This window comes from uncultured Kordia sp., assembly GCF_947489565.1.
GTDB lineage: Bacteria > Bacteroidota > Bacteroidia > Flavobacteriales > Flavobacteriaceae > Kordia.
On record NZ_CANLEA010000005.1, the window covers coordinates 1 to 115,343 of the forward strand.

The 115,343-nt window shown below is 33.8% G+C and carries 119 protein-coding genes and 1 riboswitch (1 of these 120 running past the window's edge); of the genes, 46 read left to right on the forward strand and 73 right to left on the reverse strand.

Annotated elements, in window-relative coordinates:
- Positions 1–473 precede the first annotated feature (473 nt).
- The 15 genes from Q0845_RS07635 to Q0845_RS07705 form a co-directional block, all read right to left on the reverse strand.
- On the reverse strand, positions 474–890 hold the full coding sequence (locus tag Q0845_RS07635) for a hypothetical protein (protein WP_298511392.1): 417 nt from the start codon (positions 888–890) through the stop codon (positions 474–476).
- 5 nt (positions 891–895) lie between these two features.
- Positions 896–1,612, reverse strand: a complete 717-nt coding sequence (locus tag Q0845_RS07640) for an ABC transporter ATP-binding protein (RefSeq protein WP_298511394.1) — start codon at positions 1,610–1,612, stop codon at positions 896–898.
- Positions 1,613–1,960: 348 nt separating this feature from the next.
- Complete coding sequence (locus Q0845_RS07645; protein WP_298511396.1) at positions 1,961–3,718, reverse strand: asparagine synthase-related protein; 1,758 nt, start codon at positions 3,716–3,718, stop codon at positions 1,961–1,963.
- Between the two features lie 6 nt (positions 3,719–3,724).
- Positions 3,725–3,898: a hypothetical protein gene (locus Q0845_RS07650; RefSeq protein WP_298511398.1), complete on the reverse strand. Its 174-nt coding sequence runs from the start codon at positions 3,896–3,898 to the stop codon at positions 3,725–3,727.
- Between the two features lie 15 nt (positions 3,899–3,913).
- Positions 3,914–4,090, reverse strand: a complete 177-nt coding sequence (locus Q0845_RS07655) for a hypothetical protein (RefSeq protein WP_298511400.1) — start codon at positions 4,088–4,090, stop codon at positions 3,914–3,916.
- A gap of 19 nt (positions 4,091–4,109) precedes the next feature.
- Positions 4,110–4,286: a hypothetical protein gene (locus Q0845_RS07660; protein WP_298511402.1), complete on the reverse strand. Its 177-nt coding sequence runs from the start codon at positions 4,284–4,286 to the stop codon at positions 4,110–4,112.
- A 22-nt stretch (positions 4,287–4,308) separates the two neighbouring features.
- Positions 4,309–4,482, reverse strand: a complete 174-nt coding sequence (locus tag Q0845_RS07665) for a hypothetical protein (protein WP_298511404.1) — start codon at positions 4,480–4,482, stop codon at positions 4,309–4,311.
- A 19-nt stretch (positions 4,483–4,501) separates the two neighbouring features.
- Positions 4,502–4,678, reverse strand: coding sequence for a hypothetical protein (locus Q0845_RS07670; protein ID WP_298511406.1), 177 nt, complete (start codon positions 4,676–4,678; stop codon positions 4,502–4,504).
- A 19-nt stretch (positions 4,679–4,697) separates the two neighbouring features.
- A complete protein-coding gene (locus Q0845_RS07675) occupies positions 4,698–4,874 on the reverse strand; it encodes a hypothetical protein (protein ID WP_298511407.1) in 177 nt (58 codons plus the stop codon).
- 19 nt (positions 4,875–4,893) lie between these two features.
- Positions 4,894–5,070 carry a hypothetical protein gene (locus Q0845_RS07680; RefSeq protein WP_298511408.1) on the reverse strand — a complete coding sequence of 59 codons (177 nt, stop codon included), beginning with the start codon at positions 5,068–5,070 and terminating at the stop codon, positions 4,894–4,896.
- Between the two features lie 24 nt (positions 5,071–5,094).
- The gene (locus Q0845_RS07685; protein WP_298511409.1) at positions 5,095–5,268 is read right to left on the reverse strand and encodes a hypothetical protein; all 174 of its coding nucleotides are present in this window, start codon (positions 5,266–5,268) and stop codon (positions 5,095–5,097) included.
- A 31-nt stretch (positions 5,269–5,299) separates the two neighbouring features.
- Positions 5,300–5,476, reverse strand: coding sequence for a hypothetical protein (locus Q0845_RS07690; RefSeq protein ID WP_298511411.1), 177 nt, complete (start codon positions 5,474–5,476; stop codon positions 5,300–5,302).
- Positions 5,477–5,507: 31 nt separating this feature from the next.
- Positions 5,508–5,675 (reverse strand): hypothetical protein, encoded by a 168-nt coding sequence (locus tag Q0845_RS07695; RefSeq protein ID WP_298511413.1) that lies wholly within the window; start codon positions 5,673–5,675, stop codon positions 5,508–5,510.
- A 515-nt stretch (positions 5,676–6,190) separates the two neighbouring features.
- The gene (locus tag Q0845_RS07700) at positions 6,191–7,222 is read right to left on the reverse strand and encodes an iron ABC transporter permease (protein WP_298511415.1); all 1,032 of its coding nucleotides are present in this window, start codon (positions 7,220–7,222) and stop codon (positions 6,191–6,193) included.
- The gene (locus tag Q0845_RS07705; RefSeq protein ID WP_298511418.1) at positions 7,223–8,422 is read right to left on the reverse strand and encodes an ABC transporter substrate-binding protein; all 1,200 of its coding nucleotides are present in this window, start codon (positions 8,420–8,422) and stop codon (positions 7,223–7,225) included.
- A gap of 49 nt (positions 8,423–8,471) precedes the next feature.
- Positions 8,472–8,709, forward strand: a riboswitch (cobalamin riboswitch).
- Positions 8,710–8,774: 65 nt separating this feature from the next.
- On the opposite strand from Q0845_RS07705, the gene Q0845_RS07710 reads away from it, so the two are divergent.
- The 4 genes from Q0845_RS07710 (at position 8,775) to Q0845_RS07725 (ending at position 15,796) form a co-directional block, all read left to right on the forward strand.
- Positions 8,775–10,637 (forward strand): TonB-dependent siderophore receptor, encoded by a 1,863-nt coding sequence (locus Q0845_RS07710; RefSeq protein ID WP_298511420.1) that lies wholly within the window; start codon positions 8,775–8,777, stop codon positions 10,635–10,637.
- A gap of 143 nt (positions 10,638–10,780) precedes the next feature.
- Positions 10,781–12,013: a beta-1,3-glucanase family protein gene (locus Q0845_RS07715; RefSeq protein WP_298511422.1), complete on the forward strand. Its 1,233-nt coding sequence runs from the start codon at positions 10,781–10,783 to the stop codon at positions 12,011–12,013.
- 173 nt (positions 12,014–12,186) lie between these two features.
- Positions 12,187–14,070: a tetratricopeptide repeat protein gene (locus Q0845_RS07720; protein WP_298511424.1), complete on the forward strand. Its 1,884-nt coding sequence runs from the start codon at positions 12,187–12,189 to the stop codon at positions 14,068–14,070.
- 205 nt (positions 14,071–14,275) lie between these two features.
- A complete protein-coding gene (locus tag Q0845_RS07725; protein ID WP_298511426.1) occupies positions 14,276–15,796 on the forward strand; it encodes a T9SS type A sorting domain-containing protein in 1,521 nt (506 codons plus the stop codon).
- Positions 15,797–15,915: 119 nt separating this feature from the next.
- Here Q0845_RS07725 and Q0845_RS07730 read toward each other — a convergent pair whose 3' ends face one another.
- The 3 genes from Q0845_RS07730 to Q0845_RS07740 all read right to left on the reverse strand — a co-directional run bounded on the left by Q0845_RS07730 (position 15,916) and on the right by Q0845_RS07740 (position 18,997).
- Positions 15,916–16,548 (reverse strand): hypothetical protein, encoded by a 633-nt coding sequence (locus tag Q0845_RS07730; protein WP_298511428.1) that lies wholly within the window; start codon positions 16,546–16,548, stop codon positions 15,916–15,918.
- A 141-nt stretch (positions 16,549–16,689) separates the two neighbouring features.
- On the reverse strand, positions 16,690–17,280 hold the full coding sequence (locus Q0845_RS07735; protein WP_298511430.1) for a hypothetical protein: 591 nt from the start codon (positions 17,278–17,280) through the stop codon (positions 16,690–16,692).
- A gap of 208 nt (positions 17,281–17,488) precedes the next feature.
- Positions 17,489–18,997: a S41 family peptidase gene (locus tag Q0845_RS07740; RefSeq protein ID WP_298511432.1), complete on the reverse strand. Its 1,509-nt coding sequence runs from the start codon at positions 18,995–18,997 to the stop codon at positions 17,489–17,491.
- 122 nt (positions 18,998–19,119) lie between these two features.
- Between Q0845_RS07740 and Q0845_RS07745 the strand changes: the two genes are divergently transcribed.
- The 4 genes from Q0845_RS07745 (at position 19,120) to Q0845_RS07760 (ending at position 21,223) form a co-directional block, all read left to right on the forward strand.
- Positions 19,120–19,629, forward strand: a complete 510-nt coding sequence (locus Q0845_RS07745) for a sigma-70 family RNA polymerase sigma factor (protein ID WP_298511434.1) — start codon at positions 19,120–19,122, stop codon at positions 19,627–19,629.
- Positions 19,616–20,038 (forward strand): hypothetical protein, encoded by a 423-nt coding sequence (locus Q0845_RS07750; protein ID WP_298511437.1) that lies wholly within the window; start codon positions 19,616–19,618, stop codon positions 20,036–20,038. Before Q0845_RS07745 ends, Q0845_RS07750 begins: the two co-directional genes overlap by 14 nt.
- A 7-nt stretch (positions 20,039–20,045) precedes the next feature.
- Positions 20,046–20,585: a DUF4252 domain-containing protein gene (locus tag Q0845_RS07755; protein ID WP_298511439.1), complete on the forward strand. Its 540-nt coding sequence runs from the start codon at positions 20,046–20,048 to the stop codon at positions 20,583–20,585.
- A 98-nt stretch (positions 20,586–20,683) separates the two neighbouring features.
- The gene (locus tag Q0845_RS07760; protein WP_298511441.1) at positions 20,684–21,223 is read left to right on the forward strand and encodes a DUF4252 domain-containing protein; all 540 of its coding nucleotides are present in this window, start codon (positions 20,684–20,686) and stop codon (positions 21,221–21,223) included.
- A 58-nt stretch (positions 21,224–21,281) separates the two neighbouring features.
- On the opposite strand, the gene Q0845_RS07765 is transcribed toward Q0845_RS07760, so the two are convergent.
- The 3 genes from Q0845_RS07765 to Q0845_RS07775 all read right to left on the reverse strand — a co-directional run bounded on the left by Q0845_RS07765 (position 21,282) and on the right by Q0845_RS07775 (position 23,873).
- A complete protein-coding gene (locus Q0845_RS07765; RefSeq protein WP_298511443.1) occupies positions 21,282–21,818 on the reverse strand; it encodes a hypothetical protein in 537 nt (178 codons plus the stop codon).
- 69 nt (positions 21,819–21,887) lie between these two features.
- Positions 21,888–23,231 carry an adenylosuccinate lyase gene (purB, locus tag Q0845_RS07770; RefSeq protein ID WP_298511445.1) on the reverse strand — a complete coding sequence of 448 codons (1,344 nt, stop codon included), beginning with the start codon at positions 23,229–23,231 and terminating at the stop codon, positions 21,888–21,890.
- 75 nt (positions 23,232–23,306) lie between these two features.
- Positions 23,307–23,873: an adenylosuccinate lyase gene (locus Q0845_RS07775; protein ID WP_298511447.1), complete on the reverse strand. Its 567-nt coding sequence runs from the start codon at positions 23,871–23,873 to the stop codon at positions 23,307–23,309.
- Between the two features lie 35 nt (positions 23,874–23,908).
- Between Q0845_RS07775 and Q0845_RS07780 the strand changes: the two genes are divergently transcribed.
- Positions 23,909–24,385, forward strand: a complete 477-nt coding sequence (locus Q0845_RS07780; protein WP_298511449.1) for a heme-binding domain-containing protein — start codon at positions 23,909–23,911, stop codon at positions 24,383–24,385.
- 42 nt (positions 24,386–24,427) lie between these two features.
- On the opposite strand, the gene Q0845_RS07785 is transcribed toward Q0845_RS07780, so the two are convergent.
- Complete coding sequence (locus Q0845_RS07785) at positions 24,428–25,117, reverse strand: Sir2 family NAD-dependent protein deacetylase (RefSeq protein ID WP_298511451.1); 690 nt, start codon at positions 25,115–25,117, stop codon at positions 24,428–24,430.
- Positions 25,099–26,292 (reverse strand): hypothetical protein, encoded by a 1,194-nt coding sequence (locus Q0845_RS07790; protein ID WP_298511453.1) that lies wholly within the window; start codon positions 26,290–26,292, stop codon positions 25,099–25,101. Before Q0845_RS07790 ends, Q0845_RS07785 begins: the two co-directional genes overlap by 19 nt.
- A gap of 110 nt (positions 26,293–26,402) precedes the next feature.
- Between Q0845_RS07790 and Q0845_RS07795 the strand changes: the two genes are divergently transcribed.
- Positions 26,403–27,062 carry an RNA methyltransferase gene (locus tag Q0845_RS07795; protein ID WP_298511455.1) on the forward strand — a complete coding sequence of 220 codons (660 nt, stop codon included), beginning with the start codon at positions 26,403–26,405 and terminating at the stop codon, positions 27,060–27,062.
- A gap of 74 nt (positions 27,063–27,136) precedes the next feature.
- Here the strand turns inward: Q0845_RS07795 and Q0845_RS07800 are convergent, their stop codons facing one another.
- Positions 27,137–27,595: a DUF1801 domain-containing protein gene (locus tag Q0845_RS07800; RefSeq protein WP_298511457.1), complete on the reverse strand. Its 459-nt coding sequence runs from the start codon at positions 27,593–27,595 to the stop codon at positions 27,137–27,139.
- A gap of 188 nt (positions 27,596–27,783) precedes the next feature.
- On the opposite strand from Q0845_RS07800, the gene Q0845_RS07805 reads away from it, so the two are divergent.
- Together Q0845_RS07805 and Q0845_RS07810 are read left to right on the forward strand one after the other, a co-directional pair.
- The gene (locus Q0845_RS07805) at positions 27,784–28,311 is read left to right on the forward strand and encodes an SRPBCC family protein (protein WP_298511459.1); all 528 of its coding nucleotides are present in this window, start codon (positions 27,784–27,786) and stop codon (positions 28,309–28,311) included.
- An 11-nt stretch (positions 28,312–28,322) separates the two neighbouring features.
- Positions 28,323–28,688 (forward strand): VOC family protein, encoded by a 366-nt coding sequence (locus tag Q0845_RS07810; protein ID WP_298511461.1) that lies wholly within the window; start codon positions 28,323–28,325, stop codon positions 28,686–28,688.
- A gap of 15 nt (positions 28,689–28,703) precedes the next feature.
- On the opposite strand, the gene Q0845_RS07815 is transcribed toward Q0845_RS07810, so the two are convergent.
- Positions 28,704–29,210, reverse strand: a complete 507-nt coding sequence (locus tag Q0845_RS07815; RefSeq protein WP_298511463.1) for a GNAT family N-acetyltransferase — start codon at positions 29,208–29,210, stop codon at positions 28,704–28,706.
- Positions 29,211–29,219: 9 nt separating this feature from the next.
- The gene (locus Q0845_RS07820) at positions 29,220–30,860 is read right to left on the reverse strand and encodes an alpha-amylase family glycosyl hydrolase (RefSeq protein WP_298511465.1); all 1,641 of its coding nucleotides are present in this window, start codon (positions 30,858–30,860) and stop codon (positions 29,220–29,222) included.
- Positions 30,861–31,076: 216 nt separating this feature from the next.
- Here Q0845_RS07820 and Q0845_RS07825 point away from each other — a divergent pair, with 216 nt between their 5' ends.
- Positions 31,077–31,235, forward strand: coding sequence for a hypothetical protein (locus tag Q0845_RS07825; RefSeq protein WP_298511467.1), 159 nt, complete (start codon positions 31,077–31,079; stop codon positions 31,233–31,235).
- Between the two features lie 191 nt (positions 31,236–31,426).
- Here Q0845_RS07825 and Q0845_RS07830 read toward each other — a convergent pair whose 3' ends face one another.
- The 4 genes from Q0845_RS07830 to rlmH form a co-directional block, all read right to left on the reverse strand.
- A complete protein-coding gene (locus Q0845_RS07830; protein ID WP_298511469.1) occupies positions 31,427–32,197 on the reverse strand; it encodes a carboxypeptidase-like regulatory domain-containing protein in 771 nt (256 codons plus the stop codon).
- A gap of 115 nt (positions 32,198–32,312) precedes the next feature.
- Positions 32,313–34,115 (reverse strand): DEAD/DEAH box helicase, encoded by a 1,803-nt coding sequence (locus Q0845_RS07835; RefSeq protein WP_298511471.1) that lies wholly within the window; start codon positions 34,113–34,115, stop codon positions 32,313–32,315.
- Between the two features lie 342 nt (positions 34,116–34,457).
- Complete coding sequence (locus tag Q0845_RS07840; RefSeq protein ID WP_298511473.1) at positions 34,458–35,036, reverse strand: non-canonical purine NTP diphosphatase; 579 nt, start codon at positions 35,034–35,036, stop codon at positions 34,458–34,460.
- Positions 35,037–35,049: 13 nt separating this feature from the next.
- Positions 35,050–35,523 (reverse strand): 23S rRNA (pseudouridine(1915)-N(3))-methyltransferase RlmH, encoded by a 474-nt coding sequence (rlmH, locus tag Q0845_RS07845; RefSeq protein WP_298511475.1) that lies wholly within the window; start codon positions 35,521–35,523, stop codon positions 35,050–35,052.
- Between the two features lie 164 nt (positions 35,524–35,687).
- Here rlmH and Q0845_RS07850 point away from each other — a divergent pair, with 164 nt between their 5' ends.
- The 7 genes from Q0845_RS07850 to priA all read left to right on the forward strand — a co-directional run bounded on the left by Q0845_RS07850 (position 35,688) and on the right by priA (position 42,496).
- Positions 35,688–35,837: a hypothetical protein gene (locus Q0845_RS07850; RefSeq protein WP_298511477.1), complete on the forward strand. Its 150-nt coding sequence runs from the start codon at positions 35,688–35,690 to the stop codon at positions 35,835–35,837.
- Between the two features lie 159 nt (positions 35,838–35,996).
- A complete protein-coding gene (gene nadC / locus Q0845_RS07855) occupies positions 35,997–36,857 on the forward strand; it encodes a carboxylating nicotinate-nucleotide diphosphorylase (protein ID WP_298511479.1) in 861 nt (286 codons plus the stop codon).
- A complete protein-coding gene (locus Q0845_RS07860) occupies positions 36,857–37,780 on the forward strand; it encodes a YihY/virulence factor BrkB family protein (RefSeq protein ID WP_298511481.1) in 924 nt (307 codons plus the stop codon). The genes nadC and Q0845_RS07860 overlap by 1 nt, the downstream gene beginning before the upstream one ends.
- Positions 37,781–37,848: 68 nt before the next feature.
- Positions 37,849–38,418 carry a chalcone isomerase family protein gene (locus tag Q0845_RS07865; RefSeq protein WP_298511484.1) on the forward strand — a complete coding sequence of 190 codons (570 nt, stop codon included), beginning with the start codon at positions 37,849–37,851 and terminating at the stop codon, positions 38,416–38,418.
- A gap of 12 nt (positions 38,419–38,430) precedes the next feature.
- Complete coding sequence (locus Q0845_RS07870) at positions 38,431–38,865, forward strand: DUF2147 domain-containing protein (RefSeq protein ID WP_298511486.1); 435 nt, start codon at positions 38,431–38,433, stop codon at positions 38,863–38,865.
- Between the two features lie 75 nt (positions 38,866–38,940).
- Entirely contained in the window at positions 38,941–40,011 is a 1,071-nt protein-coding gene (locus tag Q0845_RS07875; protein ID WP_298511488.1) for a hypothetical protein, read from the forward strand.
- Positions 40,012–40,042: 31 nt separating this feature from the next.
- Positions 40,043–42,496: a primosomal protein N' gene (priA, locus tag Q0845_RS07880; protein WP_298511490.1), complete on the forward strand. Its 2,454-nt coding sequence runs from the start codon at positions 40,043–40,045 to the stop codon at positions 42,494–42,496.
- Positions 42,497–42,608: 112 nt separating this feature from the next.
- Here priA and Q0845_RS07885 read toward each other — a convergent pair whose 3' ends face one another.
- Positions 42,609–43,301, reverse strand: a complete 693-nt coding sequence (locus tag Q0845_RS07885) for a LytTR family DNA-binding domain-containing protein (RefSeq protein WP_298511492.1) — start codon at positions 43,299–43,301, stop codon at positions 42,609–42,611.
- A 178-nt stretch (positions 43,302–43,479) separates the two neighbouring features.
- Here Q0845_RS07885 and rpsF point away from each other — a divergent pair, with 178 nt between their 5' ends.
- From rpsF to Q0845_RS07905, 4 genes are all read left to right on the forward strand, one after another.
- The gene (gene rpsF / locus Q0845_RS07890; protein WP_114904420.1) at positions 43,480–43,818 is read left to right on the forward strand and encodes a 30S ribosomal protein S6; all 339 of its coding nucleotides are present in this window, start codon (positions 43,480–43,482) and stop codon (positions 43,816–43,818) included.
- A gap of 5 nt (positions 43,819–43,823) precedes the next feature.
- Positions 43,824–44,120 (forward strand): 30S ribosomal protein S18, encoded by a 297-nt coding sequence (gene rpsR, locus Q0845_RS07895; protein WP_046757893.1) that lies wholly within the window; start codon positions 43,824–43,826, stop codon positions 44,118–44,120.
- Between the two features lie 16 nt (positions 44,121–44,136).
- The gene (rplI, locus tag Q0845_RS07900) at positions 44,137–44,589 is read left to right on the forward strand and encodes a 50S ribosomal protein L9 (RefSeq protein ID WP_298511498.1); all 453 of its coding nucleotides are present in this window, start codon (positions 44,137–44,139) and stop codon (positions 44,587–44,589) included.
- 101 nt (positions 44,590–44,690) lie between these two features.
- Positions 44,691–45,161 (forward strand): DUF6495 family protein, encoded by a 471-nt coding sequence (locus Q0845_RS07905; RefSeq protein WP_298511500.1) that lies wholly within the window; start codon positions 44,691–44,693, stop codon positions 45,159–45,161.
- Between the two features lie 157 nt (positions 45,162–45,318).
- Here Q0845_RS07905 and Q0845_RS07910 read toward each other — a convergent pair whose 3' ends face one another.
- Positions 45,319–45,786: a hypothetical protein gene (locus Q0845_RS07910; RefSeq protein ID WP_298511502.1), complete on the reverse strand. Its 468-nt coding sequence runs from the start codon at positions 45,784–45,786 to the stop codon at positions 45,319–45,321.
- Positions 45,787–45,957: 171 nt separating this feature from the next.
- Between Q0845_RS07910 and hisS the strand changes: the two genes are divergently transcribed.
- On the forward strand, positions 45,958–47,325 hold the full coding sequence (hisS, locus tag Q0845_RS07915; protein ID WP_298511504.1) for a histidine--tRNA ligase: 1,368 nt from the start codon (positions 45,958–45,960) through the stop codon (positions 47,323–47,325).
- Between the two features lie 516 nt (positions 47,326–47,841).
- Here the strand turns inward: hisS and Q0845_RS07920 are convergent.
- The gene (locus Q0845_RS07920) at positions 47,842–48,960 is read right to left on the reverse strand and encodes a GTP cyclohydrolase (RefSeq protein WP_298511506.1); all 1,119 of its coding nucleotides are present in this window, start codon (positions 48,958–48,960) and stop codon (positions 47,842–47,844) included.
- 25 nt (positions 48,961–48,985) lie between these two features.
- A complete protein-coding gene (locus Q0845_RS07925; protein ID WP_298511508.1) occupies positions 48,986–49,987 on the reverse strand; it encodes a transporter in 1,002 nt (333 codons plus the stop codon).
- Between the two features lie 205 nt (positions 49,988–50,192).
- Between Q0845_RS07925 and Q0845_RS07930 the strand changes: the two genes are divergently transcribed.
- The 4 genes from Q0845_RS07930 to Q0845_RS07945 all read left to right on the forward strand — a co-directional run bounded on the left by Q0845_RS07930 (position 50,193) and on the right by Q0845_RS07945 (position 54,946).
- Positions 50,193–50,453: a DUF4834 family protein gene (locus tag Q0845_RS07930; protein WP_298511510.1), complete on the forward strand. Its 261-nt coding sequence runs from the start codon at positions 50,193–50,195 to the stop codon at positions 50,451–50,453.
- 90 nt (positions 50,454–50,543) lie between these two features.
- Entirely contained in the window at positions 50,544–53,036 is a 2,493-nt protein-coding gene (locus Q0845_RS07935; RefSeq protein WP_298511512.1) for a YfhO family protein, read from the forward strand.
- A gap of 14 nt (positions 53,037–53,050) precedes the next feature.
- Positions 53,051–54,334 carry a glycosyl transferase family 1 gene (locus tag Q0845_RS07940; protein WP_298511514.1) on the forward strand — a complete coding sequence of 428 codons (1,284 nt, stop codon included), beginning with the start codon at positions 53,051–53,053 and terminating at the stop codon, positions 54,332–54,334.
- Between the two features lie 18 nt (positions 54,335–54,352).
- Positions 54,353–54,946 (forward strand): hypothetical protein, encoded by a 594-nt coding sequence (locus tag Q0845_RS07945; RefSeq protein ID WP_298511516.1) that lies wholly within the window; start codon positions 54,353–54,355, stop codon positions 54,944–54,946.
- A gap of 59 nt (positions 54,947–55,005) precedes the next feature.
- Here Q0845_RS07945 and Q0845_RS07950 read toward each other — a convergent pair whose 3' ends face one another.
- On the reverse strand, positions 55,006–56,310 hold the full coding sequence (locus Q0845_RS07950; RefSeq protein ID WP_298511517.1) for a hypothetical protein: 1,305 nt from the start codon (positions 56,308–56,310) through the stop codon (positions 55,006–55,008).
- A 391-nt stretch (positions 56,311–56,701) separates the two neighbouring features.
- Complete coding sequence (locus Q0845_RS07955; RefSeq protein WP_298511518.1) at positions 56,702–57,358, reverse strand: hypothetical protein; 657 nt, start codon at positions 57,356–57,358, stop codon at positions 56,702–56,704.
- A gap of 226 nt (positions 57,359–57,584) precedes the next feature.
- Between Q0845_RS07955 and Q0845_RS07960 the strand changes: the two genes are divergently transcribed.
- Both Q0845_RS07960 and Q0845_RS07965 read left to right on the forward strand, forming a co-directional pair.
- Positions 57,585–58,268: a hypothetical protein gene (locus Q0845_RS07960; protein ID WP_298511520.1), complete on the forward strand. Its 684-nt coding sequence runs from the start codon at positions 57,585–57,587 to the stop codon at positions 58,266–58,268.
- Between the two features lie 43 nt (positions 58,269–58,311).
- Positions 58,312–59,430: a DUF3667 domain-containing protein gene (locus Q0845_RS07965; RefSeq protein WP_298511522.1), complete on the forward strand. Its 1,119-nt coding sequence runs from the start codon at positions 58,312–58,314 to the stop codon at positions 59,428–59,430.
- On the opposite strand, the gene Q0845_RS07970 is transcribed toward Q0845_RS07965, so the two are convergent.
- Both Q0845_RS07970 and uvrA read right to left on the reverse strand, forming a co-directional pair.
- Positions 59,427–59,960, reverse strand: a complete 534-nt coding sequence (locus Q0845_RS07970) for a hypothetical protein (protein WP_298511524.1) — start codon at positions 59,958–59,960, stop codon at positions 59,427–59,429. The two genes, Q0845_RS07965 and Q0845_RS07970, sit on opposite strands and share 4 nt — an antisense overlap.
- A 31-nt stretch (positions 59,961–59,991) precedes the next feature.
- Positions 59,992–62,772, reverse strand: a complete 2,781-nt coding sequence (uvrA, locus tag Q0845_RS07975) for an excinuclease ABC subunit UvrA (protein ID WP_298511526.1) — start codon at positions 62,770–62,772, stop codon at positions 59,992–59,994.
- A 309-nt stretch (positions 62,773–63,081) separates the two neighbouring features.
- Between uvrA and Q0845_RS07980 the strand changes: the two genes are divergently transcribed.
- The gene (locus Q0845_RS07980) at positions 63,082–63,663 is read left to right on the forward strand and encodes a sigma-70 family RNA polymerase sigma factor (RefSeq protein WP_298511528.1); all 582 of its coding nucleotides are present in this window, start codon (positions 63,082–63,084) and stop codon (positions 63,661–63,663) included.
- Positions 63,664–63,878: 215 nt separating this feature from the next.
- Here Q0845_RS07980 and nth read toward each other — a convergent pair whose 3' ends face one another.
- Positions 63,879–64,544 (reverse strand): endonuclease III, encoded by a 666-nt coding sequence (gene nth, locus Q0845_RS07985; protein ID WP_298511530.1) that lies wholly within the window; start codon positions 64,542–64,544, stop codon positions 63,879–63,881.
- A 46-nt stretch (positions 64,545–64,590) separates the two neighbouring features.
- Between nth and bcp the strand changes: the two genes are divergently transcribed.
- Positions 64,591–65,052, forward strand: a complete 462-nt coding sequence (gene bcp, locus Q0845_RS07990; RefSeq protein ID WP_298511533.1) for a thioredoxin-dependent thiol peroxidase — start codon at positions 64,591–64,593, stop codon at positions 65,050–65,052.
- 389 nt (positions 65,053–65,441) lie between these two features.
- Positions 65,442–66,953 carry a T9SS type A sorting domain-containing protein gene (locus Q0845_RS07995; protein WP_298511535.1) on the forward strand — a complete coding sequence of 504 codons (1,512 nt, stop codon included), beginning with the start codon at positions 65,442–65,444 and terminating at the stop codon, positions 66,951–66,953.
- A gap of 58 nt (positions 66,954–67,011) precedes the next feature.
- On the opposite strand, the gene Q0845_RS08000 is transcribed toward Q0845_RS07995, so the two are convergent.
- A complete protein-coding gene (locus tag Q0845_RS08000) occupies positions 67,012–68,469 on the reverse strand; it encodes a TonB-dependent receptor (protein WP_298511537.1) in 1,458 nt (485 codons plus the stop codon).
- A 166-nt stretch (positions 68,470–68,635) separates the two neighbouring features.
- Between Q0845_RS08000 and Q0845_RS08005 the strand changes: the two genes are divergently transcribed.
- Together Q0845_RS08005 and Q0845_RS08010 are read left to right on the forward strand one after the other, a co-directional pair.
- A complete protein-coding gene (locus Q0845_RS08005) occupies positions 68,636–69,400 on the forward strand; it encodes an MBL fold metallo-hydrolase (RefSeq protein WP_298511539.1) in 765 nt (254 codons plus the stop codon).
- 14 nt (positions 69,401–69,414) lie between these two features.
- Positions 69,415–69,945, forward strand: a complete 531-nt coding sequence (locus Q0845_RS08010) for a hypothetical protein (RefSeq protein WP_298511541.1) — start codon at positions 69,415–69,417, stop codon at positions 69,943–69,945.
- Between the two features lie 35 nt (positions 69,946–69,980).
- On the opposite strand, the gene Q0845_RS08015 is transcribed toward Q0845_RS08010, so the two are convergent.
- The gene (locus Q0845_RS08015) at positions 69,981–71,855 is read right to left on the reverse strand and encodes a hypothetical protein (protein ID WP_298511543.1); all 1,875 of its coding nucleotides are present in this window, start codon (positions 71,853–71,855) and stop codon (positions 69,981–69,983) included.
- A 712-nt stretch (positions 71,856–72,567) separates the two neighbouring features.
- Here Q0845_RS08015 and Q0845_RS08020 point away from each other — a divergent pair.
- Positions 72,568–72,912 carry a hypothetical protein gene (locus Q0845_RS08020; protein WP_298511545.1) on the forward strand — a complete coding sequence of 115 codons (345 nt, stop codon included), beginning with the start codon at positions 72,568–72,570 and terminating at the stop codon, positions 72,910–72,912.
- A gap of 41 nt (positions 72,913–72,953) precedes the next feature.
- Here Q0845_RS08020 and Q0845_RS08025 read toward each other — a convergent pair whose 3' ends face one another.
- The 10 genes from Q0845_RS08025 to Q0845_RS08070 all read right to left on the reverse strand — a co-directional run bounded on the left by Q0845_RS08025 (position 72,954) and on the right by Q0845_RS08070 (position 83,011).
- Positions 72,954–73,277 carry a hypothetical protein gene (locus tag Q0845_RS08025; RefSeq protein ID WP_298511547.1) on the reverse strand — a complete coding sequence of 108 codons (324 nt, stop codon included), beginning with the start codon at positions 73,275–73,277 and terminating at the stop codon, positions 72,954–72,956.
- 238 nt (positions 73,278–73,515) lie between these two features.
- Positions 73,516–74,169 (reverse strand): alpha/beta hydrolase-fold protein, encoded by a 654-nt coding sequence (locus tag Q0845_RS08030; RefSeq protein ID WP_298511549.1) that lies wholly within the window; start codon positions 74,167–74,169, stop codon positions 73,516–73,518.
- Positions 74,170–74,179: 10 nt separating this feature from the next.
- A complete protein-coding gene (locus tag Q0845_RS08035; protein WP_298511551.1) occupies positions 74,180–74,506 on the reverse strand; it encodes a hypothetical protein in 327 nt (108 codons plus the stop codon).
- The gene (locus tag Q0845_RS08040) at positions 74,506–75,759 is read right to left on the reverse strand and encodes a dihydroorotase family protein (protein WP_298511553.1); all 1,254 of its coding nucleotides are present in this window, start codon (positions 75,757–75,759) and stop codon (positions 74,506–74,508) included. The genes Q0845_RS08035 and Q0845_RS08040 overlap by 1 nt, the downstream gene beginning before the upstream one ends.
- Positions 75,756–77,702 carry a BatA and WFA domain-containing protein gene (locus Q0845_RS08045; protein ID WP_298511555.1) on the reverse strand — a complete coding sequence of 649 codons (1,947 nt, stop codon included), beginning with the start codon at positions 77,700–77,702 and terminating at the stop codon, positions 75,756–75,758. Before Q0845_RS08045 ends, Q0845_RS08040 begins: the two co-directional genes overlap by 4 nt.
- 561 nt (positions 77,703–78,263) lie before the next feature.
- The gene (locus tag Q0845_RS08050; protein WP_298511557.1) at positions 78,264–78,950 is read right to left on the reverse strand and encodes a hypothetical protein; all 687 of its coding nucleotides are present in this window, start codon (positions 78,948–78,950) and stop codon (positions 78,264–78,266) included.
- Positions 78,951–79,239: 289 nt separating this feature from the next.
- Complete coding sequence (locus Q0845_RS08055) at positions 79,240–80,568, reverse strand: S41 family peptidase (RefSeq protein WP_298511559.1); 1,329 nt, start codon at positions 80,566–80,568, stop codon at positions 79,240–79,242.
- Positions 80,569–80,604: 36 nt separating this feature from the next.
- On the reverse strand, positions 80,605–81,042 hold the full coding sequence (locus Q0845_RS08060) for a MarR family winged helix-turn-helix transcriptional regulator (protein WP_298511561.1): 438 nt from the start codon (positions 81,040–81,042) through the stop codon (positions 80,605–80,607).
- Positions 81,043–81,389: 347 nt separating this feature from the next.
- Positions 81,390–82,184: a hypothetical protein gene (locus tag Q0845_RS08065; protein WP_298511562.1), complete on the reverse strand. Its 795-nt coding sequence runs from the start codon at positions 82,182–82,184 to the stop codon at positions 81,390–81,392.
- 17 nt (positions 82,185–82,201) lie between these two features.
- Complete coding sequence (locus Q0845_RS08070; protein WP_298511564.1) at positions 82,202–83,011, reverse strand: hypothetical protein; 810 nt, start codon at positions 83,009–83,011, stop codon at positions 82,202–82,204.
- Positions 83,012–83,199: 188 nt separating this feature from the next.
- Between Q0845_RS08070 and Q0845_RS08075 the strand changes: the two genes are divergently transcribed.
- Both Q0845_RS08075 and Q0845_RS08080 read left to right on the forward strand, forming a co-directional pair.
- The gene (locus tag Q0845_RS08075; protein ID WP_298511566.1) at positions 83,200–85,323 is read left to right on the forward strand and encodes a LodA/GoxA family CTQ-dependent oxidase; all 2,124 of its coding nucleotides are present in this window, start codon (positions 83,200–83,202) and stop codon (positions 85,321–85,323) included.
- Between the two features lie 168 nt (positions 85,324–85,491).
- Positions 85,492–86,571, forward strand: coding sequence for an FAD-dependent monooxygenase (locus tag Q0845_RS08080; RefSeq protein ID WP_298511568.1), 1,080 nt, complete (start codon positions 85,492–85,494; stop codon positions 86,569–86,571).
- A gap of 16 nt (positions 86,572–86,587) precedes the next feature.
- On the opposite strand, the gene Q0845_RS08085 is transcribed toward Q0845_RS08080, so the two are convergent.
- From Q0845_RS08085 to Q0845_RS08105, 5 genes are all read right to left on the reverse strand, one after another.
- On the reverse strand, positions 86,588–87,472 hold the full coding sequence (locus tag Q0845_RS08085) for a TIM barrel protein (RefSeq protein WP_298511570.1): 885 nt from the start codon (positions 87,470–87,472) through the stop codon (positions 86,588–86,590).
- Positions 87,473–87,538: 66 nt separating this feature from the next.
- Complete coding sequence (locus tag Q0845_RS08090) at positions 87,539–88,666, reverse strand: alpha/beta hydrolase-fold protein (protein ID WP_298511572.1); 1,128 nt, start codon at positions 88,664–88,666, stop codon at positions 87,539–87,541.
- Positions 88,667–88,710: 44 nt separating this feature from the next.
- On the reverse strand, positions 88,711–89,100 hold the full coding sequence (locus tag Q0845_RS08095; protein ID WP_298511574.1) for a hypothetical protein: 390 nt from the start codon (positions 89,098–89,100) through the stop codon (positions 88,711–88,713).
- Positions 89,101–89,279: 179 nt separating this feature from the next.
- Complete coding sequence (locus tag Q0845_RS08100) at positions 89,280–89,477, reverse strand: hypothetical protein (RefSeq protein ID WP_298511576.1); 198 nt, start codon at positions 89,475–89,477, stop codon at positions 89,280–89,282.
- Between the two features lie 46 nt (positions 89,478–89,523).
- A complete protein-coding gene (locus Q0845_RS08105) occupies positions 89,524–90,189 on the reverse strand; it encodes a DUF6090 family protein (RefSeq protein WP_298511578.1) in 666 nt (221 codons plus the stop codon).
- A 125-nt stretch (positions 90,190–90,314) separates the two neighbouring features.
- Here Q0845_RS08105 and Q0845_RS08110 point away from each other — a divergent pair, with 125 nt between their 5' ends.
- From Q0845_RS08110 to Q0845_RS08120, 3 genes are all read left to right on the forward strand, one after another.
- Complete coding sequence (locus Q0845_RS08110; protein WP_298511580.1) at positions 90,315–91,871, forward strand: NAD(P)/FAD-dependent oxidoreductase; 1,557 nt, start codon at positions 90,315–90,317, stop codon at positions 91,869–91,871.
- Between the two features lie 107 nt (positions 91,872–91,978).
- Positions 91,979–92,404, forward strand: coding sequence for a hypothetical protein (locus Q0845_RS08115; RefSeq protein ID WP_298511582.1), 426 nt, complete (start codon positions 91,979–91,981; stop codon positions 92,402–92,404).
- A gap of 215 nt (positions 92,405–92,619) precedes the next feature.
- Positions 92,620–92,889, forward strand: coding sequence for a hypothetical protein (locus Q0845_RS08120; RefSeq protein ID WP_298511584.1), 270 nt, complete (start codon positions 92,620–92,622; stop codon positions 92,887–92,889).
- A gap of 111 nt (positions 92,890–93,000) precedes the next feature.
- On the opposite strand, the gene Q0845_RS08125 is transcribed toward Q0845_RS08120, so the two are convergent.
- Together Q0845_RS08125 and Q0845_RS08130 are read right to left on the reverse strand one after the other, a co-directional pair.
- A complete protein-coding gene (locus tag Q0845_RS08125; RefSeq protein WP_298511586.1) occupies positions 93,001–96,537 on the reverse strand; it encodes a T9SS type A sorting domain-containing protein in 3,537 nt (1,178 codons plus the stop codon).
- Positions 96,538–96,790: 253 nt separating this feature from the next.
- Positions 96,791–97,552 (reverse strand): TIGR02757 family protein, encoded by a 762-nt coding sequence (locus tag Q0845_RS08130; RefSeq protein ID WP_298511588.1) that lies wholly within the window; start codon positions 97,550–97,552, stop codon positions 96,791–96,793.
- Between the two features lie 63 nt (positions 97,553–97,615).
- Here Q0845_RS08130 and Q0845_RS08135 point away from each other — a divergent pair, with 63 nt between their 5' ends.
- Positions 97,616–98,626, forward strand: a complete 1,011-nt coding sequence (locus tag Q0845_RS08135; RefSeq protein WP_298511590.1) for a carboxypeptidase-like regulatory domain-containing protein — start codon at positions 97,616–97,618, stop codon at positions 98,624–98,626.
- Between the two features lie 106 nt (positions 98,627–98,732).
- On the opposite strand, the gene Q0845_RS08140 is transcribed toward Q0845_RS08135, so the two are convergent.
- The 6 genes from Q0845_RS08140 to Q0845_RS08165 form a co-directional block, all read right to left on the reverse strand.
- The gene (locus Q0845_RS08140) at positions 98,733–100,568 is read right to left on the reverse strand and encodes a cytochrome c peroxidase (protein ID WP_298511592.1); all 1,836 of its coding nucleotides are present in this window, start codon (positions 100,566–100,568) and stop codon (positions 98,733–98,735) included.
- 15 nt (positions 100,569–100,583) lie between these two features.
- Positions 100,584–102,053, reverse strand: a complete 1,470-nt coding sequence (locus Q0845_RS08145; protein WP_298511594.1) for an alkaline phosphatase PhoX — start codon at positions 102,051–102,053, stop codon at positions 100,584–100,586.
- Positions 102,054–102,283: 230 nt separating this feature from the next.
- Positions 102,284–102,781: a hypothetical protein gene (locus tag Q0845_RS08150; RefSeq protein WP_298511595.1), complete on the reverse strand. Its 498-nt coding sequence runs from the start codon at positions 102,779–102,781 to the stop codon at positions 102,284–102,286.
- 111 nt (positions 102,782–102,892) lie between these two features.
- The gene (locus Q0845_RS08155; protein ID WP_298511597.1) at positions 102,893–103,456 is read right to left on the reverse strand and encodes a hypothetical protein; all 564 of its coding nucleotides are present in this window, start codon (positions 103,454–103,456) and stop codon (positions 102,893–102,895) included.
- Between the two features lie 261 nt (positions 103,457–103,717).
- Positions 103,718–104,380 (reverse strand): ABC transporter ATP-binding protein, encoded by a 663-nt coding sequence (locus tag Q0845_RS08160; RefSeq protein WP_298511599.1) that lies wholly within the window; start codon positions 104,378–104,380, stop codon positions 103,718–103,720.
- 52 nt (positions 104,381–104,432) lie between these two features.
- Positions 104,433–106,913 carry a DUF5916 domain-containing protein gene (locus Q0845_RS08165; RefSeq protein WP_298511601.1) on the reverse strand — a complete coding sequence of 827 codons (2,481 nt, stop codon included), beginning with the start codon at positions 106,911–106,913 and terminating at the stop codon, positions 104,433–104,435.
- Between the two features lie 216 nt (positions 106,914–107,129).
- Between Q0845_RS08165 and folE the strand changes: the two genes are divergently transcribed.
- Entirely contained in the window at positions 107,130–107,726 is a 597-nt protein-coding gene (gene folE / locus Q0845_RS08170) for a GTP cyclohydrolase I FolE (RefSeq protein WP_298511603.1), read from the forward strand.
- A gap of 37 nt (positions 107,727–107,763) precedes the next feature.
- Complete coding sequence (locus Q0845_RS08175; RefSeq protein ID WP_298511605.1) at positions 107,764–109,050, forward strand: DUF885 domain-containing protein; 1,287 nt, start codon at positions 107,764–107,766, stop codon at positions 109,048–109,050.
- On the opposite strand, the gene Q0845_RS08180 is transcribed toward Q0845_RS08175, so the two are convergent.
- The 6 genes from Q0845_RS08180 to Q0845_RS08205 form a co-directional block, all read right to left on the reverse strand.
- On the reverse strand, positions 109,022–109,609 hold the full coding sequence (locus tag Q0845_RS08180) for a hypothetical protein (RefSeq protein WP_298511607.1): 588 nt from the start codon (positions 109,607–109,609) through the stop codon (positions 109,022–109,024). The two genes, Q0845_RS08175 and Q0845_RS08180, sit on opposite strands and share 29 nt — an antisense overlap.
- A gap of 106 nt (positions 109,610–109,715) precedes the next feature.
- Complete coding sequence (locus Q0845_RS08185; protein ID WP_298511609.1) at positions 109,716–110,237, reverse strand: hypothetical protein; 522 nt, start codon at positions 110,235–110,237, stop codon at positions 109,716–109,718.
- 95 nt (positions 110,238–110,332) lie between these two features.
- On the reverse strand, positions 110,333–110,995 hold the full coding sequence (locus tag Q0845_RS08190) for a pyridoxamine 5'-phosphate oxidase family protein (protein ID WP_298511611.1): 663 nt from the start codon (positions 110,993–110,995) through the stop codon (positions 110,333–110,335).
- Between the two features lie 2 nt (positions 110,996–110,997).
- Entirely contained in the window at positions 110,998–111,513 is a 516-nt protein-coding gene (locus tag Q0845_RS08195) for an N-acetyltransferase (RefSeq protein ID WP_298511614.1), read from the reverse strand.
- A gap of 15 nt (positions 111,514–111,528) precedes the next feature.
- Complete coding sequence (locus Q0845_RS08200) at positions 111,529–111,819, reverse strand: DUF1272 domain-containing protein (RefSeq protein ID WP_298511616.1); 291 nt, start codon at positions 111,817–111,819, stop codon at positions 111,529–111,531.
- Positions 111,820–111,821: 2 nt separating this feature from the next.
- Positions 111,822–112,340, reverse strand: a complete 519-nt coding sequence (locus Q0845_RS08205) for a DinB family protein (protein WP_298511618.1) — start codon at positions 112,338–112,340, stop codon at positions 111,822–111,824.
- Between the two features lie 80 nt (positions 112,341–112,420).
- Between Q0845_RS08205 and Q0845_RS08210 the strand changes: the two genes are divergently transcribed.
- Positions 112,421–113,905, forward strand: coding sequence for a PLP-dependent aminotransferase family protein (locus Q0845_RS08210; RefSeq protein ID WP_298511619.1), 1,485 nt, complete (start codon positions 112,421–112,423; stop codon positions 113,903–113,905).
- Here the strand turns inward: Q0845_RS08210 and Q0845_RS08215 are convergent.
- The 3 genes from Q0845_RS08215 to Q0845_RS08225 all read right to left on the reverse strand — a co-directional run.
- Positions 113,881–114,339 carry a GNAT family N-acetyltransferase gene (locus Q0845_RS08215; protein ID WP_298511620.1) on the reverse strand — a complete coding sequence of 153 codons (459 nt, stop codon included), beginning with the start codon at positions 114,337–114,339 and terminating at the stop codon, positions 113,881–113,883. The two genes, Q0845_RS08210 and Q0845_RS08215, sit on opposite strands and share 25 nt — an antisense overlap.
- Before the next feature lie 5 nt (positions 114,340–114,344).
- The gene (locus Q0845_RS08220) at positions 114,345–115,127 is read right to left on the reverse strand and encodes a hypothetical protein (RefSeq protein ID WP_298511621.1); all 783 of its coding nucleotides are present in this window, start codon (positions 115,125–115,127) and stop codon (positions 114,345–114,347) included.
- Positions 115,128–115,261: 134 nt separating this feature from the next.
- A protein-coding gene (locus Q0845_RS08225; protein WP_298511622.1) for a VOC family protein crosses the window boundary here: on the reverse strand, positions 115,262–115,343 show its 3' portion. Its footprint extends 641 nt past the window's final position; 82 of the gene's 723 nt are visible here — the last part of the coding sequence; its start codon lies beyond the right edge, outside the window — the gene reads right to left on this strand; it ends in the stop codon at positions 115,262–115,264.

The window sequence follows — 115,343 nt, forward strand, 5'->3', positions numbered from 1 at the left end:
GTACATTTGGTTGGTTAGTTTAGTTTAAAAAAACACTTCACGCTTGTGAGGTGTTTTTTCTTTAACAGCATTTTTTAATTCTTTAACAGAAAACAACATCTTTTTAAGATATAATATACCGTTTTGGCACGGAAGTTGAATTATAATATATGTACCATGATGATGACAGTACAAAGAGCTGGTTACTTGCGTAAAGAGAGTCATAGTACATTTGGTTGGTTAGTTTAGTTTAAAAAAACACTTCACGCTTGTGAGGTGTTTTTTCTTTAACAGCATTTTTTACTTCTTTAACAGAAAACGGAATCTTTTTAGGAAATAGTGTAACGTTTTGGCACAGAAGTTGTCTTATATATTGTGTATTACGATGATGACAGTACAAAGAGCTGGTTACTTGAGTAAAGAGAGTCGTATTACATTTTTTGGTTGGTTAGTTTTTAAAAAACGTCTTATCGCTTGATAAGGCGTTTTTCTTTTTATAGCTTGAAGAAATAACCTAGAAACGGCGCTGTGAAAATCAAAATTAATAGGAAGAATGAAAATACTTTGTCTGATAGTTTAATATGTGGATTTTTACCGTGTAAACTATCATTTATTTCATCGGAACCACGCAACCACAAATAAAAATCTCTTTCATGAAGTCGCATGCTTACTGTCTTTAAAATGGCATCGAATGTATTATAAATCAACACGGCACTAAATGATCCTATGAAAATAGAAACATCTGAATCTACTATTATTTTAAAATAAATAGCAATTAACGCAATGATAAATAAAATAATTCCTGTAAGCCAACGAAGATAAGATGTGTTCCAACGTTTTTTTCGATTGTATAAAAAGATAGAATTGATACCAATTGCGATGGAAAAACTGATCAAGCCGATCGTACTCATGATGATTAATTTTGAACTTTAAAACTTCCCGAATTTGCATCAAATACAATTAAATCGTTAGGAAACAATTGTTCAAAAACACCTTTTGCAATCAATTTGCAGGGCGTTCCCGAAAATACAGATCCATTATGCATCACAATCATTTCATCACACAACTGAATCGCCAAATCAATTTCATGTGTAGAAAACAACATCGTTTTTTGTGTATCGTGTGCTAATTTTTTCAGCAGATTCAACACATATGCTTTATGATACATGTCTAAATGTGTGGTGGGCTCATCGAGAATAATCATAGAAGTATCTTGCGCCAACGCACGAGCAATCATTACTTTTTGCAATTGTCCATCACTCAACGTATAACATTTTCGATGTTTCAATTCGAGCAGATTTGTTTTTTGCAAAGCACTTTCCACAATCGCGTGATCGTTCTTAGAAAGATTTCCAATCCAATTGGTATACGGTTGACGACCTAAAGCAATCAATTCTATAACGGTTAAATTTTTGGAAGGAATCTGTTCTGTCAACACCAAACTAATTTCCTTTGCCAATTCCGCATTTGAATAGGAGTGAAGCGGTTTATTTTGCAACATAATTTCTCCCGAAAGTGGTTGCTGAATCTTTGCCAAAGTTCGCAATAACGTAGATTTTCCAATTCCGTTTGCACCAACCAATGCGACTAATTTCCCTTTCGAAATCTTAAAATCAATCGCTTCTGCAATCACTTTTGTATTTCCTTTGTCTTGATAACCAATACTTAGTGAAGCTGCTTGTAATACTGGATATGTAATTGTTTTAGAAATAAGCTAATTTTTTGAGATGATAAAAGTACGGTTTTTTTTGGGTTTGTCACTTTGTGTTGTTGTCAGTTGGGATTTTTACTTTATGGTTGCTTCTAAGTATAAACTTTTTCCTTTACAAACTCTTGAATATTATTGTTTGCCAATTTGAAAGTATAATTCTAATTGATTACCCGCTAACATTCTAAGAGCGAAGCGTTCTAAAAGCGACAGCGCTCTAAGAACGAAGTGATCTAAAAGGATAGTACGTCTAATTTCAAAAAACGAGTCCAACTAAAAAATATGCAATTCTAAAGCTTCTCTGTTAAACTTTTTGTCATGAGCATCGTATACAATTGTTTTTTGATTGGGTTTTTTAAATTCAAAACTTTTGCCTTCAAAAAAATATCCTTCCAAAAGTCCGATATTTATCAGTTCAAGAATATATATGTAAGAAGGGAAATACGAACTTGATTTTGTTTCATCTAAAAACGCAATTACTTTAGCTAGCGTAAACCTTTCTTGCAAACCTGGAGACGAATCAAACGCTATTTTTAGCAAAGCATAATTATCGTGATATATCACATTTTTTAAGTAGCTAAATACTTTTTCTTCAACGTTTGAAGTTCTATAAAACTTTGGTTTGCCTTGAAATGAAGCTGGTAATAAATCTTTAAATGCAGCTCTTAAAATTTGCTTATCATACAGCAATTCTCCTTTAAGTTTGAGAGGAATTTTTTTTAGGAGTTCAATCGAAGCAGTATCTAGAAAAGGAAATCCTATCAGAAATCCATTTGCTTGACTCAATTTTGTTTCTAAAAACACACCTCTTCGTTGCAGTGATTTTTGGTTTTTGTTTAAGTAATTTAACCATTCATCATCTCCAAATGGCCAAAGTTCTTCCCGAAAATTCATTGTTGAAAAATGATATGAAAACTGAAAGAAATCATTGAATGTAGATGCTCTGTAATCTTTCCATTTTTTTCGCAACATATTGTTCATAAACACTTCCCACGAACCATTTTCGCCTTCTTCAGAATAATCTAATGTTGTAGTTCCTCCATTAAATTGATCGCTTCCCATGCCACTCAACACATATTGAGACGAGCCGTAAACAGCATGCATTTGTTGCATAAGTTGCGATTTTACTAAATCTTCAAATCCACAACTAATGGTTTCTTTGGAAAACACTAGTTTTATCCACTCTTCAATACTAGGTTTATCAGTAAATCCGACAGGAAAAATTAAATGATCCGATCCTTCCCGCAATGTCAATTCTCTAGCTCTGTCTATTTCCTCATTTTGCAGGCTTGTGGTGGTGCAAATAGAAGCGGCTCGTACGTTTGTTTGTTTTGCAGCCAATGCATATACAATACTTGAATCGAATCCTCCGCTCAGTGTAACCGTAACTTCTGAATGTCCTTCTATTCTTTTATAAACAGACTGTTCGATGTTTTCACGATAAGCCGAAATAAAATCTGAAGCAGTATAATTTGCAGCAACTTCATCATCAATGTCGTTTTCACGTTGGTAAGATGTGATGTTCCACGTTTTTTTAGTAAAATCTAATGTTCCTATTCGATTTCCTTGAATTCGAAAGATGCCATCAACTATCGTTGGAAAAGTATTTGAAGAAGCATTGGACTTTCGTTTATACAGTAATTGATCCCAATCAAGTTGAAGAGAATTACGATGCTGTTGCGTAATGGCTCTGATAGTATTGGCACAACTAAAATCCATGTTGGTTTCATCCCAAAAGAAATAGATGGGTTGTGTAGAAAATGCATCTGTTGCAAGATGCATTTTTTTAGTATGTCCATCTATAATACATAATGAAAAATCCCCTTCGCTACGTTCTAAAAGATATGATAAACCTTTAGTTTTGTATATATTTTCAATATTTTCTTGCGTGGCAAATTTAGAATTAAAGCGTATTTTTCCTGTAATCCAGACTTTAATAGTATGTTGATATTGCGCTATTTTTTGTGGACATATGTTTAAAAAGAAAGGAATATTTGTATTCATTAATAAGGGAATTTTTTCTTTTAGCATTTTTTATTATTCATCTATATCATCATCACTATAAGGATCAGAACTACTTGATGGAGTTATTAAATCGTGTGGAAAAGTTGGTATTGGATGTGCGTTTGCTCCACCAGAGAGATTCATTAATTTTTTGCTGTCTAATTCTTCGGAAAGCAACGTAAATATTGTTGTTTTGCGCTTTTTCATACTGTTAATTTAGTTTTAAGATTCTTCCGGATCATCATTATCGTAGGGTTCAGAACTTCTAGAAGGAGTGATTAAATCGTGCGGATACGTGCTTACAGGACTCGCGTTTGTTCCGCCAATGAGATTCATTAATGTTTGGCTGTCTAATTCTTCAGAAAGCAACGTAAATGCTGTTGTTTTTAGTTTTTTCATAATTTGAGTTTATTTATTATTAACGTTTTTCTGGAGGATCATTTTCATAAGGATCAGAACTACTTGCTGGAGTTATTAAATCGTGCGGATTCGTAGGTATTGGAGTTGCATCTGTTCCACCAACGAGATTCATTAATGTTTGGCTGTCTAATTCTTCAGAAAGCAAGGTAAATATTGTTGTTTTTTGTGTTTTCATAATTTGAGTTTATTTATTTTTATCATTCATCTACGTCACCACCTTCATAAGGGCTAGATGTACTTGTTGGAGTAATCAAATCGTGCGGATTATTATTAATTGGACTAGCGTTTGCTCCACCAACGAGATTCATTAATGTTTGGTTGTCTAATTCTTCTGAAAGCAATGTAAATGCTGTTGTTTTTAGTTTTTTCATAATTCGAGCTTATTTGTTTTTAAGATTCTTCTGGTTCATCAAGATCGTAAGGTTCAGAACTTCTAGAAGGAGTTATTAAATCGTGCGGAAAAGTAGGTATTGGATGTGCGTTTGCTCCACCAAAGAGATTCATTAATGTTTGGCTGTCTAATTCTTCAGAAAGCAAGGTGAATGCTGTTGTTTTTTCTTTTTTCATAATTTGAATTTATTTGTTTTTACCAATCATCTACGTCAACTTCTTCATAAGGTTTAGCACTGCTTGTCGGAGTTATTAAATCATGTGGATTGTTATTTACAGGACCAGCATTTGTTCCACCAAAGAGATTCATTAATGTTTGACTGTCCAATTCTTCGGAAAGTAATGTAAATACAGTTGTTTTTTGTCTTTTCATACGTTCATTTCTTTATTTTTTATAATTCATCTGGATCACCAGGAGTATACGGTTTAGTGTTACGTGATGGAGTTATTAAATCGTGTGGTAAAGTAGATATTGGAGTTGCATCTGTTCCACCAACGAGATGCATTAATGTTTGGTTGTCTAACTCTTCAGAAAGCAAGGTAAATGCCGTTGTTTTTAGTTTTTTCATAATCTGTAGTTTATTTATGTTTTATCATTCATCTATAACTTCCTCATCATAAGGTTTAGCTCTATTAGCAGGAGTTATTAAGTCATGCGGATTCGTGCTTATTGGAGCTGCATTTGCTCCACCAACGAGATGCATTAATGTTTGGCTGTCTAACTCTTCTGAAAGCAAGGTAAATGCCGTTGTTTTTTGTTTTTTCATAATTCGAGTTTATTTATTTTTAACAATTATCTCATAAGTCGTCTACGTCACTAGGACCATAAGGTTCAAGTCTGCTTGTCGGAGTTAGTAAATCGTGCGGATTATTATTAATTGGAGCTGCATTTGCTCCACCCACGAGATGCATTAATGTTTGGCTGTCTAACTCTTCAGAAAGCAACGTAAATGCTGTTGTTTTTAGTTTTTTCATAATTCGAGTTTATTTATTTTTAACAATCACCTCATAAGTCGTCTACATCATTATTATCATAAGGTTTAGCGCTTCTTGTTGGAGTTATTAAATCGTGCGGATTCGTACTTACTGGAGTTGTATCTGTTCCACCAAAGAGATGCATTAATGTGTTGCTGTCTAATTCTTCAGAAAGTAAAGTAGATATTGTTGTTTTCATTATCGCATTATTATATGTTAGTAATACTTCAAAATAAAGACAAGAAAAGGAAGAAAAAAAAGGATGTATCCTACAATTCCGCGAATTACTACAAAGCTTTGATCTTTGAAACCCTTTATTTTATTGATGTTTTCAGAAAATCATCTTCTGTTTTCTTAATTGGTCGCTAGTTTCGTTTAAGAGAAATTAAAAGTATTTTTGACAGATGGAAAAAGGAATTCATAGAATGAAGGAAGTCTAAAGGCAAAGACGATTCTAACAATAAACATTTCTAGATAGTTCTATTGAACGCAGTAAAAATACATTTTTACAAAAATCACTCAAAAAGAAGTTTGAATCTATAATTTTATTCAATACATCTAAAAACAACAGCGAGTCTAAGAGCGAAGCAATCTAAGAGTGAAACAAGTCTAAAAGCGAAGCAATCTAAGAGTAAAACAAGTCTAAAAAGCGAAGCGATTTAAGAGTGAAACAAGTCTAAAAAGCGAAGCGATCTAACAGCAACGCGTATCTAATTAAAAAATCATCTTCCGCTTCCGTACCAACAACCAAATCACTACTGGCGCACCAACCATAGAAGTAATCGCATTGATAGGTAATGTAATATCACTAAACGGAACTTGTGCAATACTATCGCAAATCAGCAGTAAAATTCCACCAATTAAGCAGACACTCGGAACTAAGATTTTGTGATTCGTAGTATTAAAAAACAAACGTGTAATATGCGGAATTGCCAATCCGATAAACGCAATCGGACCCACAAAAGCAGTACAACTTCCTGCCATCAAACTAGTCGCAATAATTACTGTATATCGTGCTTTTTTGATATCAATTCCCAAACTACGAGCGTAATTTTCGCCCAAAAGAAAGGCGTTTAATGATTTAATGGAAACAATGCTTAACAGAATTCCACCAACAATCAAACCGCTTAAAATTCCCAGTTCTTGCCAGCTCAAATTTCCTAATGAACCTAAAGTCCACATCATAAATTGTTTCAATTCTTCCGCATCACTAAAATACGTTAACACGCTTACAATCGCAGCAGTAATACTTCCAAACATCAATCCGATAATTAAGATGGACATGGTATCTTTTACACGCGTAGAAACAATCATAACCGTAAGTAACACCAAGAAACTTCCTAAACTTGCAGCAATCACCAAACTGTAACTGGATAATAATAAGGTTCCGAAAAAACCACCAAAAGCAGAAGCGCCCATAATCAATAGTGCAACACCTAAACTGGCGCCCGAACTCAATCCTAAAACAAAAGGTCCTGAAAGCGGATTTCGAAATAATGTTTGCATCAACAAACCACTTAAGGACAATCCGAAACCAACCAAAATAGCGGCAATAGCTTTGGGCAATCGAATGGTTAAAATTGTAGTTCGCCAAGTTTCTTTTTCAATTTCGCCGCCTGTAAATGCTGCAAAAATTCCTTCCAAGGAAATAGAAACAGAACCCAGACTAATATTCATCAGAAAACAACCGATCAATACAAGAATCAGCACAATAAACGTAACGCGATATGATTTCTGATCAGGCAATTACAGTAATGGTTTAAAAAAGAACGGTTGATAGTTAGGCAAAATTTCTGGATGAATGGCTTTGATAATATCTTTCAACACAATATCTGGTCGCGTTGGCGCCAATTCATAATACATGGTGCCGCCCGTTTTTCCAACGGTATTCGCGGTGCTGTAAATCTTTTTATGCTTATAAGGTGCAAACTCAGCGTAATATCGACTAGCTTGCTTCATGTCTTCATAGGTTTTAAAACGTCCTGGACCAATCCAAATATCTGCATCAGCCGCTTTGTCCAATACACTTTCAATACTTAAAGACAAACTTCCGGTGCCTTCTGAATCTGCCCAAATATAATCAGCATTGGCATCAATTAAATACTGTGCTTGAAAACTTTCGCCCGCAGGCAAATACCAAATGTCTTTGTACATAGCACCTGCTAAAATCGTAGGTTTTGTCGTAGCTTTTTTCGCTAATTGTTTGGCTTCTAAATAATTTTTTTCAATTTTGCTAAAAACTTCTGTGGCTTTGGCTTCTTTTTGAAAGAAAGGCGCAAAAAAGTGAATCCATTCAGCTCTTCCCAAAGGTGTTCCTTCTGTCCAATCGCCATTGTACACTACGGGAATATTGGCTTTTTGAATGGTTTTATAAGTCGGATTTGAATTGTTGATAGAAAACCCAATGACAAGCTCAGGCTGTAAATCGATCAGCAACTCTATATTGATTTGTTCATTTTGACCGATATCTTTTACTTTTCCAGCATCAATCAAAGCACGTGTTTTTTCAGAAGAAATATAATTGGTTTGTGGAAAACCTACTAAGGTATGTTCAACACCCAACATTTCTAAGGTAGGAATATGTGTGGTTGAGGTGACGATTACACGTTCTATGGGAGTTAATACAATAGCATCATACGCAGTACGATCTAAAGTAATAGCAGCGGCTTTTTCTCTTGGAATAAGTGCGTATTTAAAATCTTTTTCAGCATCTGGCCAAGGAGAAAATACTGTTACAACGGTAATATCGCCTGTTTTTTCAACAGAAAACTTTTTTGCATACACTAAACTTTTTGATGAATTTTCAGCATTTAGTTCGGTAGGAAGTGTTTCTTTTGGCGTTTCCTTTTTTTCAGATTTACACGAAAAACAAAGTGTGCATACGGTGAATAAAAGGCAAAAAATAGATTTGAATGATTGCATGAATGTGGTTGCTAATTTTTTCAAAAATACTATTATTTTCATCTTTATGTAGATAGATTCTAAAAGAATGTTTATTTTTGCGCCGAATTTTGGTTTCGAGCATAGATTACTATTCTCGAATTAAAAGGGAATCAAGTGAAAAGGTAACACACCTTCAGTCTTGAACTGTTCCCGCAACTGTAAGCATGTACTGAGTATTATTCAGTACTTCATTTCAAAATGAATTGCTATAACTACATGACCACTGAATTTTCGGGAAGGTATATAGCAAATTGTAAGTCAGGAGACCTGCCAGTTTTCATAATTAATGTCAAACTTTCGGGATAAAAGTTTGCGTATGGAAACCCATACTTTATTCCCATAAAAAGAAAATTAAATGAAAAGAACAGTACTATCTGTTAGTGCCTTGTTTTTAGCATGTACTGGCGTATTTGCACAACAACAAGACGAAACTGAACAATTAGATGAAGTTGTCATCTCTGATTCACGTCATGCCCTAAAACGTGAAAACTCTGGTAAAACAGTGATTAGCATTTCTAGTGAAGAAATTAAAAGAAATCAAGGAAAAACTGTAGCCGAAGTAATCAATACCAAAAGTGGAATTGAAATTTTAGGAAGTAGAAGTAATGCAGGACAAAACTTAAGTTATTTTGTTCGTGGAGGAAACAACCGTCAAGTCTTAATTATGATCGATGGCGTACAGGTAAACGATCCTTCTTCTATTGCAAATGACTTTGATTTACGTTTGGTTGCTTTAGATCAAATTGAATCTATCGAAATTATTAAAGGAGCTTCAAGTACTTTATACGGAAGTGGTGCAGCAACTGCAGTCATTAGCATTACGACTAAAAAAGCTTCTGAAGATACCATTGCATTGCGTGTAAATAGTTCTTTTGGAACGAACCAATCACAAGATGATTCTGATTATAATATCAACGATTTTTCAAACAGTGCACGTATTGATGGAACTGTGGATGATTTAACATATGCGGTGAGTTTTGGTCACCAAAACACTGATGGTTTATCGGCTGTAATTGGAACAGAAAGCGACCGTTTTTCTCGTACCAATGCCAATGTAAGAGTTGGATATACATTTTCGGATGCATTCAACGTAAGCATTTTTGGTTCGCAAGATAAATTTAAGAACGATTTTGACAACTCTTCTCCAAGAGGAGATGCTGAATTTGTTGGTGTAAGTGATCAGTATCGTTTTGGAATTGCTCCAAAATATACTTACAAAAATGGTAGTGTTACCATGAATGCTGCATATACAACAATTGATCGTGAGTTTTTCTCTAACTTCCCATCAACGTTAGAAGGAGAAACAATTGCAGTAGATATTTATAATAAATACAATTTCAACAATCAATTTTATACCGTTGTTGGATTGAACTATATTGACAACCAAACGGTTTTTGCAGAAGAGCAATCTTCTTCAATTGTAGATCCATATCTTAATGTTGTATATGTTTCTGATTTTGGATTGAATATCAATGCTGGTGGACGTTTAAACAACCACAGTGAATACGGAACACACTTTACATACAACTTAAATCCATCGTATCGTATGCCATTGGGTGAAGGATATGCAAAGGTATTTGGTTCGTACAGTACGTCATTTATTGCGCCATCATTATCTCAATTATTTGGAAACTTTGGACCAAATCCAAATTTAGAGCCAGAAGAAAACACTACGTTAGAAGGTGGAGTAGAAGTAAAGTTATCTGAAAAATTACGCGTAAGTGCCGTATACTTCAACAGAAAAGAAGAAAACTTTATTCAATATACAGTAACTGATTTCACAACATTTGCTGGAGAATACCAAAATGTAGATACTGAGTTTACAGTAAATGGTGCGGAAATAGAAGTTTCTGCAACACCAATTGAAAACTTAACGATTGATGCAAACTATACATTTACTGAGAAAAAAGATGTAAAAGTATTGCGTATACCAAAGCACAAAGCAAACTTAAATGTAGGCTATGCATTTTCTCCTAAGACAAATGCAGGTCTATCTTACCAATTCACTTCTGAGCGTTTAGACACTGATTTTTCAACATTCCAAGATGTAACATTGGAATCATTTAACTTAATTGGAGCAAATGTAAATCACCAGTTTAACAAGCGTTGGAGCGGATTCTTAACAGTATCAAATATATTCAATGAGGAATATACAGAGATTACAGGATTTACAACAAGAGGTACCAACGTTCGTGTTGGATTCTCTTTAAACCTGTAGAGTTTATTTAATACCTATCATAAGTTGAAAGCCATTGGGAAACCAATGGCTTTTTTTGTGAATTTAAATTACGTATAAATACGCTACGGAATATGAGATAGTTAGTTTAACTTGTGAAAAACTAATTTTTAAAACCATATTGCATGAGTAGTCCAAATCCATTTCCAATTACAATCGTAAATAATTCAGGTTCAAGTGAAGATGTACATGTAACCATAAAAGGAATGAATGCGTCCATTAAAGGGAATAAAAAACAGCAGTTTTACAATCCAACCACTAAAGATTGGAGTGATAATGCTACTTCTATAAATATAGGAACGTCTAAAGAGAGTGTCATTAACATTCCGAATATAAACTCAGGAATTGTATATCTTTCTTTTGGAGCAGCCTTAAAATTTGCAGATCGGATATCGCCACCAAATGTTGGAAATCCTTCCGATCCTAGTTTTAATGTGATATATGATAAGTTTGAAATTTCGTTTTTACCAACAGATGGTTTCCCGTTTATTGACATTACGAATGTAGATTTCTTCTGTGTTCCGTTACAATTACAAGAAAAATTGTCAGACGGAAGTACAAACGGCCCTAAAGGTTTTTCGAAGAGTAGAAAGGATGTTTTCAGTTCTTTTTCAGCTGGAATGAAAGACAATTGGGCAAAAATTATACAAAACCCAAACAAAGAAGGAATTTTAAGGATTATTGCACCTAATAAAGCATTGGTTTCAAACAATGTAATGGATAATGATTTTGATGCTTCCAGTTTTCAATCGTATGTAGATGCGGTTTGGGAATATTATGCGGAAGGAAAAGGGAAATCAATTCAAGTAGATATGTCTGAGATTGCCAAATTCAATCCAGGCTATCAAGATGTCGTTTTTGAAGGTGTTGTAAGCGGTGGAAAGTTTGTGTTTTCAGAAAAAGACGGCAGTGGAAAATTGCCTAAAATCACTTTTACGAAACCTTCAGGAAGTAATCAGATAAAAGGAAGTGTTTTTGGTTGCGAAGATTTATTTGCAGCGCCAAATAATACACCACAATCGGTTCCTGCAAAAAATTTAGGTGCCGCTTTTAATGTTGGACTTTTAGCACATCCAAGCATAACCGATCCCGTATTATATTTAATGCCTCCAACAACGAAAACTCAAAGTAAAAATTGGAAAACGTATAAAGATGAAAAAGTTTTTTATACGAATACAATGACATTAAAAGATGGGAGTACGTTAGATTGCTACAATGTGTATTCAAAATATATTCATGAAAATGCGATTGATAGTGATGACTATGGATTTGCCTTTGACGATGTAACACAGAGCGATTCTACACTGGCAGATAAAAATGCAACAGGTGCTATTGTAACGATTCAGAAGATTGACTAACAAATAAATAAGTTGTTTAAAAAGTTAAAACTTCGTCAAACCGAATCAAGTTCAAAATGACGTCCGAAATACTTTTTAAACAACTTCTTTTTGTATCTTGTTACAATAGAATAATTCTTTTTTAATTGTTATAAAGATGAGTTCTAACTCACCAAACCATATGAACTCATAACATGAAAAAAACTACCTTACTCATCTTCTTTTTATCATTTCAAATGCATGCCCAAGTTGATAGTCTCAATTTGAAGTTGCAATCCATGAAAAATGACACTGTCAAAGTACTATTTCTTAATGATCTTAGTAGAAAGAACTTTGGTAAAAACATCCGATTGGCATTTGAATACTTACCACAAGCAATTACGATAAGTAAACAACTCAATTATAATAAAGGGCTTGTAAATTCCTATAAAAACTTGGGTACAGCGTATTTCTACACTGGAAAATATGACAGTACCAAAGTGTATTGGTCAAAGTCTTTGGAATTAATTTCTCCTGCTGATTATAAAAAGAAAGGAGATGCTCATAATAATATGGGCATTCTGTACCAACGATTAGGAAAAGTAGATTCGAGTTTGGCAAATTATACAAAGTCGTTAGAATATCGAATACAAACAAATGATTCTATTTCGATCGCAAAGTCATACAATAATTTAGCTTCATTTTACAGGCAAAACGGTTCGTATCAAAAAGCATTAGACTTCTATTTTAAAGCTTTACCAATATACAAGTCAAACAAGCTCCAAAAAGAAACTTCGGATGCGTTAAATGGTATAGGGTTATTATATAAAAATTTAAAGAATTATGATAAAGCACTGTCATATCTTGAAGAAGCATACGAATATCGAAAAGAGATTAAAAATCCAAGATTAATAGCTAGTTCCATAAATAATATCGCTACTATTTATTATGAAACAGATGATTATGCAAAAGCTAAAACATATTATCAAGACTATTTAGAATATGCATTAAAAATTCGAGACAAAAGAGGACTTGCAGGTGTATATTCAAACTTAGGAAATATAAGTGCTTCGGAAAAAAAAATAGAAGAAGCTATTGAATATTATACAAAAGCAAATGATTTATTTGTGCGCATAGGTGATATTGAAAATGCGGCGATGACATTTATTAATTTAGGAGGCTTTTATTACAAGCAAGAAGAATATAAAAAAGCCAATGAATATTATATACAAGCCAAAGATGCCGCAGAAAAATCAGGTTCCTTAGCATATCGTGTAGATGCACATAGAGGATTGACAGATACGTATTTTCAGCTTAAAAATTATGAACTATCACATGAAAACTTCAATGCATATATAACAACAAAAGATAGTTTGTTTAATAAAGGTGTCTCTGAAAAAGTTGCTTTTTACCAAGAACAGTATGAAGCCGAGAAAAAAGCAAAAGAAATTCAAATTTTAAAAACAGAAACAATACAAAAAGATAAAGATATTGCTGTTTCAAAATTATATAGAAACTGGGCAATTGTTTTTTCGGTATTACTCATCATCACGTTGTTATTGTTATACAATAGGTATAAGATGAAGCGAAAAGGATTCCAACTTAAAGAAGATTTACTGAAAAAAGAAAAAAAGGCTGCCGACTTAGATATCCAACTACAAAAAAAGGAATTAGAATTAAAAGCGGTAGAATTGAGTTCTGTGACGATGAATTCTTTTCAAAAAAATGAATTACTCTTAAATTTAGGAAGCAAACTAAATGAATTAAAAGATGCAGGTATTCCAAAATCGAATGTAATCAAAGAGCTTGAAGACTTGGTAAAACACGGATTGAATTTAGATAATAATTGGTCAACGTTTCAAAAGCATTTTAATAATGTACATCCAAACTTCTTTAAAGTACTCAATACTAAATTTCCCAACTTAACAAACAATGATTTAAAATCATGCGCATACATACGTATGAACTTGTCGAGCAAAGAAGTATCTATCTTAACAAACATAGAACCCAAAAGTGTTAAAATGCATCGATACAGACTCAAGAAAAAACTGGAACTTACCAAAGAAGACGATTTAAAAAACTTTTTATTTACGCTGTAGTAAAAATACTAACACGATAGGGTGAAAACACTAAATCTTACTATTTACAGGTGTTTCTAGCCATCTGTAGACCATTTGTAGACGCTTAAAACTTTTCAAGAAATCAATTTTAGTCTTGTTTTGTGGAAGAATATCAGATGATCGTATCTCAAATTTAAAATGATATGATGACTCTATTTTTTTACTAACAATTAAAATAAATTTCATGAAAAAAAAAGTACTCTTTTATATCCTAATGATTCCTTTATTAGGATTTTCTCAATACGCATTGCAAGGAAATATCATTGCAGATGCAGGCGGAATGTCAAATGACCGATTTGGAGATAATTCCGCAATAAGTGCCACAGGCGATTTTATCATCATAAGTTCTATAGGATATGATGGAGTTACAGGTACCACTTCCAATATAGGAAAAGTACAAGTATATCAATTTATGTCTGGCAGTTGGACGCAAGTAGGAAACGATTTAATTGGAGACGCTACAGGCGATAATTTTGGTGGAAGTATCGCTATAAGCGCAGATGGTTCTATCATTGCTGTTGGCGCTCCACAAGCAGATGGAAGCGGTTCAGTAAGAGGATATGTACGTGTCTATGAAAATATTGCAGGAACATGGACGCAACTAGGATCGGACTTTACTGGACAAGCAGATTTTGATACGCTAGGAAGTGCTGTAGATCTCAGCGCAGACGGAACAAAAATCGCAGTCGGAGCTTCAGGAGTGAGTACCGCAAAGGGAGAAGTAAAAGTGTATGAATATAACGGTGCTTCATGGTCACAATTAGGGAGTACCATGAGTGGTATTGTAAATGGCGACCGATTTGGTAATTCTGTAAATTTCAATGCTGATGGTACATTTTTGGCAATCGGAATTCCATTTTCAGATGCAAATGGTACTCCAAGCGGAACAAATTCTGGGCAAATAAAAGTATATGAATACACCTCAAACTGGAGCCAAATTTTTACAGCTTCTATTTTAGGTGAAAGCTTTGCTTTTGGAACTACAGTTGCGCTAAGTGATGATGGAAGTGTTTTAGTTGCAGGCGCACCACAACAAAATGATCCAGCAAACGGTTCAGGATTCGTAAGAATATATAAATACAATGGAACTTCTAATACATATGTATTTAATGCTAGTGTTGCCGGAGAAAGTAATAGTGATCGATTTGGAAATTCCGTTGCACTAAGCGATGATGGTAATTTCTTAGCTGTTGGAGCTCCTTTTAATGATAGTAACGGAACTAGCTCTGGAGAAGCATATTTATATGAAAATACTTCTGGAAATACATGGAGTGCTGTATCTGGAATTTTTAATAACTCAAATAGTGCAGCTGACCTTGCGGGTAGTTCTGTAAGTTTAAGTGATAATGGAGCATTTTTTAGTATTGGAGCGTTTAATGCCGACAATCCAATCAATAGTAATAATAATACAGGTATAGCCAGAGTCTTTGTAGACAGTTCGCTATTAAGCACAAAAGATATAGCATTGAACAATACCATAGTAGTATATCCAAACCCTATAATTGATTATTTAGCCATTTCAAGCACGCGTAACAGAAGTATTAACTCAATTAAGCTATCTGATATGGCTGGAAGAGTGATGTACCAAAAAACAGCTTCTTTTACAGAAACTTCAATTAATTTCTCGAATCTTCAGACTGGAATGTATTTGTTAGAGTTGAAAAGTGATAAGGAAACAATCATACGAAAAATACTAAAGCAATAATATATTGTTACGTTTCGTATTTGCAAATTCACAAAAGAAATTGTTAGTCTTGGAGTTTGTATTTCTTATCACTAAAAAAACGCTTCTAAGAAATTAGAAGCGTTTCTTATTTTTTAACCTTAATCAATAAGAAAAACAACATCAAACATTCGTTCTTTTGGGTTGTTTGGTACAGGAACTACCATTTGTTCCGTAAGTGTTTCTTGTGTTTTGGTACGAATAATTTTAAAACGCAAACCTCTATTTGTTACAATTGGTTCTGTGACTGCTGCCGAGTTGTCAAAAGCACTTACAATTCCGCTGATAATGTTTGCATCATCAAGCTCCGAAAGTAGTTCCGTTTCTTTGTAAACGCCAGTTTCGGGCATTCTGATTGTTAATTCACTAGTTTCTAACAATAATGGACTTCTAAAGAATTCAGTCATAACACTTTCAATAGCGCCATTGATACAAGCGCCAAACCAACCACCTACAAGTATGATTTCTTTTCCTTTTAAAGGATATTCGTCTTCAATAAGTCCTTTTCTAGCAACAAATCGACTTACTCTTTCGCTCAATGGCGGAATGGGAATGACAGAAGTAGTATCTTTTACTTTGTCATCTTCCCAAAAACTTACGTGTATATCTGTTGTTTGAGCATTAGCAATCAAAGGTTCTAATGTGTTTTTGACGGTGTTTCTGATACGCTGATTTGTAGTATCAAAAAAACCTTCCTGAAAATGAACAATGATAAAATCTTTTTTAAATTTCATGATGATAGTTTTTTATGGCATTGCAGTTGTGTAGTAGCAATGTTCTGATTATTGAATAGTTCAAAATTAGAAGCTACTATACTGTCAAAAAACACATGAATTGGGCATTTTAACTCACCTATTTAGGTGATATTTTTGGTTTTACTTTGTGAAGATTTCTACGACGCCATATTTAGAGTTTTGTTCAAAACCGGCAATTACTTGTGGTTCCTCATTTTTTTGAATATAGTCTATATGGCCAACTTTTAGAGTTTGTAACAATTGAAAAGCAGTTTTTATAGTCAATGGTTTTCTGTTGAAAATGACTAATGGTCTTTCATTTACAGTACTATGTTCACCGAAATATAGATCTTTTATCCAAGTCAACGTTTCTTTTTTTGCTTTTCGTTTTTGAACTGCTTTATTGGTTCGTATGATAGGAAACAAATCATATTTAGCAGGATTACAACCTAAAGCGTTTTTTCTAATATCTACAAAATAAATACTTCTAATATCCTTTTTATCAATAGTATGAATTTCTTCTTCGTCACGAGGAATGCCGTCAATTACAAAAAAATCATCTCCAATTTTTAAGCTATCACTTGCATAAAGAAACCGTTTTTGGATGTACTGCTTAATTTCTTCGCTCGTATAAGAATTAATCTCCTTTTCAGGAATATGCTGTGTGGTGATGCATGAAGAAACACAGATAATATTCCATATACATAGTATAAATAGTAGCTTATTTTTCATTAGATACGAATTGGTTTTATTAAAACTAAGGTCAATTCAAATCATATAAAAGAAACATTGAGTCAACGGATCGTTTCAATTCGCGAAAAGCATATTTAGAAAAGGATAGATGGTACGCATAAAAAAAGTCACTCAATGAAGAGTGACTTTCGAGGTATAGTTTTACGAATTAGTAGTACTACTAAATATAGTATGAAGTACTAATATTTTAATCGTTGAGAATCAATTTGTGGTTTTGTAATGCATCATCGCTATCACCAACTTTTAAATCGATATACATACGATTTCCTGTAACTCTTCGCAGTTTTGTTTCTGTAACTCCTTCAATTGGAACAATTTTCGTTGGATCTTGTAAAGGCCTTCCAGCGGCAGCGATATTTGCTAAAGCAGCAGCTAATAAAGGTTCTGTTTCATCTCCTAAAACACCAAGATTCGTTAAATCTTCCGCGATTTCAATATCAGGATTCAATCCGTCTGTATAATTTGAAAATCCAGCACTATTTTCCAAACGAGAAATTAACGGCTGCATTGCCCATTTGTGATTTGGATTTAACTGAGCATCTCCAAAAGTCCAAGATGGAGAATCGTATAAAGATACAGAAGCTTCATTTTTTCCAGTAGTTGTCGTTCCTACTTGTACTACGTCAATATATGGTTCTAGCGAATTAATTACCAATTCACTCGCAGAAGCAGTACTTCCTGTAGTAATTACGTATACTTTTGACAATCCTAAACTGTTAATTCCAGCGCCAGTACTTAACGTATTTGTAAAATAACGATTTTCTTGTGCGTCTGTAAGCTGTGGCTGAATTTTATCATTATATCTGAACTTTGTAAACAATTGTCCTTCAAATTGACCAGTTACCATGCTTCCTATATTGATAGCACTGCTTACAAATCCACCTGGATTGTAACGGAAATCTAATACCAAGTCGGTAACACCTTGCGCTTGAAAATCTGCAAATGCTCCATTTAACTGTGTATCAAAATTTGAAATAAATTGATTGTACATAATATATCCTACTTTTTTAGCACCTACATCAATAGTAGAAGCTATTAAAATTGGATTTTCTGTAATATTTGTTTTTGTAAGCGCAATATTTCTACCATTTGGTGTAATAGAACGAACGCCACCAGTTATAGTTAAATCTGCTAAGTTGAATGTATACGAAGTCGGATCTAACAAATCCAAGTTATTATCAGTAGAAGAGTTAAAAAATAAACTCTGTCCATCAACGGCATATACAATATCTCCACGACGAATATCTTTTCCTTCGGCATCAGATCCTGGAATGATATAACGGACATATCCAATAACTTCAGAACTTCCGCTATTTAAAAAGATATAGCGAACGTCGGCACCATTGGTTGCTGATGTTCCTTGTTGTGAATTTTGTAAATCATCATAATTATCTACAATCACACTAAAACGATCATCTGGGTGAAGTAAATGGTCAAATAAATTTGCTGGATTTGGGAAGCCTTGTAAAAACGAAACGTATCCTGCACTATCATCAAGCTTGCTATCGGCTAAATCGGCAACGTCACCTTGCCAAAAATACCATAGATTTAGTCCTTTCCAAACAAAGTCCTGAACTTCCAAATTTGCATCTACACTAAATAGATTATCATCTTGGTCAGTACAACTTGATGTGGCTACTGAAACGGCGACAAATAGAAATAGCAACTTTTTTATATTCATAATTTTCTTTATCATAGTTTGTTTTACTTTTATAAACATTAAAAATAGCCACATTATTGTAAAATAAAAATTATTTGTAACAAATTCGTAACTAGCTCGTCTTCCTTATAACTAACCGAAATTAATAGATCATAAAAATGAAACAGGCAGAATTTTTACGTACAGTATTGCCTTTTAAAGACAAATTATACCGCTTGGCAAAGCGCTTACTAGTTTCAAACGAAGAAGCAGAAGACGCTACACAAGAAGTATTGATGAAGTTATGGTCTAAGAAATCGAAAATAGAAGCGTATAATAATGTGGAAGCTTTTGCAATGACGATGACTAAAAACTATTGCTTGGATAAACTGAAATCAAAACAAGCCAGCAATTTAAAATTAGTTCATAGTAATTATAAAGATGAAAATACCTCATTACAACGCGAAGTAGAATTAAAAGATAGTGTAAGTTTTGTTCATGAAATTATGGAACAGCTGCCAGAGCAACAAAAAATTATCATACAATTGAGAGATGTAGAGCAGTATGATTTTGAAGAAATTGCCAAAGTTGTCAACATGAATCCAACAGCAATTCGAGTAGCATTATCAAGAGCAAGAAAATATATTAGACAAGAACTTGTAAAAAAACACAACTATGGAGTTAGCTAACATAGAACAATTAATAGAGAAGTATTTTGAAGCAACAACAACGGTTCAAGAAGAACAAGAGTTACAAGCGTATTTTTCGCAAGACAATGTGGCGCCGCATTTGCAAGAATACCTACCAATGTTTCAATATTTTACCGATCTAAAAACCGAGAAATCTACTCGTAACGTTCCATTACAACCTAGAAAAAATTATTTAAAATGGATTTCTGTTGCCGCTGTATTTATTCTCACAACAAGTCTATTCTTTAATGAATGGAGAAAACAGGAAGAAGCCAAACAAGCTTTTTCTGATTTTAAAATGGCCATGTCTCTTGTGTCAGAAAACTTTAATACAGGAGCAAGTCATATCAACTATTTAACACAATTTGAAGAAACAACGAACAAAATTTTTATAACAAGAAACAATTAATTAAAAAATGAAGAAGATAGTAATATTAGTAATGTTATTGGCCGTGCCAGTACTTACATTTGGACAAAATATATTTGAAAAATATGCTGATAATGATAACGTAACATACGTATCTATTAAGCCTAAAATGTTTAAAATGCTTGCAACTGTTGGCGTTGATACCGACGATCCGGAAGCAAAAGAGTTTTTAGATATGGTAAAGAGCATGAAAAGTTTACAAGTATTAGCTACTGAAAATAAAAGCATTGCTTCAGACTTAAAATCATGGGTAAACAAACGTTCTTCTAAATTAGAAGAGTTAATGGAAGTAAGAGATGGAGACGCTCGTGTTCAGTTTTATGTAAAAGAAGGAAAAGATGAAACGCATGTAAAAGAACTTTTAATGTACATTACTGGTATTGAGGATAAAGTACAGTTAAAAGACAGGAAAATTAATACTGTAGTCGTTTCATTGCTAGGAGACATCGATTTGACACAAGTTTCTAAATTAACAAGTCAAATGAACATTCCAGGAGGAGAGCATTTAAAAGACGTTAAGAAAAATTAAAAAACATATCTCTGTTTTGCGTCAATGAGCACTAGTTGTTCGTTGACGCATTTTTATATATATTCATCACATCAAAAAACAATCAACAATCAAAAATTATGAAAACGTTTACACCTTTTTTAGTACTGCTGTTAGTCGTCATGGGCTTGACAAGCTGTTCCGATAAGAATAGCTTACGAAATTATTTTTTAGATCATGCTGAGCAAGCAGGATTTTCTTCGAGTACAATACCCGTAAGTCTCTTAAAACAAGAAGGCATGCAATTAACGGACAAGCAAGAAGAAGCCATTGAAGCAGTAGATCGCGTCAACTTATTGTTTTATAGAATTGATAAAACAAAACAAGAAACATATGAGACTGAAAAAAGTAACATCAAAGCAATTTTAAAACAAAAAAAATACGAAGAACTCATTAACATGGGAAGAAACGGAGTTATCAAATATGTGGGTACAGACGATTCTATTGATGAAATCATTGTATTTTTATCCGATAAGGAAATGGGCTTTGCTGTGACACGGATTATCGGAGATGATATGACGCTGGAGAAATTTATGGAATTATATAAAATGTCTGAACAGCGAAACACGCCTCTCAATTTTGATTTGGGCAACTTATCAAATTTGATGTCATCAAACTAAAAAAAATGGATAAATGTTACTCAAAACATTTATCCATTTTTTAATATATATAATATCGTTATCTCTTTGATCTAAAGTAAATCAATGTCAACGCAATAATAAATATTACCGTAAAGAAGATGATTTCTTTGATTTCTCTTCTTTTTATTTGGATACGGTTCTTATGTTCAATCTCTGTAATTTCTTCATGAACTTTTTGATTGTATTTCTCTAAAAAATTAGTTTGTAAAATTTCGATTCCTTTCATGAATTCTTTTGAGCTTATACCTTCTTTGGCTAAGAAAGTACATTCAAAATTTTCATATAAATCAAAATCAGAAAACTCATTTTTATGATTTTTTACAACAGATAGTGTATTTACATCTATTCTAGGGAGTTTTACTTTACCCTCAATTAGATGATCTAAAGACAAGTTTTTTAGGATTTCTTCAAGGTTACTGTTCATGTTTCCAAAATGAATTCCAGAACCGTACTTGTCTACTATAAAAGTTTTAAACGCTTTGTTATAAACACCTTTTTTAATTTGGAGTCTTCCGGTGTTCTGTAAAGCATTCAAACTTTTTTCGTCTTTCGAATTTGTGAGTTTGATGGTCACAGTATTTATTTTTGTTAGTTCTTGGCGGTACAAAATTAACAAAAAAACAATTCGAAGAGCAATGAAATCTTATATTCCTGTATAATTCATAGGATTTATTTGCTTCAATTCCAATTTTACAGCTTCAGAAACCGTTAAAGTGTCAATAAAATCGGCAATTGACGCTTGAGTGATCTTTTCATTGGTCCTAGTCAGTCCTTTTAGTGCTTCATAAGGGTTTTGATAGTTTTCTCTTCTAAGAATTGTCTGAATTGCCTCCGCAACAACCGCCCAGTTGTTTTCTAAATCTTCTTCAAACTTAGTTTTGTTTAATAATAACTTGTTCAAACCTTTTAACGTAGACTGAAATCCAATCAATGTATGACCAAATGGAACGCCTACATTTCTTAGTACTGTAGAATCTGTTAAATCACGTTGTAATCTTGAAATAGGTAACTTGGCAGCTAAGTGTGTAAAGATAGCATTGGCGATTCCTAAATTCCCTTCGCTATTTTCAAAATCAATCGGATTTACTTTATGTGGCATTGCTGAGGAACCTACTTCGCCTTTTTTAATTTTTTGCTTGAAGTAATCCATTGAAATGTACGTCCAAAAATCACGATCTAAATCTATCAAAATAGTATTGATACGCTTCATTCCATCAAAAATTCCTGCAACATGATCGTAGTGTTCTATCTGTGTTGTTGGGAATGAATGATGCAAACCTAAAATACGTTCTACAAAATTATTTCCAAATGCTTTCCAATCAATTGTTGGATAAGCAACTTTATGTGCATTAAAGTTTCCAGTAGCGCCACCAAATTTAGCAGCATGTGGAATTACAGACATCGTTTTTACCTGTGCTTCCACACGTGTAATAAAGACTTCAATTTCTTTCCCTAAACGGGTTGGAGAAGCTGGTTGTCCATGTGTTCTTGCTAGCATAGGAATTTCTGCCCATTCGCTAGCCAATTCTTTTAGTTTCTCTAAAACGGTGACCAATTCTGGAAGGTATACTTGTTGAATAGCTTCTTTGATAGAAAGCGGAATTGCCGTATTATTAATGTCTTGCGACGTTAACCCGAAGTGAATAAATTCTTTGTATGATGAAATATGTAGTTGATCAAACTTTTCTTTAATAAAGTACTCAACTGCTTTTACATCATGATTCGTTACTTTTTCAATTTCTTTGATGGCTTGTGCATCTTCTGCTGAAAAGTTCTCGTAAATCGCACGTAAATCGTCAAAAAGAGAAACATCAAAACTTTCTAATTGCGGTAATGGTACATTGCACAGAGCAATAAAATATTCAATTTCGACTAAAACACGATATTTAATCAGTGATTCTTCACTAAAATAATTCGCTAGAGCGATGGTTTTGTTACGATATCTTCCATCAATTGGAGAAATTGCGTTAAGCGGAGTAAGCGTCATTGTAATTGTGTTGTTGTTATAAGGACACAAATATACTTGTTACAATGTTTGTAATAAAATTTTAGCACTTCATTTTCAAGCTTTTTTCATTCGTTTGATGAGGTCTCGTGCTCTGGCTTTAAATGCGGCGCTTTGTGATAGATAATCGCGCTCTAAAATCATGATTAATTCTGCATGAATCCAATCAAATTCTCTTCCTAATAAGTATAAAGAACGCATAGAATAGGCTTTGACGGCAACTTTTTGATCGCTAATCATCCAATCAAAGCAAGCTTCTGTAATTTTTTCTCGATGGTTTTTGGTAAGATGTTGCTTTGTAGCATTGTCATTTTTGTGATAAAAAGCTTCAATCAAATATTCAGCAACTTTTGCCATAGGACGCACGGCAGGATCTAAATGTACGGTGTGCATTTTTTCTACATAAGTATCTAAGTGTGGCAATATGGCATCCAAACGTTCTCGTGCTACAAATTCATATAACCATGCGGCTCTTGCCGAAATTTTATCATCAACAGTAAACACTACTTCTAACAATGTTGGAAGCAATTCAGGATTGTTTAATACAATATTGGCATAGTAGTTTCGCTTTTCGCGAGAATGATTTACATAATTTAGCTCCGAATAGAGTTGTTCAAATGTCATACTTTTTATATTTTAGACGAAATAAGAATAACGACATGAAGATACTTAAAAAGATAGCAGTTTTAGCATTAATTGTATTAGTAATTTTACAATTTTTTGGTCCCGAGAGAAATGAAGGTGATATTACTGACTTAGAACCTTTTATTCAAGAAACCAATATGCCAAGTTCTGTAGCAGCAACTTTAAAAGTGGCTTGCTATGATTGTCATTCAAGTAATACACGTTATCCTTGGTATAGCAATATAGAACCAATTTCATATTGGATGGCTGAACATATTGAACATGGAAAAGATGAATTGAACTTTTCTGAATGGAGTTCATACACTGCAAAACGCAAAGATCATAAGCTAGAAGAAATTATAGAAGAAATAGAAGAAGGACATATGCCGTTACCTTCTTACTTATGGACACATTCCGATGCAGAATTGTCTGAAACACAAATTAAAGAGATTGATGCTTGGGTAAAAGAAGCCAGAGCGTTTTTAGCTTTACAGATAGAGAAAGGGCAGTAGGTTTGTTGGCTGTTAGGTGATAGGTGTTAGTTTTGCTATATGCTATGACATTAATTCCTCAACAACTTTAGTGACTCCAACGGAAGCTTTTTCTGCAATGATGGTTAAGTTTTGATACAAATTTTGATTTACAGCAGGATTTGGATCAATAAAGTATATTGGAATATGTTGCGGCACATAGTTTATAAGACTTGCCGCAGGATATACTTGCATAGAGGTTCCTATAATTAGTAAAATATCTGCTTGTTCACATTCGGTCACAGCCGTTTCAATCATTGGAACATCTTCACCAAACCAAACAATATGCGGACGTAATTGCGAACCGCGTTCACACATATCGCCAACTGCAATATCACCCTCACAATCATAGGTTTTGTACGGATAGTGTACACCGCGCATTTTGGACAATTCGCCATGCAAATGCATGATTTTAGAACTTCCTGCGCGTTCGTGTAAATTATCTACATTTTGTGTCACAATCGTAACATCATACTTTGATTCAAGTGTGACCAAAGCTTTATGACCATCATTAGGCGATACTTCTTTCAACTGTCGTCTTCGTTGATTGTAAAAATCTAACACCAATGCAGGATTCTTTTCAAAACCAATTGGAGAAGCGACTTCCATAATATCGTGTCCTTCCCATAATCCGTCAGCATCACGAAATGTTTTAATACCACTTTCGGCACTAATACCTGCACCTGTAAGTATGACTATTTTTTCTTTTTCCATCTATTATAAATACGAGCGTTTGGTAAGTTTACAAAATCATTGGATTTGTCATCTATGAAATCGATTAATTCTTTTTTGTTGTATTCTTCGTTTTCAATCATACGATTTAGCAAGACAATATTATCTTCATGCTTTTCTAAAAAATCATACAAGTACATTAAGTTGATTTTTGCTTCTGCAAATCCAGGATATTCAATAATGGTATTTGCATAGGCTTTTTCTGCCAATTCATAATCTTCAAATTGCCAAGCAGCATTTCCACGTACATATTCAATAAAAGAATCTTCGGTGTTTTGTTGAATTTCATCTAACAATTGCATCGTTGCATTGTAATCTTTCAACATTACATAATAGTCAATCTCCATTAATTTGGTGTACGGATCGTTGGGAAATTTTTTCAATAACTCATCGATCGCTTCTAAATGAAAAACCGTATTAATTTTTGAAGCAATTTTAATTTTCGTCGTATAATATATTTTCTTCTCGGTAAATTTGCCTTCGAGTTTATGTGTAAGTTCAAGCGCTTCTTTATATTTTTGAGTATTTAGCAAACTTTCCAAACGCATAAAATAAATCATTCCTTTTAAACGATTTTTGTTCGTTTCGGTATCTTTTACATCTTTACTTGGAATGCTCAATTCATATAAATCTCGGTAAGTATCGCTCAAATATTGCCCCATGGAGTAGATAAAAACATCATTTAAGTAAAATTCATCCTTTTCATAACCTAATTGATAATCGTGATAATTTAAGCCACCATTATCAGAGTACATACGAAATAGTAAATGATACTTGCGTTCATCCAAATGATAATAGTAATTTACCAAACTATAGGAAGCGCCTCTTGATATGGCAGCACGAATGTTTTCGGGAAACATATGAAACTTTTCAAGAAAGAGTCCTTTTTTAAAAACAGCATTGAATTCTTCTACTGCATTATCATCATTTGCCTTTTCATTGATGGAAACAACTTTTTCAGCAAAGTTCTGTAGATTAAAATTATCCATGAAAAAAGAAGTATCTTTTTCGTAAAAGGAATCTGCAAAACGTTGGCCAAATTCAATTACCTTTTCATCATTTAGCTGCTCATTTTTAGCATACATCTCAGTGGTTTCTTGCGAAAAAGCAATCATACAGCAAAAAAAACAGAGAAGACAGGAGAAAATATACTTCATTCGTTATGTTTTAAGAAGTACTAAAATAATCAATTTATTATTGGTATTCACGCGATTTTTCAAACATCTTGTTTTTTTGCTTCCTAGCGTTTTTATGATAGTTTTGTAACATGGTTAATGAAGATTTATTAGAACATTTAGAAGGATATCTCACTGAGCGCAGAAAAGGCTTGTTTTCCAAAGTGTTAGCGCAACGCACACGACATTTTACAGTAGCAGTGGAAGATGTGTATCAATTGCATAATACAAGTGCTGTATTGCGTAGTTGTGATGTTTTTGGCTTGCAAGATGTGCATGTAATTGAAGAACAGTTAGGAAAAAAGATGGACAGAGAGATTGCAATGGGCGCACAAAAGTGGGTTGATATTCATCGCTATAATGATACCAAAAGTTGTATAGAACGGTTACGCTCTCAAGGATATCGAATCATTGCCACAACGCCGCATGAAGATTCTCAATACTTGCATGATTTTGATATTACTGAAAAAGCAGCTTTCTTTTTTGGAAAAGAACGCGAAGGTTTGAGTGAAGAAGTACTATCGCAAGCCGACGAGTTTTTAAAAATACCAATGGTTGGTTTTACGGAAAGTCTGAATATTTCGGTTTCTGCAGCCATTACCATTCAACATGCTACGACACAATTGCGAAATTCTGACATTGCTTGGCGACTTACAGAACAAGAAATCTTAGAAAAACGATTTGATTGGTGTAAAAAAACAATTAAAAGTGTTGATGATATTTTGAAGCGTTATCATGAAACACATTCATAAAAAAACTTCGTTGTTCTACAATTTTTTAGAAACAACGAAGTGTATATCAATATCTTTTTAAAGCTATAGTAAAACTACTTTTTTACCACATTTGCTTCATACAAATCAATCCAGTCTTGTGGAGACATTTTTGTGGCCAATTCAGTAATCAATTCATACGGAATGTCGTCCATTTTTTTGAAACGAATACAGCTTTTCCCCATGTCTAACTTACGTTTGCAATGTTTTGGGTATTCTGCTACAAACCAATCCATCAATTCTTTATTCGCATAAATTCCCATATGATATAAGGCGACAAAATTCTTTTGAGAAGCATAACTAATAAATGGCAAAGGTAACTTTGGATCGCAATGATAACCGCCAGGATACGTATCATGAGCAACTACAAATGATGGCATTTTATAATTTATTGCTTCGGTAAAACCGCTAGGCAAATTCTTTTGAAGAATGCTTCTAATTTTAGTAATTGCTTCTTGGCGTTCTTCGGGAAGTTGTGTGATATAATCATCAATTGTGTCTGCGTCGTATGTCATGATGTTTGGTTTTTTAAGAATTTAAAAATACTATTTTTTTTATTATGATCTAATGTCAACAATCATTGAATTTTTTAGGTATCGTTTGAATACACAAAATAAAAACCTAAATTTAGAATTCAATTTTATGTATAAATTGTCAATTCTTGCATAAAAAACAATCTAAAAACACCTAAAACCTAATTATTATGATGATTGCATTGTATATCGTAGGCGGACTTTTAGCTTTAATTATATTTTTAGCTTTAATCGCACCCAAAAATTTTGCTGTATCTAGAAGTATTGTTGTAAACAGATCGCTTGAAGATACATTTGCATTTATGAAATCTATAAAGAATCAAGACGTATGGTCGCCTTGGAAAAAGAAAGATCCGAATATGGCACAATCCTATGAAGGAACCGATGGAGAAGTAGGTTTTGTAGCACGTTGGCAAGGAAATAAAGATGTTGGAGAAGGAGAGCAGGAAATTTTAAAAATTGTAGAGAATGAAAAAGTGATTTCTAAACTACGCTTTTTCAAACCTTGGAAATCTGAAGCAGATGCTTTTTTACAGACAGAAGGTTTAAGTGATACGGAAACAAGAGTCACTTGGGGATTTTCAGGAAAAAACAAAATTCCATTCAATATTTTTATGTTGTTTATGAATATGGACAAAGCCGTTGGAAAAGATTTTGAAGAAGGATTGGCAGATTTAAAAGCACATTTAGAAAAATAAAATAAAAAGTTATGATAAACTGGTTTGAAATTCCTGTGACAGATATGAATCGTGCACAAAAGTTTTATGAAACTGTGTTTAAAGTTTCTATAAAAGTACAAGATTTGGGCGGCTTATTATATGGTTGGTTTCCTCCAAAACCAGCGGCAGAAAGCTGTACGGGAGCACTAATACAATATGAATCGTATGTACCAAGTAAAACCGATGGCGTATTGATTTACTTTTCTTCAGAAGATGTTGCCAATGAACTCGCTATAATTGAGGAAGCTGGTGGAACTATTGTCCAAGGAAAAAAGATGATTTCTCCTGATACAGGTTATATGGCAGTATTTATTGATTCAGAAGGAAATAGAATTGCCTTGTTTTCAAGAGTGTAAGCTTTGCATGTTTTCTTAGAAAATTGCTGTTATAGTATAAATAACACCTGCGCTTCCATCAAAATCAAAATCACATTTGTAGGATAAACCAATTTTTTCTAACACTTTTATAGAAGCTATGTTAGCTTTCATGGCTCTACCTACAATAGATTTAACTTGCATTGTATGAAAACCGTATTCAATGCAAGCTTTGGCAGTTTCTGTGGCATATCCTAGATTCCAATATTTTCTAAAGAAACGGAAACCAATATCGTATTCGTCAGATGATGATGAATATTTTAATCCGCACCAACCCAAAAAGTCATTAGTTTCTTTGTGAATTACTGCCCAACGTCCAACACCGTATTTTTGATACTGATCGTAGTTTTCTAGAAATTTCTTGGCGTGATTAATACTTTCAAAAACAACATCTCCTGTGTAGCGTATTACTTCTTTATCTAGATTTAAGTTGTAAAAAGATTCCGCATCAGCGATTGACAGTTCTCGTAAATAGGTGCGTTCTGTCTCTAAAACTTTTTTCATGTATAAAGATTATTCATGTAAAAGTACAATTGAAAACTCAGAATCAATGGTAATTTTTCCGTTTTCTACGGTAGCAGTTTTTCCTGAATAGTGATCTGTAATTTCTGCGCCATTTTCAAATTGTTTACCAACAGGAATTACTTTTTTTCCTTTCGCCAAATCTAATCCAACAACAACAGTATCGTTATGATACGTTCTTGAAAATGTATACGGACTTTGTGAAATCATAGTATGTTTTCCAGCACCAACCGCAGGATGTGCTTTGCGGAATTGTCCAAGTTTTTGCCAATGTTGTAGTAAAGCTTTTGTTTCAGCATCGTTCATTTTGTCCCAATTCATAAACGAACGCAAAGTAGCATCTCCGTTTGTCCCTTCAATGATTAATGGACGTTTGGTTTCATCTCCGTAATAGATTTGAGAGATTCCAGGCGTTAATAATAACTTTGTTGCCGATTCATATGGCTTTGTTCTGGCTTTGTCAAAAGGATCGCCATCATCGTGTGAACTGATATAATTCATCACACTTTTTCCTTTTAAATCGTTATGAAGAATGTTGTCGTATTTTGAAAAGATGCTCTCATAATCTTTTTTTGCGTCATATTTGAATTGAAAATTGATCAAATTGTCAAAACCATTGGCGTAGTAATCTACTTTTTTATCTCCAAAATCGTAAAAACGTTTTGAATCAATTCCATATCCATACAATTCGCCCAACATAAAAAAGTTGTTGTCATCCAATACAGCTTCAGGATGTGCCTTTTTCCAATCAGAAAATGCAATCTGTGCTTGTTGGTTTAATGCGTTCCAAGCACTTTCTTCTACGTGTTTTACCGTGTCAACTCGATATCCATCTACACCATATTCACGTACATAATCTGTCAACCATTTGATGATGTAATTCTTCGGACTTTTTACCAAACCTGTTTTTTCAAAGAAAGCATCGAGTTCTTTTAGTTCTTGTTCGTAACGACCTTCCGCTTTCCATTTCTCAACCAATGGAGTAGGCAAGGCAACCGCTTCGTTACTATTTGTCAATACATCCGGAAGATTTTTTACCAGCGTACAACTTACGGCTGAATCGTAGTTTTGATACGTACAACCAGGTTCCGTACGAACCCAAGTATTGTTCCAAACAGGATCATTTTCTGTAACCGGACCTGTATGATTCATTACCACGTCCATTAAAATGCGAATTCCGTGTTCATGTGCTGTTTCTATCAATGCTGCAAAGTCAGCTTCCGTTCCAAAATTTGCATCAAACTGCGTCCAATCTTTGGTCCAATATCCGTGAAACGCATAGGTATTTCCAGTACCTTCATCTGTGCTGTCATGAATTTGTTCTAAAACTGGAGAAAACCAAATAGCATTTACGCCTAAATCGTCAAAATATCCTTCTTTTATTTTTTGTGTAATTCCTGCCATATCGCCGCCCATAAAACCTCTCAGTTTTGCAGGTTCTTTGGTGCGATCGTAGTTGAGGTCATTTTGTTTGTTTCCATTATAAAAACGATCGGTCAACATAAAATATACATTCGCAGCTTCCCATACAAATGGTTGTGCTTCTGTCGTTTTTTCAGTGGCTTCAGATGATTTTGATTTACATCCAAAAACAAGAAATGAAAGTAAAAATATGGTGAATAATTGCTTCATGTCGGAGAGATAGTTTACGTTAGTATTCCTGCAATATAAAGGTTATATGGCTTTTTTCATATCGTAAAATAGGGATCGAATAAAAAAAGTGTTACTACAACGATTGAGTTGACAATTTTCTTAATAACTTATTTTTTTTTCATCATTTAAAAAGATGGGAAACGTAGTTAATTTTCGTACTTTGAATGCATTATTAACTTAACAAATTTTTTAAACATGAAAAAAAGAAGTCTTAATTTTTTAAAACTTAACAAAAAAAGTATTTCCAATCTTCAATCTAGCACTATATTATTTGGTGGAGCAGCAGCAATAAATAGTGTTGGTGATCGCTATACCAAATGTCCTTTGAGTGATTGTTTTAAGAAGACAAAATAGGAATAAGATAGTTAAATCCATCTCAATAGATTGGAATATTATCATTGAAAGCGAACTTCGGTTCGCTTTTCTTTTGGTATACTTTTTACGTTATTGTTGTAAATAATATATAAGAAGAGATGCTTTTGTGTATGTCACTTCAAAGCACTTGAATTTATATGTATTTGAAAAATAAGTTGAGTTGAAAAAAATTACTTCTTCTGCCTGCTTAAGATTTTGTACTCTTCGTAACAATCATTAATGGCATCCAATATTTGTAGATCATTTGCATTGGTAATGAATGTTTTGGAGTAATTACATAAGGATAGAATTTCATCAATATCTACACGCTCTACTTGTAATAATTCACGAAGCATTTGTCGATCGAATTTAGAAGCTAATAACTCTCTAATTTTATCATCTTCTTTCATACGACGCAATTTGCGCATTTGTCTTGGTTTTTTTCCGAAAACATTTTTTAAGAAATCGGCCGGATTAAAAATAGCTCCTAATACAGAAGAAATGGCTCCAGGTGCTTTTTCTCCAGCTTCGTATCCTGTAGAAAGTCCCGCAATACGATAACGATAGTTAGGACGAATTGGAACATTTTTGGCATCAATATCCAAATATCCAGTCAATTGATACGGCGTTAATATTACTTTTTCCAGCGCATACGCCAATTCGGTCAATCTAATCGTAGAAGAACCTTTGTATTTTAACATGTCATTAGTAACACGGACTTTGATCGATTTAAATCCTAAGAAAGAAAAGAATAATAGATCATCAGCTTTGGCTTCAATTTCAAATTCTCCTTTATCATTGGTAATAACACCTTTAATAGTTGTTAGATTGACAACGTGCACCGTTTTCATCGGTTTATCGTCTGCATCATTCACAACTTTAGCATACAATTTTTTCATTTCCTGAGCGGAAAGAGTTGTAATTGTTAAAAATAAAAGTAGAAAAGTAAATACTTTTTTCATGTATGCGATTTTTGTAAAATTTAGTCTTCTGACTAATAGTCGTATAAAAGTACTAAACAAAACAATAAAAAGTGCGCCGAAGCACACTTTTTACTTAATATTAACAATATTGTGGTTATTTTCTTCTAGATCTTCCTCTAAATTTGTCGTTTCCGCCATCGCTTCTACGACGTCTTCCGCCATCATTTGAAGAAGATTTGTTTTCGCTTCTACGACCTCTTCTGCGATCTCCGCCACCGTTTCCGCCGTTTCCGCCATCTCTACGTCTTCTTCCGCCGCCGCCATCTCTACGACGTCGTCCACCGCCACCGCCACCGGTATTGGTAGATTCTTCTACATTTACAAAACGTCCGTCTACTTTAAAATCGGTAAAGTGAGCTAAAACTTTCTCTTTTTTATCATTATCAGTGTTGAAGAATGAAAAACTTTCTTTAACATCCACTTTGTATACATCATCACGTCCTAAGCTTAAAGTTTCTTTTAAGAAATCTTTTAAACGCATCCAATCGTATCCATCTTTCGATCCAACATTGATAAAGTAACGTGTACTATGTTCGTTACTTCCGCCACGAGATGAGCTTTCTTCACTGCTACCTTTTGGCTGATTTAGGTCACGCTTGTTTCTATAATAATTATAGAATCTATTAAATTCTACAGAAACCATACGCTTTATTAAATCTTCTTTAGAAGTATCTTCAAAGATTTCCATGATTTTAGGTAGATATTCATCTACTTGCTCATTTGCTTGTGTATTGTGAATTTTGTTTGCTAAATGAAACAACTGAATTTGGCAAATTTCAATTCCTGTTGGAATATTTTTTTGTTCAAATTTCTTTTGAATTTTACGTTCAACCGATTTGATTTTACGCATTTCACTTTTTGTAACAATGACCATAGAAACTCCCGATTTTCCAGCTCTACCTGTACGACCACTTCGGTGTGTATAGGTTTCTACTTCATCAGGAAGTTGGTAGTTAATTACGTGTGTAATATCGTCTACATCAATTCCACGTGCAGCAACATCGGTTGCAACAAGCATTTGAATTTGACGTGTACGGAACGATTTCATCACCAAATCACGTTGGTTCTGACTTAAATCTCCGTGTAAAGCACCAGCGCTATAACCATCTTCGATTAACTTTTCTGCAACACTTTGCGTATCACGTTTTGTTCTACAAAAAACTACTGAAAAGATATCTGGATTTGCATCAGCTAAACGTTTTAACGCTAAATAACGATCACGACCACTTACAGCATAGAATTCATGACGAACTGTGTCTGAACCAGAGTTACGCGATCCGACAGTAATTTCCTGTGGATTGTGCATAAATTTCTTGGCAATCACAGAAACTTCTTTTGGCATAGTAGCCGAGAATAACCAAGTACTTTTATCGTCTGGTGTGTGCGATAGGATCGAAGTAATATCTTCATAGAATCCCATGTTCAACATTTCATCAGCTTCATCAAGCACACAATATTCAATCTTTGTAATGTCAACCATACGACGATTGATCATATCTTGCATACGCCCAGGTGTTGCTACAACTATTTGTGCACCTTTCTTTACTTGTTTTGCTTGATCTGTAATACTTGCACCTCCATAAATAGCGACAACATTGATGTTCTCGTATTTAGAATAGTTTTTTAATTCGTTTGTAATTTGCAAACATAATTCACGCGTAGGCGATAAAATCAATCCTTGTGTGGTGCGACTGTCTGCATTTATTTTTTGGATTAATGGGAAACCGAAGGCAGCTGTTTTACCAGTTCCTGTTTGGGCAAGTGCCACAATATCAGTTTCTTCATTTAATAAAATTGGAATTGCTTTTTCTTGAACTTCACTTGGCGTTTCAAAGCCCATGTCTTGAATAGCGCGCAATAGCGAATCTTGAAGACCTAATTCTTCAAATTTTGTCATACTGTAATTTTAAAAGGTTCGTACAGCTTCATGCTGTGTTGAGAAGTTACATGGAGCGTTACGACCTATAATAAAATACCCTGACGCTGCATAACTTCATCTCGCTCTGAGATTTCAAGGCGCAAAGGTAGTGTTTTATTTTTAATAAATCACTATTGTTGTAATTTGCTGATTTCTAATGGTTTTTGGTGAAAATGAATCCTTACTTTGAATTTGTTAGCTGTACTTTTAGCTGTGGATAATCGATACCAAATACTTTTTCGTTTTTAAAAGGAATTTTTAGGGTGTCTTTTTGGTTGAAAGGAATCCAGATTTCGAGTTCGTCAAGAGTTTTGAGATTGATTATACTTTTGTGTTCAAAAAACCAATCAATTTTTGTACCGCTTTTCCACGATGTCCCACACGATTTTTTTCTTCTAAAGATATTTGAGCAAATGTTTCTGTAAATCCGTCCGCCATAAAAATTGGATCGTATCCAAAACCTTTGTCACCACGTTTTTCTTTGATAATAGTTCCTTTGCAAATTCCTGGAAATGTATGCTGTTCTCCATTTAAAATTAATGCGACTACGGTTTTAAACTGTGCAGAACGATCTTCTTTATCTTCCAATCCAGTTAGCAATTTATTCATATTATCATCGGCATTTCGTTGCGGACCTGCGTAACGTGCAGAAAAAACACCTGGTTCACCATTCAAAGCATGTACTTCTAATCCTGTATCGTCTGCAAAGCAATCGTAGCCGTAATGTTCTTTGACGTATTGTGCTTTTTGAATAGCGTTGCCTTCAATAGTAGGTTGTGTTTCAGGAATATCTTCATTACAATGAATGTCCTTCAAACTTAAAATAGTGATATGACTTGGTAATAACGACTGTACTTCGTTGACTTTATTTTGGTTGTTGGTGGCAAATACGAGTTTCATGTAATATTATTTTTTATCGATGATGATACGGTTCATTTCGTAAAATAGTAAAGGCTCTATACAATTGCTCTACGACAAACAAACGTACCATTTGGTGTGAAAATGTCATTTTGGATAAGGATATTTTACCTTGAGCTTTCGCGTAAACGTTCTCAGAGAAACCATATGGTCCACCAATAACGAATACCAAGGTTTTAATCCCTGAATTCATGCGCTTCTGTAAATAAGTTGAAAATTCTACGGAAGAAAACTGCTTTCCATTTTCATCTAACAACACCAACATATCGGAAGAAGACAGTTTTTTTAGAATCAATTCGCCTTCCTTTTCCTTTTGTTGCGCTTCGCTTAAATTTTTGGTGTTTTTCAAATCGGGAATAATTTCCAAATCGAATTTAATATAATGCGATAAACGCTTTACATACTGATCTATCAATTGTTGCAATTGTTTATCGTCAGTTCTTCCAATGGCGAGCAACTTCAAATTCATGCCGCAAAAATAAAGGAATTTTTAAGAAATTATACATGCATGTTTTTTTGTGAAAAATCAGTAGCTGAAAAATATACTTTATATGTATACAAACAAAGGTTTAGCCGTAAACCGAAACCATAATATTTTCTTACTTTTCTTTCATAACCAAAAAACTTTTAATCATGAAAAAAAAGAAATTACAATCGTTAAAACTCAATAAAAAAACAATCTCAAAAGCAAATGCTATTGTAGTAAGAGGTGGAGGACCTTCAGCTCCTCAATCAGATTGTGTGTCACATTGTTTAGGATGGGAATGTCACGATCATAAATAAACTTCCTTAGTTTATTATTTGATGATAGCATAATTTTCAAGAGTATAAAAGCATTATCTTCTTAGGTAATGCTTATTTATTTTCAATAATTCTATCATACATTTTGGATATACAATATAAACTTCGCAATTTTGAAATAAATACTATTTAGCATAAAACATGATTTCAGAGACGCAATTTCAAAAAGAATTAGAATTAATTATAGCAAACGCTATTAGAGAAGATGTTGGCGACGGCGACCACAGTTCACTAGCATGCATTCCCGATACAGCGACAGGAAAAGCAAAATTATTAGTAAAAGACGAAGGTATTATTGCAGGTATTGAGTTTGCCAAAATGGTCTTTAACTATGTCGATCCAGCAATGGAAGTAGAAACGCTTATTGAAGATGGAAGCACTGTAAAATATGGTGATATCGCGTTTTATGTAACTGGAAAATCACAATCTATTTTAAAAGCGGAACGTTTGGTGTTGAATGCTATGCAGCGTATGAGCGCCATTGCAACCAAAACAAATATGTTTGTGCAATTATTAGAAGGAACAGGAACAAAAATTTTGGATACACGTAAAACAACACCAGGAATTAGAGCGCTTGAAAAATGGGCTGTAAAAATTGGTGGTGGTGTCAATCATCGTTTTGCGCTGTATGATATGGTCATGTTAAAAGACAATCATATTGATTTTTGTGGTGGAATTACACAAGCAATCACACAAACAAAAACATACTTACAAGAAAACGAATTGGATTTAAAAATCATTGTGGAAGCACGTGATTTGGATGAAATTGCTGAAATATTAAAAACGGATGGTGTGTATAGAATTCTGATTGATAACTTTAATTATGAAGATACACGAAAAGCTGTAGAAATGATTGGCGATCAATGTTTGACGGAATCTTCTGGTGGAATCAACGAAAAAACCATTCGCGAATATGCACTTTGTGGTGTAGATTATATTTCTTCGGGTGCATTAACGCATTCGGTATACAATTTAGATTTAAGTTTAAAAGCCGTTGAATAATGTCTAAAGACATCGAAGACAAACTTGACAAAATTCCAATCATCAATGTATTGGTGATGTTATTCAAGAAAGTAAAACTTCCTGGACTCAAAGGTTTGTCTTTGTATGACTTGTTAGAAATGTACATCGTTGGTATCATCAACGGGACATTAACAGCGCGGGCAGCTGCCATTGCCTTTAGTTTTTTTATGGCAATATTTCCATCGTTGCTATTCTTTTTGAATCTACTTCCGTATGTGCCAATCGATAATTTTCAAGCTAACTTTGTAGAAACCATTACTTCAGTGCTTCCGGAAGAATCAGGAGTATTTCTTGATGGAATTATTGTAGATATTGTAAACAACAAGCGTGGTGGATTGCTGTCTTCCACATTTTTTCTCTCCATATTCTTAATGGCAAATGGAGTAGGAGCAATTTTTGGTGGATTTGAAAACTCTTATCATGTGCATGAAAAACGGAATTTCTTCAAGCAATATCTATATTCTTTAAGTGTCGGTTTGCTTTTGGCATTGTTGTTGATTTTTACCATAGTCGTATTGGGATATCTAGAAATATATATCAGTCATTTGAGCAATGAATCGCTTGAAAATGTAGGAACTGGTATCAATATTCTGCGATACGTATTCTTAATTAGTATGATATATATGGGAATAGCAATCTTATATTATTTTGGTACAGTTCGAGGAAAAGTGGCAAGATTCTTTTCGCTAGGTGCTTTATTTACAACCGTACTCATCATATTGACATCGTATTTATTTGGAATTTATATTGCTAATTTTTCTCAATACAATCAACTATATGGTTCTATAGGAGCATTGTTGATTTTAATGATGTATATCTGGTTGAATGCTAATATTTTATTGCTCGGATTTGAGTTAAATGCTTCACTAGATATGCTAAAGAACAAAAATGAAGCTGCTTAAATTTATTATGTTTGCATAATAAAAAGTAGTATATTACGAACGAAAATTATAAATAAACCCAATAGAAAATGAAAAAGACAATTTATGCGTTTATCGCTTTTTTAATCGTAGGAATCGGTGCTGCAACTGCGCAACATGAAGTAGGATCGGCAACATTACCAGATACAGTTACATTTGAAGGTCAAGAGCTTATGTATAATGGCGCTGGTGTACGTAAAAAGGCATGGTTTAAATTATATTCAGGAGGATTGTACTTGCAACAAAAATCAAGTAATGCGTATGATATTAGAACTGCAGATGAGTCAATGGCTATTAAATTACACATTACATCTGGTATGATTTCTAGTAAAAAAATGATCAATGCTGTTAATGATGGTTTCGATAAATCTACAAAAGGAAATACAGCACCAATTGCTAACAAAATAGAGACTTTCAAAGGTTTCTTTAGCGATGAAATTAATGACGGTGATATTTTTGATATTGTATATTTAAAAGACAAAGGTGTTATTGTATACAAAAACGGTACTGAAAAAGGAGTAATTCCTGGATACGAATTCAAAAAAGCACTTTTCGGAATCTGGTTAGGAATGAAACCAGCAGATAAAAAACTTAAAAACGGAATGTTAGGAAATAACTAATCCTAATTATTGATGAGCAAAAAAACAGTATACATATACATACTATTACTATTCTTTGGTTTGCAAATGAGTGTTGCGCAAAGTGTTGTTGGTAAATGGAAAACCATTGACGACGAAACTGGTGAAGCAAAATCAATTGTAGAAATCTACCAACAAAATGGAAAGATTTACGGAAAAGTAGTAGATATTATCGATGCTTCAAAACGTGACGGACTTTGCGAAAAATGTAAAGGAAGTCGAAAAAATAAACCCGTTTTAGGAATGAAGATTATCGATGGATTAACCAAGGATGATGATGAATATTCAGATGGAAAAATTCTAGATCCTGAAAAAGGAAAAGAATATAAATGTAAAATCTGGCTCGATACTGACGATAAAAATAAACTATATGTGCGTGGTTATGTCGCGTTTTTTTACCGAACTCAAAATTGGTATCGCGTGAACTAATCACATAAAACATACATAAAAAAACCACTCTGAAAAAGGAGTGGTTTTTTTATGCAAAGTATGTACCTTTGAATTATGATATTTACCAAAAAAATAGGACTATTATTTCTATATATAGTTTTTGTAAACCTTTCTTTCGGACAAGAAAAACCTCCTGTTGTTATTGAAGAAATTGAAGAGTTGCCAGCAGAAGAAATAAAAGCTGATGCTAAACATGCTTCGAACGATAAAAAAAGACAATCCAAAAGACCAGCATCTTCATACAATACTTTTCGTTATGAGTTTGTGCAAAACGGAAATGAAATTATTTATGTTTCCATTAAAAATGAAGCGAAACAAGCTCAAGAAACCATAGAAGTTATTCCTGTAAAAAATGTGGATGGTATAAATGTTTTACCATATAATTTTGGTTATGAATATCACAGAGCAAAATCACATGAATATGATATAGAACGTCATTACCATGAAAACTATCTCGTATACAAATACCGAAAAAAATACGGTTTGATACTAGATGCAGACATAATTTCTGCAAAATTTGATACAATAGGCAAACCTTATTTACTGCGCTGCGAAAAACCAATGATGTTGGTGGCGAAGAAGAAACAAGGAAAATATCAATGGGGAATTGTAAAGTCAGATGGGAACTTTTTGCTTCCTATGGAATATGACGAAATCATAATACCTCTGGAAATGGATACATCAATGAATTCTTATGAAGATGATCGTAAGAAACAAAACAAGTTGTGGAATGATTCAAATGCAGGATTATATTCAGATGGTTTATATCACAATCAAAAAATAATTGTCAAAAAAAATGATAAATACGGTTTGTTCAATGCGAATGGAGAAGTAGCGTTAGATCTTATATATGATAATATTGAAGTTGATAATTTTTTGGGAGTATATACTTTGCAAAAAGATAATGAATCAGGATTTTTAATAGCGGAATATAAAAAAATAGGCGTGTGGGGAACTAATAAAATTATCGAGAAAAATACAAATGTGAATGAATACCTAAAAGTTTTTCCAACAAAAGACTATCAAATTTTTATAAAAGAAGGATTGATTTACATAAAATATAATACAGGAATCATAAGTAAAATAGATCATCATGCACTTATGAAAATGATCAAAGAGAACTAAATCTTTTCTTTAAAGTATGTACCTTTAAACCATGGCTAATTTTATAGATGTCATATTGCCAATTCCGCTTCAGCGCCTTTTTACCTATAGCATTTCGGAAGCCGAAGCACAGTTTCTACAGCAAGGAATGCGTGTGGCAGTGCCTTTTGGAAAAAGTAAAGTATACACAGCTTTAGTCCATAGAATTCATCAACAAGCGCCGGAAATCTATGAAGCTAAAGAAATTCATCAGATTTTGGACGAGCAGCCAATCATTACTCCACAACAATTAAAACATTGGGAATGGATTGCAAGTTATTATATGGCGAGTTTGGGCGAAGTATTTCGTTCGGCAGTCCCAAGCGCTTTTTTGTTAGAAAGTGAAACGATCATTTCTAAATATGAGGATGCAGAAGTTGATGAAAGTCAATTAAAAGACGATGAGTTTTTAATTTTTGAAGCCTTGCAGCATCAATCATTGCTTAAAATTCAAGAAATTAGTAGCATTCTAGGAAAGAAAAATGTATTGCCCGTTTTAAAAAGATTGATTGATAAAGAAGTCATTCAAGTCTATGAAGAAATCTATGAGCAGTACAAACCAAAGTTGGTGCGCTATGTAAAGCTTCATTCAGAGTATACAAGTGAAAAACGTCTTCAAGAATTGCTAGATTCGCTCAACAAAGCAAAAAAACAACGGGAAGTCATTCTGACATTATTTTCGATTTCTGCAAGCTCTAAAAGACCGATTTCTGTCAAAGATCTCACAAAACAAAGCAACACAAGTTTATCTGTGATAAAAGCGTTGATCAACAAAGGTGTCTTAGAAGAATATTACATCCAAAAAGATAGAATAGAATACAACGGAGACGAAACCGAAGCTTCAAAACGATTGAATGCATATCAAGAAGAAGCATATGAAACCATACAAAATGCTTTTCAAACTCAAGATGTATGTTTATTATACGGCGTAACATCTTCAGGAAAAACGGAAGTATATGTAAAGCTGATAGAAGATACGCTGGCGTCTGGAAAACAAGTTTTATATCTGTTGCCAGAAATTGCGTTGACAACACAACTCATTACACGATTGCAGCAATACTTTGGAGAAAAAGTAGCGGTATATCATTCAAAATATTCGGTGCATGAACGTGTTGAAGTTTGGAATAATGTATTGCAAAACAAACCGAAAGCGCAAATTGTATTAGGAGCACGTTCTTCGTTGTTATTGCCGTTTTCAAATTTAGGATTAATCATTGCGGATGAAGAACACGAAACTTCATTTAAGCAATTCGATCCTGCACCGCGTTATCATGCACGTGATGCTGCTATAGTACTTGCAAAGCTACATCAAGGGAAAATTGTATTAGGTTCAGCAACGCCGAGTGTGGAAAGTTACCACAATGCAAAGGTTCAAAAATATGCTTTAGCCACCATTACAAGACGTTACGGCGATGTTTTAATGCCAGATATGGAATTAGTCGATATCAAAGAAAAGCATCGTAAAAAGCGTATGAAAGGTCATTTTTCAGATCGTTTGTTGGAAGAAATTGAAGAAACGCTTGAAAATGGTGAACAAGTCATTTTATTTCAAAATCGTAGAGGATATGCGCCAATTATTGAGTGTAATACTTGTGGACATTCGCCACAATGTCCCAATTGCGATGTGAGCTTAACATATCATCAATATAAAAATCAATTGCGTTGCCATTATTGCAGTCATCATATTGCTATGCAACAACAATGTTTGGCATGTGGAAGTCACGAATTGGACACCAAAGGTTTTGGTACGCAGCAAATAGAGCAGGAGCTGAATGAATTATTGCCTGAGGTAAAAGTTGGGCGTATGGATTTAGATACTACGCGCGGAAAACACGGATATCAAAAAATCATTTCTTCGTTTGAACAGCAGGAAATTCAAATCTTAGTCGGAACGCAAATGTTGACCAAAGGATTGGATTTTAGGAATGTGAATCTAGTTGGAATCATGAATGCAGATAGCATGTTGAATTTTCCAGATTTTAGAGCACACGAACGTAGTTTTCAACTCATTCAACAAGTTGCCGGTCGCGCCGGAAGAACTAAAAAGCGCGGAAAAGTAATTGTTCAAACCTACAATCCGTATCATCAAATACTGCAGCAAGTTTCGGTTGGAGATTATGAAAACATGTTCAAAGATCAATTAAACGATCGACGACAATTTCATTATCCACCTTTTTACAGGTTGATAAAAATTACATTAAAACACAAAGAATACAATCGTGTGAATGAAAGTGCAGCGTGGTTTGCAAAATCGTTGCGCAATAGTTTTGGAGACAATGTATTGGGACCAGAATTCCCGCCAATTGCGCGCATTCGAAACCTATATTTAAAAAATATCTTATTAAAAATTCCAAAACAACAATCGTTAGGAAAGACAAAAGAGGTAATATCTAGAATAAAAACAAGCTTCTTGTCAATTTCAGAATACAGAAGTGTCCGAATAATTATCGATGTAGATACAATTTAAGATCTGTAAATGATTATAAATTATACTGTTGAATGTTTTCTGCGGAAAAATTAAACAAAAAAAGTAGGAGAATTTTTTAAAAAAGATAGAGAAGTTTGAGTGAAGTCGAGAGCTAAATGTTAGAAAGTGCTTCAGATAATTCAACCTTCTTGTTTCTACTCAAAGGAATTAACTGCCCAGCAATTTCTACATTTTTACTATTGAAACGATCTACTTTATCTAAATTCACAATATAAGATTTATGAATTCTTAAGAATTTATTTTCAGGCAATTGCTTCTCAAAAGCTTTCATTGTAGAAAGTACAACAATATTACTTTCGTCAGTGACTAATTTTACATAATCACCTAAGGCTTCAATCCACTTGATGCTATTTAAGATTACTTTACGCTTCTTTAAATTACTTTTTACAAAAATATGATCGTCATCTTCGTTGCTTTTCGCACCATAGCTGGATTTGTCAAGCGCTCGCGTGATGGCTTTGTCAAAACGTTCTTTCGTTAAAGGTTTGTGTAAAAAGTCGGTAACATCGTAATTAAAAGCTTTAAAAGCGTACTCAGTTTTTCCTGTTACCATGATTACCTGTGGCGGATTTTTTAATGACTCAAGCAAGTCAAATCCATTCAAAACAGGCATTTCAATATCCAAAAATATTAAATCGACATTATTAGTTTTGAGACCATTTTTAGCCTCTATAGCGTTACTATACTCTGCAATTAAATTTAAAGAAGGATGGTTCAATATCAACTTGGCAACAGCCATTCGTTGTATAGAAGAATCATCAACAATAATACAGTTAAGCTTCATAAGCGTAATTAGCGATTTTTTAAAATTTGGGTACATGCAATGTTATAAAAAATAAATCAAAACCGCAACAAAATCGCGGATTTATTAATAAACTTAGCAAAAAAAAAGAAGTATTTTTATTTGTATTACAACAAATAAACAGTACATTTGCGCCCAATTTTAATCAAAAATAGTATTTATGAATCATTATGAAACTGTTTTCATTTTAAATCCCGTTTTATCTGAAACTCAGATAAAGGAAACAGTAGCGAAATTTGAAGATTTCATCGTTTCTAGAGGTGGCAAAATGATTTCAAAAGAAGATTGGGGACTAAAAAAGTTAGCCTATCCAATCCAACACAAAAAGAGTGGTTTCTATCACTTATTCGAATTCCAAGCTCCAGGAGAAGTAATTACTCCGTATGAGTTAGAATTTAGACGTGACGAGCGTATCATGCGTTATTTAACAGTACGTTTAGATAAACATGCAATCGCTTGGGCAGAGAAAAGAAGAAATAGAAAAACCGCTAAATCTTAAGAAATATGTCTTCAATAGAACAACAAGCAAAAGGAAAGAAAGAAGGAGAAATTAGATATTTAACTCCTTTAAACATCGAAACTACGAAGGCAAAGAAATATTGCCGTTTTAAGAAGTCAGGTATCAAGTATATCGATTATAAAGATCCAGATTTCTTAATCAAATTTGTAAACGAACAAGGAAAATTATTACCACGTCGTTTGACAGGAACTTCATTAAAGTATCAACGAAAAGTGTCTGTAGCTGTTAAAAGAGCGCGTCACTTAGCATTAATGCCATATGTAGGCGATATGTTAAAATAAAATATAGGCAGATATTATGGAACTTATTTTAAGACAAGACGTTGAAAATTTAGGATTTAAAGATGATGTCGTAACTGTAAAAAACGGATACGGAAGAAACTATTTAATTCCTCAAGGATTTGCAACATTAGCAACAAGTTCAGCTAAAAAAGTTTTAGCAGAGAATTTGAAACAAAAAGCATATAAAGAGCAAAAATTAGTGGATGAGGCTAACGCAACTGCAAAAGCATTGTTAGACTTAGAAGTTAAGATCACTGCAAAAACAGGAGCTGGAACGAAATTATTCGGATCAGTGAATAACATCGATTTAGCAGAAGCATTAGGTAAAGCAGGTCACACAATTGAGAAGAAATTTATCAAAGTGATTGGTGGTAATGTAAAAAGAACTGGTAAGTACGAAGCAAAAGTAAGATTACACAGAAGCGTAGTTGTAGGTTTGCCATTCGAAGTTATTGCAGAAGCAAAATAAGAACGCCTAGCGTTTGTGTAGAAAGCCACTCAATTTGAGTGGCTTTTTTTATGCTAACATTTTGAATAGTTGTAAATTTGCACTCTTTATTTTTGAAAAGCATGAAATACGCAAGACTTACGAAAGAACAATTAGAAGAATTACACCAAGAATTCATCAACTTTTTAGCAACGCAATCCATCACTGCAGAAGAATGGGCAACGTTAAAAGAAGAAAAACCAGAAGTAGCAGAACAGGAAATAGATGTGTTTAGCGATTTGGTTTGGGAAGGCGTATTAACGCAGGCAACGTATCTTGAAAATATCTCAGCGCAACACATGTATTTATTTCACTTGCGTGAAGATGAAATGAAGTTAATCGCAGTTAAAATCTTAAACGAAGCGATCAACATTACTACGAAAGAAGGTTTTGCTTGGTTACGAGAAAACTATTCAACTGAAGAAGTCGAGATCTTAACGGCAAATAAAGCGTATTCAGAAGACAGAAACGCAGACAAATTTGCATTATTACAACAAGGTTCAAACATTACCAAAGGACAATTATTCCAATGGTTTGAAGCGATGATGTCGTAAACGATTTATGATTTGAGATTTTTGATTGTAGATCGTTGATTTTTCAAATTGTCAATTCGAGCGCAGTCGAGAATAGCTTAGAAGCTAGAACTGATCTCAATCTTTTATTTTGTAAACGAAATATTGTTCTTCGTTTTGTATACTACGAAAATTCAGTTTAAAGTTTATTAGTAATTGGTACTTTTCCAGTGCCAATATAGGTAATGTATTTGTTCCTAAAAATTACCTTTTCGGAAGATGTCTTGAAAAACCAAAAATAGTATTCAATCAAATTTGGATTCTTTTCACAGAAGGTAAGTGTGCAATTTTGAATTCCTGTCAATTGAAAATAAGGCATGCTATCAATATGATCTGCAATAATCATTGCGATTTCTCCTTTTGTAAGTGTTCTGTTTTGACATTCTGAAACTACGCTAGTTTCTGTATCATCAGTAAAATGGAAAGCGAGCGCAAGTAAAATTTTTTTATCGTACGAAATGAGTTTTTTTGCTGCTTCAGATGTTACAATGTCTTTAGAATTCTTTACAGATGCGATATTGTCTAACAATTCTTTGATTTGAGCAGGTGATTGCGAAAAGCTAACAGATGAAAAAAAGAATAGAAGAATACCAATTATATATTTCATTGTTTTGTTGTTTTTATCAAATCTACGTATTACTTAACAGCAAATGTAAAGCAATGAGCAAACTTTAATAAATAGTACGTAAAAGTACTTTTTCAATTAGTTGAAATAATCTATACACGATCATTCCGCAAAAACGAAAATAGACTTATATTTGCGGCACAATATAGAATCATGGCACAAAAACCAAGCATACCAAAGGGAACAAGAGACTTTTCTTCAATAGAAGTTGCAAAACGTAACTACATTTTTAACATCATAAAAACAGCTTTTCAAAGTTTTGGATTTCAACCTATTGAAACACCATCGTTTGAAAAATCGACTACGTTATTGGGGAAATATGGAGAAGAAGGAGATCGCTTGATTTTTAAAATCTTGAATTCGGGTGAAAAAGTAAAAAAAGCTGATTTACAAGCGTTAGAAGAAGGGAAGTTAGCACGATTTTCAAATTCTTTGTCTGAAAAAGCCTTGCGTTATGATTTAACGGTTCCGTTTGCGCGTTATGTAGTACAACACCAAAATGATATTACATTTCCGTTTAAACGCTACCAAATTCAACCAGTTTGGCGTGCAGATAGACCACAACACGGACGTTTTCAAGAATTCTTTCAATGTGATGCTGATGTCGTGGGTTCGAAGTCGTTATGGCAAGAAGTGGAGTTTGTACAGTTGTATGACAAAGTCTTTTCCGAATTAGGTCTGAATGGTGTAACAATCAAAATTAACAACCGTAAAATCCTGTCGGGAATTGCGGAAGTGATTGGCGCTAAAGATAAGTTAATCGATTTCACAGTTGCTTTAGATAAGTTGGATAAGATTGGTGAAGATGGCGTGAAAAACGAAATGTTGACCAAAGGCATTTCTGCGGAAGCGATTGAAAAAGTACAACCGTTATTCAGTTTTTCTGGAAACATAGATGAAAAATTGGAGCAATTAAAAGCCTTATTAGCGGATTCTGCTGAAGGAACGGAAGGAATTTCAGATTTAGAATTTGTGTTTGAAGCAATAGAAATCTTAGGATTGGAAACGGCAACGTTAGATTTAGATATTACGCTTGCGAGAGGATTAAATTACTATACAGGAGCCATCTATGAAGTTGCGGCACCAGAAGGCGTAAAAATGGGTTCTATTGGCGGCGGTGGTCGTTATGATGACTTAACTGGAATCTTCGGATTAAAAGATGTAAGTGGCGTTGGAATTTCGTTTGGTTTAGATAGAATCTATCTCGTATTGGAAGAATTGGATTTATTCCCAGAAACAGTTTCTGATAAGGTAGATGTATTGTGTGTTAATTTTGGTGAAAAAGAAGCGTTGGCATCTTTAAAATTAATCAAAGTTTTACGTGAAGCTGGAAAAAGCGCAGAGTTATTTCCAGACAATAAAAACATGAAAAAACAAATGAATTACGCCAACAAGCGCAACATTCCATATGTAATTATCATAGGAGGAAACGAGCTTGAAAACAATACGTGCGTGGTGAAAAACATGAAAAACGGAACACAACTTGAAGTTCCTTTTGATGAAGTGTTAACAGCTTTTTGAAATTAGTATTGAGTATTGAGAGGTTAGTATTGAGAAGTTTCAAAGTACGGTTTGCATTACTCGAATATGAAATGGAAAAGTATTTTCAAGTGCTAGGAATTTAGTTTCAAAGTACTTCTCGATACAAATTTGTTGTACAAATTCACTCGAAGTGACGTTTTGTATTTGAAAAGAAATGCTACTTTTTTAAGACCCAAGACCCAAGACCCAAGACCCAAGACCCAAGACCCAAGACCCAAGACCCAAGACCCAAGACCCAAGACCCAAAAACATTCGTGAATTCGTGACGAAAAAAGTTAAGAGTTATGAGTTGCGTAAAACAAACAGCCAACAGTCTCCGAAAAGTTATAAGTAAAAAAACAAATAGGCAAAAAAACAAATCAACAAAAAAATACAAAACACAACCAAAAGGCGTTCACACTAAGCGAAGTCGAAGTGAAGTGAAGAGAAACAAATCTAACAGCGCAAAGCGCGATCTAACATCTAAATATCTAAAAGCAAAGCAGTCTATCTAAATCAAAGATTTCGCTTATACGTTTTACGACGCTTATGTGTTACAGGTTTGAAATGTTTCCAAAGTTGATGAATCGCAGTGTTTTCAATCAATTCAGGAGTTCGAATGCATTCTACAATATTTTTCTCTGTAAACGTTAAGTAGTATTCCATAAAAAGAATAGCCGTCAATCCTTTATTTTGGTATTCCGGATGTACACCGATCAAATAAAACGTAATATTTTCAGGCTTTTTACGAGCTTTCAACATGTGAAAAATTCCAAATGGAAATAACTTTCCATTGACTTTTTGTAAGGCTTTGGCAAACGAAGGCATTACAATTGCAAAAGCAACAAGCTTGTCATCTTTATCAACTACAAACTTTATAAATTCAGGATTGATAAATCCGATATATCGATTTCTAAAATATTCCTTCTGTATATCATTGATAGGAACAAAAGACGCCAAAGATGCATAAGAAGCATTAAATAGATCAAACATTTCATCTACATATGGCATGATGTCTTTGGTCTTTGTAAAATTGAGCTGACGTAATTGATAACGCTTTTTGACCAAATTTTGGACGCGCTCAAAGAATTTTGGCTTTACATTTTCAAAAGGAAACTTATTTTCTAAATATTCCTTTTCTTTTACCAATCCGTGATGAATCAAGTGTTTTTCATAATACGGATGATTGTACCAAGTAATCATGGTGCCAATATGGTCAAAACCTTCTGTAAGGACACCAACTTTATCTAAATTAGAAAATCCTACTGGACCTTCCATATATTCCAAATTGTGTGAGCGACCAATTTCTGTTACCTTATCGAGTAAAGCACCTGAAACTTCCAAATCGTCAATCATATCAAACCAACCAAATCGCATCTTGGAAAGTTTTTGCTCTTTCACTTCAATCCAATTGATAATAGCAGCGACACGACCTACAATTTTGCCATCTCTAAAAGCTAAAAAGAACTGTGCATCCGCATCTAAAAAAGCAGGGTTTTTATCCTTATCAAACGTTTCTAATTCATCTTTTATAATTGGTGGAACCCAATATTTAGAACCTTTGTAAAGACCAAAAGGGAATTTTATAAATGCTTTCAGCTCTTTTTTATTGGCTACTTCTCGTACTTCAATCATTAACTAGGAATTTGGTGGCAAAAGATTAGTTATCGTTATCGTTATCTCCGTCGTCTTCAAACTTCTCCAACTCTTTTTCATCTTTTTTCTTCTTCTTTTTATCCTTTGGATCTTCTCCGTTAGGATCTTGCTCTTCAATAGGAATCAACTCATCTTCATGCCAATCGTCAATTCGGTACGAGATTCCAAAACCAGCAAAAATACGTGTTGGCGTATTCTTTACACCAGCACCAAGATATCCATCTAACTGAAAATCTTCTCCTAATAAATAAGCGCCACCAGCTCTAAACAAAGCATCAGCATACAAATCGCTGTCAATTCCTTGATGCTCTACAAAAGCAGACCATTTTGGATTGTCAAACGCATGTGTTAACGTTATAATATAACTCAATTCTTTAGAATCAGAAGTAATACGGTCGTAAGTAATATTCGTTACAAAAACCCAACGTCCTGCAAAGTGACTTTGTGTAGCAACAGTAACTTTAGGACTAATAGACGGTTCTGTACGTGGAAAATATGGATTGTCAGAAAACACAAAATTTGCACCTGCATATACACCGATGGCAGGAATTAAATCTTTCCAACGGAATGAATTATTTGCTTTCCAGCTATATAAATTTGGTTTCTCTAATTCAGAGTTTAAGTACGGATCATAAATCATGTATTTTGCTCCAATTGTATGCGATAAAAAACCATTTCTATTAAACTCTAAAGGAGGATTTGAAGCATTGCTTGTAAAAGTATCAAACTGATAAGCACCTTCCCAACTAATCTCTAATTGTTCTTTAAACAAACCATAACGCAATGCAAAATCAAGTCCGAATGCATTTACCTCCGTATTCAATTTCTTATGTTCTTGTCTGTCAACAAACATTCCACCTTCAAACTGAATTACATTTTTTCCAACAGAATAGGCACTTATTGACGCTCCTGGACGATTGGAATTGATTACTTCTGTATATTGAGCAAAGGCAGCAGTAGCGGAAAATAAAAAAACGATAACTGCTAAGAAAGATGATGTTTTCATATGATTATAAAGGTTGTTTTTTTTATTAAGTAAACATTTGTCTAAACAAATTGCACATATGATGCAAAAGTGACAACGCGTGTTTTCTCTTAAAATTTTAACAGATTAAGCCAAAACTACATAAAATTATAGTTTTTTATCTAGTAAAAACGATATTAAATCTGCATAAATTGTATTTTTGAAAAAATATAGGTTATAACACAATATGGGAGTACTAAGAACAATAGCAATCATAATTCTGGTTATGTATGCATTACGCATCATAGGCAGATTATTTGCACCTGTTATGATTCGTTATGTTGCCAAGAAAGCGGAAAAGCGTTTTTCAGAACAATTTAGGCAAGAAACTCAGTTTCAACAACAACGACGTGACAAAGAAGGAGAAACGACTATTGATACCATGCCAAATGATAGAAAGTCTTCTAAAGATGTCGGAGAATATATAGATTTTGAAGAAGTAGATTAATATTAGATCAATTTTCTACACTAAAAAAAATCTTTCCGAAAAGGTTTAGTATATTGCTTTCAATCTGTACACGCTAAAAAATTACACCAAGTGAATTTAGATATTAAAAAATTAATTCCGCATGCCATTGCACTCGTGCTTTTTATTGGAATGTCGCTGGCATACTTTTATCCTGTAGCGCAAGGAAAAAAAATGTTGCAACAAGATATTACGTTGTATACAGGAATGGCAAAAAAGCAAAACGATTATAGAGAACAGACTGGAAAAGAATTGTATTGGACCGATAGTGCTTTTGCTGGTATGCCTACATATCTTTTAGGTGCGCGCTATCCGCATTCATATATAAAAACACTGGATAGAACACTTCGATTTTTACCGCGTCCAGCAGATTATTTATTTCTATACTTTTTAAGTATTTATGTCTTATTATTGATCATGAAAGTCGATTGGCGATTGTCTATACTTGGCGCCATTGCCTTTGGTTTTTCCACATATTTTATAATAATTCTCGGCGTTGGACACAACGCCAAAGCACATGCCATTGCTTACTTTCCGTTAGTACTTTCAGGTATTTTACTCACCTTTCAGCGGAAATATATTTTGGGATTTTTGTTAACGGCTGTCGCCATGTCTTTAGAAGTGATGACGGCGCATCCGCAGATGACGTATTACCTAATGCTATTGGTTTTAGTGCTTGGTTTGGTGTATTTAATTCAGTTTTACAAAGAAAAAGAATTACCACACTTTTTTAAATCTGTTGGGATATTAATTATCGCAGTAATTCTAAGTCTTGGTGTCAATGGCGCAAGTTTGATGACAACCAAAGAATATGCTGATTGGAGCATTAGAGGAAAAAGTGAATTGACTGTAAAACCTGATGGTTCAAAGAAAGAAAAAGAAGGACTTTCAAAAGAATATATAACAGAATACAGTTACGGTAAAGCAGAAACATTCAACCTATTAATTCCTAGGTTTATGGGTGGAGGAGATGCCGAAAATTTAGGAGTAAATTCAAAAACATTCAATTTTTTATTGCAAAACGGATACAATGTAAGCGAAGCAAAAGAGGTTGTTAAACGATTGCCTGGATATTGGGGAGATCAGCCTATTGTAGCTGCACCAGCCTATGTTGGAGCAATCATTATTTTTCTAGCTTTATTAGGTTTGTTCCTTGTGAGAAGCCGAGCAAAATGGTGGTTAGTTGGCGGAATTATTTTGTCGCTACTATTGTCTTGGGGAAAAAATCTTAATTTCTTGACAGACTTTATGATTGATTACTTCCCGTTCTATAACAAATTTAGAGCAGTATCATCAATACAAGTGATCTTAGAATTATGTATTCCTATTTTGGGAATTTTAGGATTAGCACAGTTGTTTAAAAAAGAAGACGCATTAAAAAATGAAAATGATCCAGTCAAAGAAAAATTAAAAGCACTGTATATAAGTACGGGAATTATTGGAGGTCTTATTCTGTTCTTTCTGTTGTTTAAATCGACACTTTTTAACTTCCAAGGACCTGGAGATAAAGGAACCAATCCTGTATTTTTAGAAATTCTAAAAGAAGATCGATCAGCGATATTCACACAAGACGCCATCCGTTCATTATTGTTAGTTTTAGCAACGGCAGGAGTTTTATGGGCTTTTATTCAAGAAAAACTCAAACAAAATATTGTCATTCTTATCTTGGGAGGATTGTTATTATTTGATTTAGTTGGTATTGCACAACGTTATGTATATAATGATCCAGATAGATATGTAACGAAAGCTGAATTTGAAAATCCATATCCTACGTATGAGGTTGATAAAGCGATCTTAGAGGACGATGGACATTACCGAGTATTTGAACCAAGATTGCGTTTAGCGCATGCACGTACTGCTTATTTCCACAATACGCTTGGTGGATATCATGCAGCAAAACCAAGACAATTTCAAGAGTTGTATGACTTTTATTTGGATCATGGACGTACGTTTGAATTCAATGCAAGAAACGTCAACATTTTAAATATGTTGAATGTAAAGTATACGATTGACGAAAATAAAGACGAGCAAGGAAGAACTATAGGACTTGTGAATATTAAAAATCCTTATCCTAATGGCAATGCATGGTTCGTTAAAAAAATCAATTTTGTAGAAACAGCAGATGACGAATTGTTATCACTGTTTGGATTAGATACGAAAAATACAGCACTATTTCGCAGTACTCAAGAAGCTGCAAATGACATCAAAGAAACGTATGGAAAAGATTCATTGGCTAGCATCAAGTTGACGGATTACAAGCCAGATGATTTAACATATACCACAGAAAATTCAGAAAATGGATTTGCCGTATTTTCAGAAATCCACTATCCGCATGGTTGGAATGCTTATGTCGATGGAAAACTTGTTCCGCATTACAGAGTAAATTATGTATTGCGTGGTTTGGAAGTACCTGCTGGAAAGCATACAGTACGATTTAAGTTTGAACCTACTATTGTTGACAAAGGTGTTACCGTGTCATTAACAAGTACGATCATTTTAGTACTATTGATTCTTGGAGGAATTTATTATGAATTTAGGCGTAAAAAGACAGTGACAAAAGCTTAATTAGTTTTTAAAATATGGCTAAAAAAGTAGTAATTGTTACCTACTATTGGGAACCTGCCGGCGGACCTGGCGTGCAGCGTTGGTTGAAATTTGTAAAATATTTACAACATTTTGATATCGAACCCATCGTTTTTATTCCTGAAAATCCTAGTTATCCAATGGTTGATGAAACTTTTTCGGATGAAATCCCAAAGGATATTACGATTGTAAAACAACCTATTTTTGAGCCTTATAAATTTGCAGAAATCCTCTCTAAGAAAAAATCTAAAACAATAAGCAAAGGGATTATAGCGAATGAAAAACAATCTTTTGTAGAAAAGTTAATGCTGTACATTAGAGGAAATTTTTTTATTCCTGATGCTAGAAAATTTTGGGTAAAACCTTCTGTGAAGTTTCTGAAAAAGTACCTGAAAGAAAATAATATAGATACCGTTATTACTACAGGTCCACCGCATAGTGTGCATTTAATTGGTCTGAAACTCCGAAAACAAATGGATATAAAATGGTTGGCAGATTTTAGAGATCCTTGGACAACTATTGGCTATCATGATGAGTTGCGATTGACGAAAAAATCACAGCAAAAACACATCAAACTTGAATCGGAAGTATTGCAAACGGCAGATCAGCTTGTGACGACAAGTTTTACTACGAAAGAAGAGTTTTCAGTGTTGACCAAACAACCAATTGAAGTGATTACGAATGGATATGATGTGGAAAAGTTTCCAGCAGCTCCAATGGATGAAAAATTCACCTTATCGCATATTGGTTCCTTACTTTCTGAACGAAATCCGCTAGTTTTATGGGAAGTTTTGGCTGAATTGATACAAGAAAATGCAGATTTTGCAAAAGATTTTCAATTGCAGTTTGCTGGAGTTGTTAGCGAACGTATTCAACGAGACATCCGAGAAGCTGGTTTGGAAAAGCATACAACGTATTTTGGCTATGTTTCTCATCAAAGAGCCTTGCAATTACAACGCGCATCACAATTATTAGTAGTCATTGAAATTGATGCAGCGAAAACCAAAGGAATCATTGCAGGAAAGCTATTTGAATACATGGCAGCAGAACGCCCAATTATTGGGTTAGGACCAAAAGATGCAGACATCGCAAAGATCATTCAGGAGACCAATACAGGTACTTATTTTTTATATACCGAAAAAGAGAAGCTCAAAACACAAGTTGTAGCGTATTATGAAGCGTATAAGCAACAAAAATTGCAGGTTTCAGCAATTGGATTGCAAAAGTATTCGCGCAAAGCGTTGACTAAAAAATTAGCAGAAGTCTTACATTCGCTTTGATTCCTAAAATTAGAACACTTGAGAAAAATTCACTTCGTATTATATTCATATCCAATCCAAGAAGAATTTAAGGATACAACGCTTTATGAAAAAGCGATTGCATCTGGCGCATTGATTTCAGTGAATTCATATAATAATGAGCTTTTGTTGTCGAAAGTAACTGACGAACTTGTCAAGGCTACTATTGATTCACATATTGAAGATACAGAGCCAACGAATTACGAAGAAGAACTCATGTCTTTTGAAGGTGGTTTGCGAATTGAGCAAGACGATACAGTTATTGAGTATCAATGCTGTACAGATTTGAGCGATTATACCGAATGGGAGAAAGTAATTTCTAAAAAATCACAGCAATGGGAGCAAATTTGGATTGGTCATCCGTGGATATATTATCGTTACAACGGCGTCAATATTGAATTCTCTGAATATTACGATGATACTCCAAACGCTGAAGATATTCAAACAAAAATGATTTGTAGTAGAGGAGAGTTTGTAAACGAACTGCAGCAAGCACTTTCGGAATTAGAGATGTTTAAAGAAAGACTTTGCAAGATCATTGATAACGGAAATTATGATCATAAAGAAGTATTGAAAAGAAAATTAATGGCATAAAAAAACCTTACTCAATGTTGCCATCAAGTAAGGCTTTGTAGAAATTGAACAACTATATATTAGTTTCTACTTCTTGAACTTCTTTGTCTGCTCTTGGTAGCCTTTCTGTTAGAACGGTTTGAGCGTGAAGTTGCCGATTTTCTTTGAGAAGAACGGTTTGATCTTGTAGCTCTAGAAGAATTACTTCTTTGTGGCTTTGCTACAGTTCTTCTGCTAGAACTTCTGTTGTTTCGTACCGAACTATTATTTCGCGTGCTTCTCGTTGATCTTACATCGTTAGATGTTCTGGAGTTGCTACGTGTAGCTCTAGTATTGTTTCTTGTAGAACTTTGACGAACACTATTGTTGCTACGTGTAGTTCTTGTGTTATTTCTGGTAGAACTTTGACGAACACCATTGTTGTTACGTGTAGTTCTTGTGTTTTCACGTTCAATTCGTGTATTGTTGTTATTGATACCACGAACGCCACCTAATCTTGTATCGTTGTTGCGCGTAGTTCTGGTATTAGAACTTCTTACATTATCACGTGTAGAACGTGTCGTTTGATTGTTTCGTGTATTTCTAGTAGAACGTGTGTTTGCTTGACGCGTATTACGTGTATTTGTACGTGTAGTAGTTCTACGTGTGTTGTATACTGAAGCATCATTTCTACGCGATACTCTACGATCGTTTCTATAAACACTTCTTCTATTCGTATTCACTCGAGCAGTGCTGTGGTAAATATGACCAACTCTCGCTCTTGCATATCGATATCTGAAATTGTTTCTGTATGGACTACAGAATGTGTAGCGAATTGGTGTGTAAAATCTTCTATATGGATTTACGCTTACCAAGCAAAAGTCAACTCTTGGACGAAAGAATACAGTGTTGTAATATGCTGTACGTCTGTATATTCTATTGTATGGGTTTATAAAGCCTCTAGTGTGTGAGAATCGTGAAAACGAATCATAGTAAATGAACAATCCGCCAACTTGCGTTAAGTTTCCAAAATGATTGTAATTAAAGTTGATATTTCCAATTCTATAAACTCTTCCATAATAATCGTAGAAAATAGGTGTGTTTTCTATTTGAATAATTGCTCCATAATCATCATACTGAATATATGGATTATAATCGTATCCTGAATTAAAAGAGACTTGTAAGCCACCAACATTTACATTGGCATTTATGTTTGAGTGTAAACGATTGATGAAAAAATCAAACTCTCCATCGTTATACACTGAAAACGTGATTCCATTTTCAACGAAAGAGAAAGCTTCGTTTGATAGGAAAGAATCAGCTGTTGTTGTGTCCATCCGTTTTGCTTCGACAGTGCTTGCTGCCAAGAAAAACAATCCTGTAAGTGCAATGAGTATTTTTTTCATAACGTAAGGTTTTAATATTCAATTAATAGTAACCAAACAGCGTGCCAAAAAATAAAATATAAGGATTCGTTAAAAAAAAATAGTGATATAAGACGAGTTTATTAACTCATGTAAAGTATGGTTTTTCCATACTGTAAAGTAGTGGTAAATAATTACTTTAGTCACCAATATATAGTAGTGCTGTTTCCGTATACATAATTACATAAAGAATTTAGTTATAATCGTTTTGATATGATAAATTTTGTAGTTTAGTTGGCTCTTTATGTCTATCAATATTACGAACGCAGCGAAGAAATAATTGGAGCGTTTTCTTTATACTATAAAAAACAACCTCGTGATTCTGTTTAGATTCACGAGGTTTTGTATTTATATAGATATAGATTCTATTGAATTAATCTTTTTTGGTAAACTTCTTTTGTTCTCCTTTCTTTTTATAATAGTATAAATCTTCATCATTTGCTGGAGCATCATGTCCCGTTTGATAATCGTCGTCTATGTGTACATTTCCGTTTCCAACTCCCCAAGAACCATTATTGACTTGTGGTTTTACCGTTCCAAACTGTCTGATCAGTCTTCCTCTACGGTTGTACTTTAAACGCAATCCACCAATTTGTTTTACTTTTCCATGTCTGTTGTGGTAACGCATGTAAATAGATCCAATTCTTTTGACTCTACCAAAACGATCATAGTTGATGAATAAATTTCCAATTCTTCGAACTCTTCCGTTAAAATCGTGCTCTACGCGTACACCAATATTTCGGGTGTTGTAACGATTTGCTCTAGTTCTAACTCTTGGCGCACCATGTGTTGTATTTACAGTGCTTCTTCGTCCTCTTCTGTAGTCGACAGGATGTGTGTTAAAATCGAATTCTCCATTTAGGAAAACGAAAAATTCAACACCTCGCTCTACAAACTGAATTGGTTGTGCATAACGATAGCGATTGGTTAACCCATTTTCGCTTCCGTGTGTTTGGTCGCTTATTACATTTGCTTGTGTAGAAGTTACACTAAGTAACAATCCTACGAATAAAAGATAAAAGTTTTTCATAATGTGTACTTTTAGGGTTATGCCTACTCTTTAGCTTTTCGGCGAGCGCTATTTGTCAATAGTAAAACCAATTTCGTGCCAAAAATGTAAGTGTTTGTTTGTTAGGTTTTTAAATGGCATTTGTGATTGCTTTTTTTTGAGTATCTTCATCAATGAAAGTTGAAAATTGTAACTTTTTTGACTTTTTTAGCACAGATGTATATAATTATAATTAGATCGAAATTGTATGGGAAAGAAAAAAATAAGCTTGAATAATCCGCTGTTTGTCAACTTAATTTCTACGATGATTGGTATTATTGCCGGATTGTATATTACAAGTTATTTTCAGGAAAATAAATTATACGATGCTAAGGAAAAAGCGCTTATACAAGTCAAACAAGAATTGCACGATAATTATAGTATGCTCAAAGATTTTCATCAGAAAGTAGAAGAAAAATACGAGCCAATTGCTATTATCGCATCTGCCTTAGATGCCAATATGAATTTGGTGATTCCTAAAGATTCATTACAGGTTTTTAGAGAGCAAACTAGTATCATTTTTGACTATGCTTCTTTCACTGCTGTAGATGACACGCTGATTCAATTGCACGGCGATTTTAATGTATTTATAGAATCTCCTTTGATGGCAAAAAAATTATCCAGTTTGGTGTGGAATTCTTATAAACAAACGGATTTCTTATCAATTACAAGTTTTAAATGCATCACAGATGTAGAAGCATTTTATGTATTGCAAAAAGAAGCCAATGCTATTAAAGAAACTTGGAAAGATCAATTATTTCAAATGAGTTTTGCCAGAAGCGCCAAAAGCACAGAAGATTTTGTCAATAATTGGAGAGTATTGCTCTTGAAACAGAAGTTATTACTAGATTATTATCAATCAATAGATGCAGTATTGAATAATTGTGAATAGATTTTAGCATATTTGTATCGCAAAATACAGCCAACCATAATATATGTCTGTCAAAAATAAACATTGTCCTAACTGTAGTTATCAATTAACACGTTATCATAACTATTGTCCAAATTGTGGGCAAAAAGTAGATGATAAACTCAACATGCGTGTGTTGTTTCACAATACTGTGATGAACTATTTTTCGGTAGATGCACGTTTTTTCAGAAGTTTTATTCCTTTACTAACACGTCCAGGATATTTGGCCAAAAAGTTTGTATCCGGAAAACGACTTATGTATTTGCATCCGGCACAATTTTACTTATTTGCTTCCATTGTGTTTTTCTTTATATTTTCAATTTCTATCAGTGCTACCAAAGAAGAATTTGAAGATGGCTTGCGTGCTTCAATTGGACGAGAGAAGAAAATACGTTCAAAGGCACAAAAAATCTATGATTCTATTCGGGATGTACTTGAACAAGACTTGTTGAAAACAGAAGGGAAAGATAGTTTGGCTATTCAAAAGTTAACATACTATCTAAAAAATGGCCAGTTACCAACACAGGATAGCATTTCAAAGGATTCTACGAAAGTTAAAAAGCAAAAAAGACCTTCTAAAGGAAAAGAAGTAAATGAAATTTTCGGTTTAGAATTTGATACTACTAAAATAGATTCTTTGCATGCGGCAGGAGCCAGTATGGATGAAAAATTAAAAGCAGTTGGTCATAAAGAATCAGATGGATGGTTTGCTAAATTTTTGAGGAAGCAAATCATTAAATTTCGACAAAAAATGGGAGACGGAATCTTAGAGGTATTTTTGGATACCATTCCCATCTCTATGTTTTTCTTAATTCCAATTTTTGCGTTATTACTAAAGCTATTCTACAGAAAACGCGGACGTTTTGCGCATCATATGGTCTTTAGTTTTTACTTTTTTGCCTTTATATTCTTGGCTTCAAGTATTATTATTACAACAAATTTAATTGTAGAAATTCCCGATTGGATTGATATTACGTTACTTGTTTCAATGCTGATATATCTATACTTAAGTTTAAAACATTTCTATGAGCAAGGCTATTTTAAAACATTCTTTAAAACACTATTTTTAACCTTTATTTATTTAATTTTTGTAATACCACTCACATTTGCAATACTATCTGTAGTGTCGTTTCTCTTGTATTAAAACCGTTTATAGCGTTCCTTTAAGATATCAATAAGTTCTTTGTGAAATTCAACAATAGGATACATGCTCGTAACATTTGGCTCAAAAGTTAAAGAGTAAACTGTATGAATTTTATATGCAGTTTTAGTGAGCAAACCTTTCATATTTGGCTCGAAACCAGTGTTTAGAATTAATTGATCTAACGTATGCTTTTGTAATAGTTTTTCAATCTCTCTATTTAAATAAAGATCTTTACAGGTGACTTTCCAATTGTATTTTTTGAATAAAATTAGCTTGGTAAAATGACTGATGGTTTCGAGTTGAAATTCCGAAACATTGAAAAGATTATCAATCTCAATATTGAAATTTACGGTTGCAGAAATACCATTATCATAGAAAATATGAATCGTAGCATTATTATGAGGAATTCTTAGATAATATTGTAGATAATGAAAAAAAGAACCCATACCGCTAGACACCTTGCCATCTTCTATAAATAGCTCGCCGTCATGCTGATCGGAAATTTGTTGTAGTACTGCTTCAGTATTCATACTATAACTGACGCTCAAACTACTGAAAACGTTACAATTTCTCCTTCAAATACTTTCCTGTAAACGATGCTTTGTTTTTTGCAATTTCTTCTGGAGTGCCTGAAGCAATCAGTGTTCCACCATTTTTTCCACCTTCGGGACCTAAATCAATGATATGATCGGCACATTTAATGAGTTCAATATTATGTTCTACCACAATAATAGAATGTCCTTTTTCAATCAACGCATCAAAAGAAGTCAGCAACTTTTTAATATCATGAAAATGCAAACCTGTAGTAGGTTCATCAAAAATAAACAGCGCTTTTTCTTTAGTGTTTCCTTTTACTAAGAACGATGCTAGTTTGATACGTTGTGCTTCTCCACCAGAAAGGGTAGAAGAACTTTGTCCTAAAGTTACATATCCCAAACCAACATCTTGTAAGGGTTTTAGCTTGCGATAGATCTTCTTCTGCTCATGTTTTGTAAAGAAATCCATGGCATCGTCAATCGTCATCGTTAAAATATCATCGATATTCTTTCCTTCATAGGCTACTTCCAACACTTCTTTCTTAAAGCGTTTTCCGCCACAAGTTTCACATTCCAAATGCACATCTGCCATAAACTGCATTTCTATGGTCACTTGTCCTTCACCTTTACAGGTTTCGCAACGTCCTCCATCCACATTAAAAGAAAAGTGCTTGGTTTTATAACCACGTATGTTTGACAATTTCTGACTTGCATACAAAGCTCTAATATCATCGTATGCTTTGATATAGGTTACCGGATTGGAACGCGAAGAACGTCCAATTGGATTCTGATCAACGAATTCAATATGTTTCACGGTACTGTATTTTCCTCCTAATTTGGTAAACTGACCTGGTTTTTCACCATAACCGCCAGTTTCTTTCAACATAGAAGGATATAGTATCTTTTTGACCAACGAACTTTTTCCGCTTCCAGAAACTCCAGTCACGACTGTAAGCATGTTTAACGGAAAAGTGACGTCAATATTCTTTAAATTATTCTCACGTGCACCAATGATTTCAATATACTGATTGGAAGTTCTACGTTTTTGAGGAACTTCAATTTTCATTGATTTGTTGAGGTATTTCGCGGTAAGCGAATCTGCTTTTAAGATCGTTTCATAGTTTCCATAAGCAACTACATTTCCACCGTGTGTTCCTGCTTCTGGACCAATATCAATGATTTCATCGGCTGCATGCATAATATCTTCGTCATGTTCTACCACAATTACCGTATTTCCTAAATCGCGCAATGATAGTAATACTTCAATCAAGCGTTCGCTGTCTTTCGGATGCAGTCCAATACTCGGTTCATCCAAAATATACATAGAACCTACCAAACTACTTCCTAACGAAGTTGCCAAGTTGATACGTTGCGATTCTCCTCCAGAAAGCGAATTCGATTTACGATTCAGTGTCAAATAATCCAATCCGACATTGGTTAAGAACTGCAAACGGTTTTTTATTTCTTTTAATAAACGTGTGGCAATTTGTTCATCGTGTTCGCTCAATTGCAATTGCTCAAAAAACGAAACCAACTCTTTCAAAGGCAACACGACTAAATCCGTAATCGTTTTTCCGCCAATTTTCACATGATTTGTTTCTGGACGCAAACGTTTCCCATCACAAACCGAACATTTTGTTTTTCCACGGTAACGTGAAAGCATCACACGATTTTGAATTTTATAACTTTTCTCTTCCAAGAATGCAAAAAACTGATGCAATCCTTCAAAATAAGAATTCCCGTCCCAAACAAGTTTCTTTTGTGCGTCTGTCAATTCAAACCAAGGTTTATGAATAGGAAAATCAAAATGATATGCATTGTTAACCAATTGGTCTCTGTACCAACTCATACTTTCTCCACGCCATGGGAAAATAGCATTTTCGTACACGGAAAGCCCCGTATTTGGAATGACTAAATCTGCATCAATTCCAATCACATCACCATATCCTTCACATTTTGGACATGCGCCGTATGGATTGTTAAAGCTGAACAAGTGAATATTTGGTTCGAGAAATTTCATGCCATCTAGCTCAAACTTATTGCTGAAATGCACTGTTTTCTTATCGCTAACCGTTTCAATATAACATTCGCCTTTTCCTTCAAAGAACGCGGTTTGTATCGCGTCTCCTAAACGATTGTAAAAATCTTCGTCATGCGAAACCACAATACGATCAATCACCAAAGAGAATGCTTCTGTAAAATCTTCGTTGATTTCATCGATACGTAAAATTTCGTCATTCTTTTTAATTCTGGCATATCCTTGCTGCGCCAAAACTTTAATAGTATGAAACGCACTGCGATCTTCAGGAATCGTTACAGGCGCTAATAATAGCAACTTGCTACGTTCTTCAAACGTCTTTACATAGTTAAGAACATCGGTTACGGTATGCTTTTTTACTTCTTCACCCGAAATAGGAGAGTAGGTTTTTCCAATACGCGCATACAATAACTTCAAATAATCATAAATCTCGGTCGTTGTTCCCACAGATGAACGTGGATTGGTAGAGTTTACCTTTTGCTCAATGGCAATCGCAGGTGCAATTCCTTTGATATAATCTACTTTTGGCTTGTGTAAACGTCCCAAAAACTGTCGCGCATACGAAGATAAACTTTCTACATAACGTCGTTGACCTTCAGCATACAAGGTGTCAAAAGCCAAACTAGATTTCCCAGAACCTGAAAGTCCGGTAATCACAACCAATTTATTTCGCGGAATAACCACGTCAATATTTTTAAGGTTGTGCAGTTTTGCACCTTTAATGATGATATTTTCTTTTGGATTTACAGTAGCGAGATCTTGTGTCATTGGAAAAAAAATAATTGCAAAGATACTGCTTTTACACCTTGAAATAAAATGATTTTATACTAAAGCCTCTTTTTAAAAATTTTGCTTTTTATGCAAAAAATGTTACATATATGACAGCTTCAGCGCAATAAATTCATTGAAAATGTTAAAATATTGGAATTTATTTGCATTTTTTTAACGAATGTTGTTATATTTGAGAATCATTAATCAAATTCTACAAAAAAAATCTGCGTATAGCATAAAAATACTTTTTTAAAAATTCGGAAATATTATCAGCCTCGATAATTATTATGTAAAAAAGTAAGTGTTATGGGACAGATCCTGCAAGATTCAGTATTGGTATCTAATTACATCAAAGGCGACGAATGCGCTTTAGGCGTGTTAATAGAGCGTCATAAACAGCGTATATATAGCTTTATATACTCTAAAGTATTAGATAGAGATATCACAGAAGACATTTTTCAAGACACTTTTATCAAGGTTATTAGAACGTTGAAAAAAGGAAATTATAATGAAGAGGGAAAATTTTTGCCTTGGGTAATGCGTATTTCGCATAATTTGGTCATTGATCACTTTAGAAAAAATAATAGAATGCCAAAGTATGACAACAATGGTGATTTTAATATTTTCTCAGTATTGAGCGATACCAACTTAAATGCGGAAAATAGAATTATCAAAACGCAGGTAGAAAATGATGTACGTCGTTTGGTAGATGAATTGCCAGCAGACCAGAAAGAAGTATTGCTAATGCGTATGTATCAAGACTTGAGTTTCAAAGAAATTTCGGAGAAAACAGGCGTGAGTATTAATACTGCTTTGGGAAGAATGCGCTATGCGTTAATCAATTTGCGAAAAGTGATTGAAAAACATAACATAGTTTTAACAAACTAATACAATAAAAAATAAAATAATGCGTTGTTGTTCTAAATATAAACACCGACGTATGGCAAAAAATTACACTAAGAGTTCACCTGAAATGAAAAAAATGCTTCCAAAAAAGGAAACAATCAATTTCTTATTGAACTATTCGAAAGCTTTAAGTGTTATTAATTACAAAAGGATGAAGTTTGAAACGCTTCTCAACTAAACTTTGGAAAAAAGACTCGTTAGCTGCGAGTCTTTTTCGCTTTTAAATAGTCATTTATTACCGTTTTTCTACCAATGGTTTTGGTAATGATATCTTTATCTAAATCCCAACCACGCGCAGGAGAATATTCTCTACCGTACCATATTATTTGTAAATGTAAATCGTTCCATATTTCTTTTGGAAACAATCGTTTGGCATCTCTTTCTGTTTGAACCACATTTTTTCCGTTGCTTAAATTCCAACGATACATCAATCTGTGAATGTGCGTATCTACTGGAAATGCTGGAATACCAAAGGCTTGACTTATAACAACACTAGCCGTTTTGTGACCAACAGCAGGCAATTCTTCCAATTCTTCTAAGGTTTTAGGAACTTCTCCGTTATGCTTATCTATTAAGATATGTGATAAACCGTGAATTCCTTTCGATTTCATTGGTGATAATCCAACAGGTTTGATGATTTCTCGTATTTCTTCCACCGAAAGTTTGATCATATCGTACGGATTATCAGCTCTTTCAAACAATAATGGCGTGATTTGATTTACGCGCACATCCGTACTTTGAGCAGACATTAAAACGGCAATTAATAAGGTATATGGATCTTTATGATCGAGCGGAATAGGAATTTCTGGATAGAATGCTTCTAAAGTGTCAATTACAAACTGAACCTTTTCTTGTTTCGTCATTTATGAGTATTTTTGTGTAAAAATAAGGAATATAAAAACATAAGCTATGAATACATTAAAAAGCGGAGATAAAGTCCCTGATTTTACAGTAAATGATCAAGATGGAAACGCTGTTTCGTTATCAGATTATGCAGGAAAAAAATTGGTGGTTTTCTTTTATCCAAAAGCAAGTACACCTGGTTGTACTGTAGAAGCTTGTAATTTAAGAGACAATTATGCCGAATTGCAAAGCAAAGGTTTTGAGTTGTTGGGTGTAAGTGCCGATTCAGAAAAAAGACAAACAAATTTTAAGAATAAATACGAGTTTCCTTTTCCGTTATTAGCCGACGAAAACAAAGAAGTGATTGAAGCTTTTGGTGTTTGGGGCGAAAAGAAATTTATGGGGAAAATCTATGATGGAATCCACCGTAAAACATTCTTAGTAAATGGAGAAGGCGTTGTGGATCATGTGATTGACAAAGTAAAAACGAAAGATCACGCTGCGCAGATATTGGCGTTGGTAGAATAATTTGATGATATTTCAATTTGATAATTTGTCAATTTGATATTGTATTTGTCAGATCGAGATCACTACAATACATTAATCGTCCGTTCGAGTGGCGAATCTGTGATTCGTTGTGTAGAGAACTACTGTGAAACGCGATGCTTTCAAAGTACTTTTAGACACAATTTTCTATTAAAAATCACTCGAAGTGATGTTCTAAGGTATACGAATAGGCTTTGCATTTAGCAAAGTCTGTTTTTTATCAAATATGCTACTATTTTTCAATCAATTCGTTTGTAATCACTAAAAAAATAGTTAATTTTCAAAACAAACCTTTCCCTCATAAATTTTCATGTAACATTTATTGTTGATGATGACGTATGTCATGATCAATATTACTATTAAACCAAATTATGAAATTGAACCTACTTATTCTAAAACTATTGCTATTACTCAATGTGTTTCTATTGCAAGCACAAGATGAAGAATTTGATTTTCAGCAAATTGGAGATGATATTAACGGCGAAGCTATAAATGATAATTTTGGCTGGTCCATGGCACTAAGTGCTGATGGTAATGTTGTTGTTGTTGGAGCTATTCGACATTTTGGAAACGGAGAACAAGCTGGACATGTTCGCGTGTATGAGAAAACAAATGCTACTTGGACTCAAATCGGAAATGATATTGATGGTGAAAACTCTTATAATTTTATGGGAAATTCTGTTGCTATAAATTCAGACGGAAGTATTATTGCGGTTAGTGCTACAGGAAATAGTGACGGAGGACAAAATGCAGGGAAAGTAAAAGTATTTGGATATATCAATGGGAATTGGACGCAACTAGGAAACGATATTTTGGGAGAAGGAAGCGGTGACCGATGCGGATCTGCTTTAGGACTCAGCCAAGATGGTCAAATACTTGCAATTGGAGCAAATTATAATGATGGAAGTGGTCCAGATAACGGCCATGTACGTATGTATCAATATGTAAATGATACATGGACACAGGTAGGAAATGATATTGATGGAGTTGGTAATTTTGATAGTTTTGGGAGAAGATTAAGCCTAAGCTCAGATGGAGGTATTGTTGCTATTGCAGCACCATTTAATGATGACAATGGCTCCAATACTGGACATGTGCGTGTTTTTCAATATTCAAATGATACTTGGACGCAAATTGGAAGTGATCTTCAAGGAGAAAATCCTCAAGACCAATTTGGCTGGGCAGTAAGTCTAAATAATGATGGAACTACCTTAGCTATTGGAGCCAGACTTAATGATGAAACAGGTTCTAACGCAGGAAAAGTATATATCTATAAATACATAAATCAGGTTTGGACACAATTAGGAAACAATCTTACAGGAGACAGTGCAGGAGATTTATTTGGATACTCTGTTAGCTTAAATGATGATGGAACTGTTGTAGCTGTTGGTGTTGCTAAAGCAGATGGAAGTGATGTATTAGAATCTGGTTTGGTTCGTGTATATGTAATCGAAAATAATACTTGGACACAAATTGGAACAGATATTAATGGAGAAGGAACAGATGATTTATTTGGATATGTAGTGAGTTTAAATGATGATGGTACTTTTTTAGCAATATCAGGTGTGAGTAACGATGAAAATGCTGAAGACTCAGGTCATGTCCGTTTATATGAGTTTAAGCCTGTATTAAGCGTTGAAGATATTTTAACAGATAATAATTTTGTTATTTATCCAAATCCAGCTTCAAAAGAAATCTATTTTGATAGCAAAGAACAACTCGCACAAGTAGCTGTGTATTCAATAGAAGGGAAATTACTCTTTACTCAAAACGTACAACAAGAATCAAGTGTAGCCATTTCTCATCTAAAAAAAGGTGTTTATGTGTTGAAAATTCAAACACTACAAGAAAAAATAGTTATTAGAAGACTTATTAAGCAGTAATAAATAAGATAAATTTTAAACATAAAAAAAGCTCCTAAAAAAGGAGCTTTATGATATATTATTTATTTTCTATCAGTTCGTTTTGTTGTAGATACCCAAACAAGTTTTTCTCTTTAATGATTTCTGCAACACCGTCTGGTAACATTTCTTCCCAGCCTTCTTCATTGTCAGCAATCATTTTTAATACTTTTCGAGAGAAAATATCAAGAATTTTATTATCAAAATCAAAAATATCAACCACTTTTCCGTTGTACTTAAAGAACTTGTACAATTCTTTCATACGTGGATGAACTTTTAAGTTGTTACTATTCACCAATTCACCAGTTTCCTTACGCTTCATTGGATATAAGTATACTTTTAAGTCTTTGTAGAATAGTTTTCCAAATGCTTCTAGAATTCCTCCGCTCACGTGACGATAGTATTTTTCATCAAAGATATCTACTAAGTTATTTACGCCCATGGTCAACGCCATACGTTCTTTCGTATAGTTAGAGAAGTAATCAACCAAGCGATAGTATTCTTTAAAGTTCGAAATCATCACCGTTTGTCCAAGTGAACCGAGTAATTGTGCTCTGTCCATGAAATCTTGTTCGTCAATTTCACCTTCTGCACGCAGATTGGAAAGTGTAATTTCAAACAGCACCACTGTTTTTTCTTCTTCTACTTTATTTTCGCGAATAAAAATATCGTACGACTTTTGGAACATGTCCATATTCACCTTGGTTACAGGACGAAAACTTCCACGAAGCGCCAATACATTCTTTTTGTATAACAAACGCGCAGGAAGAATATTGTTTCCATCAGGGCCAAAGATTACGGCTTCCGTCATATTATTTTTAAGCAGTTGTAAACTCATCAATCGGTTATCAACTTCTTCAAATTGAGGTCCCGAAAAGTTAATCGTATCGATTTCAATTTTATCTTTATCAATATGATCGTATAAACTCTTTAATAAATGCTTCGGATTGTCATACTTGTAAAAAGCACCATGAATAAGGTTTACACCCATAGTTCCTAGTGTTTCTTGCTGTAGCTTGGCATCGTTCTCTTGAAAACGTACATGTAAAACGATTTCGTTATATTCTTGCGATGGATCAATTTGGTACTTAATTCCCATCCATCCGTGGCCTTTGTATTTCTTAGCGAAATCGATCGTAGCTACGGTGTTTGCGAAGCTGAAAAACATTTTGTCAGGATGTTTCTCACGAGAAATACGCGCTTCTATTAGCGACATTTCATGCGATAACATCTTTTTCAAACGAGCTTCTGTCACATAACGCCGATCGTTTTCAACGCCGTAAATAGCGTCACTAAAATCTTTATCATACGCACTCATTGCTTTTGCAATTGTACCAGAAGCACCACCAGACCTAAAGAAATGACGGACAGTCTCTTGCCCAGCACCAATTTCTGCAAATGTTCCGTAGATTTGATTGTTTAAATTAATTCGTAATGCTTTCGCTTTGATGGAAGGTACGTTCTCTATTACCTTGTCACCTTTGTAGACAATAGCCATGCGTTGATGAATTTGTTTATTACAAAAATAAACATTCATTATTTTTTTTGAACTAAATATTTGAGGTTTTTTGTTAAATAATCAGTTAAATTTGAAGAATGATCGATAAAATACATAGACATCTATTCAAAACTGTCTAATTTTTAACAAATTATCAACGTTTACCATGCAAGTAACTTTTTTAGGAACAGGAACTTCTCAAGGCATTCCAATTATAGGAAGTGATCATCCTGTGTGTTTGAGTGATGATTCGCGTGATAAACGTTTGCGCGTGTCCATTTTGATTTCTTGGGAAAATGCTACGTATGTAATTGATTGTGGACCCGATTTTCGTCAACAAATGTTACGCGCCAATTGCCGACATATTGATGGAATTTTGTTTACACATGAACATGCCGATCATACCGCAGGATTAGACGATATACGACCTTTTTATTTCCGACAAGGCGATATTCACGCATACGCACACAAACGTGTGTTTGGAGAATTGGCACGACGATTTGATTATATTTTTGCTACAGAAAATAAATATCCAGGCGCGCCAGGCATAATTCAGCATGAAGTAAAAAATAATCATTCTTTTGAGTTGGAAGGTGTACGAATAACACCTATTAATGCGTTACATTATAAATTACAAGTTTTTGGCTATCGCTTTAACGATTTTGCTTATTTGACAGATGTAAAAACAATGGAACAAGCAGAAAAAGATAAATTGAAAGGTTTAAAAGTGCTAGTAGTCAATGCATTGCGAATTCAGGAACATATATCGCATTTTTCATTGCAAGAAGCTTTAGATTTTATTGAGGAAATTCAGCCAAAGCGCGCATATTTAACACATATTAGTCATTTGCTAGGTTTTCATGCCGAAGTTTCCAAAGAATTGCCAGAAAATGTATTTTTGGCGTACGATACCCTAACAATCACGATTTAAAAAATTAATATTACATGAAAAAGAGAATCTTATTATATGCAGTCATTTTTTTGATTTTACTAGCCGTTTATCAATATGTGAGTATGAACAAAATGTATGCGCAGCAAAATACTAAAATAGAAGACTTGCGCGGAAAGGTGGAAACTTACGAAAAAGATATAACTGCTTATAAAGATACCACCAATATGCTGTATAATGAAAATTTAGATCTACGCTATTTTTCTTTAGAAAATAATGGAGAAGCCAAAGAATATTTTGAAGGTACAGGTGTAGATACAGAGAGTCTTGTGCAAATAATTACGGATGCTATTTACGATCAAAATTCAGCTTCAGCAAACAATCCTTTAGTTCCTTTTGATGGTACAGGCGGAAGATTTATGTCTGTAGACAAAGTAAAAGTCATCAACCATAAATGGGTTTTATGCAGTTTTACAGATGGTGATTTTTGGGGAGAAATGGTGTTGCGCTATGAAGTAAATGGTACAACCAAAGAACTTACTTTTGAATTGATTACGGAAGTGTTGTATCCGAAGTATAACAAATAGTTAACTACCACAAAATTTTTGAATAAAAAACTATTTTAATAAATAAAGAGAATATGTGGAAACTGTGACTCAAGTTGTGTAATCTGATCTAAAAAAAGCTTAAACTCTGGTAAACATTTTATAACTTCTTTAGCGAGAGAAATATGCTTAAACGTTTTTGTTTCAAGAAAGTGAGTTCTTATGAGAATTTCTCTTTTCATATTTCTTCGAAAGTATTTATCGAGGTATAAAAAATCTTCATCATGTATTCCTAGTGATTTTAATTTTTCATAAAAAAAAAGTTTTTTATAGTGAAAACTTGAATCTTTGAAAAATTGGAAAGCCTCATCAATGCAGTAAATTATATTAAAAGAATTACAGTATATGACACAACGATTACCACTAAATTGAAGAGGTAATGTAATAGTACTATCTTTTTTGTATTCTAAAATAAGTATATTATCATTTTTGCTTGAGTGTTGTGCAGAGATATGCAGAGAATTATATACAATTAAGAAAATTACAAACTCATCATGATAGTATTCATTAACGTTTGACTTAAAAAGGTCTAATAAAAATAACTTTGTCATATCAAAAGACTTATAATCAACGTTTAAAATAAGTTTTGGATTATTTATTAAATTTAACGCAAAGAAATATTCAAAAATGGATTTATGTGAGAATTTATAATTTCCAGTTGAATCTCTATTTAAAAGTGACTTACTTTTGATGTAACTGCTTTTGTTGTCAAAAAACTCTTTTTCTAACTCAGAAAAACTAAATCCTTTGACTTTAAAATCTGAGGAATGATGTATAAAAAGACCTTTTTTTTCATCTTTATCTAGATACATTTTTTTGGATAGTTGTATTGAAAATTTTTTTAACAATTTTTTATAATTCTCATAAGAACCAAACTTAGCTTGTATGCCAGGTTTTTTTGCTTCTCTTTCTAGCCATTTATCAACAAGAATATTATATATCTCCAGTGTTGTTAGTTTATCAGCAGAAAATTTTATTAAATCTTCTATATGAGATAGAAGCATAGGTCTTACTAATAAGCTTTCTGATTTTTTGATTACTTTTTTTGCCTCTTTCTTTTTATTCAATTCATAATATTTGAATCTTTTATTAATGTATTTTTTTATGTCTATATAATTGAATGGTGATAGATAAATCTTTTTAAAATAGTATTGACCATTTTCACCGTAAGAAAATTTTCCTGTTTCATATGGTTCTTCTAGCGCACTAGAAAAAAATTGAGTTCTACAAGTAATAACGATAATGTTAAATTCATTGCATATGTTTAGAATAGTAGATATTCTTTTTTCATAATCTTTTAATGCTTCGGTATCTTCATCAAGTGCATCAAGAAGTAAAATAGTATTATTCTTATCAGGAACTAATTCAACTTTTTTAAGGATATCTTTAGCTCCTAAAGGAAATAGTTTAATGGCTAATTTTTGTTTGGTAAATGGATTTTTAAAACCATTAAGGTGTTTCAAATATAAATTAATCATAAATGCAGTTTTTCCCATTCCAGCACCAGCAAGCACTATAAAATATTTATTTGCAGACTTTTGTTTAAAAACTTCATTTGTAAAAAGGGTTATTATTTTTTGTCTAGGAATACTAATATGCCTTGGATTTGGTTCCTCTTCATTAGCAGGTGAAGTCCCTTGATAATATTGAGTTATATAATATTTAGTATATTTTTCAACATCTAACGGAGTGAAATAAGGCTTTAAGTTTTTGTTAAGTAATCGTTTATTTCTCCACTTAACTAATTTTAATATCCCTTTGCATATATAAGAAATAATAAAAAATAAAATAAAAAGTAAAGTAATACCGAAAAGAATACTATTTTCATAGCCTTCTGGGCATCCAAATAATTCACAAAAGTAAACTACAAGGTCATTAAGTAATTCTTTCATTTTTTAACAATATAAATAGATGTTATTTTTTAAGAAAATATGTTTTATAAAAGTAAGAAATATATATTAAACATGATTTAAGCTTAATTAGAAGCTTGATTATGCCAATCAAAGTTAACCAATCTATAATGGTATAACCAGATTGATAACATTCTTAAATAATGCGTGCGTATGAGCTCTCTTTTCTCAATCTCTTGGCCTACTTGAAGTTTAAAAGACAGTGAATAATCTTTCCGAGTTCGCTTTACATATCTTGTTTTCAAATCTAGTGTAACGCTATTTCATGACGAGACATATTGATACCTATGCTTGATTGTTACGCTTGTACCTAAATTGAGAACACTCAAGGAATTTTTATCAGTATCAACTCATAAAATTTCAACATTTGTAGTGTAATTAAGTGATAGATAAACAAACTACATTTTTAGCGACATGTGATCCACATTTTTATTTTAGGTTATGGATAGAGATTGTATACAAAAGCAATCTCTTTTCTTTTTTACCCTAAACTCAAAGTCAAAATTTATTTCATTTCTAGTTTTCAATCGTTCATTACCTATTTTCCTGCACTTGCGAAATAATTCATTTATCAAGTCCATTGACAGGTACATTTACACTGTAAAAGCAATAAAAAGACGTCTCAAAAGCTTTCTGCTAGCGAAATCCGAAAAGCTATATATAGAGTAGGAACAACCAATTTAAAATTTAGATTATGTCAAATAGAAGTAGATTATTTTCAAACGGAGTACTAAACAAAGGAGAAAGACTTATGTCAAATAATAGTAGATATAAACTTGAGTTATTAGATGACGGAAACCTTGTATTTTACGATAATGGTAAAGAAAAATGGAGTACAAGAACTGATAAAAAGAATGGAGATAAGTGCGTAATGCAACACGATGGAAATTTTGTTGTGCTCAACGGAGGTAGAAATCCAATATGGACTACAGGAACGTATGGCAATAAAGGCTCATACTTAGCAATTCAGGATGATGGAAAACTTGTAATTTATAAACCATCAATGATAAAGAATGTACTGAAAGTAGATCCTTTATAGTAGTTTGATAGTATAACTAGTCTATTTTTTATGAAAATGGACTAGTTTTTTGCTAATTTGTTTAAAAATAACTTTTTAAATCGTTTTTCGTTTTTCCAATTTCCATACCAGTGAAAAGGCGACTGCATACTGTATTTACTGAATGTGATACATTTTATGAATACATTATTTTGATCAAAAATGATTACAAATTGTCTTCCGTAATGATTCCAGGTTTTAGACTCTTTTGCGATGATTATTTTAGTGCTTTTTTTATGCAATTCCCAATTCAATTCATCACTAATTTCTTCACTAATTTTTTTATTGATACTCGTATGAGATCCACGAATTTTTTTCAATCTGTCTGGGAAGAAATATGTATTCATACTCAGAAGTGAAAAAGGAAGATACAATAAAAAGAATAGTAAAGGAAGCAAAAAAGATTCTTGCGCTTTGATATTATTCTTTATTAAAATAAAGCAAAGAAAAAGCGGGAAAATAAAACTAAATATGAATAGAGTACTTTCGGATATAATATTTAATATATTTGAAAAGGTTCTCTTTCGAATGTACACTAAGTATTGTTTTCTGATAGATTCAGAAATATCGATATGATCATACATATCAAATTAACTTCTCCAACCAAGCTTTAAACGAATAGAAGTTTTGTGGAGCTACTCCATGTCCCACAGGATATTCTTCGTATACATGATTTAAATTATTCAATTCCATAAAAGGTGTAATTTCACGTGCTGCTTCTACAGGAATCACTTGATCTACACTTCCGTGTGAACAGTAAAAGTTTAAATGATCGTAGCTTTTATCATCACTTACTTCAAAGATTTTATGATTCAAATAACCACTCAGCGCCACTACATTTTTAACTTTTTCTGGATACGTAAATGCTACCGAGTAACTCAAAATAGTTCCTTGACTGAATCCTAACAAACTCACATTGTTTGCATCTACAGGATAATTAGCAACTACTTCATCAATAAACGTAGCGACTAAATCTCGCGATTCAATGGCATGTTCATCGTTGCTTATTTTTTCGGTTGCTGTATAATGAATATCATACCACGAATATCCATACGGTTGTAAATCTCTTGGCGCACGTGCCGATACTACAAATAAATGTTCTGGTAATTCTGCAGCAAACGAAAATAAATCTTCTTCATTACTTCCATAACCGTGTAATAAAATGATGACTGGCGCATTTTCAGTTGCGTCTTTTGGAGTTCTTATTAAGTGATGTAATGATAATTTTTTAGTATCCATGGTAGTAATATTAAATAGATTTAAACCAATCTTGAAAATAATTGCCTACAAGCGGAATTGGTTCGTATTCGCGTTGTATAGCATTGGTAAGTCCAAATGCCCAAAGGACAATAAAAAAGACATAAAAAGGAGTTGCAACCATCCAACCCGTGAAATAACCCGTAAGAAATGCAATGCAATAGAATAAAATATTTAAGCCTAAAGATTGACGAATGTGCATAGCAGCATATTTGTTCTTCGGTTCCATATTCATGACAAATGCAATGAGCAATCCGATCGTCAATAGATACGAAATAATGGCTGTTTGTCTTCCTTCTTCTATGGTTTTTGAATCCATTACGAAACTACTTTTTGTTGGTTATGAATGATTCCATATACAGTTCCTTTCAATTCTTTGCCTAAAAAAGCACTGTTCTGAGAGCTACTGTGAATGTGTTCTTTGGTAAATGTATAGGTTCCTTCAGGATTGAAAAGTGACAGATTTGCTTGTTGTCCCACAGCAATTGTAGCAGTTTCAATGCCAAATCGTTCTTTTCCTGAAGTCATGAGTTGTATGCTTGTTTCGGTATCAAAAATAGTTTGCAAGGCTCCAAAAGCACTTTCCAAACCAATGGTTCCGTACATAGCATTGTCAAATTCTACTTTTTTATGTTCTATATCAATCGGATTGTGATCGGAAGTGACCATATCAATGGTTCCATCCTGTAAACCTTCAATCAAAGCCTTGCGATCGTTTTCGGTACGCAATGGTGGCAATACTTTATATTGTGTGTCAAAAGTTTCCAATTCGTCATCCGTCATGATCAAATTATGAATCGCCACAGCACAACTTACGTTCAAGCCTTTTGCTTTGGCTTCACGAACTAATTGAACCGATTTTGCAGTAGAAATCGTTGGAATATGTAGTTTTCCTTTGGTATATTCTAACAAAAACAAATCGCGTACAATATGCAATTCTTCTGCCAAGGAAGGAATTCCTTTTAAGCCCAATCGCGTACTATTTGGTCCTTCGTTGACAATTCCTTTCCCAACAATTTTATTTTCTTGCGGAAAAGACAATACCAAACCATCAAAATTATCTGCATAAAGCAATGCAATCTTTAATAAGTTCGGATTCTTAATCGCTTGTTGATAATCGCCAAACGCAATTGCTCCAGCATTTTTCATATCAAACAATTCGGCTAGATCTACACTTTTGCTTTCATTCGTCAACGCGCCAATAGGATAGAGGTTGACGGCATTTCCAAAAGCTTGTGTCTTTAAAAAAGCAATATCTGCTTTCGTATCGGCAATCGGATTTGCATTCGGATTCACCGCAATGGCTGTAAAACCACTCTTTGCAGCTGTTTTCAAACCATTTTCAATCGTCTCGCGTTCTTCAAATCCAGGTTCACCCAAGCTCACACTACTATCAAACCAACCTTGCGAAACATGCAAGTTTTCTTGTGAAATAGTGTCGTAATTGTTCGAATTTTCAATGGAAGTGGCAATCTGCGTAATCACTCCGTTTTCTATCAAAATATCTTTTGTTGCGAGATGATGTTCACTCGCTGCATCAATGATAGTGGCGGATTTTATGATGAGGTTCATTTAACGAATTTTAAAATCAAAATTTCAATACCTAAAAATACTAGCGCAAAAATAATAAACCATTTCCAAAGCGAAGCTACGGACTGTTCATTTTTTAAATCTTCAAAAAACTGTGCGACGGTTGTGTGCGTATTTTTAGGAAATAAATTGGCAATATTGTGGTATTGTAAAGTACTTTCTTTTCGATCAAAATTATAGCTAATCTGCTGTAATTCAGTATTTTGATTTTTAACGCTATAAATGCCAGCTTTTGATGGAAACTCGTCTGTTGTCAAACGAACTTTGTTATTGGTCGTTCGCTGTAGCGGAATAAACTCATCATCAGCATTGGCAACAGTTAGTACGGCATCTTGTCCTAATGACGTCTGCACATCAAAGGTGTTTTCGCGTCCAAGTGTGTAATATAAATTCGTTAATCGCAAACTATTTTTCCCAATATTATAGAGAATTGGAACAATGAGCGGCGAATTTTTAAAGTTCGAATTTTCATTATTGATTGCTGCCGTAAACACATACGTTTCGTTATTTTCTAACAAAAACGGCAGATTATTTTCAAATCGTAAAATAGCGGCTGTACTGACAATTCCGAAGTAGTGATTCACTTTTGGATATTGAAAATTAGTCACTTCTTTCTCAAATACATTTGTAAACAACGGATGCGAAAAGTTGATTTTGGTAATTTTCTTTTCTTGCACGTCTTTTACTTCTTGAAAAAAGCTAAAACCATTTGCCTTTGTAAGTTGATTATAGCTTGCAAGATTGCTTTCCTTTGTGGGAATAATCACGAGTGAACCTCCATTTTGTTTGAAACTTCTCAGAGCTGTCAACAACGGATTCGGAATGGTTTTCAGTTCATTCAGGACAATCAATTGTTGTGTGGCAATATCGTTATAATTCAGCTGATTCAAAGGAGTTGAAATCAAGTTGAATTCGTCTTCAGTGTATAATTTCTTTAAGAACTCATCATCGGTTTCGTTGATGGCAAGTACATTAATTTTCTCTGGTGAATTGATGTTGAAAAACAAATTATTATCGAATTGCAGTGCATTGTCATCGATACGAATTTCACCTTGAATCACTTTATTGGAAGGAATCGAGAAGCTAACTTCCGAACTTTTCTGTGCATTTACATTCACGGATGATTTTGCAATCAAACTTCCGCCATCGTATAAAGAAACGGGGACATCTTGCACAGGAACGCCTGAATTTTTTAGGACAACCGAAATCTTTACAGAATTTGCGTCTTGTTCCGCAATGTATAGACTGTCGAGCGCAATATTATTGGCATTCGCAGGTTTCAGTTGAATATAATTCGTTGTGAAAGTACTATCTGTTTGAACCGAAATTTGTTCGTTTTGTTGAAAATCTGAGATCAGAATCAGGTTTTTTACCGAATTCTGTTGCTTCGAAAACAACTTGCGACCTTTTAACAATACCGCAGGAACGGCTTCTTGGTTATGTGAATATTCCAATCGCAATAAATCATTTCGAATACTCTTAATCGTGGTATTCTTGAACGTTTCTGTATTCGTAAAAATAGAAACTTCTTCATCTTCGGGAACAGTATTCAAAAGTTCTTGAACCGCACGTTTTAGCAAATCACCTTTTTCACCTTTACTTTGCATGCTAAACGAATTATCAAGATAAATCACCGTTTCCTTTTCCGTTTTTACAATATCACGATTCGCAAAATACGGTTGCGCAAAGGCGAACACCAATCCTGCAATTGCTAACAATCGCGTGCATAGAATCAGCCATTTCTTTAATTGCGAACTTTTTCGAGTTTGTAAAATCACATTTTGAAGAAACTTTACATTCGTAAAAGCTGTCTTCTCAAATCTTCGTAGTTGAAATAAGTGAACTAGAATAGGAATGAGGAGTAATAATAAGGCGTAAAGTACTTCTGGGTGTTTGAATTGCATTCCTAAATAATCGTTTGTCAAATATAAACGTTTAATTTTATTTTAGCATACTTTGAGATTTATAAAGATGTGTTAAAAGGAGTTTTGTGTTTATTCGTTTAATAGTTTACGAGTTTATTAGTTTAGTTGTTTAGGAGTTTTTGTCATTCTAAGCTTTTACACAGAATTTATTGAAGTACAATATAGAATCTAATCTATTTTAATCTACATCATCGTCAGAATCGTTTTAATCATCAAAAAAATGGTTAGCGCGAGTTTTTAACTCGCGCTGTTGCAGATTTTGAAGATGGTTATTTTGTCAAGAATTTATTGTTTTTTGGTTGGTTGTTAGCACAAGCTATAAACTGGTATTAGCGCTGGTTTTTATTTTTTCTACTAAATATATAACCAATGGTTAGCGCGAGTTTGTAACTCGCGCCGTAACTAATTTGTAAATTTATTTTTTGTTTGGTTGTGAGCACAAATTGTAAACTTGTGCTAGCCTAAGGAATAACAGAATTGACTTCTATAAAAATTACTATTCATAACGAGGTTTCCCGTAAAGCTTTCAAAAAATCTAAATTTCCAAACTAAAAACGATCTCTAAGCCGTCTCAAAATTCAAATACTCAAAAGTCATCGCTTGCTTGTATATTTCATTGGCTAAGGCTCTCTTTATTGGATATATTTTTTCGTAGGCATTGATAAAATTCCCCATGGCATACGCACCGCTGGGATCGTCGTTTCCTGTAATCCATGAAGCATATAAGTTTCCTGCTTTTGGAGGTGATAATTGCTGTCCCAACCATGCCCATAAATATTCGCAAGGCAACATGACAATTAAAGTGTAAATTGGATCTTGTTCATTTGTAACACTAGATTCGTATGCTGAATATTCTTTGCACGTTTGCGTAGGAACAATGCCATCTGCATCTTTTACATGCCAAATTTTAGGGAATGTTGCATTGTATGATTCGTAACTATGTTGCTTTTTCTCTAAAAAGGCTTGTAATACAGGATGATCTGCAGCTTTAGAAGCTGCTATTGCATAATCTTTTGCACCGTGAAAACAATAATAGGCATCACTGACATTGAAACCTCCGTAGGTCGTAGGATCTAAAGTTCCTGTGTGAATTCCTTGTATAAATGCTGTATTTAATGCTTCTTCTGCAATTGATTTACTGTTTTCCCAGAGTTCCCAAAATAATGAATCTGGCGGCGGTGGCGCAGTTGATAATTTATGTTTGCTTAAAAAATCAGGATCTAAAGTAATACGCCTGTTATTCTTCATGATGGTAGTTTTAGATTAGTTTTCTAAAAATAAGATAAAGATTACAAATACGCAATGAGGTTTCGTATAATTATATACCACTATGAATTCAAAATAAACCTAAAGTCATACCAAGTGTCACATCGAGCGCAGTCGAGATGCCTTTGATTTCAAATTGTTTCCATGAGCTACGCTCGGTATCTACGATAATGCTCGAACTGAAAATTTTATATTGTAATCAAAAAAAAAAGAGAATCTCACAATAAGATTCTCTTTTCAACTAGTAAATTAAAATTGGGTTAGTTAGGATTTAGTTGGTCTTTAAGTTTTTGTCGGTTCTGCCAGTATCATAGACACCTTGAATGGCAGTTATTTTATTGTTTTCTTTGATAAATCGGACTCTAAAGAAGGAAAGGTCGCCTACCATAAATTCGTTTTCTTTGATAGGAACGAGTTTATATTTTCCACGATTAGCTCTTTGGTAATATAAGGTGCCATTTTCCATCGTTACTTTACGTTCATCGTAGGTTCCTACATAGGTTTTTAAGATTGATTTTTTAACAGACATCGGATTTTTCATCGCTTTCTTGCTAGTCAATGCCCAATTATATCGGTACTTTAATTGTTCGTCATCTGTCTTTTTTACCAAATATTCCAAGGCTTGCATTTCTGCAACTTCCAAGGCTTCGTTTGCAGGAACTTTAATATGCGGAACAACACCAGTTCCTTCCCAATTAGTGTTTGTAATCGGATTGATAGCTCTTCCCGTTGGCGTCCATACCATAAAACCTTCAGTAGCATTGATGGTTCCGCCAGGATGTGCGCCGCCGCCTGTAGTTTCTCCAATCAACGTAGCTCGTTCTAAATGCTTCAAGTTATACGAGAACTCTTCCGCAGCCGAAAATGTACTGCTGCTTGTTAATACAAACACTTTTGCATTTGGATTTCGATTACCAGGTACATGTGGCAAGGTCCAAGTTTGTGTGCGTGAATCGGCAGGGCGATTGTAAAAGTTATTCAGATGAATGCGTCCAGAAGGATATAAATAACTCGTAATCAATTGAATCATGCTTGGCGATCCGCCGCCGTTGTTACGAAGATCAACAATAATTACATCCGCACTACTTAAGAAATTCATGGCAGCAACCGCAGTTTCACTCGCATAACGCGTATCCATAAAAGCGCGTAAATCTAAATAACCAATATTTCCATCGAGGATTTTGACTTCTTTGAAACCAAAATTTTGAAACTTCATTTGATTCACACGATTTTCTACATATGCAATGCTATCTTCTGGCGTAACCACACGTTCTTGTGCTGCAATTTGTTCCGGATTATACATTACACGCAAATGTTTGTCATGACTGATGGACTGTAAATCCTTGGTCAATGTAGAAGCCAAAGCTTGTGGATCGCTCATAGCATTGTATGCACCTTTTTTAAGATTCGCTTTCATAAGAGAAGTCATTTTTTTGGCGACTTCTGGAAATACATAATTGGAATCTAAAATATTTCCAATGGATTCTATCGCGTTGGTAATTTGCGCTTTACTGAGCTTCGTTTCACTTTGCGAACGTACCAAAGAAGTAGAGCACAACAAGAGGAAGCATGTAAGGATTGATAATTTAAACTGTTTCATTTTTTGTATTGATTTGATGATTGATGAATGACGCTTTTATGCAGTACAATTCGTTCTAACTTTTAATAATATTTGTTCCAATTGAATAATTTCCTCTTCCGATATTCCATGAAGTGCATTTTCTCTATTTGTGATAATTATAGGTGCTAAAGTCTTTAAAACTTGTATTCCTTTTTCGGTAATTTCAATTTTATATCGCCTTCTGTTTTCTTCGTTGATCGATCGTTTGATATAACTTTTCTTCTCCATCAAATCCAACATACGTGTCATGGAAGCATTGTCTTTAAAGGCCATTGCCGCAATTTCTTTCTGTGTCTTATCAGGATATTTATCTAAAAATGCTAAAATCATCGCTTGATCAATAGTCACATCGTTCACCAAACTAGACAAATTTTTCTGTGAAGATTTACGATATTCCTTTATGGTCGATTCTATAGTGTAAAAGATAGTTTCTGAAGGTGATTTTAATTCCATTAAATTATATTTGATACAATAATAGTTGATATATCAATTATATGCAAATAATTAATAAAATTTTAAGGAATAGGATAAAAGTGTAAGTTTGTTTAGTTACAGAGAATACTGTTTTGTTGATTTGTAACTTTTGCTTAATTTTTCATACATATTATATATGAAATCAAAATTGTTTTTAAAAAAAGTACTTCCGTATTACTTACTCTTCATTGTTATCGTGATAGGTTTGATACTGCTTCTTTTGTATGCTCCAATTTGGGTGTTATTTATGATAATCTTTTTATCATTTATCATCCATTTGGTTTATGGTATTGTAAATCAAAAAGGTTCTGATTTATAAGAGTCTTTTATTTTATGTGAAACTTTTTTGAAAATGGCATCATTAATTCTTTTCCATCTTCAAGGAATTGAAGTTTTCCTTCTATGAAATAGTTGCCATGTTTTAGAGAATCAAGCGCAATTGTAGCAAAAGAATAATTATCAATAACGGTATATTTTGCTTTTGTATCTACATCATTCCTAAGAATTTTATGTATGACTATATGTCTATTTTGATCTGCAGTTTTCGCAATTGGTGATGATAATGTGACTATAGCACGATGATCGTTTGTTGTCACTTTTGTATCAATATGTTTCAACGATTTGATATCATTTCGAATGCTTGCAGGTTTATTAGAATGTTCAAGCGCATAACTCATGGCAATGACAAGGTTATTTCGCATTAGATTTAAATGATATTTAGGAGTAAGATGTAATTCTGTGTTCGTATTCAAAGAGCGATTAACAGTGTAAGCTTGTTCCGCTTTCACAAAATTTTCAATTTCATTTAGCAATTGATTGTATCCTGTTTGTAAAGATTTAATTTCAGAATTTTCAGCAAAAATAGCAGTATTTATTTTTGACACAAGCTGTGTATAAGTTTCATTAATACTATCGAGTTTTTTAATACGTGTACGCGGTCTTTCTTGAATCTTTATAAGATATTCTTCTTGTTGATATTTTAAGATGTTAGCATTTGTTTCAAAATTTTCATTTAGAAATAGATTTATCTTTTTTAATTCTTCCGAAGTATCTTTTTGACAAGATGAAAAGCTAAAAAGTAATATGATAACTGGTAGTACCAATTTGTAGATAGATTGCATAGCTTCGCTTTGTTAAATTAGTTAATTTCAAATGTTTCACGGAATGGAATGTCTATTTTTCCATTTCTATCAAAAAATTGAACACTTCCTTCAATTTGATAGTTGCCAGACTTTAAAGAATCTAGTAGAATGTCTGTAAAATCATGAATTTCAGAAATATTATATTTCATTTTTTGATCAACATTATTCAAAACAATTTTATTTATTTTAATATTTTCTTCACCTTTTATAGGGATAATATAATTAGAAATCAGTGTGATTTTTGCTAGACTTTCTTGTTGGTTAACATCAGCATTAATGCGGACACGACGAAAACCACAGCCAAAACCTGGAACTAAATTCCCTTGAAAAGATTCATATATATACCTCATTGAAAGTATAAGGCAATTTTTCATCGATTTTAAACGGTATTCATTGCTAAAACTTAAATTATTTGCCGTTGTGGTATACTGTTCTAGTTTCTTATAGTAATATTTCGCAAGAAGATTTTTAACTGTCACAAGAAATTGATTGTATTCTAGGGCAAGCGAATCAATATTTGATTCTTTTGAAGTTAGTGCATCATCAATCTTGGAGATCAATGTTTTGTATGACGACTCTAGATTGTTAGGTAGTTCCATATTAATTTCTGGAAATTCTTTCTGTTGTTTAAAATAAGCAGCCTTCTGTTTATTCAATACAATCTTATTGAAAGCATAATTAGTTTCTATAAATGAATCTAATAGTTTCAATTCTTCACTTTTACTTTTTTCACAAGATGATAAAGCAATGAAAAGTACACTTAAGTAAATACAAATTCTAGTTGTATGCGAAAAGAAATCAAGCATAATGGTTGGCGTTAGTTATGTAAACGTCATTCTTTCACATATTAGTGTGTTTTGAGTTTTTTTCTTAAAACTTACAAGTGTTTAGGATGCTAAGTGTTTTCTGAAGATTTATAAAATCACGTAAAAACACGCTAGTATAAAATTACAACGCCATTTATCTTTAGACAACTTAAAAAATCAACCATATTATGGCAAACTCAAATCCAAAATTTAGAATTTATCCTTCTATCGGAATTGCGCGACTTGGTAATGGTCCAGCAAGGAAAGAAGATGTGATTTTTAGCCCAGAAATTCCTTGGGCAAACTTATATGAAACCGAACAAAACTACCTAACTGCAGATGGTCGTTTAAAGAAACAAGCACAACGTTTCTACATTTACGAATGTGATGAACGCGGAAATCCAACGCAACAAATTAATACAAGCGAATACGAAATCGAATGGTTTGTAGAAGTAGCCAATAAAAAACCTTTTTGGTACGACTTCAACAACAGTTTAGATTTATCGGTGATGATTGAAGATCATCAAAACTTATCACCAAACTTTGCAAAAGACAAATTGGCACCAGGCATCAGTGCAGAATACAGAAACCCAAACGTATTAGATCAAGGATTGCGCGTGCCAGACGGTTATAATTATCGTAGAGACTTGGTAAATCATCCGGGAACTGTGCGTGTCCACGAAGGAGAAAAACGTACAGAAATTAGAGGACAATTTCCTTCGTCAAGATTTTCAAAAGATGGTGTGAGCATGTTGGCAAAACTCATGAATGTAGAGGCTAAAGATGTAAATTTAGGAACTGTAGAATACGATGACGATGGAACGATGATATTTTATGGAGCAGACGGAATTTCTGCTGCATTAAATCCATCCGACTTAAATACAGATTTCGCAGATAATTCTAACTGGTATGATGATATTTGTGATGGACGTGTTACAGCAACCATCCGAAAAAAAGATACGAAAGAAGTATTTAGATTAGATGATGCACAATCTGCTGCTTGGGTTGCTTCGGCTCCGCCAGATTACGCGCCACAAATTCAACCACTTTCTACAATGTTTGATCTCATTACGGGAGCAGCTAACGAGTATCATCAACCAGAATTGGCAACGGTTTTTCCAATGATGTATCGTTTGTACAGAATGCAATGGGTAAACTTAGGTGACTTTTTAGCGCCATCGTTCAAGGAAACGATTGATGAACTTATCGCGAAGGATCAATTCAAATATCTCTACCAAAAAGAACCAAAAGCAGAAGCAGATGCCGTACGTGAACGCATTTTTAATATGTTCCGTAATCCTGCATATAATATGTCGAATGAACCTATCATTCCAAGTAAAAACAAAACAGATTTGGTCAATCGCGGAAGCGGAACCGAAGAATTAAAACTACCATATTATCCAGGTGATGCTATTGATTATCCTGGAAGTCCAGCACAATGGTTTGCCATTCCACCAATGATTTATGAACAATTGAGACAATGGCGAGACGGAAATTTCTATACGCCAGAAAGCTTTCATTTTAAGAATATGGATGAGATGGGTAAATTTTATCAGGAAAAATTCATTGAATCTGCCAGCGATCAATCGCGTAAGCCGTTGCTTATGACGAGAGCAGTTTTAGAGACTTTATATGGAGGTGGATTCCATCCAGGAGTAGAATTGACTTGGCCAATGCGTCACAATCAATTGTATGCTGAAAATAAAGAAACGCATAAGTTAATTATTGATAATGCTGACTACCGAATTGGAGCGTATGGTTTGCGCGAAGTACGATTAAATGCAGCTTCAGAAGAAGAACAATCACAAATATTCTATAATAACTTTGGTTTTTCAATGACTTCAGATGATGTTCGTAATTCAATGCTACCTGGAAGCAAAGACAGTTGGTTTTGGAAAGTTACACCAGGAGATATGACCAAATGGATGGGAATTCCGTGGCAATCGGATGCAGGAAGTTGTCAGGCAGTATATGTAGAAGAACAATATCCTGTGCCATCATGGTGGGCAGCAAATTTACCCGTATTTGTATTGCCAGCTGCAAGTTTTGAAAAACTAAAAGATCCAAGTATTTTACCGGATACCAAGCGTAATATTTATGCAAATCGTTTGGCTTGGCTACATACTGCTGATACTGGATTTATTGGATATCATGCAGAAGGTGGTTATATGAACGGCTTGATCAATATGGTATATCAATGGAAAGATATTGGAGTCGTTACCGGAAGATGGCTGGAAGAAGATATTGACGGAATTCCAAAGTTAGTCTATGTAGCGTACGATTCTAAAGATGTGAGGAAGGAAAATCTTTAGATGCGCTTTGCTTTTAGATTGTTAGTACCGGCTTCGTCTGTTAGACGTGCGATGCTTTTAGACTTGTTTTTGGACGAAATAATCTGTTGTTTATGAAACAGGTTGTCATTCTCCAATTAAGTTGAAGATCGAGAAGTACTAAGAAGCAAACAATTATTATAAAACTACATGCAAAAAGAAGTAATTATAATAGGCAATGGCATTGCTGGCGTAACGCTGGCAGTGCTTTTGCAACGTAAAGGAATATCATTTGCATTGTTGCATAGAAAAGGGGAGAAGCGACCTTTTGGTTTAGGCGAAACTTTACCGCCATCGGCAATGCCTTTATTACAGCAATTGCAATTGTTATCCTTGTTTGAAGAAAATGCGTATCGAAAAACCTACGGATATCATTCTATGTGGGGAAGTTCGCGTGTGACAGATATCAACTTTTACCATCAAAATCCATTTAAGAATGGTTTGAAAATAAACAAGCATCAAACTTTAGAGAAAATGCGAGATTTGATTCGTGAAGATATGATTTCGTATACCAAAGGTTTTGAAATTATCAATGAAGCACATGGAAGTACCGTAGTTTTAGCCAAAAACGATGGTATTAAAATTGTGCAAGGAAAAATATTAATTGATGCTACGGGAAGAAATCGTGCTGTATTACAAAAGCTTAAAATTGATAGTGAAACGCATGACGAATTGGTTGCGGTGAGTTGTCATGTACCAAAAATCAAACATCCAAAATTGACGCATGAAGTGTATGTGGAAAGTTTTGCACAAGGTTGGGGAATTGTCTCTGCGTTGAACGAAACGGAAAATATCTGTACCATTTATACACAGAAAGGACATGAGATTTTAGCAGAACTTAAAGACGTGTCTCAATGGAAATCGGTACTATCGGAAACGGTTTATTTCAAAGATTTTTTAGGAGCAACTGAAAATGTAAAATTAAAAGGAGGCAATGCAAATTCATCCGTAGCCAAACAGATTTCAGGAAGTAATTGGTTGGCACTCGGAGATGCAGCGATGTCCTTTGATCCGTTGTCTTCCCACGGAATTACCAATGCTATTTTTACCGCAGCGAGAGCTTCAGAAACTATTGATAAAAAACTCACAGAAGCCGATCCTGATGCGTTTGCAGCCTACAATGAAACGATGCGGAAAATCTTTCAGCAATATTTACAGTCTAAAAACAATTTGTACCGACAGGAATTACGTTGGAAAAAATCGGAGTTTTGGAAGCGGTTTTTTGAGTAAAATAGGAAACGTTGTTTTAACTGCCTTCTTGCTTCAATTTAGCATTTATTGACTTTAATCCATTTATGTTTTGAAGTAAAACTTTTTCAACATCTTCTGTCTTAATATGTCCCAAAATTCCCCAAGGTCCTTTAAAACCTTCATCTATAAGTTGCTTAATCATCTCAAATTCATGATCTCCTTGGTCTATTGCTAAGATTTGTGGACCTTCCTTTTTCACACCATTCAAATTCACATAAGATAAATAGGGTTTGATCTTTTTGACAATCGAGGGAAATTCATCTACATATTCATGTGCATGATGAAAATTATATACCATTGTGATTGATTTTTGATTCAATCTTTCTAAAATTTCAACTTGATTATGAGGATTTCCAAACCAACCATGATGGTTATAGAGCGCTAATTTGCAACCCAATTCATCTGCTTTTGACTTTATAAATTTGATCATTTCAATAGCGAATTCTATAGATTCTTCCTGCGAAAGTTTTTCAAAGAAATTGTCACTAAAACTTATCCATACTGTAGGTTTGTGATCCATTTCAGCCAAATTTACCAACAATTCTTGATTATTTGAACTCAATTTACCAATACTATCTCTTTTAGCATTTAACCAAAGAAAAATGGAAGTAATTTCAATATCATTTTGTTGCGCCAGTTTGAATTCTTCCTTCATTGTACTCAAATCTCCTTTTCCTCTGTTAAAACCATATTTGGACAATCCCATTTGCTTTAACATGGTAATTCGTTCTTGTGGTGTTCTATCTTGAGAATCAAAACCTATAATACACCAAGGAGATACTTCATTTACACTAATTGTATACTTACTTTCTTTATGCGTACAAGCACCTAAAAACACCAGAAACAGTAGTGAGATCGTACATTTAAAAGAGCTTTTCATAGGTTGTATTTTTTATGTTTTATTTCTTTGCTTCCAACTTTTTGATCAATTTGTCTAACTCAGGAATTACTTTTTTCTATTTTTTGCTTCCATAAGTCCTTCCTTCATTTGCTTTTCAAATCTTGAGTTTGGGTATTTGCTAAGTCCTGTGTTAAAATATTTAATTGCATTCGGATAATCTTTATGTTTTAGGTAGAATTGTCCAAAACGATGTTGCCAATACGCCGAATCATATCTTTTGGTAGTCAATACATCTTTGAATTCGGTCATGAACAGTTTAAAATATTCAAAACGATCTCTTTTCCATGCCAGCCAAATTAATGCGTTTTTTGTGCTATTGTCTATAGTGTTGTCGAAACCAAATCGTTCTGAACGTCCTTTAAAATAACTTGTCAAATATTCCATTCCGCCCAAATCAATATACTGTTGTATGCTTTCAAAAACAAGCGAATTATAGTTATGATAATAGAATTTCAATCCTTTGTATAGTGCCAAATGCGCTAAGCTTTCATGTACTTCATTATTGTGTAAATCATAGTTCCACACAAGATTTTTGGGACTATTTTCTTTTAAAATTTCATGAAATTCTTCGGTATAATCGATATTATAAATATCTTTTTTAGAGTTTGCCATGTACAAATAGGTTGCTTTGTCCGTAGTAAAATCTTTAAGCATTTCTTTAGACGCATACCCTCCATTACTTAAAATGGCTCCATTGAAGATTTCGGGATGTGTTAAAAGTAATTCACTGGCATAATAAGCGCCACCTTCCCAACCGAAAATGACACGTTCTTCATTTGTGCTGTAATTTGCTTTGACAAATGGAATGACTTCATCAATCAAAAAGCGTGAGAATTTTTCTTTTTCATCTCCAAACCAAGTCCATCTTGATGATTCATTATCTGTAATGCCTACGACAATCATTTCAGGAATAGCGCGTGGACTACGGATGGATTTTAGCAAACCTACACCACTTAAAAAGTACTGTTGTCCGTCTAATATATACAATACAGGATATTGTTGTTTTGATGCTGAGTATCCATCAGGCGTGTAAACCTGAATGACCCGTTTTTCGTTTAATATAGTTGATTCAATACTATAACTTGTCCCAACAGTAATTTTGGAACTGTTTTCTTGTGCTAGACACAGCGTAGTTAGCATGGAGCAAGTTATAAAAGTGAATAATAGTTTCATAAGGTAGGTTTTATATCAATGTTTTGTATGTATTATACAGCGTGTTAGGTGATTCTTTTATTCAATTTTTTCATCAATCCAATGACTACTATAGACGCTAATATCATAGGCAAAGCGATCGATGAAATTAATAATAATTCTTCTCCTTTGTTGTAATCAGTAAGACTTCCATATATAACATTTGACATCACCCAAATTATCAGTCCGATTGTCAGCCAATTCAATATTTCAAATACTTTATTGCCAAAATTTTCAAATTTGTGAGTTAATAACAAGAATAGTATCATTAATAAACAAGCGAATACAGTTACGATATTTATTCCAGTATTATGCCCAGCAGAACCAACCGTAATTATTGAAAAAAGAACCAAACTAATATATATTATTCCTCCAATTATTAAAAGCCATTTTGATATTCTAAAGTATCTTATCATTTAATGTTGAATAGTTTTTTATCATATATATCAGTCATTTTACATGAAATCCCTCTTATTTCCTATAAATGTAACACAAAGATGATACATGTGCAATGCGATTTTCTATGATTAATAAAAAGCATAAAAACTATGCATACTGAAAACGAAAAATTTTGTTGTTGAGGTTATTAGTTGAATTAAGACTGTTGTTCGTTTGAATTTTTATTTCGCGCTCTTTTTTTATCTATAATAGTTCCGATTAAACCTCCAATAGCTCCTGCCACAGGAATTACAGCTAACACATTAGGTGATTTATGAAAAACGATTGTCATCATAAGTCCAATAATAACTCCAATCATAGCCAGTCGTACAGAAACTTTGTCTATTTTTTTCATGAGATATAAAATCTATTTTGATTACGGTTTTTTAGATTGTCGATTTTTATAAAGCAACTTCCACCATTTTGATCAGTTTATCCAACTCAGGAATCACTTTTTTCTGATACCTATTAATCATAATTTGATGTAAATATTGCAAACTTCCTAGTTCAAATTTTAAATTATCATCCGTTCGTATCAAGTCAAATGATTTTCGACCTGCAAACTTACCATTAGTGAATGTATAGTATTTTTTAATGCTTTCTATAAAACTCTGTTGGACGAAACTTGAGTTGCCTTCAAGTCCCTCAATTCCTTTGTAAACGACTTCATACAAAATGGAAATTTGTTTTCGTAAATCATCGTCTTGAATGATATGTAAGCCTATAGATTTTAAATATTCGTAGGTAGAAACATCCGAGACTAAAAATGTATTATCGGAAGCCTGAGACATTTCCCTGATCACTAATTGATCATTAATTGGATCAGAACTATGCAACGCTTCCAGAATTCGTCCACAACTTTGTTGCACTCGTTGATGTGTAGCTAGGTTGGCATTGACATCTTTTAAGTCATTTTGTAAAGAAGCTTTTAACTGTTTTAAAACGGTTTTTTCTAATTGAGCTTGTTTTCGGTTTTCATTCCAGTTTTGAAATGTAATGGCAAGTGTAATACCTATAAAAATCAGCAGAATTTCCCCTAAAGCATATTTCCAATTAATTTTTTTCATGTGATAGAATTCTACTGTAATTTACTTAAGATTGTGGAAAAATCAAAAGTAGCTTCTTAAATTAACTTTTGAATTACTGAGAAATCTAAAAACAAACTCTCAACAAAAAACAATAGCTTTGCAGCATGATCAAAGAAATTCAGTTACGCATTACAATTGAGGAAGAAACGCAAGAGGATATTTTGATGCAAAAAACCAAGCAAAAGCTAGGGAAATTGGCAGCAGGTATCACAGGCATCAAAGTATTGCGAAAATCAATTGACGCGCGCAAACCGTTGATTGTTTTTAACTATAAAGTTGCCGTTTACATCAACGAAGCACTTCCCGAAGCGAGCGAATACCAATTTGATTATAAAGATGTGTCTAACGCAAAAGAAATTCATATTGTTGGGTTTGGACCTGCAGGAATGTATGCTGCTTTGCGTAGTATTGAATTAGGTTTTAAGCCGATAGTGTTGGAACGTGGAAAAAATGTAAAAGAACGTCGTCGCGATTTACGTGCCATCAACCAAGAACATTTTGTAAATGAAGATTCCAATTATTGCTTTGGAGAAGGCGGCGCAGGAACGTATTCGGATGGAAAATTATATACGCGAAGTCTAAAACGTGGTGATGTGCGCAGAATCTTTGAAAATTTAGTGTATCATGGCGCAACCGATCAAATATTGGTAGATGCGCATCCACATATTGGAACAAATAAATTGCCCAATGTTGTTAAAAATATTCGCGAAACGATCTTAAAATATGGTGGTGAAATCCATTTTGAAGCACGTGTAACCGATTTGATCATCAAAGAACATAAAATACAAGCCATTCAATTGTTAGATGGCCGTGAAATGATTGCAAATCGCGTCATTCTGGCAACAGGACATTCGGCAAGAGATATTTACGAGTTGCTTCACAAAAAAGAAGTAGCACTCAAAGCAAAATCGTTTGCCATGGGCGTTCGGGTAGAACATCCACAGGAAATCATTGACAACATTCAATACCATTGTACAGGCGAACGCAACGAGTTATTACCAGCTGCAGCGTATAGTTTGGTGCATCAAGTGCGCGATAGAGGTGTGTATTCGTTTTGTATGTGTCCAGGCGGATTTATCGTGCCAGCTGCAACCGCAAATGGAGAAGTTGTGGTGAATGGAATGTCTCCTTCTCGACGAAATAATAAATTTGCGAATTCTGGAATTGTCGTTGAAATCAATGCGGAGAAAGATTTATTCAAATACGAACAATACGGCGTACTAAAAGGATTGGAATTTCAAAAAGATTTGGAACGTTTGGCGTTTACCGCAGGCGGAAGAAGTCAAGTAGCACCAGCGCAACGTTTAACGGATTTTGTGGAAGGGAAATTATCAACTGATTTGAATCCGACATCGTACCAGCCAGGTTTAAAATCGGCACCATTACATTCACTCTTACCGAAATCTATTGGTGGACGTTTGCGAAAAGGATTTGCTGCATTCGGACAAAAAATGAACGGTTATTATACCGATCAGGCAAATATTATTGGTGTGGAATCGCGTACATCTTCGCCCGTAAACATTCCGAGAAAAGAAAATTTAGAACATCCAGAAGTAACTGGTTTATTTCCGTGTGGAGAAGGTGGCGGATATGCTGGCGGAATTGTCTCTGCTGCAATGGACGGCGAACGTTGTGCGGAAGCAGCTATTATTGGATTGTAAATTGTTTACAATGAAGTCCATATAAAATCAAAGAATAATAAATAATTAGTCAATTAAAAAATATTGATATATATTGTTGACAGAAAAAAATATTAAAAATCCCGATTATGAAAATTTTGAAAAAACTGTCATTTGCACTTGTTACACTCATGTTATTATTTTCTTTTGCAGCTCCAGAAGGGAATCATGTAGGAAAATGGAAAGGGCAAGATAAAGGAGAAATAGGTTTTTTAACTTTAACAAGTGATGGATATGCTTCGTTTGAAATTGGCGGTCAAGTTGTTGGCGGAAGATCATATGCAATGCAAGGTGTCAATGCAGCAATGAAATATACGATTAACAATGGAGTTACGCCAACAGGAATTGATTTTATTATCATTGATAATGGTTCGAAAAAAGAGTTAGGAAGACTAAAAGGCATTATAAAAATGAAGTCTAATGATGAAATGCAAATGGCCATGACTTTTGGTGGAGGTACAGGTAGACCAACAGATTTTTCAACAGATGCCATTGTTTTTAAACGTGTCAAATAACTAGAAAAAATATAAAAAAAGATAAAAATGAAGCTTCATCAATAGATGAGGCTTTTTTATGGAATATACTTTTTGATTTAATTTAAATTACTGATAATTAATGATTTGAATATTATTTTTTTAATCTAGAATTGTCGAATACTAGATTGCTTTTGTTGTTTTGTCTGTTTTTTCAGGATAGGTTTGCTTCAATATTAATTTTTAAAACTTGTATTATGAAAAAACAAAAATTAAACAATTTAGCATTAAACAAAACGTCAATTTCTAATTTACAACGTAGTATGATTTCTGGAGGAGGAACTGATGACTATTTAACTATTACAAGAGAAGATGATCATACTTGTAACAAAGACTGTAATCTACTTAGTCAAAGAGGAAGATGTGGAGTTCCAAATGCTACGGAAGCGTATAATTGTACCGTAGATTCTGTAGCCATGTCAAACTGTGCACTTACTCAATGTCAGTCGGCTACTGCGTGTGCTTAATAAATTTATAAATTAAATTTTTGGTCTAAACTATGGTTAGGAGTTTTCTTCTAATCATAGTTTTATTTCCATAATCTAAAAATCCAATTTTCTAAGCAAGTCTAAACCTTATTAGTTTTTAATAAACTTAACAATTTGATTGGTATTACCAGATTTTACTTCCAAGAAATAAAAGCCATTAGACAAATGTTTAACATTCAATTCATGAGTTGGCTTGTATACAGAGAGTTGTTCATTTATAAGTAATCTTCCATTCAAGTCATAAACCAAAATAGTGTTGATATTGTTTTTGGTCTTTATTTGTAAAATACCATTAGTTGGGTTAGGATAAATGGATGCCTTATTAGCTTCAAACTCACCAACGGATAAGCGTTGTACAATTTCTGTCATAGCAGTATTGGTGATAATCGGCGGATTAAAATCAAAATAAATATCGGCTACACCAGTGATGATATCTCCTACAGCAACATCGCTTTTTGGTTTTATCTTAAAAGTAATATAACCATGAGAATTAGGTTCATCGTTTGTACTGTCTGGCAAATTAATATTGTCAAAAATGAACTCAATATCATTTCCATTAGTAATCTCTACACGTCCTGAATGACTTAGACTCTGCAACTGCATTGTAGACCAATCTAATTTGCTATCCAATACATGTTCAACTCTTACATTTATAGCACTTGCTGTTCCAGTATTTTGAAAACGGATAATATAATGCAAGTATTTGTCGATGTCTTCTAATAGAATTTCATCACCTTCTAATACACGAATATCATTTGGATCGTACGATCCTATAACGGTTTGGCGTAAGCTGAATACATTATCTCCCGGAGTTTCGTCTCCAGATAATGGATTTATAGTAGCAGTAGATGTTAGTATATCATCTATATTGGTAGTTGGTGGCGGAAATACGTTAAAAAATAAATCTATAGTTCTTGTTTCAAACGGACTTAAATTTGTAAAATTAAAAGTTAAGGTATTTGCAGTTTGTGAGCTTACAAATTGGCTAGCATTTAAAAATTGCATTTTGGAATTGTTAAACTCAAAAGTAATATCGCCGCTTAATTGTGTATTCCCAATATTATTGTAAACTATTTGATATGTGGTGTCAAAACCTGGTCGAGGATCATTAACAGATGGATAAATTGCGATATTTAAATCGTTATGAGTTCCTATGGGCTGCAAACAAAAATCTACAGTATCTACGTTTCCTATTCCTGTAAAGTTTGATGTTGCTGACGCAGGAGTTACCGTATAATAATCAGATAATGGTGTCACGATGGAAGTCGTAAAATCCCCTAATTCTGGGAATAATTGATACACTCCATTGTTAAGCGAAAAAGTAGAGAAACTCGTAGTTCCATCTGTAGTTTCTACTAATAAATTTCCAATAGATGCGTCGTTGTTATCACAACCATCTGCATTTAGATCCATGATAATTTCTCCGCTTATTTCATTTGTAACATTTCCTAAATTTTTATACCAAGCTACTTTAGCATCTAAAGCTGATGTTGAAAGTACATCTATATTGCCATCACCATTTATATCACTGGCATATACTGAGGTTGCTTCATCTGCCATTGTAGAAATAATCTGTTGCGTACCAAAAGTACCTTGCCCATCGGTATTTTCATACCAAGCGATTTTGTTATCAGTACGAGAAGAAGACAATACATCTATATCACCATCGCCATCTAAATCTTCTGCATACACTGAGCTTGCACGATCTGCCAATGTTGTAATGATTTGTTGAGTACCAAAACTGCCTTGACCGTCTGTGTTCTCGTACCAGGCTATTTTGTCATCACTCTCTGAGGCTGATAAAACATCCATATCGCCATCGCCATCTAGGTCAGTTGCATGAACCGATGTTGGATAATTTATTGATGTTGTGATAATTTGTTGGGCGCCAAAAGTTCCTGAGCCATCGGTATTTTCATACCAAGCAATTTTATTATCCCAACGAGAAGCAGAAAGCACATCCATATCACCATCGCCATCTAAATCAGCAGCATAAACACCCGATGGCCTATCAGTCATTGTTGAAATTATTTGTCGCAATCCAAAAGTACCTTGTCCATCCGTGTTTTCAAACCAAGCTATAGTATCATCATTTTCAGAAGAACATAATACATCCATGTCGCCATCGTTATCAAAATCTGCAGCATACACTGAGTTTGCACCATCTGCTATTGTTGTAATCGTTTGTTGCGTTCCAAAAGTACCTTGCCCATCCGTGTTTTCATACCAAGCTATGGTATCATTATCACGAGAAGAACATAATACATCCTTATCACCATCATTGTCTAAATCTACAGCATACACTGATTTTGAAGCTTCTACAGTTGCAATGACCAGTTGTTGTTTAAAAGTACCCTGCCCATCTGTGTTTTTATACCAAGCTATATTGCCATCTAGTGACGCGGAAAGCACATCCTTATCACCATCATTATCTATATCACATGCTTGCACTGACCATGCAGAGACTGTTAATGGTGTAATTGTTTGTCGAGGTCCTACGGTGCCTTGCCCATCTATATTTTCAAACCAAGCTATTCCGTCCCAAGTAGATACAAAAAACACTTCTTCATCACCATCACCGTCTAGATCAGTTGCATGAAGCGATCTTACCTGAACATCTACTATTGTTGTAATTAATTGCTCAGCACCAAAAGTACCTTGCCCGTCTGTATTTTCAAACCAAGTTATTTCATCATCAGGGTTAGCGGGATGCGAAAGTATATCTATATCACCATCATTATCTAAATCTGTAGCAAATAGTGAACTTGTAGTCGCAGTAAAAGTGTAACCGATAATTTGTTGACTTCCAAAAGTACCTAGCCCATCTGTATTTTCGAACCAAACTATGGAGTAGCCAAAGTCAGAAAGTACATCCATATCACCATCACCATCTACATCATGTATGAATAAATGGGCAATTTGAACTGCATTGGTTGTAATAATTTGTGGTGATCCAAAAGTACCTAGCCCATCTGTATTTTCATACCAAGCTATTTTATTATCACTTCGCGATGCCGAGATTACATCCAAATCACCATCACCATCTATATCACTTGCTTTTACAACTCTTGCTCTGTATGCGCTGGTTGTAATAGTTTGTTGTGATCCAAAAGTACCTAGCCCATCTGTATTTTCGTACCAAGCTATTTTATTATCATAAATTGATGCAGAAAGTACATCCAAATCACCATCACCATCTATATCTGCTGTATACACTGATAGTGGATTATCTACCATTGTTGATATTATTTGTTGGGCACCAAAAGTACCTAGCCCATCGGTATTTTCATACCAAGCGATTTTGTTATCCCAAGCAGAAGTAGAAAGCACATCCATATCACCATCACCATCTATATCTGCAGCATATACTGAACTTGCACTATTTACTGATGTACTAATAACTTTGTGAGCTCCGAAAGCACCTTGCCCCTCATAATTTTCAAACCAGACGATCATATCATGGCTTGCAGAAATTAAATCTATGTCACCATCGTTATCAATATCAACAGAATGTATGCCTTTTGGAGATTCTAGCTCATTTGTGATTTGGTTTTCTTCAAAACCAATCTGCGCATATCCATCATAGGACATAAATATTATTAGTAGGAAAAGTAATTTATCTCGCATGCCTATATTTTTTAATTCTTAGTTGGTACATTTTTTCTCGCTTTTGACAAGTTTTACATCGCTTCTATTATCATAGTAGTCAATTGAAATTCTGTATATTATGAGTATTTTAATAACAAAAAGGGGATGTGAAACTACAATGTATAGAATTATTTTTTAAAAAAATGATAAACTCACATTTTTAATGAGATAGGCTTAAAAATGCGCTATTTTTAAAGTATTTGCTTACTTTTTTACATGCGACTAGTTTATCCTAGAACTTCTCAAAAACACCTAATCCAAACAGCGCAAAATCATACTTTACAGGATCATTCGGATCTAATTTTCGCAGTGCAGTATCCAATTCTAACAAAGCTTTTGCGTCATTCTGTTTGCGTTTTAATAAACCTAATTTTCGTGCTACATTTCCTGAATGTACATCTAGTGGACAGGATAATTGCGAAGGCGAAAGGGTTTTCCAAATTCCAAAATCTACTCCAGTATTATCATCGCGCACCATCCAACGAAGAAACATATTGATACGTTTGGCAGCACTTCCTTTTTTCGGATCAGAAACGTGTTTTCGTGTACGTTCTGGATATGGAATGCTAAAGAAAACGTCTTTAAACGCAGAAATGGCATCTTGCATACGTTCTTCTTTGGTATTTGCAAAAACGGCTTCTAATCCACCATGATTTTTATAAATGTTCTGTAAAGCTCTTATAAAGAAAACAAAGTCCGTTCCGTTAAACGTTCGATGTACAAACGATTCCAGAGATTCTAGGTCTTCTTCTGTATGATTCATCACAAAATCGTAGGGAGAATTCCCTAACAATTCCATCATTTTCTTGGCATTATTATTGATCATTTTTCGATTACCCCACGCAATGGTAGCCGTTAAAAAAGCAGCGATTTCGATGTCTTCTTTAGCGTGAAATTTGTGTGGAATTTGGATCGGGTCGCTTTCTACAAATTTGGGTTGGTTGTATTCTACAACTTTTTCATCTAGAAAGGATTTGAGTTCAGTTAAATTCATGAGATATAGCAATCTTTTGACAAAAATAATTATTATTTTTAGTAACCATCAATCAAAAAACGCATGAAAAAAAATTACACGAGCTTTTTTCTTTATTTAAGTCTATTCTTCACAGCTATTTCGTATGCACAAACCTTAGAAGCATATGTATTAGATCAAAAAACACAAGAACCTTTGTTAGGTGTTTCTATTTATTTTGATGGAACTACTATTGGTACGACGACGAATGAAAATGGTAAATTCTCCATCGATTATAAACCTTCAACAAAATCGCCACTCGTAGTTAGCTATATAGGATATGAAACCTTATTGTTTGATGTTCGAAAGTTAGAAAATGGCGCGAAGATTTACATGAAGCTAAAACCACAAGCTTTAGGAACGGTTTATTTAGAAAACGATCCTTGGTCGCGCCGAAAAAAGATGGAAATTTTTAAACGTGAATTTATAGGCAAAACTGTAGAACCGTATCTATGTCAAATTATGAATTTGGATGATATCGAATTGGTATACAATCCTACGACGCAAAAACTCAATGCGTATGCAGACAAGCCGATTATCATTAAAAATAAGTATTTGGGATATACAGTTTCTTATACTATGGAAGTGTTTGAAGCCGATTTGCGACTTACCACAAGAGGCGATGTATTGACCCGAAGTGTATATGTAGAAGGTGCTACTTTTTATACAGAACGCAATAAAAGAGTCCGCAGAAGGCATCGAAAAGCAAGAGAGAAAGAGTTTGGAGAATCGGTTTTATATTTTATGCGTTCTTTAGCCAAAAAACAACTCACAGAGAATGGTTTTCAAATCTTTCGAAAAGGATTTATTGTGCCGCCGTATAAGTATTTTCAAATTACACCTATGGGCGAAGATACCAAAGTAAAACTCACCGCAGATCGCTTGGTAGTTGTGTACGACCGTTTTCAAAAATCATTTTTGACAATTTTAGATACTGAGAAAGAATTTATTATCGATAAGTATGGAAATTATTCGCCTCCGAGAAAAATTTCCTTCGGAGGCGTATTAGGAGACAAGCGTATTGCGAATACTTTGCCGTTGGATTATAATTTATAAATCAAAATATGTTTTAATTGAAAATACCTAACTGAGTTATTGAGAAGCTATAAAAATAGTACTTCGGTTGAATCTCGACTGCGCTCGATTAGACACTTTTATAAACTTATAAATTGTCTTCTTCCAGTTGATCTTCAAGCGAATTCATGAATGCAATTATCGCTTTGATTTCTTCTGGAGAAAGTTCTAAAGGATCTGGCGGAAGCGTTTGGTTTTCCAATTCAATTCCGGTGCCAGCACCGCCGCCAAGATTGTAAAACTTCAAGACTTCTTCTAACGTATCGTATACGCCGTTGTGCATATATGGAGCGGTTTTGGAAACATTTCGAACTGTCGGTGTTTTAAAAGCATGCTTTTTCAATTCGGCTTTTGCCACATTATAACGACCTAAATCTTCATCGATGGTAGCATTTTTCCATACTTTGGTAGAGGGAACACCCAAAACTTCCAATTCACTTTCGGCAAAATAGGGTGGAACGGTTCCATTGAACACTGGCGCAAAATGACAAGTAGCGCATTTTCCTTTTCCCATAAAAAGATTAAAACCCAAGGTTTCTTCTGAAGTAAATGTATTTTCTTGCCCAGAAATATTTCGGTCAAATTTTGAATTGAAAGGCGTCAAAGTACGAATGTACATTGCAATGGCATTACGAACCGATTTATGATCAATTCCTTTTTTGTATAACTTTTGAAAACGCTTTGTATAGGTTTCAGATTTTTTCAATTTTTCAATGATCACATCAGTATTGGCGTGAAATTCATTTTCATTATTGATGACATCCAAGATTTGATTTTCTAAGTTTTCGACACGTGCATCATAAAATTGTGATTGCTGAATGCTCGAATAGAGTAGTGTAGGTGAGTTGCGCTGTACAAAGTTTCCGTTGTTGTCTTTAGAAAAACGCATGCCATCTGTAAAGGCTTTTTCAGGTTGATGACAACTTGCACAATTCATCGTACCTGAGTTTGAAAGTGAAGCATCAAAGAATAAATCTTTTCCCAATTGCGCAATTTCTGGAGATATTTTCGGACTATAACTTGGCTTAAATGCATTTGGATTGAACGTTGTTGCATCATAAAACGAGTCTATTCCGTAATTCAACTTTTGCTTCAATGGAAATTCCACTTGCCAATCAGTTACCGTTTGATTCCACAAAGAAAGCATCGGCTGTAGCTGATTTTTAATGAAGCTGTAACGATCAAAAGCATTGAAACTTTCTGCTTTATCAAAAGCTTGCTGTGCTGCTTGCAATGCAACAATCCAGTTTTTGTAAAGTTGTTCGTTTTTAAAATGTGTTTTGTAGATATTAAAATACTTTTCTAAGCTAACAAATACTTCTTTATTTTCAGGAATTGAAAGTAATAATATAGGCGAATCAAATCCTGAAATTCCCATCGACATGACTCTGACAAGTGCCTGGCGCGTAAGCCATAAAAATTTATAGTCAGTATGTTTTAAGATGGAATTGTGTTTTTGTTCCAGTTTCAGTTTTCTGTAAATATCATTTGCATAGCCGTGAATCGCCACTGTATCAATTTCCGTTGCAGCAATGGCTTCTTCTAAAGCTTGAAAACCAGAAGCTTCAATCACTTTTTCGGCATTATCACCTTCGTCTACTTTAGGTAAATTGGCTTTATTCAATCCATAATAATTCGCACTATTATAAAAAGATAAGATAGGTTCCATACGTTTAAAATCGATTCTAGCTGCCTTAAAATAATACAGGATACTATCTTTAGTGGCGACTTTTCGTAACGCATTTACATCATCAATACAGTTTTTTAAATCGTCTCCAAACTGCGCTATAAAAGCATTCGTAATGACTTTATTCTCGTTTACTGGAATAGGAACAGTATCGACTGTATTTTTACAAGAAACCAGTAAACTTATAGATGCGAGAAAGAGGCTTACCTTATAATAAGCCCCTTTCGGTAGATTCATTTTTTGTAGCATGAGTTATCTAGCGAGTCCTTTTACAACCAATAAAATACTTCCTTCATCTCTACTATTTGCGTCAGTTCCTGCACCATCTGGATTTAAGAAAGCATCATTTTTCCAAGAGTGTGCTTGTTGAATTAACAAAAACGTATCTGGTTCTCCGATGATATCTGAAATATCAATCATTCCTGTCAATTCCCATTTTCCCCAACGATCGTCAAAGCTTGCGTATCCGTTGTCTACTGCTTCTACAGTTCTGTGAGCAGATTCTAATACCACTTTTAAAGCTCCCGTATTTAAGTCGTACTGATATAAGTATGCATCGTGTTGTTTTACCATATCATCTACATATCCGTTAGGATCTTCTTGGATGTATGCGTAGTTTTCTGTGACTAAGATATTATCTGGACTGTGGAAAGTTTTTGCTTTGCTTGTTAAATCATCTCCGTTTAACACTAAAGTAAGTTTTCCTGCTAAAGGATTTCCTTCGTCTAAAACTAGTTTGTACACACGTCCGTATTTTGTACGCGTGTCTGAGTTTGAAGAATGTCCCGTAGCGTTGAAATAGATTTCTCTGTTTGCTGCTGCAGAACCTTTTCTGTAATCAATATCTTCTACACGGTTAAAAGCCATCACACCTTTTGCCATGCTTTCGTTGTTCAATTCGTTATATGTAGTTTGGTCTAATTGAACAAATTCAATATCATATTCATTTCCAACGACTAAATCATTGTCAGTTACCGTTCCGTCACCAACTTTTAATCCGTATAAATTTCCTCCGTGTAAATCTCCAACAGTGTTAGAAACATACATTGCTAATTGTCCACCAGCGTCTCCACGGCTATCATCTCCAACCATTACGATTGTTTTTCCTGGGAAAGCATCTTTTCCAAGTGGCACTGCATTTTCAATAGTCCACTGTCCCATAGCTGGTAAAATTTCAGCAACACTAGCATCGGAAGCAGATTTATAAGGATCTACCATAAATACGTTGTTTGTTGGCATTGCGCCCCATTCTCCACCACTTAAATATACAGGTCCGTAGCCGTGTTCTTCTGGCGTAGCTAAACTTCCTGAACATTGTGCCGTATTTCCAGTAGCATCTGAGTTTAAAATGTATTCTCCTTTGATTGGCTTGAATGTAGCATCTAAAGTAATGCGAGCAATAGCGTAGTCTGCTTCAATATTGTTGATTAATGTAAAAGTGCCGTCCTCATTCTTTAAAAGACCACAACCATCGGCCATACTTCCGTAAACGAAGTTAGGAGATTCTGGTAATGCATCTTCTGAACTTAAGATACTGTATACTTCTACATTTTCAAAACCAGCTTGCTTTGTTACAAAAGCAGGCGTCATAGAGTGGTTTTTAAGATCAATCACGCTGCTGTTTCCTCCCGGAATTGTTACAGTACCGTTGTTGTCATCATTATTACAAGACGCGAAAGAGATCAGTCCTGCTAATACTAGAATTTTTGAAATGGTTTTCATCGATTATTAGTTTGCGAATTTTTAGTTGCACAAAACTATCGATGTAGTGTTAGTGAATTTTTAGCCAAATATTGTTTTACGATTACGAGTATATTAAGGAAACGTTTCGAGTTTAAATTTGTATAAACTTACTGTAAAGTCGTTTTTTGAGTGTGATTTTTTTTATTTTATAGAGATGGTTTTGTTTGAAATTTGTTGATAATGAATGATTTGAATCTGGAATAACTTATTTATTCAACCTTCGTCATTTTTATTTGCTCATTAAACCAAGGATCGGTCAATTCAATAGCTTTTATTACATAGTCTGCAATCGGTTTTGGAGGACCTGTTGAGTCAAAACCATAAGTATATTTAACTCCTTTGGTTTCTTTTCCATCAGAAAGTGTAATTTCAAGCATACATGTTTTTCCTTTTTTGTCAGGATAATCATAAATTCTATTGAGTAAAGATTCAAAATCAGGTGTAATTGTTTCGGTAAGTTTTGAAAATATACTGTCCTGTTGAATTCCCATATAAAAGTTACGATCAATTTCTTCAGTTCCATTTCCTTTTCGGTTGATGGTTCCGTCCTTGTGAAGTAAGATGAATAAAGCAGATTCATTTTCTATATTTAGTTCAATTGTCGTTGCTTCATAGCTTTTTCTAAAATTGTTATTTGACTTTTCCGATTTGTCGTGTCCACATCCAAAAAGTGAAAACATAAGTATTAGAATTAGAATTCTGTTCATTGTACATGTTTTTTGAAACCAACGTTTCATTAAGTGAAGTAAGATTGATTTTTTAAAACTAACAGAATTCTAACTAATATCAAAGTTAGCTACTGGACTTTTGACTGTTTACTATTCAAAAGTAACTGTTGAGGTTGTGTTCATCAATTGCTCATCATTTTCAAAAACAATTGTCAAAGTGAAATTTACATTTGTTTCTGCTGGGATTTCAGTGTCAAACGTAAAATAGGATTCAAAATCGGATAAATTTGAATTCAACGCTAAGAGTAGATCGTTCATAGTATTTTGTGTTCCTTCATTATATTGGTATTCTACTATGACATGATTGTTTAAAGATTCTCCAGCAGGAATATCAAATAAAGAAACATTGGCAGTCAGCGTAATAGTTTCAACACGTTTGATCACTGTATACACATCATCACAGGAAGTAGCATTGGCAGTATTTATAAATCCTGAGTCTTTAGATAGGAGTGAAGCCATTTCTACTTGATAGGAAGGACTCAATTCTAAAAAGAAATCTGCATTGGTGACGGAAGAACTATCATCATCAGCATCATCATTTGCTGAAAAATCATAAGAAGTGATAAATACATTAAAATCGTCACCGCAACAAGCAAACAGGGAAATTTGGGCAATAAGGACAAACCCAAAAAGTTTGAGAATTTTATTTTTCATAATCTAAGTTTTCTTTTTAGATGTAGAAAGCCTGAAAAGGTTGCGTATAATTTAGAATGATTCTTTATAATTTTTTAAAGATGAGAATAGAGAGTTTTTTTCATTACTGAAAAACGAAGTACTTCTCGGCATTATTCTATGTTCCACTATCATCTGATAGAGTGGAAAATGTGATCACATTTTTTGTATCGAAATCTGCTTGTTTATTCTTTAATTTCAGAGAAACGATTTTCCCAAAACCTAAAACCCAAAACCCAATCCCTAATCCACAATATTCCCATCGCGCATTTCAATGGTTCTATCGGCCATATCTGCAAGTTCTTTGTTGTGTGTGACGATGACAAAGGTTTGTCCAAATTCCTCACGAAGTTTAAAGAAAAGATTGTGTAAGTTTTCTGCAGATTCCGAATCTAAGTTTCCACTAGGTTCATCGGCAAAAATAATGGCAGGTTTATTCATCAAAGCTCTAGCAACTGCCACACGTTGTTGTTCTCCACCAGAAAGTTCGTTGGGTTTGTGATCGTAACGATTTGACAAACCTAAAAAGTCTAAAAGTTCCTTAGCTCTTTTTTCTGCAGCAACTTTGTCTGTATTTTTTATAAACGCAGGAATGCACACATTTTCAATCGCAGTGAATTCAGGAAGTAATTGATGAAACTGAAAAATGAATCCGATGTGATTGTTACGAAATTTTGCGAGTTCTTTTTCGGAAAGTTCTTCCGTTTTTATATTATTGATTACAAGCGAACTTCCTTGTTTTGGAGACATTTTGTCCAAAGTCCCTAATATTTGTAATAAGGTTGTTTTTCCAGCACCAGAAGCACCAATGATAGAAACAATTTCTCCCTTTTTTATATTTAAATCAATACCTTTTAAGACTTCTAAATCTCCGTATTGCTTGCGTATATTCTTAGCTGTAATCATGCAAAATTTCTAATAATGCTCACAATGTACTATATAAAGCTGTGCTATACAATTATGAATTGATTTTCCCTCTTCTTTTTTTACTTTTGAAGATGTTTTTTACGTTGTTGTAATCGATGAAGTATACCAAACGAACCGATAAGGTATGATCAATGGGTTCGTCAAAAAGTCGGTTTAAACTATTAAAATAGGTTGCTTCCGATTCTTCGGTTTGATTGAAAATTTGGTTTCTATACAGCGCCGTCAAAAAGCTTCCAGGACCAAATTGCCAAGTATAACTAAAATCTAAATTCCAAGTACTGAAGTTGATATTAGAGTTTCCTAAACTTAAATCTTCAAAGGTATTTTGCGATTGCACCAAACGACCATTGTCTTGAAGAAAGTACGGAGTCTCATCATAATCTACCGTTGTCCAATAGTTTCTAAAAGTTAAATTTAATGAATGGAAAGGATTAAAGCTGTAATTACCAGAAATACTATTCACCAATTCAATCTGATCGCGTTGCCCAAAGATAATTTCGTTTTCAAGATCGTTTGAGTTGTTTGCATATCCTCTACGATTGTTTTGAACATTTAAAGACGAACTGTAACTTAAAATAAACTTATCATTGACACGAACTCTAGGTTCAAAATTAATTCTATACGTAGTAAATCCTTGATTTTCTTCAAATTGCGTAGAGAATCGCGCATTTAAATCCAAAGCAAAAACTTTATTATAATCGGTAGAAATAAATCCTCTCACATTAAAGCGATTTTCAGTAATAAAAAAGCGTCTGTTATCAAAATCACGTGGTTCAAAATAATCAAATTGTTTTCCAGGAGCAAAACTTGCATTTGCTCCAAAAGCCATCAAACTCTTTTTGAGTACGGCAAACATATTCACTCCAAAATTAGCACCTGTATACACATCCGGATCGTATAAACGACGGTAATTTACCCACGTATTTATTCTAAAGTTATTTAGCTTTTCAGTCGGTTCAAATATTTGGTAAGAAGCATCCAATCCGAAGTTGTTGAAGTTGTTTCGAAAGTTCAATCCTAAATCGTTGATATCAAATTTTGTATTTGAAAAACTGTGATCAAAACTATATCTAAATTTCCCGCTGATCTTACGAATGGCAAAGAACGAATTGAAACCAGTTTCGGTTCCTGTCGCTAAATTTCGATTGCTTAGTTTTAACTGAGCATCAATATTTACGGTATTTTTCTTATTGACAATATCCGCCACAAGCGCTGTAACATTGGCGTCTCTAAATCTACTTCCGTTTCTGGTTACATTAGTGTTAATCAGACTTATAGAAGAGTTTTTGTTAAACTGCTGATCCACAACCATAATATTATAATTGGTCAATGGTTCTACTACTTCTTCACGGAATTCGCCAGTATCTGTATTTCGGATAGAAGCTTTCGTTTTTTCCGTAATCGCATTAAAAAAGCCAATTCCCAATCCGTTTTTAGTTCTTCCAGAAACTTTGACTGCATTGATGAGTTTTACTTCACTTGGAAAATCGACCAATTCTTCATTATCGGCAGTTTCAACACTTCCTGAAGGTGAATTTCCAATACGACGCGAGAAGAATAGATTTCCTTTGTTGAACAAATCGACACCTTCGGTAAAGAATTGCCGTTGTTCGGAAAATGTTTGTTCAAAAGGTCCTAAGTTTAATTGCAGATTGTCAAATCCAGCTTGACTGAAATCGGGAACTAAGGTCGCATCAAGTGTGAAATTTTCGGTAATTCCATACTTTACGTCCATTCCAAAATTATATTCATCAGTCGTTTGGCCATCTCTTGAACGGACTACGGTAGAAGCAAACGGATAAAAAATCAAACGTGTTGGCGGATGTATATCGCGCAAACCTTTTAACTCTCCTGCATACAAGCCAATATATCCTTTGGTAGGATCGAATGGATTCCATGTATACTGTTTTCTAGTTTTTCTAAATTGTCTGTGAAATTGAATTCCCCAAGTAGGTTCTTTTTGGTTGGTAAAACGAAGTGTTCGATACGGAATTTTTACTTCTGCAATCCAACCGTCATCCACGACTCTAGCTGCATTTTGCCAAACAGCATTCCAACTAAAATCTTCTCCAACACTCGGATTTGCAATAGCATCTGCTTGGTTCCCGTTCGGAAATACTACAAAGTTGGTATCGTTTTGGCCATCATTATTTGGATTGATCGCAATGATGAAAAAATCATTAATTCCGAAATTATCACGACTTGTAAACTGACGCATGATATTTTCGGGTTTGTCATGTAAATAGGCTGCAACATAAATGGCTTCATCGTCATACGCCATTTTGACAATTGTTTTCTGATCTTCAGGCAATGTATTTCCAATAGCTGGACGAAACTGCACAAAATCAGTAGCAATATCTGCATTCTTCCATACTTCATCATCTAAAATACCATCAATTTTTGGAGGCGTTGTGGTACGCTTTATATTGTATGTTTTTTTGGGGATACTATCTTGTGCAAAACTGCTTACTGTAAAAGAAAGAAGTAGTACGAATACTAAAAAACGATGCATTATTTTTGATTTTTTGATTGATTGACGCCTTAAAGCACTGGGAATTATTGATAATAGCAGTAAGACTGTCGCAAATCTACTCGGATACTTTACTTTTTTATCCTAAAAAAAAGTTAAATCTACCTTAAAATTGTTAACATTTATAGCGGTTTGCGATGTTTTGAGTGTTCTTTTTTTAAGTATCTTTAGCAACAATGAAAATGAAATTATAGCACAATGCCTTATAGAAAATTAGAAGAATATAATATGCAGGTTACCAATGAAGTAAAAGATCGTTATAAGACTATCATTGAGGAACTTGGAGAAGATACTGCGCGTGAAGGTTTGTTAAAAACACCAGAACGTGCCGCAAAAGCCATGCAGTTTTTGACGCAGGGATATGAAATGGATGCTGCCGAAATATTGAAAGGCGCCATGTTTGCAGAAGATTATGATGATATGGTCATTGTAAAAGATATTGAATTGTATTCGCTATGTGAACATCATATTTTACCATTTTTTGGGAAAGCACATATTGCCTATATTCCAAATGGTCATATTGTGGGATTGAGCAAATTGCCTCGTATTGTTGATGTTTTTGCGAGAAGATTGCAAGTGCAAGAACGCTTAACGCATGATATTTTAGAATGCATCAACAATACCTTAAAACCTAAAGGTGTTGCTGTTGTGATTGAAGCGTCTCATATGTGTATGATGATGCGCGGTGTACAAAAACAAAATTCTGTGACCACAACTTCTGGATTTAGAGGTGCATTTGAAAAAATAGAAACACGAACTGAGTTTTTAAAACTGATTAGTTCAGACTTATCTTAGTGTATTCCTTTTGAAGTTCTACAAGCACATATTACTATTGTTTTTTATAAGCAATCTTTCCTTTGGACAAGAGTCATTTGCGGATTGGAATGCTTTTGAGAAAGCGTTTATAAAAGACTTTAAGCGTTTGCATGTTGCAGATTTACAGATTTACTATGTAGACAATTTAAAGTTGATTCAGAGTAAACGAAATGTAGAAAAGCAGGAAAGGGTGTTTTTGAAATATCAAAACGCATTGCAATCCATCGATACAGCAAAACTATCTAAAGCACAACAATTAGACTATGCATTGGTTTCGTATGAAATTGACTTGCATTTAGAACGCATTGCACTTGAAAAAAAGTGGTTGGAAAACAAACCGCGAAAAATCTCTAAAGAAGGTTTGCAAAACGTTCCTATGGGAAAAGAATGGTATGCGTATTTCTTAAAAAAATGGGTCGATGCAGAAGTTACACCAGATGCGTTGTTTCAGTTTGGCTTGTCTGAAATTGATCGTGCTAAAAAAGCAATGAAGGCTATTGAAAAAGCTTCTGGATTGGACAGCTTGGAATATCAATCATATATCAATAGTGATGCGTTTTTCTATACTGATGTTGCTACAATTCAGCAAAGTTTTGAAGCGTATAAAAAAGAGTTGATGCCAAAGTTGATTGGTGCATTTCCAAAAGTAAACGAATTGCCCGATGTGTATATTGAGCAAGGCAAAAACAAAGTATATGCACAAGTTCCTGCGTATTATGCAGAATTACGAAGTACATTTTACTATAATTATTTTGACAAGCCGTTCAACAAACGTCAAGTAGCTTGGATTTATTTACATGAAGCCATTCCAGGGCATCATTATCAAGTTAAATACGAAGAAACCATTGAAAAATCGGAACTAAAAAAACTCTTCTTTTATAGCGGATATCGAGAAGGTTGGGCAGCGTATGTAGAAGAATTAGGAAACGATTTTGATGCGTATAAAACAAAGTATGACGAGTTGGGTAAATGGGAATGGGACATTATTCGTTCGGTTCGTGTGGCGATGGATGTTGGGTTAAATTACTACGGTTGGAGTGATGCAAAAGCATTAGAATTCTGGCAACAACATATTCAGGGACAAGATGATATTGCACAACGTGAAATTGGGCGTATGAAACGTTGGCCAGCACAAGTAATTACCTATAAATATGGCGCGAATCAAATTTTGCAATGGAAAGCACAACTAGCAGCCACACTTCCAGAAGGAAAAGAATTTCCTTGGTTAGCCTTTCACACTAAAATTTTACAACACGGCGCTTTGCCGTTTTCTGTTATGGACGCTCAGATTTTTGGAAATTGAAATACGAATAAATCTCGGTTTTCCTTTTTACTTTTTCAAACTCTTTAATCGAAATTAAGAATCCGTCAGGACAATGAAATTCGGTAGCTGTTTGATAACTATTTTCACAGACTTCTGTTGGTTTATAAATTCCTTTCTTAGCGATAAAGAATACTGAATTGCTAAACGGAATTGATCTTGGATCCCAAAATCTATAATGTGTATCTAGCTCTCTAGCAAACAAAATTCTATTTCTTCCATGTTCATATGTTAACATGGTAATAGTTTCTCCTATTTTTGGAAATGTTCCTTCCCAAGAATTATAATTTGGATCTCTATCTTTCATTATATTGAAGAAGTCTTCACTATACTTCTTCCATTTACAATCCAATTGGAGCGTATCTTGTTTTTTAAAATCAACATAAGTCATGACTGAATCATTTACATAACCGAGAACCTTGATTTCAGAAATATCAGTAATGGATTCGAATACGGCTTTCACGGAAATTGGAATTGTTTTTACAGATGATTCTGGTCGAAACAACGTTATCAAACCAATAATGACTAATACTTTCTTCATACATCTAAAGCTATAGAAGCCATTACTAAAAACAAAAAGATATAATTAATTTAACAAATATTTATCTATTTATGAGTGAGTTAAGCGAGTTTGCATGTGTGCAAAATTATGGTGCTACCGCATTAATTTCTTTTTCTAGTTTCGCTACTTCAGAAGCTATCATAGGTTTTAAATTATATGTACGAGTCTTAGCAATAAACTCTTTAGCTTCTTTAATTTTTTTTTGCTCAAATGAAGTATTTGCTAAATTTAACAAGACTATTGAGGTATCGTTTTTTGTTCGTAAACCAATTTCCAAAGCTTTATTGAATTCAGAATAACTTTTTTCCCATTCTTGTTTATTTGAGAAAATATATCCAAGTGTATAATGGTAATAACTTTTGTGACTTTTACTGAGATGCGCTGGATTTTTAATTGTTGAAATTAATTTTTCAGCCTTATCAAACCTTCCTTTTTTGATCTCATTAAATGCAATGTAAACCGTTCCATATCTATAATAACCATATATAAAAAGGAGTGATGAAAATAGTGTAATGCCTACGCTTACATACTCACCTTTTGTATAAAGATAAAATGAAAAAACTATTGATAAAATGATTAATAAGACTCGTGAGAAAGGAGTAAACATGATAATAAACTTTTAGTACTTTCTATAACTTGAAATATCAAACTTAAGATATCCAAGTATATCAAGTTATAAAGCTATAAGATTTTTAGTTAGTATCAAATTCTATTTTCCTCATAATACTCCAAAACATGCTTCGGAATTTCCATTTGTTGTGGTATGCCTTCATCAGGAATTGGATATTCAGCGACTTGCTTTATCGGAACTAATCCCGCCCAAACGTCTAAATCATAATCTTCTGGTTCGTCATTTACACCAACATCTCTAATTTTTGCAGATGCGGTTTCAATTGTCATTTCTACCACAAGTGTTCTGTCTAATTCTTCTTTTGTCATTTCTCGAATTCCGTCCCAACGACCTTTCATCATATGTTCCATAAAACAAAGAAGTGCCGCATCTTTTTCTATAGGATCTTCCATTTTTCTAACAGTTCCAAACAAGGTGGCAGAACGATAATTTACTGAATGATGCAAACCAGAACGCGCCAATACCAACGCATCTAAATGCATAACGGTCATGCTCATTTTTTTAGCTTCTATGAGTGCAAGTAACATTCTATTGGCTTGAGAACCGTGCAAGTAAATTTTATTGCCGTTTCTACCATACGCCATCGGTAAACTAATGGCTTGATCTTCGTATATATAACTCACATAACCTATAAAACCTGCATCTAAAATGGTGTTGATTTTCTCCACATCATACGTAGCTCTAATTTGTCCACGTTTAATTCTGTTCGTTTTTGATTTTGAATATTCTTGCATGCTTATAATTTTTTTGAAAAGACTGTATTTTCATATTCAATTCCGTTGACTAGAAAATTTAATTCTCCAACGTTTTTAAATTCATTTCTTTCGTAAAATCGGATTGCTCTGTAGTTTTTGACATATACAGACAACCACATGGTATCTAGGTCTAATGCTGTGGCTTTTTCTTCAAGAAAGTTGAGCAATTGTTGTCCAATTTTTAAGGGAATAAATTCATTTAGAATATAAATTCGTTCCAATCGGCAATTATTTTGTGAAGCTATACTTTCGTGAAAGACATTCAAGACTAATTTCGCGTAGCCAATAGGCAAATCATCTAAATACAGGATATAGAATATGTTTTTAGAATCTTGTAAATCTTGTGTTGTTTTGGCAACTGAAAATGCATTGTCACAGTATTTGGATAAGTCGTTTTTATTCTCAATAAAATGCCCGTGAGATTCTACATAGGTGACTCTTCCTAGTAATGCTAAAACATGCACGTCTGCTGTATTTGCTATTTTTATTTCGATCATTACGTAAGTGTATTTTTATCTTTCTTCCGGAGGAATATTTTTAAACTTTGTTGAATTTATTTTGGCTTTTTCTAAGTCTTTCGGTTTAAAAACTTGTTTGCTGGAAGCTGGATATTTTTCAATCATTTTTTCAGGTCTGATAGGACGTGCTACGAAGTTTCCAGCACAACTTGGACATACGTTTTCAAAGATTTCCAGTGCACATTTTTGGCAATAAGTACATTCAAAAGAGCAAATCATCGCTTCCGTAGAAGCATTGGGCAATTCTTTATTGCAGTGTTCGCAATTAGGTCTTATTTCTAACATGGCTACAAGTATTTATTTCTAATAACTTCCATATGCCAAATATCATGACCTATAATAATAAAAGCGGCCGCTCTTGCTGACATAGGACTTCCATTGGCGTTTCCGATGAACGATAAGTCTTCGTCCGTTAAACTAGTAAGGATTGAAATTGAATTGTTACGATTGATCGTGAATTCATTCAATAGACTTTCAATAGATTTTTCATCAGCTCGCGAGGGTTCAACATATATATTCTGATCATATCCTGTGAGAGCGCTTATGTCTCTTCGGGCAATTCTAAAGCAGCGATACATAAAAATTCGTTCCGTATCTATTAAGTGTTGCAATACTTCTTTGATGCTCCATTTTTCTGGTTGATATCGATAGGTTAATTTGTCACTCGGTATCGAACTAAAGAAATTGATGAGTTTACTTTTTCCAGTTTCAAAGCCAGTTTGTAGCTCAGTTTCATCAGTTAATTTATCAATATATCTAGTATAATAATGGTCAAACTCTGAGGTGTTTAAGTCTGATTTTGTCATGATTTCTTTTTTTATACTTCAAAAATACTATATTTATGGACTGCTAAAGTCGTCCAGAATTAATATAATAAGTAGTCCAGATGTTTCCATATAAAACCAGTATTCAGTTTGATCGAAAAAGCAATCAGCCTTTGTATTTGCAATTGTCAAATCAGATCATACAATTCATCAAAAATCAGCAGCTTCCACCAAATACAAAGCTTCCAGGAAGTAGAACGCTCGCGGAACAGTTGCATGTTCATAGAAAAACGATTGTCGCTTGTTATGAAGAATTGCTGTTACAAGGTTGGGTAGAAAGTATTCCGAAAAAGGGAACTTTTGTACATCGCAATTTGCCCGAATTGGATCAGCAAAGATTGCAGGACGAAATTATGGTTGATTCAAAAATAACCACAGGCTTTTCTTTTTATAAAAACGATATTTTACCTCAAAAACCCGCAGAAAGAAAAGCAGATTTTATGTATTTGGATGATGGTATTTCTGATGGAAGACTCACGCCATTGGATGAAATTGCCAGAACGTACAGAAGAATTTCGGCTAAAAAGAATGTATTTAAACATTTATCTTATGGAACTACTTTTGGGAATGCGACTTTGCGTGAAGTTTTGGTCAATTATTTAAATGCAACCAGAGGTTTATACATTACAAAAGATAATATTTTAATTACACGTGGCAGTCAAATGGGCATTTGGTTGTCTTCTCAATTATTGCTTGAAAAAGAAGCAGTTATCATAGTTGGAGCTACAAATTATGGATCTGCAGATTCTACTTTTTTGAATCAACAGGCAAGATTGAAACGTGTTTCAGTAGATGAAAACGGCTTGGTCACAGATGAAATTGAAACGCTTTGTAAGCAACAGCCAATAAAAGCTGTATATCTGACATCGCATCATCATCATCCAACGACGGTGACACTTTCTGCAAAAAGAAGAATTCATCTTTTAAATCTTGCCAAGCGCTATAACTTTGCCATCATAGAAGACGATTATGACTATGATTTTAATTACAATCAAGCGCCAATTTTGCCTTTAGCGAGTCATGATGCCAATGGAAATGTAATTTATATCGGTTCGGTTTGTAAAACGGTGGCGCCTGTATTCCGAATAGGATATTTAATTGCACCCAAAGAATTTGTGGATGAAGCGGCTAAGTTACGAGGTTTTGTAGATAGGCAAGGAGATGCATTGTTGGAATTGACTTTTGCGAGTTTTATAAAGTCAGGTGATTTGGATAGACACATTCGAAAAGTGTTGAAAATTTACAAGCAACGACGCGATTTGTTTTGCAGTCTTTTACAAGACGAATTGGGCGATTTTCTCGAATTTGAAGTTCCCAAAGGCGGCATGGCAGTTTGGATACAGTTAAATACTGCGTATTCATGGTCAACCGTTTCTGAAATCGCAAAAAAGCATCAATTAGTAATTGGTGATTGGCAGCGATACGATTTGGCAAATTCAAAACACAATTGTATTCGAATAGGTTTTGCTTCGTATGATGAAATTGAGATTCAGGAATTAATTAGAAGACTAAAAAACACACTTTATGAAGTTAAAGAAATGGAATAAATTTTTATTTCTTCCCCAAAAATAGTGTATCCGTTTGCGTGATAACTCCAACCATTTTTTTCGTAGAAGTTTTCTAAATCTGTGGAAAGATAAACCGTTTCAAATCCTTTGTTTTTACATTCGCTTAAAGCGTGTGTCATCAACTTTTTGGCAATGCCTTGGTTTCTGTAGTTTTCATCTACAAATAGACAGGCAAACCAAGGAAAAATGTCTTGTCGGCTAATAATATCATTAAGCAACAATGCATAACACGCCACGATTTCATTATGATCTAATAAAACATAAAATTTTGGTAACGCATTGTCATCAGAAACTGAGTTTTCAATACAGTCTCTGTAAAAGTCAAAATTGCTATCATTTCCCCATTGTTTCCAGAAATAAGCAATTCCTTTTTCTAGAAGATTATTGTCTTTTGTGATTAATTCTATTTTCACAATATTTATTTCATTAATTCTATTTGAAATTTTGTAGCGTTGAATGCCATTTCTAGACCTTTAATGTTAGATTCAAGTGCGCCAATTTCAAATAAATCATTCAAATGTTTCGTTTGTTTTTCAACATTATCAGTATCTCTTTTAAACATTAGATATTTTAAAAGAATTAAATTGGTCATAATCTGATCAGATATACTTGCATCTTTTTCTTTTAAAGCCTCATCAATGGTAGTTTTTATTTTGGAATCATTTTTAGATAATTCATCAAATAGATAGGCATTGGCTAAATCAGATTTGTTCATGTTAGCATAATCGTTCTGATTGGACATATCTTTTCTATACGTCATTTTATTTCCATTCAGAAAATACCATCTTGTATAGGAATCATTCTCTACTTTTATTTCTTTTTCAAAGACTCTTTTTTTAACGCTCCAGTTTGTAAAAGCAATTAGCAATTCTGTTCCGTCCTCTTTTTTTAGAATGGCAAATTTTATTAAATAGTTTCTGTCACCAGGTTTTTCAATTTCTATATCAAGTCTGTTTTCTAATGATACATATTTTTTTACTGCTTTTAATATTGAAGAAACATCTTCTGGACTCGCCTCAGGAAATAAATTTTCTCTCAAAAACACATCGATGTATAGATAATGTGTTAAATAAAAATCGTCCATTTTAAGGTAATTTACTTCCGTAAGATTGTCAGATTTTATTTTAATTTTTTCAGATTGAGCATATCCAAGATTTGTAAATAATACTAGAAGTGAAACTATAAATAAATTTTTATGCATTTTATTGATTTTATATTGAGTTCAGAATACTCTATAGGTATTGTAGTTGTGAAAAGTGTTACAATGTTATTGCGATAAAACTACATTATTCTTATTCAAAGTCAAAACAATATAAATTTTAAAATTAAAACATACTAAAATACTTCTTTCACATAAAAAAACGCTTCGTTCGAATGATCTGAAAATAGCATACGATCTGCATCAACGGCAATTTGT

What these genes read in the sequence shown, in the direction of transcription:
- Q0845_RS07735 (WP_298511430.1), bottom strand. Translation starts at nt 17,280, where the DNA reads ATGAAAAATAAGCTACTATTTATACTATGTATATGGAATATTATCTGT.
- Q0845_RS07660 (WP_298511402.1), bottom strand. Translation starts at nt 4,286, where the DNA reads ATGAAAACACAAAAAACAACAATATTTACCTTGCTTTCTGAAGAATTA.
- Q0845_RS07805 (WP_298511459.1), top strand. Translation starts at nt 27,784, where the DNA reads ATGATGATTGCATTGTATATCGTAGGCGGACTTTTAGCTTTAATTATA.
- Q0845_RS07795 (WP_298511455.1), top strand. Translation starts at nt 26,403, where the DNA reads ATGGTTAATGAAGATTTATTAGAACATTTAGAAGGATATCTCACTGAG.
- Q0845_RS07810 (WP_298511461.1), top strand. Translation starts at nt 28,323, where the DNA reads ATGATAAACTGGTTTGAAATTCCTGTGACAGATATGAATCGTGCACAA.
- Q0845_RS08145 (WP_298511594.1), bottom strand. Translation starts at nt 102,053, where the DNA reads ATGAAAACCATTTCAAAAATTCTAGTATTAGCAGGACTGATCTCTTTC.
- Q0845_RS08070 (WP_298511564.1), bottom strand. Translation starts at nt 83,011, where the DNA reads ATGCTTGATTTCTTTTCGCATACAACTAGAATTTGTATTTACTTAAGT.
- Q0845_RS08185 (WP_298511609.1), bottom strand. Translation starts at nt 110,237, where the DNA reads ATGTTTACTCCTTTCTCACGAGTCTTATTAATCATTTTATCAATAGTT.
- Q0845_RS07740 (WP_298511432.1), bottom strand. Translation starts at nt 18,997, where the DNA reads ATGATAAAGAAAATTATGAATATAAAAAAGTTGCTATTTCTATTTGTC.
- rplI (WP_298511498.1), top strand. Translation starts at nt 44,137, where the DNA reads ATGGAACTTATTTTAAGACAAGACGTTGAAAATTTAGGATTTAAAGAT.
- bcp (WP_298511533.1), top strand. Translation starts at nt 64,591, where the DNA reads ATGAATACATTAAAAAGCGGAGATAAAGTCCCTGATTTTACAGTAAAT.
- Q0845_RS07960 (WP_298511520.1), top strand. Translation starts at nt 57,585, where the DNA reads ATGGGAAAGAAAAAAATAAGCTTGAATAATCCGCTGTTTGTCAACTTA.
- Q0845_RS08060 (WP_298511561.1), bottom strand. Translation starts at nt 81,042, where the DNA reads ATGGAATTAAAATCACCTTCAGAAACTATCTTTTACACTATAGAATCG.
- priA (WP_298511490.1), top strand. Translation starts at nt 40,043, where the DNA reads ATGGCTAATTTTATAGATGTCATATTGCCAATTCCGCTTCAGCGCCTT.
- Q0845_RS07820 (WP_298511465.1), bottom strand. Translation starts at nt 30,860, where the DNA reads ATGAAGCAATTATTCACCATATTTTTACTTTCATTTCTTGTTTTTGGA.
- Q0845_RS08075 (WP_298511566.1), top strand. Translation starts at nt 83,200, where the DNA reads ATGGCAAACTCAAATCCAAAATTTAGAATTTATCCTTCTATCGGAATT.
- Q0845_RS07965 (WP_298511522.1), top strand. Translation starts at nt 58,312, where the DNA reads ATGTCTGTCAAAAATAAACATTGTCCTAACTGTAGTTATCAATTAACA.
- Q0845_RS07825 (WP_298511467.1), top strand. Translation starts at nt 31,077, where the DNA reads ATGAAAAAAAGAAGTCTTAATTTTTTAAAACTTAACAAAAAAAGTATT.
- Q0845_RS07835 (WP_298511471.1), bottom strand. Translation starts at nt 34,115, where the DNA reads ATGACAAAATTTGAAGAATTAGGTCTTCAAGATTCGCTATTGCGCGCT.
- hisS (WP_298511504.1), top strand. Translation starts at nt 45,958, where the DNA reads ATGGCACAAAAACCAAGCATACCAAAGGGAACAAGAGACTTTTCTTCA.
- Q0845_RS08085 (WP_298511570.1), bottom strand. Translation starts at nt 87,472, where the DNA reads ATGAAAAGCTCTTTTAAATGTACGATCTCACTACTGTTTCTGGTGTTT.
- Q0845_RS07815 (WP_298511463.1), bottom strand. Translation starts at nt 29,210, where the DNA reads ATGAAAAAAGTTTTAGAGACAGAACGCACCTATTTACGAGAACTGTCA.
- Q0845_RS07720 (WP_298511424.1), top strand. Translation starts at nt 12,187, where the DNA reads ATGAAAAAAACTACCTTACTCATCTTCTTTTTATCATTTCAAATGCAT.
- Q0845_RS08190 (WP_298511611.1), bottom strand. Translation starts at nt 110,995, where the DNA reads ATGCAAGAATATTCAAAATCAAAAACGAACAGAATTAAACGTGGACAA.
- Q0845_RS08160 (WP_298511599.1), bottom strand. Translation starts at nt 104,380, where the DNA reads ATGATTACAGCTAAGAATATACGCAAGCAATACGGAGATTTAGAAGTC.
- rpsR (WP_046757893.1), top strand. Translation starts at nt 43,824, where the DNA reads ATGTCTTCAATAGAACAACAAGCAAAAGGAAAGAAAGAAGGAGAAATT.
- Q0845_RS07840 (WP_298511473.1), bottom strand. Translation starts at nt 35,036, where the DNA reads ATGAAACTCGTATTTGCCACCAACAACCAAAATAAAGTCAACGAAGTA.
- Q0845_RS07755 (WP_298511439.1), top strand. Translation starts at nt 20,046, where the DNA reads ATGAAGAAGATAGTAATATTAGTAATGTTATTGGCCGTGCCAGTACTT.
- Q0845_RS07940 (WP_298511514.1), top strand. Translation starts at nt 53,051, where the DNA reads ATGGCTAAAAAAGTAGTAATTGTTACCTACTATTGGGAACCTGCCGGC.
- rpsF (WP_114904420.1), top strand. Translation starts at nt 43,480, where the DNA reads ATGAATCATTATGAAACTGTTTTCATTTTAAATCCCGTTTTATCTGAA.
- Q0845_RS08195 (WP_298511614.1), bottom strand. Translation starts at nt 111,513, where the DNA reads ATGATCGAAATAAAAATAGCAAATACAGCAGACGTGCATGTTTTAGCA.
- Q0845_RS07650 (WP_298511398.1), bottom strand. Translation starts at nt 3,898, where the DNA reads ATGAAAAAGCGCAAAACAACAATATTTACGTTGCTTTCCGAAGAATTA.
- Q0845_RS07870 (WP_298511486.1), top strand. Translation starts at nt 38,431, where the DNA reads ATGAGCAAAAAAACAGTATACATATACATACTATTACTATTCTTTGGT.
- Q0845_RS07680 (WP_298511408.1), bottom strand. Translation starts at nt 5,070, where the DNA reads ATGAAAAAACTAAAAACAACGGCATTTACCTTGCTTTCTGAAGAGTTA.
- Q0845_RS08050 (WP_298511557.1), bottom strand. Translation starts at nt 78,950, where the DNA reads ATGAAGAATAACAGGCGTATTACTTTAGATCCTGATTTTTTAAGCAAA.
- Q0845_RS08020 (WP_298511545.1), top strand. Translation starts at nt 72,568, where the DNA reads ATGTCAAATAGAAGTAGATTATTTTCAAACGGAGTACTAAACAAAGGA.
- Q0845_RS07760 (WP_298511441.1), top strand. Translation starts at nt 20,684, where the DNA reads ATGAAAACGTTTACACCTTTTTTAGTACTGCTGTTAGTCGTCATGGGC.
- Q0845_RS08055 (WP_298511559.1), bottom strand. Translation starts at nt 80,568, where the DNA reads ATGAAACAGTTTAAATTATCAATCCTTACATGCTTCCTCTTGTTGTGC.
- Q0845_RS08035 (WP_298511551.1), bottom strand. Translation starts at nt 74,506, where the DNA reads ATGGATTCAAAAACCATAGAAGAAGGAAGACAAACAGCCATTATTTCG.
- Q0845_RS08210 (WP_298511619.1), top strand. Translation starts at nt 112,421, where the DNA reads ATGTTTCCATATAAAACCAGTATTCAGTTTGATCGAAAAAGCAATCAG.
- Q0845_RS07655 (WP_298511400.1), bottom strand. Translation starts at nt 4,090, where the DNA reads ATGAAAAAACTAAAAACAACAGCATTTACGTTGCTTTCTGAAGAATTA.
- Q0845_RS08000 (WP_298511537.1), bottom strand. Translation starts at nt 68,469, where the DNA reads ATGGCTATTGTCTACAAAGGTGACAAGGTAATAGAGAACGTACCTTCC.
- purB (WP_298511445.1), bottom strand. Translation starts at nt 23,231, where the DNA reads ATGACGCTTACTCCGCTTAACGCAATTTCTCCAATTGATGGAAGATAT.
- Q0845_RS08135 (WP_298511590.1), top strand. Translation starts at nt 97,616, where the DNA reads ATGAAAAAAAATTACACGAGCTTTTTTCTTTATTTAAGTCTATTCTTC.
- Q0845_RS07955 (WP_298511518.1), bottom strand. Translation starts at nt 57,358, where the DNA reads ATGAAAAACTTTTATCTTTTATTCGTAGGATTGTTACTTAGTGTAACT.
- Q0845_RS07645 (WP_298511396.1), bottom strand. Translation starts at nt 3,718, where the DNA reads ATGCTAAAAGAAAAAATTCCCTTATTAATGAATACAAATATTCCTTTC.
- Q0845_RS08180 (WP_298511607.1), bottom strand. Translation starts at nt 109,609, where the DNA reads ATGAAGAAAGTATTAGTCATTATTGGTTTGATAACGTTGTTTCGACCA.
- Q0845_RS07850 (WP_298511477.1), top strand. Translation starts at nt 35,688, where the DNA reads ATGAAAAAAAAGAAATTACAATCGTTAAAACTCAATAAAAAAACAATC.
- Q0845_RS07875 (WP_298511488.1), top strand. Translation starts at nt 38,941, where the DNA reads ATGATATTTACCAAAAAAATAGGACTATTATTTCTATATATAGTTTTT.
- Q0845_RS08165 (WP_298511601.1), bottom strand. Translation starts at nt 106,913, where the DNA reads ATGCATCGTTTTTTAGTATTCGTACTACTTCTTTCTTTTACAGTAAGC.
- Q0845_RS07675 (WP_298511407.1), bottom strand. Translation starts at nt 4,874, where the DNA reads ATGAAAAGACAAAAAACAACTGTATTTACATTACTTTCCGAAGAATTG.
- Q0845_RS07785 (WP_298511451.1), bottom strand. Translation starts at nt 25,117, where the DNA reads ATGGAAAAAGAAAAAATAGTCATACTTACAGGTGCAGGTATTAGTGCC.
- Q0845_RS08065 (WP_298511562.1), bottom strand. Translation starts at nt 82,184, where the DNA reads ATGCAATCTATCTACAAATTGGTACTACCAGTTATCATATTACTTTTT.
- Q0845_RS07725 (WP_298511426.1), top strand. Translation starts at nt 14,276, where the DNA reads ATGAAAAAAAAAGTACTCTTTTATATCCTAATGATTCCTTTATTAGGA.
- Q0845_RS08125 (WP_298511586.1), bottom strand. Translation starts at nt 96,537, where the DNA reads ATGCGAGATAAATTACTTTTCCTACTAATAATATTTATGTCCTATGAT.
- Q0845_RS08090 (WP_298511572.1), bottom strand. Translation starts at nt 88,666, where the DNA reads ATGAAACTATTATTCACTTTTATAACTTGCTCCATGCTAACTACGCTG.
- Q0845_RS07780 (WP_298511449.1), top strand. Translation starts at nt 23,909, where the DNA reads ATGAAGATACTTAAAAAGATAGCAGTTTTAGCATTAATTGTATTAGTA.
- Q0845_RS07860 (WP_298511481.1), top strand. Translation starts at nt 36,857, where the DNA reads ATGTCTAAAGACATCGAAGACAAACTTGACAAAATTCCAATCATCAAT.
- Q0845_RS07905 (WP_298511500.1), top strand. Translation starts at nt 44,691, where the DNA reads ATGAAATACGCAAGACTTACGAAAGAACAATTAGAAGAATTACACCAA.
- Q0845_RS07690 (WP_298511411.1), bottom strand. Translation starts at nt 5,476, where the DNA reads ATGAAAAAACTAAAAACAACAGCATTTACGTTGCTTTCTGAAGAGTTA.
- Q0845_RS08095 (WP_298511574.1), bottom strand. Translation starts at nt 89,100, where the DNA reads ATGATAAGATACTTTAGAATATCAAAATGGCTTTTAATAATTGGAGGA.
- Q0845_RS07980 (WP_298511528.1), top strand. Translation starts at nt 63,082, where the DNA reads ATGGGACAGATCCTGCAAGATTCAGTATTGGTATCTAATTACATCAAA.
- Q0845_RS07710 (WP_298511420.1), top strand. Translation starts at nt 8,775, where the DNA reads ATGAAAAGAACAGTACTATCTGTTAGTGCCTTGTTTTTAGCATGTACT.
- Q0845_RS07885 (WP_298511492.1), bottom strand. Translation starts at nt 43,301, where the DNA reads ATGAAGCTTAACTGTATTATTGTTGATGATTCTTCTATACAACGAATG.
- Q0845_RS07775 (WP_298511447.1), bottom strand. Translation starts at nt 23,873, where the DNA reads ATGACATTTGAACAACTCTATTCGGAGCTAAATTATGTAAATCATTCT.
- Q0845_RS07670 (WP_298511406.1), bottom strand. Translation starts at nt 4,678, where the DNA reads ATGAAAAAAGAAAAAACAACAGCATTCACCTTGCTTTCTGAAGAATTA.
- Q0845_RS08105 (WP_298511578.1), bottom strand. Translation starts at nt 90,189, where the DNA reads ATGAAAAAAATTAATTGGAAATATGCTTTAGGGGAAATTCTGCTGATT.
- Q0845_RS08120 (WP_298511584.1), top strand. Translation starts at nt 92,620, where the DNA reads ATGAAAAAACAAAAATTAAACAATTTAGCATTAAACAAAACGTCAATT.
- Q0845_RS07925 (WP_298511508.1), bottom strand. Translation starts at nt 49,987, where the DNA reads ATGAAAACATCATCTTTCTTAGCAGTTATCGTTTTTTTATTTTCCGCT.
- Q0845_RS07920 (WP_298511506.1), bottom strand. Translation starts at nt 48,960, where the DNA reads ATGATTGAAGTACGAGAAGTAGCCAATAAAAAAGAGCTGAAAGCATTT.
- Q0845_RS07950 (WP_298511517.1), bottom strand. Translation starts at nt 56,310, where the DNA reads ATGAAAAAAATACTCATTGCACTTACAGGATTGTTTTTCTTGGCAGCA.
- Q0845_RS07730 (WP_298511428.1), bottom strand. Translation starts at nt 16,548, where the DNA reads ATGAAATTTAAAAAAGATTTTATCATTGTTCATTTTCAGGAAGGTTTT.
- Q0845_RS08110 (WP_298511580.1), top strand. Translation starts at nt 90,315, where the DNA reads ATGATCAAAGAAATTCAGTTACGCATTACAATTGAGGAAGAAACGCAA.
- Q0845_RS08220 (WP_298511621.1), bottom strand. Translation starts at nt 115,127, where the DNA reads ATGCATAAAAATTTATTTATAGTTTCACTTCTAGTATTATTTACAAAT.
- Q0845_RS07685 (WP_298511409.1), bottom strand. Translation starts at nt 5,268, where the DNA reads ATGAAAAAACAAAAAACAACGGCATTTACCTTGCTTTCAGAAGAGTTA.
- Q0845_RS08040 (WP_298511553.1), bottom strand. Translation starts at nt 75,759, where the DNA reads ATGAACCTCATCATAAAATCCGCCACTATCATTGATGCAGCGAGTGAA.
- rlmH (WP_298511475.1), bottom strand. Translation starts at nt 35,523, where the DNA reads ATGAATTTGAAGTTGCTCGCCATTGGAAGAACTGACGATAAACAATTG.
- Q0845_RS07995 (WP_298511535.1), top strand. Translation starts at nt 65,442, where the DNA reads ATGAAATTGAACCTACTTATTCTAAAACTATTGCTATTACTCAATGTG.
- Q0845_RS07635 (WP_298511392.1), bottom strand. Translation starts at nt 890, where the DNA reads ATGAGTACGATCGGCTTGATCAGTTTTTCCATCGCAATTGGTATCAAT.
- Q0845_RS07930 (WP_298511510.1), top strand. Translation starts at nt 50,193, where the DNA reads ATGGGAGTACTAAGAACAATAGCAATCATAATTCTGGTTATGTATGCA.
- Q0845_RS08030 (WP_298511549.1), bottom strand. Translation starts at nt 74,169, where the DNA reads ATGGATACTAAAAAATTATCATTACATCACTTAATAAGAACTCCAAAA.
- Q0845_RS07910 (WP_298511502.1), bottom strand. Translation starts at nt 45,786, where the DNA reads ATGAAATATATAATTGGTATTCTTCTATTCTTTTTTTCATCTGTTAGC.
- Q0845_RS08005 (WP_298511539.1), top strand. Translation starts at nt 68,636, where the DNA reads ATGCAAGTAACTTTTTTAGGAACAGGAACTTCTCAAGGCATTCCAATT.
- Q0845_RS07830 (WP_298511469.1), bottom strand. Translation starts at nt 32,197, where the DNA reads ATGAAAAAAGTATTTACTTTTCTACTTTTATTTTTAACAATTACAACT.
- Q0845_RS07865 (WP_298511484.1), top strand. Translation starts at nt 37,849, where the DNA reads ATGAAAAAGACAATTTATGCGTTTATCGCTTTTTTAATCGTAGGAATC.
- Q0845_RS08100 (WP_298511576.1), bottom strand. Translation starts at nt 89,477, where the DNA reads ATGAAAAAAATAGACAAAGTTTCTGTACGACTGGCTATGATTGGAGTT.
- nth (WP_298511530.1), bottom strand. Translation starts at nt 64,544, where the DNA reads ATGACGAAACAAGAAAAGGTTCAGTTTGTAATTGACACTTTAGAAGCA.
- Q0845_RS08080 (WP_298511568.1), top strand. Translation starts at nt 85,492, where the DNA reads ATGCAAAAAGAAGTAATTATAATAGGCAATGGCATTGCTGGCGTAACG.
- Q0845_RS08205 (WP_298511618.1), bottom strand. Translation starts at nt 112,340, where the DNA reads ATGACAAAATCAGACTTAAACACCTCAGAGTTTGACCATTATTATACT.
- Q0845_RS08155 (WP_298511597.1), bottom strand. Translation starts at nt 103,456, where the DNA reads ATGAAAAATAAAATTCTCAAACTTTTTGGGTTTGTCCTTATTGCCCAA.
- Q0845_RS08015 (WP_298511543.1), bottom strand. Translation starts at nt 71,855, where the DNA reads ATGAAAGAATTACTTAATGACCTTGTAGTTTACTTTTGTGAATTATTT.
- Q0845_RS08140 (WP_298511592.1), bottom strand. Translation starts at nt 100,568, where the DNA reads ATGAATCTACCGAAAGGGGCTTATTATAAGGTAAGCCTCTTTCTCGCA.
- Q0845_RS07715 (WP_298511422.1), top strand. Translation starts at nt 10,781, where the DNA reads ATGAGTAGTCCAAATCCATTTCCAATTACAATCGTAAATAATTCAGGT.
- nadC (WP_298511479.1), top strand. Translation starts at nt 35,997, where the DNA reads ATGATTTCAGAGACGCAATTTCAAAAAGAATTAGAATTAATTATAGCA.
- Q0845_RS07745 (WP_298511434.1), top strand. Translation starts at nt 19,120, where the DNA reads ATGAAACAGGCAGAATTTTTACGTACAGTATTGCCTTTTAAAGACAAA.
- Q0845_RS07665 (WP_298511404.1), bottom strand. Translation starts at nt 4,482, where the DNA reads ATGAAAAAACTAAAAACAACAGCATTTACATTGCTTTCAGAAGAATTA.
- Q0845_RS08200 (WP_298511616.1), bottom strand. Translation starts at nt 111,819, where the DNA reads ATGTTAGAAATAAGACCTAATTGCGAACACTGCAATAAAGAATTGCCC.
- folE (WP_298511603.1), top strand. Translation starts at nt 107,130, where the DNA reads ATGCCTTATAGAAAATTAGAAGAATATAATATGCAGGTTACCAATGAA.
- Q0845_RS08115 (WP_298511582.1), top strand. Translation starts at nt 91,979, where the DNA reads ATGAAAATTTTGAAAAAACTGTCATTTGCACTTGTTACACTCATGTTA.
- Q0845_RS07800 (WP_298511457.1), bottom strand. Translation starts at nt 27,595, where the DNA reads ATGACATACGACGCAGACACAATTGATGATTATATCACACAACTTCCC.
- Q0845_RS08150 (WP_298511595.1), bottom strand. Translation starts at nt 102,781, where the DNA reads ATGAACAGAATTCTAATTCTAATACTTATGTTTTCACTTTTTGGATGT.
- Q0845_RS08010 (WP_298511541.1), top strand. Translation starts at nt 69,415, where the DNA reads ATGAAAAAGAGAATCTTATTATATGCAGTCATTTTTTTGATTTTACTA.
- Q0845_RS07750 (WP_298511437.1), top strand. Translation starts at nt 19,616, where the DNA reads ATGGAGTTAGCTAACATAGAACAATTAATAGAGAAGTATTTTGAAGCA.
- Q0845_RS08025 (WP_298511547.1), bottom strand. Translation starts at nt 73,277, where the DNA reads ATGAATACATATTTCTTCCCAGACAGATTGAAAAAAATTCGTGGATCT.
- Q0845_RS07790 (WP_298511453.1), bottom strand. Translation starts at nt 26,292, where the DNA reads ATGAAGTATATTTTCTCCTGTCTTCTCTGTTTTTTTTGCTGTATGATT.
- Q0845_RS08130 (WP_298511588.1), bottom strand. Translation starts at nt 97,552, where the DNA reads ATGAATTTAACTGAACTCAAATCCTTTCTAGATGAAAAAGTTGTAGAA.
- Q0845_RS07970 (WP_298511524.1), bottom strand. Translation starts at nt 59,960, where the DNA reads ATGAATACTGAAGCAGTACTACAACAAATTTCCGATCAGCATGACGGC.
- Q0845_RS07695 (WP_298511413.1), bottom strand. Translation starts at nt 5,675, where the DNA reads ATGAAAACAACAATATCTACTTTACTTTCTGAAGAATTAGACAGCAAC.
- uvrA (WP_298511526.1), bottom strand. Translation starts at nt 62,772, where the DNA reads ATGACACAAGATCTCGCTACTGTAAATCCAAAAGAAAATATCATCATT.